The organism is Neorhizobium descurainiae (assembly GCF_051400715.1).
Classification (GTDB): Bacteria; Pseudomonadota; Alphaproteobacteria; order Rhizobiales; family Rhizobiaceae; genus Neorhizobium.
Genome location: NZ_JBLFFK010000008.1, coordinates 1 through 110,993 on the forward strand (window position 1 = coordinate 1; position 110,993 = coordinate 110,993).

Below are 110,993 nucleotides of genomic sequence, written 5' to 3' on the forward strand. Positions count from 1 at the left end.
TTGGCGGCCATCTGCTCCATGGAGGCGGAGGCCTCTTCGGCGGAAGAGGCCTGTTCGGTGGCGCCCTGGGAGAGCTGCTCGGAGCTTGCCGAAAGCTCCTGGCTGCCGGACGAGACGTTGTCCGAGGCGGAAAGCGCATCCCCGACGACGCCGCGAAGGCGCTCGATCATGGTGTTGACGTAACCGAGCAGTTCGCCGATCTCATCCTTGGTGGTGATGGTCGCAAAGCGCGTCAGATCGCCGTCGGAAACGTTCTGCACGGCGGTCACGGCGTTGCGTAGGCCTTTGTTGATGGAGAATGCGATCCAGATGGCGGCGAAGACGGCGATCACGAGGGCGATACCGGCGACCGAAATCATGATCGTACGGGTCTGGGCATAGTCCACGTCGGCCTGATCGTCGGCCTGATCGAGCCGCGTTTCCTCCAGGTTCACGACCTGCGTCAGGAGCGCGTCGATCTCGTTGGTGACGGTGCGCGCCTCATTGGTCGATACTTGCTGCGCGCCGGCCGTGTTGCCGGCCAGCATGAGTGCGCGGATGCGGTCGTCCTGTTTGCGGAATTCCGTGGTGAAGCCTTCGAGCTTCGCCCAGTTCGCCTTGCCCTGCTCGGTCGCGAGCGCCAGGACCGATTTGAAGGTCTCGTCGAAATGCCGGCGCGCCTCATCGGACGTGGAGATATAACCCTGCATTTCGCTGGGGCTCGTGGCCATCAGAAGGTTTTTCTGCTGCCGGATCTGCTGCAACTGGGTGACGTTCAGCATCTGCGCGAGCTTGAGGCGCTCCGCCGGACCGGTGATGACGTCTTCCAGCGCTGTGTTCAGGTTGCTGAGGCTGAAAATGCCGTAGGCTGCCGTGGCGAGCAGCATCAGGATGATGAAGCCGAATGCCGAGGCCAGTTTCAATTTGATCGTCGCGCGCATCTCTAAGTCCCCGTCGTGGAAGTCGCTAACCGTGATTGCTCGCGATTGCGGAATGATCGTGCTGAGCAGAGAAAATCACCTGAAGATTGGGGATGATGATGAATTCGGTTCCCCGCTTGACCAGGCAGTCGATGAAGTCCGGGCGCCAGCGCATGCCGACACTCGGCGGCGGTTCGCCTGCGGCGCGCAGGAGGGTGGTCACTTCGTGCACTTTGTCGGTCCGGATGCCCGCAAGCACCGGCTCTCCGTCGATATCGATCTCGATGACGATGATGCGGCTGTCGATCGTCGGCTTCGTCGCTTCCATGCCGAACGCGAGGCGGATATCGGCGAGCGGGATGACCTTGCCGCGGAAGTTGATGACGCTGCCGACGAAGGCTTTGGCGCCGGGCACGATCGTCTCCGGCAGGAGATCGAGGATTTCCTGCACGGTGACGGCCTCGAGCGCGAACATCTCGCCGGCGATGTCGAAAGTCAGGACCTCCAGCTCGTCGCGGCCGTCCCAAAGGTCTTCGGAAATCTTTCTGATTGCTTCGTTCATCCCGCCGCCCGCAGATGCGCCTCCTGCTGTTGTCCTTCCGCCACCAGATGGCCGACATCGAGGATCAGAGCCACGTCGCCGTCGCCGAGAATGGTCGCGCCGGAAAAGGTGGCGACGTCATGGTGCAGCTTCGACATGGCCTTGATGACGGTCTGGTGGTCGCCGATGATCTGGTCGACCACCAGACCCACGCGCTCGGAGCCGGTGGAGATGACGACCACCTTCTGGAACGGGTCCGGCTTGGTGCCGGTGCGGAAGAGATCGCGGAGCCGGAGGAAAGGCACGAGGCTGTCGCGCAGCGAGATGAAGCTGCGGCCGCGCGAGCGCATGTCGTCCTCGATCGAGAGCTCCAGGCACTCCTCGACCGCCGAGAGCGGAATGACGTAGCGGCCGGAGCCGACGCGGACGAGCAGGCCGTCGATGATGGCCAGCGTCAGCGGGATCGCCAGTGAAATCTCCGAACCCTTGCCCGGATGGCTCGCGACGTTGATCGTCCCGCGCAGCGCGTCGATCGTCCGCTTGACGACGTCCATGCCTACGCCGCGGCCGGAGAGGTTGGTGACCTGGCTTGCCGTCGAGAAGCCCGGCTGGAAGATGAGCTGGTAGAGTTCCTGGTCGGTGAGATTGGCGTTGGCAGCGATGAGGCCGGAGGCTTCCGCCTTGGCCCGGACGCGCTCCTTGTTGATGCCGCGGCCGTCGTCCTTGATGGTGATGATGACCTCGCCTGCCTGCTGGCGGGCGGAGAGCAGGATACGGCCGGCTTCCGGCTTGCCGGCGGCGCGGCGCTCTTCCGGCGTTTCGAGGCCGTGGTCGCAAGAGTTGCGAACCAGATGCACCAGCGGGTCGGCGAGGCGCTCGATGACGCTCTTGTCGACTTCCGTGCTTTCGCCTTCGGTCACCAGTTCGATCGTCTTGCCGGTCTCGTGGGCGAGATCGTGCACGAGCCGGCGGAAGCGGCTGAACAGATGCGCGACCGGCACCATGCGCAGCACCATCATCGTGTCGCGCAGCTCGCCCGAAAGGCGCTCAACGTCTTCGGAAACAGCGCGGAGCTGGAGATCGCCGCTGCCGCCGGCAAGCTGGCTGAGCCGCGACTGGGCGATGACGAGCTCGCCGACGCGGTCCATCAGTTCATCGAGCTTTTCGGCCGGCACTCGGACGTTTTCGGAGGCTTTGTTCTGTTTGGTGTCGACCGGCGTGGGAGCCGCCGGAGCGGGAACTGCCGCGCGCAGGGGCTCCACGGCAGCCGCAGCGGCAGGCTTTGCTGCTTCAACCGGTGCTTCGGGTTTGGCAGGAGCGTCGGCCGGGGAAGCCGGCGCCGTTTCCGTCGCGGTGATGTCGAGCTGCATCTCGTCCATGACGAAGATGAAGACGTCCTCGATCGCCGAGCGCGGCTGAGAGGTCAGAAGCTCCACATTCCAGGAGATGTGAAGATCGGTCGGCACCAGAAGGTCGAGCGACGGGATCGCCGAGCGGTCGGCGACGATCCTGCATTCCCCGAGTTCGCGCAGCTCGTCGAGAAGCGGCAGCGGATTGGTCCCGTTCGCCATCGCGTTCAGCGGCAGGCTGAAGCGGATCTTGAAAAGGGTCTGTCCCGGCGCTGGTTTGGCGGCAGAGGTGGCGCCCGGGCTCTTGGCGGCCTCGACGGCGGCCCGCAGATTGGCGAGAAGCGCTTCGCTCATCGCCTCGTGATCGCCGGTCGGCGTCTCGACGAGGGCCCGCATGTGGTCCTTGGCTTCGAGAACCGCGGTGACCAGTTCCTGCGTTGCAGGCACCTCGCCCTTGCGGACGCGATCGAAGGCCGTTTCGCAATGATGGGTAAAGGCGGCCAGCGCGTCGAAGCCGAACATCGCCCCCGAGCCCTTCAACGTGTGGAGGCCGCGGAACACCGCGTCGACCTGATCCTTGTCGCCGAGGTTCACGTTGAGATCGAGAAGCCCCGCCTCGATCTGTTCGAGAAGCTCGGCCGCTTCCGTTCTGAAAACCGCGATAGGATCGGGAAAACTCATCTGCCCAGCACCTTCCGGACGATTTTGACCAGGCTTTCCGGATCGAACGGCTTGGTGAGCCAGCCGGTGGCGCCGGCGGCCTTGGCCTGCTGCTTCAGGTCGTTGTCGGATTCCGTCGTCAGGAAGATCACGGGAACGCCCATATGGGCGGGCATCTTGCGCAGCTCACGGATCATGGTGAGCCCGTCCATGTTCGGCATGTTGAGATCGGTGACGATCATGTCGAACTGGCCGGCGTTCAGCTTGGCGATGCCGTCCATGCCGTCGACCGCCTCGGTGACCTGATATCCCGCATTGCTCAGCGCAACGCGCGTCGTCAGGCGGATGCTCGCCGAATCGTCGACGGTAAGGATGCTGGCGCTCATTGCATTCCCCCTTGATGAAGCCAGAATTTCGCGTCCTCTTCGGACATGCCTTCGAGAAAGCCGCCACGCTGCAGGGCGTCGAGCACCGCGCCGCCGGCGGGCTCGGCGAGCGCGATGTGTTTTCCCGCCGTGCCGACGTGGACCCGTGCTGCTTCCATGAGCTGGATGAAGCTGATGTCGACCTGGCAATCATCCGCAAGCGCGATCGTCGCGGATGTATTTTTGTCGATGAACTGAAGCATTTCCTGCTGGACGGTTACAATGGATCGAACAGTCAAGTTCTGCGGCAACTTGAGGCAATCATCTTTAACATTGGAAGCCGGCATTTTTACTCCAATATAATTCTTGAAAAGCTGAAATAGCTTTCCGAATGTGGACTTGCATCGTTAATGGAAAGTTAATCGGCCGCGGCGATTTCTCACGAAATAATAGTCATAGATTGCGTTCCGCACCGGCCGGGGCTCGGAAAATTAACCACAAGTCGCAAAACCAAATATCTGTTTTGCGGGAATTAACGCCTGGCTGCTCAGAGTGGTTTCCGCACGGGACAGACCATGCCATGCACTTGCTGGTGCGGAGCTGTCCCGGAACGGTACGGCGAATTCATCGTCATTCATTTTTAGGCAGGCAGGAGCCCGGCTGGGCTTGAAAGGTGAGATAAAGTGGCTGTCAGGACATCCATTCTCGACGTCCCGAAAGGTTCGACGGGCGTGCTGGCTTTCGTCGATCGGATGGAAACGGCCCGCTCTCGCCTCGAGGAGCGCTTTCTCGAAGGTGGCGCCGCGCTCCTGTCGATCCTTGACGTGCTGAACAAGCTGATCGCTTCCCTCGACCAGTTGACCGGGTCGCTGGATGAGGGAACCGCAAATGCCACGATGGCGGAACTGAAGAGCACGGTCGATCGTCTTTCCCAACTGACCGGCCTCGAAGCCGCGCGTCAGGCGGGGTTCCGGGATATCGCCTGCACGGAGCGCAAGCTCGAGCCGCAGATCGAGGAAATGCAGGAGACGCTGCGCTACCTGCGCACCTTTGCCGTGACCGCCAAGATCACCGGCGCCGGCATTGCCGATTTCTCCGGCTTCGCGGAGGAAATCCTGGCAAGGATCCAGGAAGGTACGCGCCAGGTGAACGATTTTGCCGGCAAGCTCTCGACGCTGGGCCAAGGTCTCGGACCGGTGATGGCCAAGGGAAAGGTGATCCTGGCAAGCTATGATCAGACGGTGCCGCAAATCGTCGCCGGGCTTTCCGAAGGTTCCACCGAGATCGCCAGACACCGCAAGCTGCTTGTCGAGCGCGCCGCGAAGGTGCGCACCGTCGCAGGCGGGATCCAGACGAAGCTCGCTTCGACGCTCTCGGCCATGCAGGTAGGGGACATCACCCGCCAGCGCATCGAACATTGCCAGTCGGGTCTTCAGATCCTCTCCGAATATCTGGACTCGCCGGCAGGCGCCGCGCTCGAGGCCGGACAGCGCGAGAGCCTGTCATTGATCGTCCGCAGGCTTGTATCGCTGCAGCTCAACCGGTCGATCTTCGATTTCGACCGCGACACGGCGAAGATCGTCGCCACGGTTGCGAGTTTCCGCTCCGACCTGTCGGAAATCGAGGCCCTGCGCGCCACGATGACCGATGACGACGGCGACGAGAACGACAATGCGATCCGCCAGCTCGAAAACGGCGTGGCGGCGGCCCGCGGCGCGGTGCGCGAGATCGAGGAGGTTGCCCGCCAGGCAGATGAGCTCAGCCGCGCGACCTGCAACATCGTGCGTGAACTGCTCGACGGTATCGGCATCGTCAAGGTGGTACGCACCGACATCCATTATATGGCGCTCAACACCAACCTGCGCTGCGGCAAGATCGGCGAGGAAGGCAAGGCGATCAACGTCGTTACCGCTGAATTGCGCAATTTCGCCGGCCAGCTGGACGAGACCGCGGAGAGGATCCTGACCGAACTTCAGGTGCTGGAAGCCGCCGCCAACAAGCTGATCGGCGTGCAGGGCGAGGAAGAGGAGGAATGTCTCGACCGGCGTCTCGAAAACGCACTGGCGAACATTCGCGCCGTGGGCGACCGCATGGATGCGCAGATGGCAGCTCTCGGCGAGCAGAGCCGGATGGCTGTTGGCGAGATGGACGCCTCGCTGGCAAGATTGAACTTCAAGGCCGAACTTGGCGAGGTGCTGCGCAGCTGCGCAGAGGAGATGGAAATCGGGGAGGAGGTGTTTCAGGCGCCGGGCCTCGAAGAAGCGCTCGCCGATGTCGGCGGCCGCATTTTCCGTCTCTACACGATGGTGGCCGAACGGGAACTGCATGCCGAGGTGCTCGGAACCGCTCCGCCGGTGGAAGCCCCCGCGGTCGCGGCCGTCATGTCCGACGAGGATATCGAGGATGCGCTCTTCTGATCGGAGCTGTTAGGGGTTGAACAGCAGGTTCGGGACGTAGAGCACGATCCCCGGCATGAAGATCAGAACCAGCGTGACGAGCGACACGGCGATCAGGAACGGCATGGATTCTCGCGTATAGTCCTCGATCGGGCATCGCAATATCTGGCAGACGACGAACATCGCCCCGCCGACCGGCGGCGTATAGTTGCCGATCGTCGCGGCGATGATGAAGACCAGCCCGAAATGGACCGGATCGATGTTGTACTGCTGAAGGAGCGGCATGAAGATCGGTGTCAGCATGACGATCAGCACCGAGCCCTCCATGAAGGTGCCGGCGACCAGGATGAACAGCACGATGATCACCATGACGATGTCCGGATCGTCGGTGATGCCGAGCATCCAGGTGGAGATGACCTCAGGGATGCGCTCGAAGATGATGCCGTAGCCGAAGACCGCCGACAGCGCCAGGAGGAACATCACCGCCCCGACGTCGATGAGGCTTGCTTCGACAGCCTGCTTGAAGCTCGTCCAGGTCAGCATGCGATATGCGAAGACACCGACGAGGAAGGCGTAGACGACCGCGAAGGCTCCGATTTCCGATGGCGTGAAGACGCCGAAACGCAGGCCGAAGATGAGGATGATCGGAAACAGGATGGCCCAGATGCCGGCAATCGAGGCTTTGGCGATCTCCGACGGGGTCGGCGCCCTGTCGAGCTCGGGCTTGTAGCCGCGCTTGCGGGCGGTAATCGAAATGGTGAAGGCGAGCGCCGCCCAGAGCATGAAGCCCGGAATGATGCCGGCGGCGAAGAGCCGGCCGATCGAGACCTGCCCGACCGTGCCGTAGAGGATGAAGCCGATGCCGGGCGGGATGATCGGCGCCATCAGCGAGCCGTAGGAAAGCACGCCCGCCGCATAGCCCTTCGAAAAGCCGCGCTTCAGCATCTCGAACCCGAGCAGGCGGGTGTTCATCGCCGCGTCCGCGATCGAGGAGCCGGTGACGCCGCTCATCAGCGTCGAAAGCGCGATCGAAACCTGCGCCAGCCCGCCCTGCAGCCGCCCCGTCAGTACCGAGGCGAGCTTCAGCAGATTGTGCGCGATGCCGGACGAATTCAGGAAATTGCCGGCGAGGATGAAGAGCGGCACGGCGAGCAACGCGAAATTCTGGGTTTCCGTGACGGTGAGCTGCACCGTCATGGTGCGCGGCAATTCCGGGTTCTGGAGGAAGAAGACGATCCCGGATATGCCGACCGCGAAGGCGACCGGCATGCCGATGACCATCAGGATGGTGAAGACGATCGCGACCAGCAGCATGGAAAGGCCTCAGACCACGTCGACGGCGGTATTCGCGATATATTCGCCGCGCAGCTCCGCCCGAATCCTGAGGATCGTCGTGGCGAGCAGCAGTGTGGCACCGACCGGAAGGCTCACCGTCACCCAGGAATAGCTGACCCAGGGAATGCCCTGGAAGGAACGGATGCGACTGATCCAGGTGAGATAGAAGCCGTAATACATGAGGAAGAGCAGGAAAGCGACGATCAGCAGATAGTTGATCATGCGGAGCACCTTCTGGGTCTTCTCCGGGAGCCGCTGCGTGACGACGTCGAGCGCCATCATACTGTTCCGCCGCCAGGCGATATCGGCTGCGAGGAAGCAGGACCAGGCGAACAGGCAGGTCGCAACGTCGATCGTCCAGTTCTGCGGGTGGCCGAAGAAGCGGGCGAGCCCGCCGGTGAAGATAAGCGCGGTCATGAGAATCAGAAACGAACCCGCGACGACAGCCTCGGCCCTTCCGATGAAGTCGTAGAAGCGCATCATGATGTCTTCCTTTCGCGGGTCGTTTCTGACCTCATCCCCCCGGTTATTTCTTGCCGAGTTCAGCCTGCACGGCGTTCTTGGCATCAGTGATGCCGAGCTTCTCGTAGGCCGCGTCGCCTGCCTTTTTGAAAGCGGCGAGATCGACGTCGCTCACCACCTGCATGCCGCGCTTCTGCAGATCGGCCTTAATGCTGTCGGCCGTCTCGGCGATCTTCTGCGAGGTCTCGCGGCCGGCCGCCTTGCATTCCTCGACAAGCGCGGTCCGGTATTCCGCCGGCAAGGCGTCGAACCACTGGGCGCTCACCACCTCGAAGTTGATCAGCATGATGTGCTTCGTTTCGTTGGCGTATTTCAGCACTTCGTAGAAGCGGCCGCCCGGAATGTTGGCATAGACGAGCTCGACGCCGTCGATCGCCTGCTGTTGAAGTCCGGGATACATCTCGCCGAAGGCCATGGCGGTCGGAGCGGCGCCGAGCGCGCGGATCGATTCCTGCCAGATCGGCGCAGGCGGCGTACGGATGCGAAGCCCCGCGAGATCCTGCGGCGTCCTGATCGGCTTGTTGGTGAAGAAATGGCGGAAGCCCTGCACCCAGTCGAAGCAGACGACCTTGAGCCCGTGTTGCGTGGCGAGCTCCTCCTGCCATTTCTTCAGCGACGGCGAGTCGGAAAGCTTCCAGACGTCCTCCAGCGTGTCGACGAAATAGGGGCCGTTCATCACCGCGATGCTCGGTACGTAATTGCCGAGACGGGCGGAATCGGTGTTCTGGCCGACATTGGCGCCCTGGCGGATCTGCTCGATGATATCCTCCTCGACGCCGAGCTGGGCGCTGTGGAAGACCTCGATCTTCAGCCCGCCCTTGGTGCGTTCCTCCACGCGCTTGGCCCAGTTCTGAAAACCGGCATGGAAAGGTTCGCTCGGCGCCAGCACGTGGTTGAACCGCAGCGTGAATGTTTCCTGGGCGCTCGCGGACGCGGCTGCGAATGCGGCAAGGCCTGCGGCTGCCAGCAAAGGCAGAAGTCTCTTGGCAGAAATGCGCATGCTTTCCTCCTCTTCATGTCCTTTCGACATTGTTCTCATCCCCGGCTCCTCCGCCGGGCTGTTCTCATGGCACTGTCGGCGGTGCCTCGAGCCCGTATCGCTCCGCCAGTCTCGCAAAGGCTTCCTGCGTCGCCGGATCGAGCGGAATGCCGCGCGTCTCGCGCTCTTCAGCGACCGCCCATTCGCGATCGCCCGGCGCCATGACCTTCATGCCTTCCCGCGCCGGCGAGCTGCGAAGCACCTCGACATAGCGCCGCATGCCGGCCTGGAATACGTCCTGCTGAACGAAGGCGCCGGGTTTCATCGCAAGCACGAAGGCGCCGAGACCGCGGGGCGTGGAGAAATCCGGCCCGTTCATGGGCAAAAGGTCGAAACTCAGCTGCATGCCCGAAAGAACCGCGCTCAGGATTTCCACCAGCCCCGCCAGCCCTGCGCCCTTGAAACCGAACTCGCCGCCGACCGGCGCCAGCATTTCCACCAGCGAGGGATCGCGCGTATCCCTGCCCTCGGCATCGGATGCGACGCCGGCCGGAAGTTCCCGACGCAGGCTGCGATAGAGCTTCACGCGGTTATAGGGGATGGCGCTGGTCGCCATGTCCAGGAGCCAGGGTTTCTGGCCCTCGATCGGAACGGCGAAGGAAATCGGATTGGTGCCATGGAACCGCATCGCGCCGTCGTGCAGCCGCACGAAACTGTCCGAATTGCAGAAGGCGGCGCCGATATAACCCTTTGCTGCGGCATCCAGCGCATAGGCTCCGGCCGGTCCGAAATGCGAGCTGTTTCGGATCGAGACGGCGCCGATGCCGGCGGTTTCCGCAAGCTCGACCGCCTTCTCCATGGCATGATAGGCGGCAAGCGCGCCATGGCCGTGATCGGCATCGAGCGAGGCGACGGCCGCGGTCGCCTGCGTGATCGCGAGGCTCGGCCGCGGGTTGACGCGTCCGCCGGTCATCACGTGGATATAATGGTCGAGAAGCCGGACACCGTGGCTGTCGACGCCGAGCCGTGAGCCGTGCATCATCGCCCGCGTGGCCGCGTCCGCCGTCGCCTCGTCCGCGCCGGCGGCCAGGAAGACGGTCCGGCAGAACCGGTCCACCTCTGCTGCCGGCGCATGGACCACGGCTTCGTCCAGGGATGCCGCGACGCTCATAACGTCTGTCCTCCGTCGACGATAAGCACCTGTCCGGTCATGAAGGCTGTCTCATCGCTGGCGAGGTAGACCACGGCTGCGGCCATTTCCCCGACGGTACCGAGCCTGCCCATCGGCTGGCGGGATATGAAAGCGCGGCGCATCTCCTCCGGATCGGCGCTTTGGTCGATCCGTCCCTGGAGACCGGGCGACAGCGTGGTGCCCGGGCAGAGCGCATTGACGCGCACGCCGGATGAAATCACGTCGCGTGCAACGGCCTTGGTCAGACCGATCAGCGCCGCCTTGCTGGCGCCGTAGGCCGCCCGGTTCGGCACGCCGGTAATACTGGAGGCGACCGAGGCGACGTTGACGATCGCACCGCTTTTCCGCTCGATCATCTGCGGCAGCACCGCCTTCATTGTGCGGAAGGCGGAAGTGACGTTCTGATCGATGCTCTTTTGCCAGTCGTCTTCGTCGCAATCGAGGATCGTGCCGTTATGCACCCAGCCGGCACAGTTGACGAGAATGTCGAGCCGCCCGGCTTCAGCGATCGCTCTTTGGACGGCGGGCGCATCGGTGACGTCGAGCGCGGCGGTCGTGACGGCAGGGCAATGATCCCGAAGATCGGCCATCTTTTCGGCCGTGCGGCTCGTCGCGACGACCTCTGCGCCCTCGGCGGCAAAGGCGATGGCGATCGCGCGGCCGATGCCTTGGCCCGCTCCCGTCACCAGGGCGCGCTTCTTGACCAATCGACCCACCATCCGTGCTCCTCCCGCATCCGGCCAGTTCGAAGTCTCTCAAGAATGTATAAAGTGTACACTAGACGTCTTTTCGATTTTGGCAAGCGGGATTTTGGGGGAGAGAAGGAGGAGTTCGGCGCGAGGGCTCGTGGGCGGATGAATTGAACGAGCCGGTCCGACCTGTTACTTTTCAGGGGGATGAACTGTCGTTTCCGACGGGACCGACGATCGGGAAATCTTCTTGGGATAAAGAAGAATGGGAGGGGACATGGCGACGGGACGCTTGGCCGAACCAGACCGGCAGCGGCCGAAGGTGACAGGTGGTGCTGCGCCCCGCCTTTACCAGCAGGTGTTCGAGATCATCGCCGGGCAGGTTTCCCAAGGGGTGCTGGCGCCGGGAACCCGGTTGAACGAATCCTCCGTGGCGGAGCAGTTCGGGATCAGCCGCGCGCCGGCCCGCCAGGCGCTTGTCGAGCTCGAACGTCATGGTTTCCTCGAAAAATCATCGGGCCGCGGTTACGCGGTGCATGTCTCGACACCTGACAGGGCGACTGCCTTGGCGACGCCGGCGGAAACCGCCGAAGAGCTGCGCCTGACCCAGCTTTCGAGCTGGGAGAAAATCTATGGAGAGGTGGAGAGCGAGATCGCCGCCCGCTGTTCCTTTGCCGGCTGGCGCGTCAACGAGACAGAGCTTGCCCGCTTTTATAATGTCAGCCGCACCGTGGCGCGCGACGTGGTCGGCCGGCTCCAGCAGCGCGGCATCGTGCGCAAGGACGATCGCGCCCGCTGGATCGCACCCGCCATGACACCCGACCATGTGGGCGAACTCTACGAGCTGCGGTGGCTTCTGGAACCGGTGGCGCTTAAAAAGGCGGCGCCGCACGTTTCGCCGGATCTGCTTGCCGCCATGCGCGTCCATCTCGAAACGGCGGTCGACAATGCCGGCGAGCTGACCGGCCCCGATCTCGACCGGCTGGAGGAGGAGCTGCATGTGACCTTGCTCGGCCATTGTCAAAACCGCACGCTGATGCAGGCGATCAGCCTGCCGCAGGCGCTTCTGGTGGCGCATCGTTTCCTCTATCAGTGGATGCCGCGGCTCTTCGGCACGGAACCCTTTCTGGCCGAGCATATCGAGGTCATCGATCGTCTGCAGGCCGGCAGGACAGAGGAAGCGTCCCAATTGCTGAAACGTCACCTGCAGGTCTCCCGCGAAAGGGCGATCGACCGCATCACCATGGTGACCCGGCAGGTGCATCCGCACGATCTGCCCTATCTCGAAAAACTCGATTGAGGCTGTGGCCGTCCATATTCGATGTTAAGATAAAGAAAGCTTTGCGCCTTGACCTTTGGCTGCATCTCAGCCATTTGGACCGCCTTTGCTTGACGAAGCGCCCGATCGGGACGAACCCCGACGGCGCTATGGAAGAGAAACAAGATGACCAAGGCTACATCCTCGGCGCCCTCCCAGCGCATGCTTCGCGTTGGCGAACAGGTCCGCGCCGCCATAACCCAGGTCCTGCAGCGCGGCGAAGTGCGCGATGACCTGATCGAAAAGACGGTGATCTCGGTCTCCGAAGTGCGCATGTCGCCGGACCTCAAGATCGCCACCGCCTACGTGACGCCGCTCGGGCTTGCGGACCATGCGGGCGTCATCGAGGCGCTGAACCGCCATGCGAAATTCATCCGCGGCCGTCTCGGCGGCCAGCTCCGGCAGATGAAATACATGCCGGAGGTCCGCTTCCGCGACGACACGAGCTTCGACAATTACAAGAAGATCGACGATCTCCTGCGTTCGCCCGAGGTTCAGCGGGACCTCGAAGACGGCGACGAAGACAAGGAATAACCAAGAGTACGCATGTCCAAACCTAAGAAACCCAAGGGCCGGCCGGTTTCCGGCTGGCTGATCCTCGACAAGCCGGTGGATTTCGGCTCGACCGAAGCCGTTTCCAAGATCAAATGGCTGTTCAACGCCCAGAAGGCAGGCCATGCCGGCACGCTCGACCCGCTTGCCTCCGGCATGCTGCCGATCGCTCTCGGCGATGCCACCAAGACGGTCCCGTATGTCATGGACGGCCGCAAGATCTATGAATTCGCCGTCACCTGGGGCGAGGAGCGCTCGACCGACGATCTCGAAGGCGAGGTGAGCGCAACCTCCGACAGGCGCCCGGCGGAACAGGCGATCCGCGACCTTCTGCCGAGCTATACGGGCACGATCACGCAGGTTCCGCCGCAGTTTTCGGCGATCAAGATCGCCGGCGAGCGGGCCTATGACCTTGCCCGCGACGGCGAGACGGTGGAAATCCCCTCCCGCGAGGTGGAGATCTTCCGCCTGACGCTGCTTGGAGCCACGGCCGACAAGGCGCATTTCGAAGTCGAATGCGGCAAGGGCACCTATGTGCGGGCGCTGGCGCGCGATTTCGGCCGCGAACTCGGCTGCTACGGCCATATTTCGGAACTGCGCCGCACCTTCGTGGCGCCGTTCGCGGAAGACCGCATGGTGCCGCTCGCCGATCTCGTGGCGCTCGAGAAGATCGAGGACCGCGACGAACGGCTGGCCGCTCTCGACGAATTCCTGATCGACACGGCCGAGGCGCTTTCCAACCTGCCGCATCTGCCGGTCACCGACGACCAGGCGCATCGGTTGAAGATGGGCAATCCGGTGATCCTGCGCGGCCGCGACGCGCCGGTGGCGGAGACCGAAGCCTATGCGACGGCCCGCGGGAAACTGATCGCCATCGGAGAGATCGGCCAGGGCGAGTTCCGCCCGAAGCGCGTGTTCGGCTGAGCGAAACATCGGCTCTTCCAATCCGGGCATGAATGGTTTATAGGCAGCGCCAGCATAAAGGCGGCTTTTGGCGCTCCTTTTGCTTTTTAACGGCCAAGGCTGGACGACATCCCGGCTTTTGGCGTCCTCAACTCCTCTCCACAGAAAGGATCGTCCGATGTCGATCACTGCCGAGCGCAAGGCCGCGCTCATCAAGGAATACGCAACCGCCGAAGGCGATACCGGTTCCCCCGAAGTCCAGGTCGCAATCCTCACGGAGCGCATCAACAACCTGACCGAACACTTCAAGGACCACAAGAAGGACAACCATTCCCGCCGTGGTCTTCTGACGCTGGTTTCGAGCCGCCGCTCGCTTCTTGACTATCTCAAGAAGAAGGACGAAGCGCGCTACACCAAGCTGATCGGCAGCCTGGGTATCCGTCGCTGACAAATCTTCCGGCGGGCCTGGAGACAGTGCCCGCCGGACGTTTTCGGGCCAGGCCCGATGAAATGCTCAAGCCGCGCGCTAGATTCGCGCGGTATGAACCGACGGCGGGCCCGGATGGGCCGGATCCGCCACCAATCACCGACCTGTCATGGGGCAGGATTGCCGGATGCTTTCGGCCAATGGTCCAAGGGGAAACCGATGGGCTTTGGCCAGGTTTCTCTGCAAAGGGGAGCCGACGATCGCAAAGCCTCCCGTTGTCTTGCCCATGATGAGTCACATTGATTGCGGTCGATCATGCGCTGCGCCGGATCTGGCGATGCGCGTGCTTCCGCATTGAAGGACAAGACATGTTCAATACTCATTCCGTCGAAATCGAATGGGCCGGCCGTCCGCTGAAGCTGGAAACGGGCAAGATCGCCCGCCAGGCTGACGGCGCCGTCCTCGCCACCTACGGCGAGACCGTCGTTCTCGCCACCGTCGTTTCCGCCAAGGCGCCGAAGCCGGGCCAGGACTTCTTCCCGCTGACCGTCAACTACCAGGAAAAGACCTATGCCGCCGGCAAGATCCCGGGCGGCTATTTCAAGCGCGAAGGCCGTCCGAGCGAAAACGAGACCCTCGTTTCCCGCCTGATCGACCGTCCGATCCGCCCGCTTTTCCCGGAAGGTTACAAGAACGACACGCAGGTCGTCGTCACCGTCGTTCAGCATGACCTGGAAAACGATCCCGATGTCCTGTCCATGGTCGCCACCTCGGCGGCTCTGACGCTCTCCGGTATCCCATTCATGGGCCCGATCGGCGGCGCCCGCGTCGGTTACATCAATGGCGAATACGTGCTGAACCCGCATCTCGACGAAATGGACGAGTCGACCCTCGACCTCGTCGTCGCCGGCACCTCCGACGCCGTCCTGATGGTTGAATCGGAAGCCAAGGAGCTCAACGAACAAGTCATGCTCGGCGCCGTCATGTTCGGCCATCGCGGCTTCCAGCCGGTCATCGATGCGATCATCAAGCTCGCCGAAGTCGCCGCCAAGGAGCCGCGCGACTTCCAGCCGGAAGATTATTCCGAACTCGAAGCCGAAATGCTCGGCATTGCCGAGGCGGAATTGCGTGAAGCCTACAAGATCACCCAGAAGGCTGACCGTTACGCCGCCGTAGACGCCGTCAAGGCCAAGGTGAAGGCGCATTTCCTCCCGGAAGAAGGCGAAGCGAAGTACACGGCTGAAGAAGTCGGCGCGATCTTCAAGCATCTGCAGGCGAAGATCGTCCGTTGGAATATCCTCGACACCAAGAGCCGTATCGACGGCCGCGACCTCGAAACGGTCCGCCCGATCGTTGCCGAAGTCGGCCTTCTGCCGCGCACCCACGGTTCCGCGCTCTTCACCCGCGGCGAAACCCAGGCGATCGTCGTCGCGACCCTCGGCACCGGCGAGGACGAGCAGTATGTCGACAGCCTCACCGGCATGTACAAGGAGCAGTTCATGCTCCACTACAACTTCCCGCCCTATTCGGTCGGCGAAACGGGCCGCATGGGCTCTCCGGGCCGCCGGGAAATCGGTCACGGCAAGCTCGCATGGCGCGCCATCCACCCGATGCTGCCGACCGCCGAGCAATTTCCCTATACGCTGCGCGTCGTATCCGAAATCACCGAGTCGAACGGTTCCTCTTCGATGGCGACCGTCTGCGGCACTTCGCTGGCGCTGATGGATGCGGGTGTTCCGATCGCCAAGCCGGTTGCAGGCATCGCCATGGGCTTGATCCTCGAAGGTGATCGCTACGCGGTTCTCTCCGATATCCTGGGTGACGAAGACCACCTCGGCGATATGGACTTCAAGGTCGCCGGCACGGAAAGCGGCATCACCTCGCTGCAGATGGACATCAAGATCGCCGGTATCACCGAAGAGATCATGAAGGTGGCGCTTGAGCAGGCTCAGGGCGGCCGCAAGCATATCCTCGGCGAGATGGCCAAGGCCATCACCGAAAGCCGCGGCCAGCTCGGCGAGTTCGCGCCGCGCATCGAAATGATGAACATCCCGGTCGACAAGATCCGTGAAGTCATCGGCTCGGGCGGCAAGGTCATCCGCGAGATCGTCGAGAAGACCGGCGCCAAGATCAACATCGAGGACGACGGTACCGTCAAGATTGCCTCCTCCTCCGGCAAGGAGATCGAAGCGGCCCGCAAGTGGATCCACTCGATCGTCGCTGAGCCGGAAGTCGGACAGATCTATGAAGGTACGGTCGTCAAGACCGCCGATTTTGGCGCCTTCGTCAACTTCTTCGGCGCCCGTGACGGCCTCGTGCATATCTCGCAGCTCGCCTCCGACCGCGTTGCCAAGACGACCGATGTCGTCAAGGAAGGCGACAAGGTCTGGGTCAAGCTGATGGGCTTCGACGAGCGCGGCAAGGTTCGCCTGTCGATGAAGGTCGTCGACCAGGCCACCGGCCAGGAAATCGCCCAGGAGAAGAAGAAGGCTGACGGCGAAGCCGCCGAATAAGCTTCCTTCCTCTTGAAGAGAAACGAGGCGCGGAAGCTCTTCCGCGCCTTTTCTGTATCCGATGTCCCCAGGGAACGACCATGAGCCGCGACGCGCTGAAAACCCTCTTCCATCCTTTCGCCACCGGGGCGGTGCCCATGCCCGGCGAGGGAGAACGCGTGATCTTTCTGGGTGCCGAGGCCGGCAATGTCCTGCCGGAAGGGTTTGAGGCGGAAGTCGCCGCAGTGCAGCCGTTCCGCCCGCTCTTCCGCGCCTTGCGGGAAGGTGCCGTTCCTGAAGCCGAAGGCGAGGATTACGACGCGGCGCTGGTGCTCTGCGGAAAACATCGCGGGGAGAACGAGAACCGCGTGGCAGAGGCCCTGGAGCGGGTCAGGGCGGGCGGCATGATCGTCGTTGCCGGCGGCAAGGAGGATGGCATCCAGCCGCTTCGCAACACGCTTCTGAAGCTCGGTCTGCAGATCGACTACACCCCGAAATATCATGGCGTGGCGATCTGGTTCGCCCGACCGGAAAAGGCCGACACGGCAATCGCGGCATTGAAGAAATCGCCTGTCATGGTCGAAGGCCGCTTCGAGGCGGCGCCCGGCATGTTCTCGCATGATCGCGTCGATGCAGGCTCGGAACTGCTTGCAGGGCGCCTGCCGACTGATTTCGACGGCAATGCCGCCGATTTCGGCGCCGGCTGGGGTTATCTTTCGGTGATGCTCAAGGAGAAGTCGCCGCGCGTGAACCGCATCGACCTCTACGAGGCCGACTGGCAGGCGCTGGAATTTGCCAAGCGGAACCTCGCCCGCAACTGCCCGGACCTCGATGCGCGTTTCTATTGGCAGGATCTCGGCGCCGAGCCGGTGAAGGAGAAATACGATCTCGTCGTCATGAACCCGCCGTTCCATGAAGCGCAGGCGGCCGATCCGGAACTCGGCAGGACGATGATCCGCAGCGCCGCCTCCGCACTGAAGAACGGCGGCCGCTTGATGCTGGTCGCCAACCGCGGCCTGCCTTACGAGCCGGTATTGGCGGAAGGATTCCGCGAGCATGGCGAAACCTGCCGCAATGCCCGCTTCAAGGTTCTGTGGGCTCGCAAGTAAGCAACAAAAAAGCCCTGCGATGACGGGGCTTTTTTGTTTGATCGATCAGAGCAACTTACTCCGCATCCGCCTTGCGCAGCCTGTCGAGCGTCGGCAGCGACGTGATGCTGTAGCCGGCGTCGACATAGTGGACCTCGCCGGTGACCCCGCGGGAAAGATCGGACAGGAGGTAAAGCGCCGAGCCGCCGATATCCTCGATCGTCGCGGTGCGACGGAGCGGCGAGTTCTGCTGGTTCCAGGAATAGATGGCGCGGGCGTCCGAAATGCCGGCGCCCGCCAGCGTGCGCACCGGGCCGGCGGAGATCGTGTTGACGCGGATGTCGCGCGGTCCGTAGTCGGCTGCCAGATAGCGCACGGAGGCTTCCAGGGCCGCCTTGGCGACGCCCATGACGTTGTAGTTCGGGATGACGCGCTGAGAGCCGTTATAGGTCAGCGTCAGCATTGACCCCCCGTTCGGCATGAGTTCGGCGGCGCGCTTGGCGACTTCCGTGAAGGAGAAGCAGGAGATCACCATGGTGCGGCTGAAGTTTTCGCGGGTCGTGTCGGCGTAAAGGCCCTTCAACTCGTTCTTGTCGGAAAAGCCGATGGCGTGGACGAGAAAATCCAGCGTGCCCCAGCGTTCCTTGATCGTCGCGAAGGCGGCATCCACCGATGCGATGTCCTCCACGTCGCAGGGCACGACGAAATCGGAACCGAGCTCGGCGGCAAGCGGCTTGACGCGCTTGCCGAGCGCTTCGCCCTGATAGGTGAAGGCGAGCTCCGCGCCCTGCGCGGCGACGGCCTTCGATATTCCCCAGGCGATCGAATGATTGTTGGCGACCCCCATGATCAGGCCGCGTTTCCCCTGCATGATTCCGCTCATGGAATTATCCGTTATAGCGCTGGAAGACGAGCGTGGCGTTGGTGCCGCCGAACCCGAAGGAATTGGAAAGAACCGTGTCGATCTTGGCATCGTCGATCCGTTTGCGGACGATCGGCATGCCATCGAATTCCGGATCGAGATTTTCGATATGGGCGCTTTCGCCGATGAAGCGCTCCTGCATCATCAGAAGCCCGTAGATCGATTCCTGCACGCCGGCGCCGCCGAGCGAATGGCCGGTGAGCGATTTGGTGGATTGGATATGGGGCATCCTGTCGCCGAACACTTCGCGGATGGCGCCGATCTCCTTGGAATCCCCGACCGGCGTCGAGGTTCCGTGGGTATTGATGTAGTCCACATCGCCCTTCACGGTTGCAAGCGCCTGTCGCATGCAGCGCACCGCGCCTTCGCCCGATGGAGCGACCATATCGTAGCCGTCCGAAGTCGCGCCGTAGCCGACGATCTCGGCATAGATCTTGGCGCCGCGGGCCTTCGCGCGCTCGAGCTCTTCCAGCACCAGCACGCCGGCGCCGCCGGCGATCACGAAGCCGTCGCGGTCGACGTCGTAGGCACGCGAGGCCTTTTCCGGCTGGTTGTTGAACTTGGTGGACATGGCGCCCATGGCGTCGAAGAGGTTCGACATGGTCCAGTCGAGGTCCTCGTGGCCGCCGGCGAACATCACGTCCTGCTTGCCCCATTGGATCATTTCGGCAGCGTTGCCGATGCAATGCGCGGAGGTGGAACAAGCCGACGAGATCGAATAGTTCACGCCGTGGATCTTGAACCAGGTGGCGAGCGTCGCAGAAGCCGTCGACGACATGGCCTTCGGCACGGCAAACGGGCCGATGCGCTTCGGGCTGTTGTTCTTGACGGTGATTTCGGCCGCCTCGATCAGCGTACGGGTCGAAGGACCGCCCGAGCCCATGATGATGCCGGTGCGCTCGTTCTCGCTGTAGTCCTTTTCCTCCAGGCCGGAATCGGCGATCGCCTGCTTCATGGCGACATGGTTCCAGGCGCCGCCCTGGGAGAGAAAGCGCATGGCCCGGCGGTCGACCAGTTCGGTGGGATCGAGAGCGGGCCTGCCCCAGACCTGGCACTTGAAGCCGTGCTCGGCGAAATCGGGGGAGAATGAAATGCCGGACTTTGCCTGACGCAAGGATTCGGTGACTTCGGCGGCGTCGCTTCCGATCGAGGATACGATACCGAGACCCGTGACAACTACCCGTCTCATCTCATCAAAACCTTTTCTGCTTGTTCTGCCTTCGGCATCATGCCTCTGTCAGGCCGCCTTTTCCTGGAACAGGCCGACGCGGAGATCGCTGGCGCGATAGATCACCTCGCCATCGGCCTTCATCCAGCCGTCGGCAATGCCGAGCACGAGGCGTCCGCGCATCACGCGCTTGAAATCGATGCCGTATTCCACGAGCTTGGTCTGCGGCGTGACCATGCCGGTGAATTTCACTTCGCCGGTGGAGATCGCGCGGCCCTTGCCGGGTTCGCCGAGCCAGCCGAGATAGAAGCCGGTCAGCTGCCACATGGCATCGAGCCCGAGGCAGCCCGGCATGACCGGATCGCCTTCGAAATGGCAGGGGAAGAACCAGAGGTCCGGCGTGATGTCGAACTCAGCACGAATGAAACCCTTGTCGTTCGGGCCGCCGGTTTCCGAAATCTCGGTGATTCGATGGAACATCAGCATGGGCGGCAGCGGGAGCTGCGCATTGCCGGGTCCGAACATTTCGCCGTGGGCGCAGGTGAGGATTTCCTCGTAAGAGAAGCTGGACTGTCTGACTGCCATAAAATTCCGTTCCCCCCGTTGAGCCTTGGACCTTCTGTTTCAGAACCACTATTGCAAGATCGGTCGAAATTGAAGTGACGATATCCCACACTTCGCTTGGGGTGGCTGCCAAGTGGTGGAACATCGTCCGTTCAGGTCCGCATATAGGAAGCGATGGGCGCAAACCAGAGGCTTGTGGCGGAAATAACGTGATTTTGGCTGTCTCGCGAACAGTATCCTCCGGAAACTATTGAAAGCGCTGGCTGTAAAAGTTATATCGGAAAGTCAAGATACCTTACATTTGCGTGAACGTGGGGAGCTGACAGGCACTATGGCAGAAGCCATTACGGACATCGAGACGAGACTGCGCCATTGCGGCCTGCGTCCGACGCGACAGCGCGTGGCGCTTGCCGACCTGCTGTTCGCCAAGGGCGACCGTCACCTGACCGTCGAGGAACTGCACGAGGAGGCCGTCTCGGCCGGAGTGCCCGTTTCGCTCGCAACCGTCTACAATACGCTCCATCAGTTCACCGAGGCCGGCCTCATCCGCGTGCTCGCCGTGGAAAGCGCCAGGACCTATTTCGATACCAATATCTCGGACCATCACCACTTCTTCGTGGAAGGCCGCAACGAGGTGCTCGATATTCCGGTCAGCAATCTGGAGATCGGCAACCTGCCGGATGCACCCCAAGGCATGGAAATCGCCTATGTGGATGTCATCATCCGGCTGCGCGAGAAGAAGGCCTGACGCCTCCTAATCCTTCCTTGTTCCCTTGATGTCCTTTCCGGATGCCGGTCAGCGTCGCGCAAGTGCTTGGGCGTAGCATAGCCGCCGATGATCGCGCTCGTCATCCGCGAGCGCATGCCGTGAACAGGTGAATTTACCGGGGTGCAGCCGTGAAGAAGCTCTTGATCGTGTTGGTGCAGATGATGGCGCTGACCGTTGCGCCGGCGCTTGCCTTCGCGCAGCAGCAGCTCATCTCCGATCCGGAGATTTACGAGAAGGATCACTTCCGCACGGAGTGCAAGACGGCGGATTTCGGACCCGGTTTCATCACCCGTTTCGACATCAACAACGACGGCATCGTCGATGCGGTCTCCAACCACGGCGAACTGACCTGCGACGGCGTCAGGGGACCGGCCTGCAACAATGATGGCTGCCCCTATAATTTCTACCTCCAGGCCAAGGAGGGCGGCTATTTCATGATCGCCACCGCGCAGCTCTATGGCTACGATTTCGTCAAGTATTTCGGCAACATGGTCTTCCTCCTGAAGATGCATCCGCGCTACTGCGAGCGCACCGATGCCGAACCCTGTGAGATGCGCGTGCGCGTGCGGGGCGGCCGCTTCCTCACCATTTCCAAGAAATAGTCACTTCGGAAAGATGTCGCCGATGCGCCCGGCGAGACGATAGGCCACGAGGCTCATCCATTCGCGCACCGCGGTGGTGGTGATCTGGGCGTTGAGCGCGGGCTGGGTGAAGTCGAGCGACGGGCCGACGATGCCGCTCGTCCGATAGTCGACCGGCCAGGGCGTGACGGTCATTCCTGCCGTCCTGAACAGGCCGATCGCGCGCGGCATGTGATAGGCGGACGTGATCAGCAGGCAGTTTTCGAGCCCCTGGTCTTTCAGAAGCTCGGCAGTATTGACCGTGTTCTCATAGGTTGTCCGGGAAGCATTCTCCTTGACGAGGCGATCCGGCGAGATGCCGAAGGCGGAAAAAAGCCGTTCCGCGGCCTGCGCCTCTCCTTCGTAGCCGCCGCTGATCGAGCCGTCGCCGCCGGAGATCAGGATGCGCGCTTGCGGATGATTGCGGGCGAGCCGCAGGGCTTCGACGAACCGGTCCGCCGCCTGGTTGAGCTCGATGCCGCCGCGTGCCGTGTTGATCTCATTGTCCAGCGCGCCCCCGAGCACGATCATGCAGGAAAGCGCCTGCGGGTCTTCGGCGGGCTTGGGAAAGCGGGCCTCCAGCACCTGCAGCGCGACCGTGCCGGTCGTGGTGAAAAGGGTCACGAAGAGGATCAGGGCAGCCATCAGCGCGGAGAGACCGCCGAACCTGCGCCAGCCTGCGAAAACGAGAAACGCAGCGAGGGCGCAGAGGAGAAAGGCGGCGGAAAGCGGCTGAGCGAAAACCCAAAAGAGCTTGGAAACCAGGAACATGATACTTCCGGAACGATTAGGCGCGGCGCCGCGCGGGTGTGATCGGCTGCTGGAAATGCAGATGCAGCGGGCGCGGCAGCATCGCCGTCGCCAAGGCCACCGCGAGAGCCAGGACGGATACGAACCAGAGCGCATCGCTGCCTGCATATTTCGTCAGGAAAGCGCCGGTGACGGCGCCGCATGCCATGCCCGTCCAGGGAATGGTCTGAATAAGCCAGCCGGTCGGATTGCGGTCGCCGACGAGCCAGCGTCCGATGCCTCGGCCGAACCGGGAGAGCGCGCCGGTAACATAGGTAAGCCCGATCGGCAGGCCCTCGATATGCTCGACGGTCGCGTTGATCATCCCCATCGACAGCACGATGAGATAGAACTGCAGCCGCGGGTAGGTTTCGTCCGGAACGATCGAGGCGGCCGCAAGCAGAATGGACACGCCGGCGAGGACCACGAAGGTGCGTCTTGCCGAAACCGTATGGGCGAGCACGATGCCGAGCGCATTGCCAAGGATGAAGACCCAGAGCGCTGAGAAGAGTATCAGCGCGTGCGTATAATTGCCGTCTGCGAAGGAGAGGGCCGCGCGCGTCGTGTTGCCGGTCATGAAGGAAACGAAGTCGCCGGAAAGCAGGAGGCCGACCGCATCCGTCATCCCGGCCACGAAGGAGATCGCGGCAACGAGCGTCAGGCCCGTGACGGTCCTTCGCGTGCGGATGATGCGTCTGCGTCTTGCTCTGGTCATGGAGGGCCTTTCCTCCCGGGGTTCTGCGCGAATCAAGCCATTCGGCCTTGATCCGGAACAATGCCGGTGAGAGGGAAAGAAATCGCAAATCGACCGCTGAAGCGAGTCCTATCCGGCGCTGAACCAGGCTTCGATACCCTTTGCCGCAGCGCGGCCGGTGGCGAAGCAGGCGGTCAGCAGATAGCCGCCCGTCGGCGCCTCCCAGTCCAGCATCTCGCCGGCGGCAAAGAGGCCCGGAATGGGCTTCAACATGTAGCTCTCGTCAACCGCGTCCCAGGCGATTCCGCCGGCCGACGAGATGGCTTCTGCGATCGGCCGGGGACGGATGAGCGGGATCGGCAGGGCCTTGATGAGACCGGACAATCCCTCCGGCGCCATGCGGCTGGCGTCGGGGACAAGTTCGCGCAGCAGGGCGGCCTTCACGCCTTCCAGTCCGGCACCCTTGCGCAGCCGGTTGGAGAAGCTCGCCTTGGCATCCTGCCGCGCCAGATCGCGAGCCAGACGCTCTATGGTGCGCCCCGGAATCAGGTCTACGACAAGGTTTGCCGCACCGTCGCGGCGGAGCCTGTCGCGCAGGGCGGCGGAATGGGCATAGACGAGGCTGCCTTCGATCCCGTGTGTCGAAATCACGAATTCACCCTGATAAGTTCCGGCGTCGGATGTCGCCGAGACCGATTTCAACGGCTCGCCGGCGAAGCGTTCGCGAAACGTTTCGCTCCAGGCGACGTCGAAACCGCAATTGGCCGGCCGGAGATCACTGATCGCGACGTCCTTCTCCGTGAGCCACGGCACCCAGGCGGCATCCGATCCGAGCCGTGGCCAGCTTGCGCCGCCGAGCGCCAGCAGCACCGCATCCGGCCGGACGGTGATTTCGCCTTCCGGCGTTTCGACGCGGTAACCGTCTTCTGCAAAGCCCGTCCAGCGATGACGCGTTTTCAACGTCACGCCCTGTGCTTCCAGCCGGCGCAGCCAGGCGCGAAGCAGCGGTGAAGCCTTCATGACTTTGGGAAAGACGCGGCCCGATGTGCCGACGAAGGTTTCCGTACCGAGCCCCGCCGCCCACGCGCGCACGTCGTCCGGCGTGAACGCATCGAGCGCCGGGCGCAGCCGCGCGGATGCCGGACCGAAACGTTTGGCAAACTTTGAGAATTCTTCCGAATGGGTGATGTTGAGCCCGGACTTGCCGGCGAGCAGAAATTTCCGCCCGAAGGTCGGCATGGCCTCATAGACGGTGACGGAGGAGCCGGCAGCGGAAAGCACTTCCGCCGCCATGAGCCCCGCCGGTCCGCCGCCGATGATCGCAACTTGCTTCGTCATGATCTCCGGTTACGGCAGATCAGTGCGCTTTGCCATAGCCTCCGGCAGTCGGCGTGATCACCGTCACGGCTTCACCGGCCTCTATGACGGTCTGCGCACAGCCGCCAAGCTCCTCCGACGTCCCGTCGAGGCGGCGCACGGCTGTTCTGCCGAGTTCTCCCGCCTCGCCGCCGGCAAGCCCGTGCGGCCGGATCGTCCGGTGCGAGGAGAGGATGGCGCAATCCATCCTTTCCAGGAAACGGATGGTGCGTGTCGTGCCGCTGCCGGCAGTGAACTTGCCCCTACCGCCGGAATTTTCGCGGATGTGGAAGTCTTCGAGCAGCACCGGGTAGCGCGTCTCCAGGATTTCCGGATCGGTGAGGCGCGAATTGGTCATGTGGACATGCACCGCATCCGTGCCGGCAAAACCCGTCCCGTCGTTGAAGACACCGGCCGGCGAGCCCGAACACAGCGTTTCGTAATACTGGTAGGTCGCGTTGCCGAAGGTGAGATTGTTCATCGTGCCCTGGCTTGCTGGCAGCGCGCCTAGAGCACCGAAGAGCGCGTTGGTGACGTGCTGGCTGGTCTCCACATTGCCGGCGACGACGGCGGCCGGATATTGCGGCTTCAGCATCGAGCCATCCGGCACGACGATCTTGATCGGCCTGAGGCAGCCTGCATTCATCGGGATCGAGCTTTCGACCATGACGCGGAAGACATAGAGCACGGCCGCGCGCGTCACCGGCTCGGGGGCGTTGAAATTGTTCTTCTGCTGTGGGCTCGTGCCCGTGAAGTCGACCACGGCCTCGCGCTTTTCCTTGTCGACGGTGATCTTCACCTGGATCACGCTGCCCTGGTCGGTCGAATAGGAGAATTCGGCATCGTCCAGTTTCGCGATGACGCGGCGAACGCTCTCCTCGGCATTGTCCTGCACATGGCCCATATAGGCCTGCACCACGTCGAGGCCGAACTGCGCGATCATCTTGCGCATCTCGTGGACGCCCTTCTCGTTGGCGGCGATCTGGGCACGCAGGTCCGCGACGTTCTGGGCGACGTTGCGGGCGGGGTAGGGGTGCTCGGACAGAAGCCTGGTGATGCCTGCCTCATCGAAACGGCCGCGATCGACGAGCAGCACGTTGTCGAAGAGAACGCCTTCCTCGTCGACGGTCGTCGCAAGCGGGGTCATCGAGCCCGGAGCGGTGCCGCCGACATCCGCATGATGGCCGCGTGAGGCGACATAGAAGAGGATTTTTTCGCCCTTGTCATCGAACACAGGTGTAACGACGGTAATGTCCGGCAGGTGGGTGCCGCCGTTATAGGGCGCATTCAGGGCAAAGACGTCTCCAGGGCGGACCTTACCCTTGTTGGCGGCGATCACCGTCTCGACCGAGCGGTCCATCGAGCCGAGATGCACCGGCATATGGGGGGCGTTCGCCACCAGAGCGCCGTTCTCGTCGAAGACGGCGCAGGAGAAGTCGAGCCGTTCCTTGATATTCACTGAAGAAGCGGTGTTCTGCAGCGTGACACCCATCTGCTCGGCGATCGACATGAAGAGGTTGTTGAAGACTTCGAGCAGCACGGGATCGGCCTGCGTGCCGATCGGCCTGGCGCGGGAAAGCTCGGTGATACGCTTCAGCACGACATGATTGAGCCCGGTGATCTCGAAGGCCCAGCCGTCTTCCACGACGATCGTCTGGTGCGGCTCGACGATCAGGCAGGGACCGTTCGCCCTGGTGCCGGGCTTGATGTCGGCGCGGCGGTAGACCGGCGCCTCGCGCCATGCGCCGCCGGAGAAGAATTTCGTTTCCTCGGCGATCGTCGGTTCAGAGGTGTCGAGCGGGAATTCCGGCTCGTCTGAATCGGCGCCGCCGCCGATCGCCTCGACCTCATAGGCTTCGAAGATGATCTCGCGGTTTTCGAAGATGAAGCCGAACTGCTTTTTATGTGCCGTCTCGAAGGCGGACGTCATCTCGGCCGTATCGCTCAAAGCTACAGGCAAAGTCGTATCCGTGCCCTGGTATCGTAGATGGGCACGGTGCAGCACATCGGTCTCGGCCTCGGAAACGCCCTGTGATGCCATTTCCTCGATAACGCTGGCCGTCAGCTCGTCACGGATCGGACCAAGCGATCGGAGTGCTGAAGCAAGGCCTTCGGAAACCGTGCGCTGGCGGGTGGCGCGGATGTCGGCAAGTCCCATGCCGTAGGCGGAAAGGATGCCGGAGAAGGGGTGGATCAGCACGGTCGAGATGCCGAGCGCGTCGGCTGTCAGGCAGGCATGCTGGCCGCCGGCGCCGCCGAAGCAGGTCAGCACGTAATGGGTGACGTCGTAGCCGCGCTGAACGCTGATCTTCTTCACCGCATTGGCCATGTTCTCGACGGCGATGGCGAGGAAGCCGTCGGCCACCTCCTCCGGCGTGCGGCCGTCGCCGATCACCTCAGCCATCGCCTCGAAGGCGGCGCGTACCGCATCCGCGTCGAGCGGCTGGTCGCGGTTCGGCCCGAAGATGGCCGGGAAGAGTTTCGGCGCGAGCTTGCCGAGCATGACATTCGCGTCGGTGACCGTCAGCGGCCCGCCGCGGCGATAGGCCTTCGGACCTGGATTGGCGCCCGCCGAATCCGGGCCGACGCGGAAACGGCCGTTCTCGAAATGCAGGATAGAGCCTCCGCCTGCCGCCACCGTATGGATGGACATCATCGGCGCGCGCATGCGCACGCCGGCCACTTCCGTCTCGAAGGAGCGTTCCAGCTCGCCGTCGTAATGGGAGACGTCGGTGGAGGTGCCGCCCATGTCGAAGCCGATCATCCGGTCGAAGCCTGCAAGCCTTGAGGTTTCCACCGCACCGACCACGCCGCCGGCCGGCCCCGAGAGGATCGCGTCCTTGCCCTGGAAGAGCCGCGCTGCGGTGAGGCCGCCTGAAGACTGCATGAACATCAGTTGCGGCCCGTTCTCCCCGTCGGCGCCAAGCTCCTCGGCGACTTGCTCTACGTAGCGGCGCAGGATCGGCGAAAGATAGGCGTCGACGACGGTCGTATCGCCGCGTCCGACTAGCTTGATCAGCGGCGAAACCTCGTGGCTGACGGAGATTTGCGTAAAACCGATCTCGCGGGCGATCCGCGCAACGAGCTGTTCGTGAGCCGGGTAACGATAGGCGTGCATGAAGACGATCGCGACGGCGCGGAAGCCCGCATCGAACTGCGCCTGCAGTTCCGGGCGGATCGCTGCTTCGTCCGGCGAGGCTTCCACCATGCCGTCGGCACGCACGCGCTCATTCACCTCGACCACGGCGCTGTAGAGCAGTTCCGGTTTGATGATCTTCTTCGCAAAAATGTCGGCACGGGCCTGGTAGCCGATCGCCAGAGCGTCACGGAAACCGCGCGTGGTGACGAGCAGCGTGCGCTCGCCCTTGCGTTCCAACAGCGCGTTGGTGGCGACGGTGGTGCCCATCTTCACAGCGCCGATCGTATGCGAGGGGATCGGTGTGCCGGCCGTGACGCCGAGAAGTTCGCGGATTCCCTGCACGGCTGCGTCTCGATAGGCTTCCGGATTTTCCGAAAGAACCTTGTGAGCGATCAGCGATCCATCCGGTTTGCGCCCGACGATGTCGGTGAACGTCCCGCCGCGATCGATCCAGAAATCCCACTTGCTGTCGGCCATGTCCCGCCTCTGTTTTGGAAACCTGATTTGTATTAACGAAAACATTTCGTCGATAAAACGTCAATGATTAGTTGACAGGAAAATGCCTGTTGAAGCATCATGCTCATCGAACGGGCAAGGAAGCCGAAAGAGTTTCGCCCGGATAACCGGCAACCGAGGGGAGCCGACCATGACTTTTTGCCGCTCCGTGTTGCGGAGGACCTCGTATGTCCACCGTTGATATCCGTCACAGCATCTTTCCCGAATGGCTGCGCCGCACGCTCGACGGGCTCTATCTCGTCTCCGGCTGGTTGGCCGGGCTTTTCCTCGTCGCGATCTTCCTGATCATGATGGCGCTTTCCGCCGGCAGGCCGCTCGATATCGACGTGCCGGCGGGCGACGATTTCGCCTCCTGGTGCATGGCTGCGAGCGCCTTCCTCGGTCTCGCACATACGTTCCGCTCCGGCGAGATGATCCGCGTCGGCCTGCTGGTCGAGCGCATCAAGGGTCCGGCGCGGCAGGTGGTCGAGATCGTTGCCCTGGTGATCGGCACGATAGCGGCCGTCTATTTCGCCTGGTTCGCCTTCGACATGACGCGCACGTCCTACCGGTTCAACGACCTGTCGCAGGGCGTCATCGCGGTGCCGCTCTGGATTCCGCAGCTCGGTTTCTGCGGCGGTCTGATCATCCTCGCGATCGCCTTTGTCGACGAGCTGCTGCACGTGCTGTTCGGCGGTTCGCCGCGCTACGAAAAGCCGGCGCCGGAAACCGCCGAGGAAGTCATCGAACGCGCCATCCAGAGCGGGGCCTGACGAATGGGAACGATCGAACTCGTCGAAATCGCCGGCATCGTTCTCGTGGCCCTGCTGGCGCTGCTTGCCGGCGGGGTCTGGATCGGCATATCGCTTTTGATTTGCGGCTTTATCGCCATGCTCTTCGTGCCGGGAATCCCGATCGGCGCGGTGCTTGCCACCAATTCCTGGAGCGGTGGCGCCTCCTGGTCGCTCGCGGCGCTGCCGCTCTTCGTCTGGATGGGCGAGATCCTGTTCCGCACCCGATTGTCGGAAGAGATGTTCCGCGGCCTGTCGCCATGGCTCGGCTGGCTGCCCGGCCGGCTGATGCATGTCAACGTGCTCGGCTGCGGTCTGTTTGGTTCGATCTCGGGATCCTCGGCCGCCACCACCGCAATGATCGCGAAGATCGCCCTGCCGGAACTCAAGAAACGCGGTTACGACGAGATGGTGAGCCTCGGCTCGCTTGCCGGCGCCGGCACGCTCGGCATCCTCATTCCGCCGTCGATCACCATGGTCGTATATGCGGTCGCGGCGAACGTCTCGATCATACAGATCTTCCTCGCAGGCTTCCTGCCGAGCCTCATCGTCATGGTGCTCTATTCCGGCTATATCATGGTCTGGTCGATGCTGAACCCGGACAAGCAGCCGCCGGCGCCGCCAAAGATGAGCCTCAGGAACAAGCTCAAGGAATCGGCGAACCTCATTCCCGTCACGCTGCTGATCGTGCTGGTCTTCGCGACCCTTCTCCTCGGTTGGGCGACGGCGACGGAATGCGCTGCGTGGGGTGTGCTCGGGTCGCTGGCGATTGCCGCCTGGTCGCGGACACTGACGCTGAAAGCCTTCTGGGAGAGCGTCATGGGAGCCATGCGGCTCACCTGCATGATCATGCTGATCCTGACGGGTGCCGGCTTCATGTCGATCGCCATGGGCTATACGGGCATTCCGAACGCGCTCGCCGCCTGGGTCGACAGCTTCGATCTCAGCCCTTACGCCCTGATTGCCGTGCTGACGGTCATGTATATATTACTCGGTGCAGCGCTCGACGGGCTCTCCATGATCGTGCTCACTACGGTCGTGGTTCTCCCGATGATCCAGCAGGCCGGTTTCGACCTCATCTGGTTCGGCATCTTCCTCGTGCTGATCGTCGAGATGGCGGAAGTCTCCCCTCCGGTCGGCTTCAACCTCTTCGTACTGCAGACGATGAGCGGCCGCGACAGCCTGACGGTCGCGAAAGCCTCGCTGCCCTTCTTCTTCCTGCTTGTGGCGACGGTCGCCATCATCACGGTCTTCCCGGATATCGTGATGGTTCTGCCGAAAATGGCATTCCCGGGATAACGTCTTGAAAAGGGGAATGAAAAATGACCATGCACTTCAAAGCCATTGCCCGCGTCGGCCTGACGGCCGCTGCGGTGATCGCCGGTGCCGGCGCCGCGCTGGCTCAGACCGCCTGGGTGCTGCCCTCGGCCTATCCGCCGGCCAATTATCACGTCCAGAATCTCAGCCAGTTAGCCTCGGACGTGGACGCCGCGACAAACGGGGCGCTGAAGATCAACATTCATCCGAACGCCTCCCTCTTCAAGGCGCCGGACATCAAGCGCGCTGTGCAGACCGGCCAGGCACAGGCAGGCGAGGTTCTGATCTCGCTGCACGAGAACGAGAACCCGGTTTTCGGCATCGACGTCGTGCCTTTTCTGGCGACCAGCTTCGATCAGTCGAAAAAGCTCTGGGCGGCCTCCAGGCCGGCCATCGAAAAAGCCCTCGATGCGCAGGGCCTCAAGCTCCTCTATGGGACGCCCTGGCCGCCGCAGGGCATCTTCACCAAGAAGGATGTCAACAGCGTTGCCGATCTCAAGGGACTGAAATGGCGCGCCTATAATGTCGGCACGTCCCGCATCGCCGAGCTGGTCAGCGCGCAGCCGGTCACCGTTCAGGCGGCGGAACTGCCGCAGGCGCTCGCGACCGGTGTCGTCGATGGCTTGATGACCTCCAGCGCGACGGGCGTCGATTCCAAGATATGGGAATCGCTGACCCACTATTACGATACCCAGGCCTGGATCCCGAAGAACGTCGTCTTCGTCAACAAGGCTGCCTTCGCCGCCCTCGACCCGGCCGTCCAGAAGGCCGTCACCGATGCCGCTGCCGCCGCCGAAACCCGCGGTTGGGGGCTCGGTGTGGAAAAGACCGCCGCCTACATGGACACGCTCAAGAAGAACGGCATGCAGGTTCTCGAACCGAGCGCCGATCTCAAGAAGGGCCTTGCGGATGTCGGCGCCAGGCTGACGGAGGACTGGTCGAAGAAGGCCGGCGCTGACGGCGCCGCCATTCTGGACGCCTACAGGAAGATGTGATCTGAGAGGCACCGCGGTCATCCCGGCCGCGGTGCTTTCGCTCCGGGAGGGAAATCATGTCATCGGAGAAGAATGAATTCGGCCCGATCGTTTCCTCCGGGCACCTGGCGAGCGGCGCATTGCCGGCCCTGTCGGAGATCGAGTTCGGCTTGATCATGCTCAATCACGCCTTCAGCCGCTGGATGGTGCGCTGCATGGCAGCCGCTGGCGTGCCGGATCTTTCGGCCATCGATATCCTCGTCCTGCACAACATCAACAGCCGCAACAAGCCGAAGACGCTTGCCGATATCGCCCTCGTCCTCAATATCGAGGATACGCATGTGGTCACCTACGCGCTGAAAAAGCTCGAACGGCTGAAGCTCATCAAATCCGGCCGCCGCGGCAAGGAAAAGCTGGTCATGGTGACGGAAGCGGGCGCCGATGCCTGCAAGCGCTATGCCGCGGTGCGCGAAGCGCTGCTCGTCAAGTCCGTGCTCGCGACCGAGGTCACCGGCGAAACGCTTTCGGCGATCGCCTCCCGCCTCCGCGCCCTTTCGGGCCATTATGATCAGGCCGCCCGCGCCGCCGCCTCGCTCTGATTTCAGGCGAAGAGTGCATCTATCAGCGGATGGTCGGGGTCCGCCATGCCATCCAGCACGTTGAAGTGGTGCTTGTCCGGCTCCTCGACGGCTTCCGTCTCTGCGCCGAGCCCCTTCCAGATGCCGGCGAGCAATGCGTTCTGTCGCACGAATTCGGCACGCTCCGCAGCCCCCACCCAGCAGGTGACGCGCGCGTTCGGCATGGGCTCCAGGAGAGCCGGGCTTTCAGCTAGCGCCTCCTCCCGGTCGATCCGCATCCTGGCGTTCGAGGAGAGATTGATGAGCGGCCTGAGATCGTGCAGGCCGGAGAGCGAGACGGTATTGGCGATGCGGCCGCGCACCGCTTCCGGCAGCGGCGAGGTGGTGCAGATCATCCGCGTCACCAGATGTCCGCCGGCCGAATGGCCGATCAGCCGGATGGGCCCGCCCACCTCTGCGGCAGCTGCCTCGATCGCCTTGCCGACCTCGATCGTAATGCCGGCAATGCGGTTTTCCGGTGCCAGCGTATAGCCGGGCACCGCAACCGCGTAGCCGCGCTTCACGGCGCCGTTGGCGAAATGCGACCAGTAGCTGTTGTCGAGCCCCACCCAGAAACCGCCATGCACGAAGACCACGAGGCCGGAAGGTGCGGATTCGGGCAGGAAAAGATCGAAGCGGTTGCGCGTCCTGTCACCATAAGTGAGGCCGAGTTTCGCGCGTCCTGCCGTAGCGAGTTCCTCGCGATAAAGCCGCGCCGGCTCTACCCAGGCGCCCGGCCAGCGGTCGCCCTGGGGAATGTTGATGCCGTTGGCATAGGCATTGTCCCAGTCGTTGATCCGATGGCGCATCTTCGTTTCTCCCTCGACGCTCTCCTGAATTTGGGCGCATACTGGCATTCCGGCTTCCGGCTTGGAAGCCGCTTTGCGTGCGGGAATGGCAGCGGAGAAGATTATTACAAACTTAAAATTTCTCTCTTGCAACCGGAAGGAAGCAGTGCTTTTCTGAACGAAAGGCAAAAAGCCGCTATGATAAAAATGCATTGGGGAATTCAGACATGCTGGGACCGTCAGGCCATCAGGATACGTTTGCCCGCGACAATCTTCCGCCCTTCGGTGAGTGGCCGGAAATCAAGCTCGACGGCTTCGAATACCCGGAATGGATGAATGCGGCGGTGGAACTGACCGACCGCATGGTGGAGAAAGGTTTCGGCGACCATACCGCTCTCATCGGCAACGGACGCCGGCGCACCTACAAGGAACTCTCCGACTGGACGAACCGCATCGCCCGTGCGCTGACCGAGGATTACGGTCTGAAGGCCGGCAACCGTGTGCTGATCCGCTCCGCCAACAACCCGGCCATGGTCGCCTGCTGGCTGGCGGCGACGAAAGCGGGCGCCGTGGTGGTCAACACCATGCCGATGCTGCGGGCCGGCGAGCTTGCGAAGATCATCGACAAGGCAGAGGTTTCCATGGCGCTCTGCGATACGCGCCTGATGGACGAGCTCGTGTCCTGTGCAAAGGAGAGCCGGTTCCTGAAACAGGTGGTCGGCTTCGACGGCACGGCCAACCATGACGCCGAACTCGACCGTGCCGCGCTGAACAAGCCGGTGCGCTACGACGCCGTGAAGACCGGCCGCGACGACGTGGCGCTGCTCGGCTTTACCTCCGGCTCGACCGGTATCCCGAAGGCGACCATGCATTTCCACCGCGATATCCTGATCATCGCGGATGCCTATGCGAAGGAAGTGCTGGATGTGACGCCGGACGACATTTTTGTCGGTTCGCCGCCGCTCGCCTTCACGTTTGGGCTGGGTGGTCTTGCGGTCTTCCCGCTGCGTTTCGGCGCGGCCGCGACGCTTCTGGAACAGGCGACGCCGCCGAAGATGATCGAGATCATCGAGACCTACAAGGCGACGATCAGCTTTACCGCACCCACCGCCTATCGCGCCATGCTGGCGGCAATGGATGCCGGTGCCGATCTTTCCTCGCTCCGCATCGCCGTTTCCGCCGGCGAGACCCTGCCGGGACCCGTCTTCGAGGAATGGGTGAGGAAGACCGGCAAGCCGATCCTCGACGGCATCGGCGCCACCGAAATGCTGCATATCTTCATTTCGAACCATCTGGGGGATGCCAAACCCACCTGCACCGGCAAGCCGCTGAGAGGCTATGAGGCGGTCGTCGTCGACGACGACATGAACGAGGTGCCGCGCGGCACGATCGGCCGACTGGCAGTCAAGGGGCCGATCGGCTGCCGATACTTGGCCGACGAACGGCAGAAGGATTACGTCAAGGGCGGCTGGAACATCACCGGCGATTCCTTCGTGCAGGATGAAGACGGCTATTTCCACTTCGCCGCCCGCTCCGACGACATGATCATCTCCGCCGGCTACAACATCGCCGGGCCCGAGGTGGAAGCAGCACTTTTGAAGCACGAAGCGGTGCTGGAATGCGCCGTGATCGGCGTGCCGGACGATGCCCGCGGCATGATCGTCGAGGCACATGTCGTTCTTGTGGATCCTTCGGCCGCCTGCGACGCACTGGCGAAACTGCTCCAGGAACATGTGAAGAGCGTCATTGCGCCTTACAAATATCCGCGCTCGATCGTCTTCGCCGATGCCCTGCCGAAGACCGAATCCGGCAAGATCCAGCGTTTCCGGCTGAAGCGGAAACTGTCCGCGTAACCATGTTTCCTTGCGGTTGAATTCGGCCGCATGTGTAGAGTGGAAGTTTCCACGCAAATGTGGAAGGTAATGAAAACCTTCGGCGGATCGCTGGCCGCCGTCGGGAAAATGAAAAATATGGGAACGACACAACAACAAACGGGAGTTCGTCACATGAAGAAAATGCTTGCTGCTGCCACGCTGGCGCTGAGCATGAGCACCTCCGGCCTCGCTTTCGCCGAACCGCTGAAGATCGGCATGATCACCACGCTTTCGGGCGGTGGCGCCGGCCTCGGCATCGATACGCGCGACGGCTTCATGCTGGCGATCAAGAATTCCGGCAACAAGGACATCACCGTCGTGACCGAGGACGACGCGCAGAAGCCGGAACTCGCCGTACAGATCGCCGACAAGATGATCCAGAGCGATCAGGTGGATATCCTGACCGGCATCGTCTGGTCGAACCTTCTGATGGCGGTGGCTCCGAGTGCGGTGGCGCAGGGCAAGTTCTACGTTTCGACCAATGCGGCCCCGGCCGCACTTGCCGGTGCGAACTGCAACAAGCTTTATTTCAACGCCGCCTACCAGAACGACAACCTTCATGAGGCGATGGGCGAATACGCCAATCGTTCTTACAAGAAGATGTTCATCCTCGCTCCGAACTATCCGGCCGGCAAGGATTCGCTGACCGGCTTCAAGCGTTACTACAAGGGCGAACTCGCCGCCGAAGTCTATACCCAGGTCGGCCAGACGGACTATGCCGCCGAAATTGCCCAGATGCGCGCCTCCGGCGCCGACGGCATCTTCGTCTTCTTGCCCGGCGGCATGGGCATCGCCTTCATGAAACAGTTCGCCCAGTCCGGCGTGAAAGTCCCGGTCATGGGCCCTGGCTTCTCCTTCAGCCAGGATGTTCTGCCGGCGATCGGCGACGCCGCGCTGGGCGCCAAGGCCTCCGGTCAGTGGGCGCCGGATTTCGACAACGAGGCCAGCAAGAAGTTCCTGGCCGACTTCCGGAAGGAATATAATCGTCTGCCGTCGATCTACGCCGTTCAGGCCTACGACGCCGCGCAGCTCATCCTGTCCGCCGCCGCCAAGGCGAGCGTGAAGGACGCCGATGCCTTCGGTGCGGAACTCAAGAAGGCCGACATCCAGTCGCCGCGCGGCAACTTCAAGTTCAACACCAACCAGCACCCGATCCAGGACATCTACCTGACGGAAGTGGTGAAGCAGGACGGCGTGCTGACCAACAAGACGGTCGAGAAGATTTTCACCGATCATGGCGACGCCTATGCCAAAGACTGCAAGATCTAAGGTCTTCTCGTGACCGTTGCACTTGCTCTCGAGCAGTTGCTGAACGGCCTGCAGCTCGGCGTCATGTTGTTCCTCATGGCCGCCGGGCTGACGCTGATCTTCGGCGTCATGGGCCTGATCAACCTCGCTCACGGCTCGCTCTACATGGTCGGCGCGTTCGCCTGCGCGGCGGCCGCGGCCTGGACCGGTTCGTTCTGGATCGGTCTGGTCGCGAGCCTCGTCGCCGCGGCAGCCGCCGGCGCGATCGTCGAGCTCGTGGTCATCCGCAGGCTTTATGATCGCGATCATCTCGACCAGGTGCTTGCAACCTTCGCGCTGATCTTGATGTTTTCGGAAGGCACGCGCTGGCTGTTCGGCTCGTTTCCGCTGTATCTCGATATTCCTCCGCTGCTGCAGGGCGCGGTGCCGTTGCCGGGCGGCACGGAGTATCCCGTCTACCGTCTGGCGATCATCTCCGCCGGCGCGGTCGTCGCTTTCGGGCTTTACGTGCTGATCTCCGGGACCCGGCTCGGCATGCGCATCCGCGCCGGCGAGAGCGACCGCGAGATGATCGGTGCGCTCGGCGTCGATATCCGCACACTCTACACGGTCGTTTTCGCGCTCGGCGCGGCGCTGGCCGGTTTTGCCGGCGCCATGGTCGGCGCCATCCAGTCGGTGCAGGTCGGCATGGGCGAGCCGGTGCTGATCCTTGCCTTCGTGGTGATCGTCATCGGCGGCATCGGCTCGATCAAGGGCGCTTTGCTCGGCGCGCTGCTGGTCGGCGTCACCGATACGATGGGCCGTTTCCTGCTGCCGAAGCTGATGACGCTCTTCGTGCCGCCGGCTCAGGCTGGCATGATCGGCGGCGCGGCCGCCTCGATGCTGATCTATATCGTCATGGCGGTCATTCTTGCGGTGAAGCCGCGCGGCCTCTTCCCGGCAGCACATGCGTGAGGTCGGAATGCTGAGCCGCGAAAACCTCGTCAATATCCTCCTGGCTGCACTTCTGCTGGCGGTGCCGCTGGCCGCCAAGGCCCTCGGCCAGCCTTTCTACGTGACGCTGGCGACCCGTATCGCCATCCTGGCGCTCGCCGCGACCGGCCTCAACCTGGCGCTGGGTCTCGGCGGCCTCGTCTCCTTCGGACATGCGGCGTTCTTCGGGATCGGCGGTTATGCCGCCGGCATTTTGGCGACGCACGGTTTTTCCGGCGATCCGCTCATCTTCGGCCTGCCCGGGACGAACCAGATGTGGGTGATCTGGATCGTCGCCATAGTAGTTGCGGGCCTGGTCGGGCTCGCCATCGGCGTGATCAGCCTCCGCACATCAGGCGTCTACTTCATCATGATCACGCTCGCCTTCGCGCAGATGGTCTATTATTTCGCGGTTTCCTGGCCGGCCTATGGCGGCGAGGACGGGCTGTCGATCCTCGTCCGGAACCAGTTTCCGGGCGTCATGACCATGCGGCCCTTGAGCTTCTTCCTGATCTGCTACGTGATCCTGCTGGCCGGCATCGGTCTTTTCGCGCTGATCCGCGCCTCGCGCTTCGGTTCGGCCCTGCAGGCGGCGCGGCAGAACGAGGTGCGTGTCGCGACCGTTGGCATCGAGCCCTACCGCGTCCGGCTCACCGGCTTCGTCATCTCGGCGATGATGACGGGCTTGGCCGGCGCACTGTTTGCCGATCTCAACCGGTTCGTCAGCCCGTCCATGCTCTCCTGGCACATGTCCGGCGAATTGATCGTGCTGATCATCCTCGGCGGCACAGGCCGGCTGTTCGGGCCGCTGGTGGGCGCGGCACTCTATGTCGCCTTCGAATATGCGCTTGGCGGTTTGACCGAACGCTGGCAGTTCTTTCTCGGCCTGATCCTGCTCATTGTGGTACTCTTCGCCCGTGGCGGCCTGCTGGGGCTTCTTGCCGGAAAGGCCAAACATGGTTGAGCCGGTCCTTGAGATTTCCAATCTCGTGAAGAGCTTCGGCGCGCTCCGGGCGACCGACGGCGTGACGCTCGATCTTCGCCCCGGCGAAATCCACGCGCTGATCGGCCCGAACGGCGCCGGCAAGTCGACGCTGATCCACCAGATCTGCGGCACCCTTCGCCAGGACTCGGGCTCGATTCGTTTCGCAGGAGAGGATGTCGGGACGTTGAGCGTCGCCGAGCGCGCCCGGCTCGGCCTTGGCCGCACCTTTCAGGTCTCGTCGCTGGCGCCGGAATTTTCCGCGCTTCGCAACGTCATGCTGGCGGGGCAGGCGCGGGAGGGTTCGAGCTTCCACTTCTTCAAGCCCGTGATGCGCGACAAGACGCTGATCGACACGGCCATGACAATGCTGGAACGCGTCGGGCTGACGGCGCGCGCCCGTATCCCCGCCGCCGAGCTTTCCCATGGCGAACGCCGCCAGCTCGAAATCGCCATGGCGCTCGCGCTGCAGTCGAAGGCCTTCCTGCTGGACGAGCCGATGGCCGGCATGGGGCCGGAGGGCTCCAAGTCGCTGACGCGCTTCCTCGATACGCTAAGGAAGGAAGCGCCGATCCTGCTCGTCGAGCACGACATGGATGCGGTCTTCGCGCTCGCCGACCGCATCTCTGTGCTCGTCTACGGCCGCATCATAGCGACGGGCACGGTGGACGAGATCCGCCGCGATCCGGCCGTGCGCACCGCCTATCTCGGAGATCACGCCTGATGCTGCTCGATGTTGCAAAGATCGAAGCATTCTATGGCGCGAGCCAAGCGCTGTTCGGCGTCGACCTGTCGGTGGCGGAAGGCGAGGCCGTGGCGCTGATGGGCCGTAACGGCATGGGCAAGACAACGACGATCCGCGCCATCTGCAATCTCAATCCACCAAGGGCCGGTGGCGTGAAAATCGGCGGCGTGGATACAAGCGGCAAGCGGCCGCACCATGTGGCAAAGCTCGGCATCGGTCTTGTGCCGGAAGGCCGCCGCTGCTTTCCGAACCTGACGGTGCGCGAGAACCTGGTGGCCGCCGCCCGGCCGGGCAAATGGACGTTGGAGCGCGTCAACGAGCTTTTCCCCCGGCTTGAGGAGCGGCATGCCCAGATGGCACGCTCGCTTTCCGGCGGCGAGCAGCAGATGCTGGCGATCGGCCGTGCGCTGATGACCAATCCGCGCCTGCTGATCCTCGACGAGGCGACCGAGGGCCTTGCCCCGGTCATCCGGCAGGATATCTGGAAGGCCATACGGCGTCTGAAGGCGGAAGGTCTTTCGATTCTTGTGGTGGACAAGACGCTTTCGGAGCTTTTGCCGGTTGCGGACCGCTGCGTCATTCTGGAAAACGGAAGGAGCGCCTGGAGCGGCAGGCCCGCCGACCTGACGAGCGAATTGCAGGATCGATATCTCGGGGTGTAAACGATGGATGGAGAAGCGGCGAGCGCCGATCTGGAACTGATCGTCCATGGTCCGCATGGGAAGAACAAGCCGGAAACACGGCTGTGGCTGCGCATGCTCTCCACGACCAAGCTGATCACCACGGAAATCCGTCGCCGCCTGCGCGTCGAGTTCGGCGCGACGTTGCCCCAGTTCGACCTGATGGCGCAGCTCTATCGTGAGAAGGACGGTTTGAGGCTCGGCGAACTTTCCAAGCGCACGATGGTCACCAACGGCAATGTCACCGGCCTGGTCGAAAGGCTGGAGGCGGACGGACTTGTCCTGCGGGTGACCCCCGACGGGGATCGCCGCGTCACCGTCGCCAAGCTGACGCCGGAGGGAACGGAGCTTTTCGTCGCGATGGCCGCCGCCCATGAAGGCTGGCTGCGCGACATCATGGCGGATGTCGATCCGGCGACGATCGCCTCGTTGTGGTCGGAAATCGGCGCCGTGAAGGCATCCGCCAGCAACCATCTTTCCGGCAGCGCCTTCGAATAGTAAGGCTCGTTCGAGCGCGGAACGAATTCGGGGTGAAAGATGGCAGACCTGCAGGCGATCGTCGACGAGATCCACGACAAGCTGACGCCGCGGCTCGGCGAAGGCAAGGTCGCCGATTACATCCCGCAACTCGCCCATATCGACCCGAGGAAATTCGGCATGGCGGTCATCGATGTCGATGGCCAGGTCTTCAAGGCCGGCGATGCCGATGTGCCCTTCTCGATCCAGAGCATTTCCAAGGTCTTCACCCTGACGCTGGCGCTCGGAAAGCACGGAGAAACCACCTGGAACCGCGTCGGCCGCGAGCCGTCGGGCTCGGCTTTCAATTCGATCGTCCAGCTCGAACATGAGGAGGGCAAGCCGCGCAACCCCTTCATCAATGCCGGCGCGATCGCGGTCAGCGATCTCGTGCTTGCGGGACACACACCGCGCGAGGCGATCGGCGAGATCGTCCGCTTCGTGCGCTATCTTGCCGATGACGAAACCATCGCCATCGATCCGGACGTGGCGAAATCGGAGCAGGCGACGGGCTACCGTAATTTCGCGCTCGCCAATTTCATGCGCTCCTTCGGCAAGCTCACTCACCCGGTCGAACATGTGCTGGGCGTTTATTTCCATCACTGCGCGCTCGCCATGACCTGCACCCAGCTTGCCCGGTCTGGTCTTTTCCTGGCGGCATCGGGCCGCAATCCGCTGACGGGGCACACCGTCGTTTCCAGGCAACGGGCGCGGCGCATCAACGCGCTGATGCTCACCTGCGGGCATTATGACGGGTCGGGGGATTTCGCCTATCGGGTTGGCCTGCCGGGCAAAAGCGGCGTTGGCGGTGGCATCCTGGCAGTGGCGCCGGGCAAGGCTTCGGTCGCCGTCTGGTCGCCGGGCCTCAACCACAACGGCAATTCACTGCTTGGCTCGCTGGCCCTGGAAATGCTCGCTATGCGCACCGGGTGGTCGGTGTTCGGTCAATAAAAAACCCGGTCGAAACCGGGTTTTTGAGTTTTGCGGCAGTTTTTTTGATCAATCCTCACTGGCTGCCATCTGCGAGAGCACTTCCCCGCGTCCGCGAGCCCGCAGGATGAGCGGAACGATGAGCGCCAGCGCCGCAAGCACGAGCAGCACGGCGGCGATCGGCGAGGTGAAGAGCACCGTCACGTCGCCCTGGCTGATCGCCAGCGCACGGCGGAGCTGCTGTTCGGCGAGCGGCCCGAGGATGAGGCCGACGACGACCGGTGCGATCGGATAACCGAAGACGCGCATCACGTAGCCGAGCAGGCCGAAGGTAAGCAGCATGCCGAGCTCGAAGACGGACGGGTTGGCGCCGATCGTGCCGAGCGTCGCGAAGAGCAGGATGCCCGCATAGAGCCACGGCTTGGGAATGGTCAGCAGCTTCACCCAGAGGCCGACGAGCGGCAGGTTCAAGACGAGCAGCATCAGGTTGGCGATGAGCAGCGACGCGATCAGGCCCCAGACGAGCTGCGGGTTGGTCGCGAAAAGCAGCGGGCCCGGTTGCAGGCCGTATTGCTGGAAGCCAGCGAGCATGATCGCCGCCGTCGCCGTCGTCGGCAGGCCGAGGGTGAGGAGCGGCACGAGCGTGCCGGCGGCCGAAGCGTTGTTGGCGGCTTCCGGACCGGCCACGCCTTCGATCGCCCCGTTGCCGAATTCCTCCGGGTGCTTCGTCAGGCGCTTCTCGGTCGCGTAGGAAAGGAACGTGCCGATTTCGGCGCCGCCCGCCGGCATGGCGCCGATCGGAAAGCCGATCGCGGTGCCGCGCAGCCACGCCTTCCAGGAGCGCGCCCAGTCCTGGGCATTCATCCAGACGGAGCCCCTGACCGCCTCCACCTTGTCCGGCCCCTTGTCGCCCTGGGCGGCGATGAACAGCGTCTCGCCGATCGCGAACATGGCAACCGCCATGGTGGTTACCTCGATGCCGTCCAGCAGGTCCGGGATACCGAAGGAGAGGCGGTTCTGGCCCGTGAGCTGGTCGATGCCGACAATCGAGAAGGCAAGTCCGATGAAGAGGGAGGTCAGGCCGCGCAGTGTCGAATCGCCGAAGGCCGACGAGACGGTGACGAAGGCGAGCACCATCAGCGCGAAATATTCCCGCGGTCCGAAGACCAGTGCCAGCCTGACGATATAGGGCGCGATGAAGGCGAGCAGCAGCGTGGCGATGAGACCGGCGACGAAGGAGCCGATCGCCGCCGTTGCCAGCGCCGGCCCGCCTCGCCCGTTGCGGGCCATCTTGTTGCCCTCCAGCGCGGTCACGATCGAGGCGCTTTCGCCCGGCGTGTTGAGCAGGATCGAGGTGGTCGAGCCGCCATACATGCCGCCGTAGTAAATGCCGGCGAACATGATCAGCGAGCCGGTCGGGTCGAGCCGGTAGGTGACGGGCAGAAGCAGCGCCACGGTGAGCGCCGGGCCGATGCCGGGCAGCACGCCGACGGCGGTACCGAGCGTCACGCCGATCAGCGCATAGAGGAGGTTCATCGGCTGTGCGGCCGACATAAGCCCCTGGAGAAGAAATTCGAATGTGCTCATAATCTTACTCTCGTGGCCCGATCACCAAAACAGACGTTCCAGCGGACCCGCCGGAAGCGAGAGCTGCAACAGGCCTGCAAAGATCAGCCAGATGACGAGACAGAGGACGATGCCGACCGGAATGGTGATCCACAGCTTGCGCCTGCCGAAACCGGCGGCCGTCAGTCCGAAGAGAACGCCGGTGGCGATCGAGAAGCCGGCGGGACGCAGAAGCAGCATCTGTGCCGCCAGACCGGCGACGATCCAGACGACCGGGCCGAACTCTTGCTTCTCGCGTTCCGGGAAGTCGCGGCGCAAGGCAGCGACCACGGTCCAGATCGCAAGCCCGATCAGCGCGAACCCGATCCAGTCCGGAATGGTCGCAGGCCCCACCTGCGAATAGCCGGCCATGCCCTTGAGCCGCGACACGTCGACGAAGATCACGGCGGCGATGGCGACCAGGACGGCGGCAATAACAAGCGCCGCCCTGTCGGGGCGGCGCTGTTCGGCGGTCGTTTTGCTGTTGTCGGGGCTCATTTGACCAGTCCGATGTCTTTCAGAACCGTTTCCGTTGCGGAAATATCCTTGGCGAGCTGCTCCTCGAAAGCCGGGCCTGCGAGATAGGTGTCGGCCCAGCCCTTGGTCTTCAGCGTCTCCTGCCAGGTCTTGGACGTGGCGAGCTTTTCGACATCCGCCAGAACCGCGGCTTTCTGCTCGTCGGTCAGGCCCGGCGCTGCGGCCACCATGCGCCAGTTCTGCAGCACGACGTCGAAGCCGGATTCCTTGAGCGTCGGGGCATCGATGCCTTCCACCTTCGCGTCGGAGGAGATAGCGAGCACGCGCAGCGTGCCGGCCTTCACCTGGGCTTCGAATTCGCCGTAGGACGAGACGCCGGCGGTCACCTGGGCGCCGAGGATGGCAGCCAGCGCTTCGCCGCCGCCCGAAAACGCGATGTAGTTGATCTTGGTCGGATCGACGCCGGCAGCCTTGGCGAGCAGGCCGACGAGAATGTGGTCCGTGCCGCCGGCCGAACCGCCGCCCCAGGAAACCGCACCCGGATTCTCCTTAAGCTTGGCGACGAGATCGCCGATCGTCTTGATGTCGGACGAGGCAGGAACGACGATCGCCTCGTATTCGCCGGTGAGACGGGCGATCGGGGTGACGTCCTTGAGCGTGACCGGCGAGTTGTTGGTGAGGATCGCGCCGACCATGACGTAGCCGCCGACCATCAGCGCGTTCGGATTACCCTTCTGCTGGCTGGCGAACTGGGCGATGCCGATCGTGCCGCCGGCGCCTGGGACGTTGATGACCTGCACGTTGTTGGAGATCTTCTCCTGCTGGAGCGTGGTCTGCAGCGAGCGGGCCGTCTGGTCCCAGCCGCCTCCCGGCGCTGCGGGAGCCATGATCGTGTAGTCGGCCGCGGCGGCCGGCAGAGCGAGCGCGCCCGCGAGAAGGGGAGCGAGGAAGAAATGTTTCAAGGGTCGATCCTCCGTTGGCGTCGTCAACGACGCGAATGTTTCTTTTGGCGAAACGATAGATGGAACGGTCGGCAACAGCCGGCCCGAAGCCCTCCCGTCGTTGATCGGGTCCCCGCCTCCAAACGGGGGCCGATTAGACATAAGCCAGCATATGAAGCTGACATCTACCTGACATTTTTCGCGAGGCCGGTTTTTGACAAGGGGTAAGAGGCTGGGTTGCTCGAAATTTATCCTATTGCAGCCTGAGAACCTCGTTCCAGCGGGAAATCAGCCGGGCCCTCTTCACCTGGTCGAGATAGACCATCAGCCCAAGGCTGACGGGAACCGGTTTCAATTGTCCGCCGAGCATTTCCCTCAGCGTCGTTGCGGTATTGTTGCCGGCGACTTCGGGGCTGACGGCGGGAATCTGCAGCTCGCGTGCCATGATCGTCTGGCCTTCCTTCGACATGAAAAACTGCAGATAGCGCTTGCCGAGATCCGGCGCGGCAGCCGCCTGCGGCACGAGGCCGATCCGCGACATGACCACGGTATAGTCCTTCGGAAGGACGATGCCGACATCCGGATGGCGCGAGGCCCAGTCGGCGGCATAGGAGCCGAGGATGTTGTAGCCGAGCAGGAAGCGGCCGTCGGCGACGCGCTCCAGGATCGCCTGGCTGGTGGAGTAGAGCTTCACGCCTGCAGCACCCATCGCCCGGATCACCGACCAGATGTCGCTGAACTGCTCCTGGTCCCGCGACATGAAGAGAAAGCCGACGCCGGAACGTTCGATGTCGTAGGTGCCGATCCGCCCGTAGATCGCGTCGCCCTGCTTCTGCAGGAATTCGACGAATTCCGCCCGGGTGGAAGGCGGCGGGGATTCCTTGAAGCTCGGCTTGTGATAGACGAAGACGGCCGGTTCGAAGGTGAGCGCATAGGCCGTGTTGCGCCAGTTCGCCCAGGCAGGCCATTGGCCGCTCATCGGCAGGTCGCTCGCCTGCGCATAACCGTCGTTGGCGAGCTTCACCTGCAGGTCCATGGCGGAGGAAAACGCGAAATCGGCCGTTTTCTGGCCGGCATCCGTCTCCCGCACGATCCGGTCGTAGATCTCGCCCGTCAACATGTCCTCGTAACGCACCGCCACATCCGGGTTGGCGGCTTGAAAACCGGCGATCATCGGTTTGGCGAGCGGCTCGTCGAGCGACGAATAGACCGTGAGAAGCGGCGTGCCTTCCAGGCCCGAAAGCGCCGGAAACAAAGTCGTACCCGCTTTCGCGAGACCCGGCGAAAGAGCAAGACAGAGGAAGAGGAGCAGTATGCTTTTCATGGGCGCACAATAGCGCCGCGCCGAGTGGCGCGACAAGCGGATTGGAATACGTGTTACATCTCCGCCACGATCGCTTGGATGCAACGTCCGCCCGCTTGCTTTCCGATCCGCTGCCATTACCTGTGGGCGGTCTTTTTTTACGCCACAAAGCCGGCGCCCCGCCCCCCAAGCAAAGGTCAGAATCCATGTCGCTCTCGCTCTACGATATCACCGTACCGGTCTTCATCCGGGCTTTCGGCAATCTCACGGAAATCCTGAAGAAAGGCGAGGCTTTCGCCGACGGGAAGGGCATTCCGCACAAGGAACTCCTCGAAACCCGGCTGATCGACGACATGTATCCGCTGACCGCGCAGATACAGCGCGCCAGCGACACCGCAAAATTCGTCCCCGTCCGCATCGGCCAGGTGGAAAACCTGCCCATGGCCGACGACGAGGTCACCTTCGCCGATTTGCATGCCCGTATCGAAAAGACCGTCGCCTTCCTGAAGAGCGTCGATCCGGCGAGCATGGCGGACCGCGAGGATGCCGAAGTCATCATCAAGTCCCGCAGCGGCTCGACCGCTTATACGGGCAAGAGCTATGTGCTTGGCTTCGCGCTGCCGAATTTCTATTTCCACGTCACCACGGCCTATGCGATCCTGCGCCACAAGGGCGTTCCGGTCGGCAAGATGGATTATATCGGCCGCACGCAATAACCATGGCCTCAACGCATCCGTGACTTACCCCCCGCGCGCCTGTAAACTGGCGGAAAAAAGGGAAACATCGGGTGCGTATTCTTCTGGTCGAGGACAATCAGGCGTTGGCCGAGGGGCTGACGGCCATCCTGCGCGGCAGCGGCTATGCGGTCGATGCGGTGGCCGACGGCGCTTCGGCCGAGGCGGTCGCCGCGGCGGAAGCCTATGATCTCGTAATCCTCGACCTGAACCTGCCGGAAATGGACGGGCTCGACGTCTTGCGCGCCATGCGCGCGCGGCAGAACAAGGCCGCGGTGATGATCCTGACGGCCCGTGGTACCCCCGAGGAGCGGGTGAAGGGCCTCGATCTCGGGGCCGACGACTACATGATCAAGCCTTTCGACATTTCCGAGTTCGAGGCGCGCATCCGCGTGCTGCTGCGCCGGCAGGCGGGCCTGAGAAGCTCGATCGTCAGTTATGGCGGCGTCACCTTCGACCTCAATTCCCGCACCTTCTCCAGCCATGGCACGCCGCTCGATATTCCGGCCCGCGAGGTCGCTCTTCTGGAGCTGCTCTTCCTGCGCGCCGGCAAGGTCGTCTCCAAGGATGCGATCATGCGCTCCGTGACCGGCTTCGACGACGATCTCTCCGCCAACGCGATCGAGCAGTATGTAAGCCGCCTGCGCCGGCGTCTGGCATCGCATGGGCTGACCGTGAGGACTGCCCGGGGCATCGGCTATTATCTCGAGACCGTGGCCCCCGTCTCATGACGCCCGCAGCCGCCTATTCGCTGCGCCGCCGGCTGCTCGCCTGGCTTCTCGCCTCGACGGCGGTGATCGGCTCGGCTGCCATGATCGACACCTGGGACGAGGCGGTCGATACGGCGAACGAGGTCTCGGATCGCGTGCTCGCCGGCTCGGCGTTGGCGATCGCCGAGCGGGTGATCGTGTCCGAGAACGGCTCGCTGGAAGTCGATATCCCCTATGTGGCCCTGGAGATGCTGACTTCGGCAGCCCAGGACCGCGTCTTCTACCGGGTCGACGGCCCGCCCGGCACGTTCATTACCGGATACCAGAACCTGCCGTCGATCCCGCGCCGCGAGGGGCAAGCGGCGGCCTTCGAAAACGCCACGTTCCGCGGCGAGCCGATACGCGTGGGCGCACTGGCGCGCTCCGCCTCGACCGGCATCAATTCGGTGCCCTTTATCGTCACGGTCGCGGAAACGACGATCGCCCGTCAGCAGTTGACGCGCACGATCCTGATCCGCTCGGCCCTGCGTCTGCTCTTCATGATCGCCGGCGCGGCGGTGATCGTCTGGGTGGCTGTGACGCTCTCGCTCCGGCCGCTTTACCGCTTTAGCGAGGCGATCGCCGAACGCAGCCCCGACGATCTCCACCCGATCGGCGAACGCGTGCCGAACGAGGTGCAGGGCCTGGTCGATACGGTCAATTCCTTCATGGTGCGGCTCGAAGGGGCGCTTGAGGCGCTCCGCCATTTCACCGGCAATGCCAGCCACCAGCTCCGCACGCCGCTTGCGATCATCCGCACCCAGCTTGCGCTGGCGGGCCGGGCGAACGACCTCGACGAGGCGAAGGAGGCGGCGCGCAAGGCGGACGAGGCGGTGGCGGATGCCGAGCGCATCCTGGCCCAGCTCCTGTTGATGGCGAAGATCGACGCCGCCACCCGTTCCGCCTCGATGCAGCGGATCGACCTGACGGCGCTGGCGCAAGGCGCGACCGCCGATCATGTGCCGCTCGCCGCGGAAGCCGGCATCGATCTCGGCTTCGAAGGCGAGGATGAGGTTGCGGTTTCTGCGGAGCCGCTGCTGATCGGCGAGCTCCTGAAGAACCTGATCGGCAACGCGTTGCTCTATGCCGGCAATGGCGCGGAAGTGACGGTGCGCGTCAGGCAGGACGGCGAGGCCGCGGTGCTGGAGGTGGAGGATGACGGACCGGGCATCCCGCCGGAAAAACGGACTTCGGTGCTGAAGCGCTTCGAGCGCGGCGACCGGACCGACAAATCCGGTACCGGCCTCGGCCTGCCGATTGTCGAGGAGGTCGCCCGGCTGCACGGCGCGACCCTGGCGCTTGCGGAAGGCCGGGAGGGCAGGGGATTGAAGGTCGAGATAAAGTTTCCCATAGCCGGCTAATTTTATTCCTGATGCACTTTTCGGCCGCCGATCCAGGTGCTTTTCATGCACAGATCATCGGTAAGGATGACGAAATCCGCGTCGAAGCCGGGTTTCAGCGCCCCCTTGCGGGCGGCAAGCCATGCCGCTTCTGCCGGATAGACGGATGCCATGCGCAGCGCCTCTTCGAGCGGCACTCCGAGCGTTTCGTGTACGAAACGAACCGACGAGATCATGTCGATATCCGCACCGGCCAAGGTGCCGTCGGCGAGCGTCAGCCGCCCGTCCTGGCGCAGGATCTCGCGGCCGTTCAGCGTGAAGCTCGTCATGTCCGTGCCGATCGGCGACATGGCGTCGGTGACGATGAAGATCTTGCCCGGCCCGTTCTTGGCGCGGAGCGCCACGCCCATCGAGGCCGGATGGACATGGATGCCGTCGGCGATGATCCCGACATGAAGCGAGCCGATGTCGAGCGCCGCCCCGACCAGGCCGGGCTGGCGGTGGCCGAGCGGGCTCATGGCGTTGAAGAGATGTGTTACCGTTCGCGCGCCGGCTTCCGCATAGGTCTTGGCAGTTTCGTAGGTCGCGTCCGTATGGCCGAGGCTCACCATGAACCCGGCTTCCGCCAGCCGTGTCACCTGCTCCGGCGTGACGCTCTCCGGCGCGACGGTGATCATCATCGCGTCGAACTTGCCGCGGCAGGAGAGCATGAGCTCGATATCGTTTTCCTCCATCGGCCGGATGAGCTTCGGATCATGGGCTCCCTTGCGGGCGATGGAGAGATGCGGGCCTTCGAGATGCAGCCCGAGGAAGCCCGGCACGCGCTCCGCTTTAGCCCGCTTGCCGGCCTCGACGGTCTTCGTAGTGATCGCGTAGGTGTCGGTGATTAGAGTCGGCAGCAGTCCGGTGGTGCCGAACTTGGCATGCGCGGCGCAGATTTTTGACAAGCCTTCGACCGTCGGTTCCTCGTTCAAGAGCACGCCGCCGCCGCCATTCACCTGCAGGTCGATGAAACCGGGGACAATCATCCCGCCGCCGGCATCGATCGTTTCGATGCCGGTACGCAACCTGTCCGCGGCCTGGATCGCCTCGATCCTGCCGTCCGCGAAGACGAGCGCGGCGTCGTCATGCCAGAAGATGCCGTCGAAGATCCGGGCACCGATGATGGCCTTGGCGGTCGTCATAGGGTTTCGGTTACCTTCTTCAGTGCCACCGGGGCATCCGGGTTGAAGCCTTTGGCGCGCGACCAGGCTTCCACGAAACCGTAGAAGGGCAGGATCAACACCAGTGCATCGGTGAGAGGATGGCCGGTCGCGACAAAGGGAAGCTTGTGGGCCCCTTTGACCTTGTCGGACGTGGCAAAGGCGAGCGCGCCCTTGCTGGCCAAGTTTTCGGCGATCTCGACGGCTGAGGCTTCAGCGGCGTCGCGTGCCGCGAAGGTGACGACCGGGAAGCGTTTCTCGACCAGCGCCACGGGGCCGTGCAGCACCTCCGCCGCGGAATAGGCCTCCGCATGCATGTTGGAGGTTTCCTTGAATTTCAGTGCCGCTTCGCTGGCGATCGAAAGCGCCGGGCCGCGGCCGAGCATGTAGAGCGATTCCGCATCGCCGAGTTCCTTGGCGAGTTCGCTCCAGTCGAGCTTGACCGCCTTCTCGAAATGCGAGGGCAGATCGCGAATGGCGGCTTTGAGGCCGTCGTCGCCGACCCATTCGGAAAGGATGGCGAGCCCCGCGACGATCGAATTGACGAAGGATTTGGTGGCCGCCACGGCGAGCTCCGGGCCGGCATTGATATTCACTGTGTGGGCAGATGCGCTGGCGATCGGCGAAGGCAGCGTATTGGTGAGTGCGACCGTCACCGCGCCGGCCTTCGTTGCGGCCTCCGCCATGGCCACGATATCGGGGCTTTTGCCGGACTGCGAAATCGCGATCGCTGCTCCGCCGCCGAGTTTCAGCTTTGCGCCATAGATCGAGGCGAGCGAGGGGCCGAGTGAGGCGACCGGCCGGCCGGCCGTCAGCTCGACCGCATATTTGATGAAGGTCGCGGCGTGGTCGGAAGAGCCGCGCGCGATGGTGATCAGGAAGGCGGGATCCTTGTCGCGGAGCGCCAGGCCGGCCGCCGCAAGCTCCGTCGCCGACCGGTCGAGCAGCCGGGTCGTTGCCTCGGGTATCTCGTTGATCTCCTGCCGCATATGGGTCTGCATCGTCTTGTCCTCGGATTTGTCAGTTTCCGCTGAGCGAAAGCTCGGCCACGAAATCATAGGCATCGCCGCGATAGAGCGAGCGGGTGAGTTCCACCACCCGGCCGGAGGCCAGATAGGAAACCCGCTCGATCGAAAGTCCCGCGGCTCCCACCGGCACCGCCAGGAGCCCGGCATCCGGGTTCTTCATATTGCAGGCGGATATCCGTTGTATGGCGCGCACCGGCCGGGCGTTCTTCTTTTCCAGCTCCGCATAGAGCGAATTGGTGACCATCGAAGGATCGGGCAGGAATTCGGCGGAAATGCTGGCGCGCTCGATTGCGAGTGGCATGTCGTTGGCAATCCGCAGGCGGCCGATGCGGGCGACCTTGGTTCCGGGCGCCAAGCCTAGCATCATCATCTCTTCCGGAGAGGGATGGAACAGGCCGCGTTCAAGCCATTCGGATTTCGTCACCAGCCCGCGCCGCGCCATGTCCTCCGTGAACGAGGTGAGCTTTGTCAGGGGCTGCTCGACACGCGACAGGGGCTTTACGACGAACGTGCCGGAACCATGCTTGCGGGTGAGCAATCCGTCCTTGACGAGATCGTCCACCGCCTTGCGTACCGTAACGCGGCTGACATTGGCATAGTCGGCAAGGTCGCGTTCGGCCGGAAGCGCATCGCCGTGTCCCAGTTTCCCGGAGCGGATCGCCTCTTCCAGCGTCTGGCGGAGCTTGCGATAAAGCGGGCCGGTCCCTGCCGATTGCAGGTCGTCGAGCGGCAGTATGGCAGACAGCGCCTCGTTCATGCCCGCGCCTCCGCCGCCGTGCCGTAGGTTTTGACGGCAAGGGCCACTGCGCCGGTCAGCGCATCGGCCAAAGGCTCGGAAAGGCGCACGCGGTGCCGCTCGGCAAGATATTCGGGGTAAAGGGGGGCGAGGCCACCGAGCAGGCAGAGCCGCCCCTTGCCTTTGGTAATTGCATTCACCGCATCGAGCGCCTCGTCGATGCCCGCGGCACCGGTTTTCAAGATGCGGATCGCCGCCTCGTCGTCCCGGTGCGCGAATTCGAAGACCTTCGGCGTATGGCGGCCGAAATCCCCGGGTTTGGCCAGCCGGGCGAAATCGACGACGGCTTCGGGATTGTTGCCGAACTCGGCGAGGATCGCCTTCGAAAGCTCCGTCATCGGGCGGATGTTGTCGTATGCGAGCAGGCTTTCCTGCAGCGCAAGCTGGCCGAGCCGCGCGCCGCTGCCGAGATCGCTCACCTGGAACCCCCAGCCGGCTACCGAATGGAGCTTGCCCTCGTGGCGGGCTATATAGACCGTTCCCGTACCGACGATGCCGATCGCCCCGTCCTCGTCGCCGATCGCTCCCTGCAGGGCGATGACGCCGTCGGAGACAATATCCGACTGCCTGAAGGGAAGCCGCGCCTTTACATAGCTCACGGCATCGCCGACATTGTTGCCGGCAAGCCCGAGAACGGCAGAGGCGGAGGAGAGGTCCGGCTCGAGCCCGGCCTCGATGAAGGCGAGCCGTGCAGCCTCGGCGATATGCCTCAGGGCCGTATCCGGATCGGTCAGGATATTGGAAGCGCCGCTTTTTCCCCGGCCGAGAACTCTGCCGCTTCCGTCAGCCAATGCAGCACGGCAGCTTGTGCCGCCGCCGTCGATTCCGATAAAATAAGCCGCCATGGATACCTCCACTTTGGATAATACCAAAAAAATACCATTAACCAAGAGCGATTTACAAATTTCGCAGAGCGGCACTGCACGTAATTGAAAATGATGAGGAATTTTGAAATATACCCTGATCCCCTCACGACTCGTTCATAAAAGTTAATTTTCCTTCTGGACAATTGGTATTTTTTTGGCATCATTTTGGTAGAGGGAGAAGCGGATGAGCAGCAACGCCACCGAAGCAAGGCATGGGAAAGCGGAAGGGCTCGACATGTTCGCGCCCGCCGAGATCCTGCGGCTCCTGGCATCCGGTCAGCAGGAGGCGGCGAAGACGGTCGACAGCGCCATCCCATCCATCGCGAGGGCGGCCGATCTGGCGGCTGCAACGTTGAGATCCGGCGGAAAGCTGGTTTATGCCGGAGCCGGCAGCGCGGGTCTCGTGGCGATCGCCGATGCGCTCGAACTGCCTGGAACCTATGGGATCGCACCCGAACAGATCACCGTCCTGTTTGCGGGAGGCCTTTCCGCCACCGTCGATCTGCCTGGCGGACCGGAGGACGATGCGGCGCTTGGCGCGCGGGATGCCCATATCGTCGGCGCGGGAGATTGCGTCATCTGCGTCTCGGCCAGCGGCTCGACGCCCTACACGGTTGCCGTCGCAGACGTGGCGAAGGCGCGCGGTGCCAAGCTGGTGGCCATGGCCAACAATGCCGGCGCCAGGCTGCTCGAAGGCGCCGATGTGGCGATCCTGCTCGAAACGCCGCCGGAAGTGATTGCGGGCTCGACCCGCATGGGAGCAGCCACCGCCCAGAAGATCGCCTTCAACATGCTGTCGACGCTGACCGCGGTAAAGCTCGGTCACGTGCACGATGGCCATATGGTCAATCTGCGCGCCGACAACGACAAGCTGCGCATCCGCGCCGCCCGCATGGTCGCCGAGATCGCTGGAATAGGTTTCGAAGAGGCCCGTGCCTGGATGGATGCCGCGGGCGGTTCCGTGAAGGTCGCCGTATTGCTTGCCGCCGGTGCGGCCGATGCCGATGCCGCCAGGGCGCTGCTTACGCGTTCCGGCCACGTGCTGCGCTTGGCGCTCGATGAATTGCAGGCACAACAGAAGAGTTCCATGAAACGCGCCTGAAGGCGCAGAAGAGGGAGAACATCATGACCCGCATCTTGAAAGGCATGCTTTTCGCCACGACCGTGCTCGCGCCGGCGGGCATGGCGCTCGCGCAGGATGCCCAGCTCACTATCGAGAGCTGGCGCAACGACGACCTGCCGATCTGGCAGGAGAAGATCATTCCGGCCTTCGAGGCGAAGAACCCGGGCATCAAGGTGACCTTCGCCCCGATGGCGCCGACCGAGTATAACTCCGCCGTCAATGCCAAGCTGGAAGCAGGCACCGCCGGCGACCTCATCACCTGCCGTCCGTTCGACCTGTCGCTCGCCATGTTCCAGAAGGGCCAGCTCGCCTCGCTGAACGACCTCCCGGGCATCGAGAATTTCTCCGACGTCGCCAAGTCCGCCTGGACCACCGACGACGGCAAGACCACCTTCTGTGTGCCGATGGCCTCGGTCATCCACGGCTTCATCTACAACAAGAAGGCTTTCGAGGACGTCGGCGTCGAGGTGCCGAAGACCGAGGACGAGTTCTTCGCCGTGCTCGAGAAGTTCAAGCAGGACGGCAATTACATTCCGCTCGCCATGGGCACCAAGGACCAGTGGGAAGCGGCCACGATGGGCTATTACAATATCGGCCCGAACTACTGGAAAGGCGAGGACGGCCGCAAGGCCTTGATCGCCGGCACCGAGAAACTGACCGATCCGCAATGGGTCGAGCCTTATGCGACGCTCGGCAAGTGGAAACCCTATCTCGGCGACGGTTTCGAGGCACAGACCTATCCCGACAGCCAGAACCTCTTCACCCTCGGTCGCGCCGCGATCTATCCGGCCGGCTCCTGGGAAATTGCGCCGTTCAAGGCGCAGGCCGATTTCGAAATGGGTGCCTTCCCGCCGCCGGTGAAGAAGGCAGGCGATACCTGCTATATCTCCGACCATAACGACATCGGCCTCGGCCTCAACGCCAAGGGCAAGAACCCGGAAGCCGCGAAGAAATTCCTCGCCTGGGTCGCCTCTCCGGAATTCGCCGAGCTCTATGCCAACGCGCTGCCGGGCTTCTTCAGCCTGAACTCCACCGCCGTGAAGATGAATGACGAACTCGCCCAGGAATTCGTCTCCTGGCGCGAGAACTGCAAGACGACGATCCGCCCGAGTGCGGCGATCGTCGGCCGCGGCCAGCCGAACCTCGACCTCGAAATGTGGCGCGTTTCGGCCAACGTCATCAATGGCACGGAAACGCCGGAACAGGCGGCGACAGAAACCCAGAAGGGCCTGGACAGCTGGTACAAGCCGGCGAAGTGAGCCAGTATGATTGGAAAGGGGTGGCGTAATACTCCACCCCGTCATTCCTGTGCTTGTCACAGGAATCCAGCCACGCGAAGTCTTTCGCGTGAAAGGAGTCTTTCGCGCCGCGGACGCGCCGCTGCTGGGTCCCTGTGACAAGCACAGGGATGACGAACACATTGATCGCGGAGCCTGCCATGACCGATATGCCATTGACAGAGGAGAATACAATCAAGCGTCCCGCCCGCTGGCATATCGTCGTCTTCTTGGCGCCGGCCTTCCTCGTCTATACGGCGGTGATGATCCTGCCGCTGATCGAGACGCTCAGGCTTTCGCTCTTCAACATGGTCGAGGGCCAGCTTTCCTTCGTCGGCTTCAACAATTTCAAGGTGCTGTTCAGCGATCCGCGCCTCTCCGCCGATTTCTGGAACGCGCTTTCCAACAACGTCGTCTTCTTCATCATCCATATGCTGGTGCAGAACCCGATCGGCATTGCCATCGCCGCCATGCTGTCGGTGCCGAACCTGCGCTTTGCCGCCTTCTACCGCTCGGCGATCTTCGTGCCGACGCTGCTCTCCTTCGTCATTGTCGGCTTCATCTGGAAACTTATCCTCTCGCCGATCTGGGGCATCGCGCCGGGCCTGATGGATTGGGTTGGGCTGAAATGGGCATTTTCGCCCTGGCTCGGCCGGCCGGATACGGCATTGGTGACGGTGTCGCTGATCTCCGTCTGGCAATATGTCGGCATTCCGATGATGCTGATCTATGCGGCGCTTCTGAACATCCCGGACGAGGTGCTGGAAGCGGCGGAATGCGATGGCATCACCGGCTGGAGCCAGTTCTGGAAGATCAAGCTGCCGCTCATCCTGCCCTCGATCGGCATCGTCTCGGTGCTCACCTTCGTCGGCAATTTCAACGCGTTCGACCTGATCTACACGGTGCAGGGAGCGCTCGCCGGCCCGAACGGCTCGACGGACATTCTCGGCACGCTTCTCTACCGCACCTTCTTCGGTTTCCAGAACCAGATGGGTGACCGCTCCATGGGCGCGACCATCGCGGCGGTGATGTTCCTCATCATCCTCGCCGGGGTCTCGCTCTATCTCTTCGTCATCCAGCGGCGCATGCGCCGCTACCAGTTCTGAGGAGATGGATATGTCGAAAGCACGCTCCGCTCCTCTACGCACCGCGCTCATTCATCTGGCGCTGATCGCCTATATGCTGGTGGCGCTCTTCCCGGTCTTCCTGACGCTCGTTAACTCGTTCAAGAGCCGCAACGCGATTTTCCGTGAGCCGATGGCTTTGCCGACGCCCTCCACTTTCAGCCTGGTCGGTTACGAGACGGTACTGAATCAGGGCGATTTCGTGGGCTATTTCCAGAACAGCCTGATCGTCACCGTGGCCTCTATCGCACTCGTCCTGCTTACCGGCGCCATGGCGGCCTTCGCGCTCTCCGAATACCGCTTCCGCGGCAATACGCTGATGGGGCTTTATCTCGCGCTCGGCATCATGATTCCGATCCGCCTCGGAACGGTGGCGATCCTGCAGGGCATGGTGGCGGCCGGCCTCGTCAATACGCTGACCTCGCTCATCCTGGTCTATACGGCTCAAGGTCTGCCGCTCGCGATCTTCATTTTGTCGGAATTCATGCGAACGGTCTCCGACGACCTGAAGAATGCCGGCCGCATCGACGGGCTCTCGGAATATGCGATCTTCTTCCGCCTCGTCCTGCCGCTGGTGCGTCCCGCCATGGCGACGGTGGGGGTCTTCACCATGATCCCGATCTGGAACGACTTGTGGTTCCCGCTGATCCTGGCGCCGGGTGAAAGCACCAAGACGGTGACATTGGGCGCCCAGATGTTCATCGGCCAGTTCGTCACCAACTGGAACGCGGTGCTGTCGGCCCTCTCGCTCGCCATCCTGCCGGTCATGGTGCTTTACGTCATCTTTTCGCGGCAATTGATCCGCGGTATCACCTCGGGAGCCGTCAAGTGAGTTCGTCCGCAAGCCCCATCCGCGTTCTCGTCGCCGGCCTTGGCAATATGGGCAGGAGCCATGCGCTCGCCTATCACGCCAATCCGGGTTTCGAGATAGTCGGCCTCGTCAATCGCACCAGGCGCGACCTGCAGGCCGGGCTCGACGCCTATCCGATGTTTTCCGATTTCGAGCAGGCGTTGAACGAGACGAAGCCCGATCTCTGCTCTATCAACACCTATTCCGACAGCCATGCGGATTATGCCGTAATGGCCTTCGAGGCGGGATGTCACGTCTTCGTGGAAAAGCCGCTCGCGACTACCGTCGCCGATGCCGAACGCGTCGTCGCGGCCGCGAAGAGGCACGGCCGCAAGCTGGTGATCGGTTATATCCTCCGCCACCATCCCTCCTGGATGCGGCTGATCGCGGAAGCCCGCAAGCTCGGCCCGCCCTATGTCTTCCGCATGAACCTCAACCAGCAGTCTTCCGGCGACAAATGGGACGTCCACAAGGCGCTGATGCAGACGACACCGCCGATCGTCGATTGCGGCGTGCATTATGTCGATGTCTGGTGCCAGATCACTGACGCCAAGGCCGTCGAGGTGCGCGGCATGGGCCTCAGGATGACCGACGAGATCGCGCCGGACATGTACAACTACGGCCATATGCAGGTCCTGTTCGAGGACGGCTCGGTCGGCTGGTACGAAGCCGGCTGGGGGCCGATGATGTCGGAAATGGCCTTTTTCGTGAAGGACGTCATGTCGCCCAGAGGCTCGGTCTCGATCCTCGTCGACGCCAAGGCGAAATCCGACGACATCGACACGCATACGAAAACCTCGGTGATCCGAGTCCACTCGGCCGAAACCGGCCCGGATGGATTGTTTCTCCGGCCCGACGAGGATCTGTCCATGTCCGACGAGCCGGACCACCAGAAGCTCTGCGATCTCGAACAGGCTTACGTGCTGAACGCCATCCGCGACGATATCGATCTCACCCGGCATATGGATGACGCCGTGCAGTCGCTGCGCATCTGCCTCGCGGCGGATGAGAGCGTGCGCACCGACAAACCCGTACGACTTTAAAGGAAGACGCCTTGGGTTCCCTTCAACTGAAATCCATCCGCAAGGCCTTCGGTACGCATGAGGTGCTGAAGGGCATCGACCTGGAGGTCAAGGACGGTGAGTTCGTGATCTTCGTCGGCCCCTCCGGCTGCGGCAAGTCCACTCTGCTGCGCGTCATCGCCGGCCTCGAGGATGCGACGTCCGGAAGCGTCCGGATCGACGGCGCGGAGGTCGTCAATACGCCGCCCGCCAGGCGCGGCATCGCCATGGTCTTCCAGTCCTACGCGCTTTATCCGCACCTCAACGTCAAGGACAACATGGGCCTCGGGCTGAAACAGGCCGGCACCGAAAAGGCCGAGATCGACAAGCGTGTGGCCAAGGCGTCCTCCATGCTGTCGCTCGATCCCTATCTCGCCCGCCGCCCGGCCGAACTCTCCGGCGGCCAGCGCCAGCGCGTCGCGATCGGCCGCGCCATCGTGCGCGAGCCGAAGCTTTTTCTCTTCGACGAGCCGCTGTCGAACCTCGACGCCGCCTTGCGCGTCCAGACGCGGCTGGAGATCGCCGGCCTGCATCGCCGGTTGAAGGCAACGATGATCTACGTCACCCACGACCAGGTGGAGGCGATGACGCTCGCAGACAGGATCGTCGTCCTGAATGCCGGCACGATCGAGCAGATCGGCTCGCCGATGGAACTTTATAATAAGCCGGCTAATATCTTCGTCGCGGGGTTCATCGGCTCGCCGCAGATGAACTTCATTCCGGCCGAAAAGCTGGGCGATGGCGCTGCCAAGACGATCGGCATCCGCCCGGAGCACATCGCGCTCTCGCGTGAAAGCGGCGACTGGAAGGGCAAGGTGGTTCATGTGGAACACCTCGGCGCCGACACGATCGTCTATCTGGAGACCGAGGTCACGGGTCTGCTGACGGTCCGCCTTTTCGGCGAGCACCGCTACGCGCCGGACGATGTGGTTTTCGCCACGCCCGACAAGGCGAGCCAGCACCGTTTCGACGCCAGCAATCGCGCGATCGCTTAATCGCCCGTAGCCAGCAGCTTGGCGCCGCCGGCCGCCTGCACCGCCAGGCTGCCGAAGCGGATGCCGGCTTTCAGGCACGCCTCTTCGGAATTGCCGTTCAGCCAGGCGTTGATGAAGCCGGCATTGAAGGCGTCGCCGGCGCCGGTCGTGTCCACCACCGGCACGGTCTCCGCCGGCGCATGCAGCGTCCTTCCGTCCGACATGACCCAGGCACCTTCGGCACCGCCCTTCAATACGACGAGCGGAAAGGCGGGCGACAGCTTGCGGATCGCCACCGTCGGATCGGCCGAACCGGTGATCGCCTCCGCCTCTTCGAGGTTCGGCAGGAAAAGGTCGACGCCCTCGCAGGCGCGGAGGAGGCCACGGTCGTAGATCAGCGTCGCATCCCAGCTCGGATCGAGCGAGACGGTCAACCCCTTCTCCTTTGCGCGGGAAACGAGGTTGGGGATTTCGTGCAGCGTCGCGTATTCGGCGATGTGGAGGTGCCGCAACTCCTCCCAGCCTAAGGCTTCCTGCAGCGTCGCAGGAAGAGCCGGCCCTGCGCGGCGGGTGAGGAAGGCGCGATCCTGGCCGACGACGGCGGCGACCGTCACCTGCGGTCCCGCATCCTCGGCATGTTCGACGAAGCGCAGGTCGACGCCGCTCTCCCGGATCTGTGTCTCGACGCCCGCCGATAGCGAATCCGTGCCGAGCCGTGCGGCAAGCGCCACCTTGCGGCCGGCATGGGCAAGATGGGCCGCGGCAATGAAGGCGCCGCCGCCGGCCGCGATCTCCATGCCGCTCGCAAAGAGCTCGCGCCCCAGTACCGGCAGGTGGCCGAGCCCTGTGAAAATAAGGTCGCAATAGACCCGCCCGATGCTGAGCACCGCGGATCTTGTCTCGGCATGCGTCATCATGAACGGCCCAGAAACTTCTCTGTGCTGGCGTCGAAGAGGTAGAGATTGCCGGGTGCGGCCTCGCAGGCGAGCGTGCTGCCGACAGCGGGGATGAATTTCTCCCGCGCCGTGGCAATAACAGATGTCTCGCCGGCTTCAAGATGCACCAGCGTTTCCGGCCCCAGCGGCTCGACGGCAGTCACCGTTCCCGTCAAGCCGAGGCCGCGGCCGTTTGCTCCATTCGGATGGGCGATGAGGTCGTGCGGCCGGACGCCGATCAGGATGTCGCCGGTCGCGGCCATTTCCACACCGGAGCCGTTGCGCTTGCCGCGCACGAGGTTCATCGACGGACTGCCGATGAAGCGGGCGGTGAAGACATCGACCGGGCTTTCGTAGAGTTCCGAAGGCGTGCCGACCTGCAGGATATGGCCGTCCTTCATGACCACTATCCGGTCCGCCATGGTCATCGCCTCGATCTGGTCATGGGTGACATAGACGGTCGTGGTCTTCAGCCGCTGGTGCAGGCGCTTGATCTCGATGCGCATCTGCGCGCGGAGCTGTGCATCCAGGTTCGAAAGCGGCTCGTCGAAGAGGAAGGCGGCGGGATCGCGAACCATGGCGCGGCCGATCGCGACGCGCTGGCGTTGCCCACCGGAAAGGGCTGCCGGCCGGCGGTCGAGCAGGGTTTCGAGGCCGAGGATCTTGCCCGCTTCCTCAATCCTCTTGTCTTTCTCGGCCTTGCTGAGCTTCGACGTGTAGAGGCCGAAGCCGATGTTCTGGCGCACCGTCATATGCGGATAGATTGCGTAGTTCTGGAATACCATGGCGATATTGCGCTGCTTCGGCTCGCGTTCGTTGACGACGTCCGAGCCGATCTTCAGCGTGCCGCCGGAGATTTCCTCCAGCCCTGCGATCATCCTGAGCGTTGTGGACTTGCCGCAGCCGGAGGGGCCGACGAAGACGACGAATTCCCCATCGGCGATCGAAAGGTCGATACCCTTGACGGCCTCCACCTTGCCGTAGCGTTTTACGATTTTTTCCAGTTCGATCGTCGCCATCAGCGGGTTCCCATAAGCGCGGTGAACTTCTCTTTCAGCTCGGCAGCGGCCGCCGCTTGATGATCGGCCGCCTTCTTGGCTTCAACTTCGAACGCGGCGAGCTTTTCGCGATAGGCGGCAAGTGCGTCGCGCATCGGCTCCGGCGCCGGGCCGCCGAACCGGCCGCGCACGGCGACGAAATGCTCCGGCGAGACGATCTCCTTGAATTTCGCTGGATCGACCGATGGCTTGCGGCCGCTCAGATACTCGAATGCCTTCAGGAAGGGCTCATAGCCGTCGTCCGTCAGGCTGCCCTTGGCAGCAACCACGCTCTTCGCGGTCGCGGCGGCGATCTCATGCGCCTCACGGAAGGAAAGTCCCTCGATGCGCACCAGCGAGTCGGCGAGTTCCGTGATGGTGATGCAGGAGCGTCGGATGTTCTGATCCACCCGCTCCGGATCGATGCTGATCTGGCCGATGAGCGCTGTCAGCAGGTCGAGCACGCGCGACGCCGAGGCGAAGGCCTCGTAGCCCATGCCCTGCGTCTCGCCCTCACTGTCGTTCATGTCGGTAAACGGCGTGTTGTGCATGACGTCGAGCACCGTCCGCGCCCGGCCGAAGGTCTGGCTGGCGAGATGGCGCAGATGCTCGATCGGCACGGGATTGCGCTTCTGCGGCATGATCGAGGAGATCTGCACCAGCGCGTTCGGCACGTAGATCTGCCCGACCTCGAAACTCGTCCAGAACTGGAAATCCTGGATCAGGCGGCCGAGATGCAGGAACATCAGCTCGATCGCCGAGTAGGTGGCGGTGGTGTAGTCAACCGCGGCGATGCAACTATAGGAATTGCGGAGCGGTGCGGAGAAGCCGAGCAGCTGGGCCACCCGGGCGCGATCGATCGGGAAACCGGACGTGGTGATCGCCGCCGCCCCCATGGGAGACAGATCGACGATCCGGCGCGCCTCGGTGAAACGCTCCATGTCGCGGATCAGCACCTCGATCGCGGCCGAGAGATAGTGGCCGAATGTCGTCGGTTGAGCCGGCTGGCCATGCGTATAGGCGACGATCAGCGTGGACTTCTGCCGCTCGGCGGCGTCTATCATGGCGCCAAGCAGCTTTCGCGCCTTTTCCATCAGCGCGTCTATCCGCTCCTTGAGGCCGAGCTTGAAGAGCGTGTGGTCGATGTCGTTGCGCGAGCGGGCGGTATGCAGCCGCCCGGCGATGTCGACGCCGATCCGGGCTTTCAGCTCCTTCTCGATCAGGAAGAAGAAGTCCTCCACTTCTCCGGTATAAACGAGGGTCGAAGGATCGATCTCCCGGTCGATCGCCTCCAACGCAGTGGCGATCTTCGATGCTAGTTCCTTGTCGAGGATGCCGGTCTCGACGAGCATTACCAGATGGGCGCGGTCGATCCTGCGGAAACCATCGACATGATGGCTCTTGGCGCCGTCGAAGAGCGGCCTGAGCACCGTTTCCTTGTAGACGGGATCGGGAAACTTGCTGGTGTCGGAAAGGCGCGGATCCGCCATGGCATTATCCTTTCAGCCCCGCCAGCATGACACCGCGGACGATGTAGCGCTGCAGGACGATGAAGACGAGAAGGGTGGGAATGGTGGCGATCGCCGCACCCGTCATGATCATTTCCCATTGGATGGACTGCTCGACCGCGAAGCTCGAAAGCCCGACCGGCAGCGTATAGAGTTCCTTGCTGGTGGTGACGATCAGCGGCCAGAAGAAGGCGGTCCAGTTGCCGAGGAAGGTGAAGATCGCGAGCGCCGAAAGAGCGGGCGTGACGAGCGGCAGAGCCACTTTCCACCAGATCTGGAATTCGTTGAGACCATCGACGCGGGCCGCCTCGATGAAGTCGTTCGGCACGGTCTCGAAGAACTGTTTCATCAGGAAGGTGCCGAAGGCCGTCATCATGCCGGGGAACATGATGCCCCAGTAGCTGTCGAGCCAACCGAGTTGGCTCGACATCAGATACCACGGGATGACCAGCATCTCGGTCGGGATCATCAGGGTGGAGAGGATCGCCAGGAAGATGAAGTAGCGGCCGCGAAACTCAAACTTGGCGAGCGTGTAGCCCACGAGGCTGTCGAAGAAGCAGTTCGAGAGGGTGACGATGACGGCGACCAGCATCGAGTTGAGGAACCAGCGCATGAAGCGCCCGTCCGCCAGAACGGTGATATAGTTGGCGAGGGTCGGCGCGGCCGGAATGAGCCTGAGGTCGTAGACCTGGTCGGCCGTCTTCAGCGAGGTCGAGAACATGAAGGCGAGCGGCGAGACCATGATAAGCGCGCCGATCAGGAGCAGCGTCCAGGTGATGATCCTGCCGGGTCGGATGTTCGCCCTGTAGAGCGGAGGGGAGAGAGTTGCGGCGTCGCTCATTTCTTTTCCCTCAGGATCCAGAGCTGCAGCAGCGAGACGATCAGCAGAATGGTGAAGAGCACCACGGTCTGCGCCGCGGCATAGCCCATGGCATAGGAGTTGAAGGCGGTCTGGTAGATCATCAGCACCAGCGGCTTGGTCGATCCGAGCGGCCCGCCGGGATCGTTGGTGGTCATGTTGTAGACCTGGTCGAAGATGCGCAGGAAGCCGATCGACGAGAAGACCACGAGGAAGACGGTGGTGGGTTTCAGGAGCGGCAGGGTGATCTTGCGAAGGATCGCCCATTCGCCGAGACCGTCGATTCGCGCGGCTTCGTAGAAAGTGGTCGGGATGGCGCGAAGTCCCGCCATGAAGATGATGATCTGGAAGCCGAGCCCGGCCCAGATCGCCGTCACCATGATCGAATAGAGCGCCTGGTCGACCGAGCGGATGAACGGCTGCTGAGGAATGCCGATCATGCCGAAGATGTCGTTGATGACGCCGATCGGCGGCGGCTGGTAGAACCAGCGCCAGACCCAGGCCATGGCCGCGGCGGTCGTGAGATAGGGCAGGAAATAGAGCGCCCGGATGAAGCCGTGCATGAAACGCACGCGGTCGAGATAGAAGGCGATCGTGAAGGCGACGACGAGGCTGATCGGCGTGCCGACGATCAGGTAGGTGAAGGTGTTCTTGAACACCTTCCAGAACTGCGGATCCTTGAACAGCTTGGCATAGTTGGCGATGCCGATGAATTTCGCCGGACGCAGCAGGTCCCAGTTGGTGAAGGACAGCCAGAAGGCCTGCGCTGTCGGATAGAAGCGGATCACCGTATAGAAGAGGATCGGCAGCGCCAGGAAACCCCAGACCCAGAGGAGCCGCTTCGTCCGCATGGAAAGGCGGTCCCCGAAGGACCCGCCGGGGCGGCCTGCCGCCGCCCCCTGCTCATCAATCGCTGCCATGGCCGGCTCCGTTTAGGCTGGAGTCAAATTACGGCTTGGCCGCGTCGATGATTTCCTGCTCGGCCTCGGCCGCCTGCTTGATGGAGTCCTCGACGGATTGGCCTTCGAGCAGCACGCGGTTCGCCATGTCGATCGCGTTCTGGCGCTGGGCGGCCTCGTCCAGGAAGAGCGTGGTATGAGCGTATTCCAGGCCCTTCAGGAACGGTCCGTAGATCGGGTCCTTGAGATTGGCCTCCGTGAGAGCTGCGGACCGGCGCGCCGGCAGTTCGCCGACCGTCTTCAGCCAGATCGCCATGGCCTCCGGGGAGGTCAGATAGGCCAGGAACTTCTTGGAGGCTTCCAGCTCCTCGCCGGTCGTCTTGGCGCTGATGCCGTTGGCGAAGTAGCTCGCATAGTTCGAGCGCAGGCCTTCGTTGTTGGCCGGCAGTTCCGTCACGCCCCATTCGAAATCCTTGATCGAACCGAAGGCGCCGAGGCGGAAGGTGCCGTCGATCGTCATGCCGGCCTTGCCGCCGCGGAAGGCCGCCTGGCCTTCGTCCATGAAGCCGGCGGCGCCGATCTTCTTTTCGAGCTGCAGGCTGGTGTAGAACTGCAGGGCCTTGATGCCGGCCTCGCTGTCATAGGCAACCTTCGTATCGTTGTCGGTGTAGGGAGTGCCGCCGAACTGGCGGATCAGAACCTCGCGCCACCATTGATGGTCCTGGCCGCCCATATCCAGCGTGGAGCCTGCGACGGTGAGATTGCCGGATGCGTCGTGCTTGGCGATCTTCTCGGCTGCCGCGACATATTCGTCGAGCGTCTTCGGCGGATTGTTCGGGTCGAGGCCGGCTTCGGTGAAGAGCTTCTTGTTGTAGAAGAGGGCGAGCGAACGCACGGCCGTCGGCAGACCGTAATAGTCGTCGCCGCGCTTCATGGCGGTGACGATCGGGAAGAATTCGCTTTCGATCTTGTCGTGCAGGAAGGTGTCGGTCGGCAGCGGCTGCAGCAGGCCGCCGGCCGCGAACTTGTCGAGCCAGCCGTAGAAGAGCTGCATGACGTCAGGACCGTTGCCGGCCATGTTGGCGGCGATCACGCGCGTCTGGTAATCGGCGTAGGGGAAGGTGACCTGCTTGACGGTGATATCCGGGTTGGCCTTCTGGAACTCGGCGATGAGCTGGTCCATCGCTTTCACGCGCGTTTCGAAGACATATTGCCAATATTCGATCTCGACCGCCTGTGCGGCATTGAATGCGAATGTGCTGAAGCCGGCGACGAGACCGGCCAACAAGGTTGCCTTGCGCATGTGAGCCTCCATTTGCCCCGCCGGGTCCGCCGGTCTTGGGGTCTGATTGTTCCCTGCATCCGTCCGCATGCCGCGTCCGCTGCGTTTATTGATTTCCGGAAGACAGCCCTTCCGTCCGAGCACTGCGGCCCCTTTTGCCCCAGCCCTGTCTCTTACGGTTCCCCGGCAGCGCTCGTTTGTCAATAAGATAATTTACTTGAATTATTCTATTGCGGGAAACCGTTTTCCGGCGTTATGAATTTCCCGAAACTGGAAGTCGGCGACATGACGATACACACGATCGGCACGCACCCGGTGGCCATCGGGAAGAATCCCGAACGAAGCCGCGATCACAACCGGCGTGTCGTGTTGGACGTAGTGCGCCGGCACGGTTCGCTCGGCCGCGCCCATATCGCCAAGTTGACCCAGCTCACCCCTCAGGCCGTCGCCAATATCGTCGATGAGCTGGTCGGCGAGGGATTGCTGATGGAGATGGGGCGCCTGCGCTCCGGGCGCGGTCAGCCGCCCATCCAATTCGCCGTCAATCCCGAAGGCGGCGCGACCATCGGCGTCGAAATCGCAGCCGACCATATGGTCACGGTCGCGCTCGATCTTTCCGGCCGGCTGAGGGAGAAGCGGATCACGTCTCTGAAGGATACGACGCCGCGGCATATTCTTGCAGCCTTCACGTCGGAGCTCTCGGCCGTCAGAAAGAGCGTGGGGTCGAAACTGCTCGGCACAGGCGTCGTCATGCCGGGTCCCTTCGAGATCGACGGCATGACGTCTGTCGGCCCGACCACGCTCCCCGGCTGGGCGGGCATCGATGCCGCCCAGGCGCTCAGCGAAGCCTGCGGCCATACGGTCGTCGTGGAGAACGATGCGACGGCCGCCGCCGTGGGCGAGCGCCTGTTCGGCGCGGGGCTGGCGATCTCCAATTTCTGCATGATCTATTTCGGCGTCGGTATCGGCCTGGGCATCATCCAGGACGGCGCGCCCTATCGCGGCGCCTTCGGCAATGCCGGCGAGATCGGCCATGTCACCGTCGTGCCGAAGGGGCGGCCGTGCCCCTCCTGTGGCCAACTCGGCTGTCTGGAAAGCTATGCCTCGGTCTATGTGCTGAAGGAGAAGCTCGGCCGCGCCGGCATTCCGGAATGCGAGTTCGCCGATCTCGAAAGGCTGCACCAGGCGGAGCATCCGGTCGTCGAGGAGTGGATTGACGAGGCCGCCACCTATCTCGGTCCCATGGTGGCGATGCTCGAAAACATCCTCGACCCGCAGACGGTGATCCTCGGCGGTGCGCTTCCCGACGCCATTATGGACGACATCATCGCCCGCATGGGCAGTCTGCCGACCTCGGTCGCAAGCCGCCGCCAGCGCGACCTGCCGCGCGTGCTGCGCGGCCAGACCGGACAGCTGACCGCGGCCCTCGGCGCCGCTGCCCTGCCGCTGTTCGACATGGTGACCCCGAAGCTTGAAACCTCGCTGGCCGGCCTCACCGACATTCCTGCATGACATACTGAGGAGAATTTCATGCTGACTGCCCGCGAACGCATCGAACGCCAGATGGCCGATCCCTCGCTCGTCCGGCTCCATCGCAAGCTTTCGCGGCTGAAATCGACGGTCACGATGATGAACACCGGCGCCCATCCGGACGACGAGCAGAACGGCATGCTCGCCTGGTTCCGGTTAGGGCTGGGCATGCGCGTCGTCATCGCCTGCTCCACGCGGGGCGAGGGCGGCCAGAACGCGCTTGGGCCCGAACGGCTCGGCCCGCTTGGCGTGCTGCGGTCGCGCGAACTGGAAGAAGCGGCCCGCGCCATCGATGGCGATGTCTGCTGGCTCGGCCATGGCCCGGCCGATCCGGTGCACGACTTCGGCTTCTCCAAGGATGGCGACGCGACCTTCACCCGCTGGGGTGAGGCCCGTATCGTAGAGCGCCTGGTGCGCGCCTATCGCATGGAGCGGCCGGACATCGTCGTCCCGACCTTCCTCGACGTACCGGGCCAGCACGGCCATCACCGCGCCATGACCCGTGCCGCCGAAGCGGCGATTGCGCTCGCAGCCGACCCCAATGCCTACCCCGAACCTCTCACTGAGGGCCTGAAGCCCTGGAAGGTCGCCAAATATTACCTGCCGGCCTGGTCGGGCGGCGGCGATACCTATGACGACGAAGTGCCGCCGCCGGATACGACGGTAACCGTGGTTGCGGAAGGCCGCGAACCGGCAACGGGCGCCGATTACGACCGTATCGGCGAGTGGTCGCGGTATTACCACGCCTCGCAGGGCATGGGGCATTGGCCGAAGCGGCCGGAACGGAATTGGGAACTTCACCTGAAGCTCTCTGCCGCTGGTTCGAAGGCGGAACGATCCATCCTCGAAGGCCTGCCCGCATCGCTCGCGGTGCTTGCCGGTTTTCCCGGCCTGCCCGCTGATATGGCGGAAGCCTTGCGCTCCGCCGACGATGCGGTCGCCGCAGCCATCTCGGCTTTCCCCGATCGCGACGCAATCATAAAGGCGCTGACCGAAGCGGCCGGCTGGCTGGACGTTGTGGCGTCGTCCGCCCCCGAAGAATTCAAGATCCTCCACGGCCACCGGATCGCCCGCAAACAGGTGGAAGTGGATGCCGCGATCCTGGACGCCGCCGCCATTTTCGAGCGCGCCTACGCCGACCCGTCGGCCATCTCCCCCGGTGGGGCCGCGACCCTGACCGTGGAACTCGGCGACGGCGCCGAGGGCCATAAGGTCGATGTGACCCCGGTCCTGCCGGCCGGCATATCCGCTTCGCCCCAGTCGCATGGCGACGAACGTGTCTTCACATTGACCGCGGCACCGGATGCGCCGCTTTCCGGCCTCTATCTGCCGGCCTGGTCGGCGCTCGGCGGTAATGGGCACGCCTATGTGAAAGTGTCCGCAGAGATCGGCGGACGCATGGTGACGGGTACATTCGACCTGGAAGAGCCGTTTGCGATGGCGCCCGCCCAGTCGCTCACGCTGCTGCCGGATGCGCTGGTGGTTCCGCTCGGCACGAAACGGACCGAATGGCCGATCGAGGCCAGCATTTCTGGCGTCGACGCGCCCGTCTCCTTTAAGACACCTGACGATTGGGTGATGAAGAAGACGGACGGCGGCTGGATAGCCTCGCCAACCGAGGCCGCAAAGCCCGGCCTGATCGAGATCGTGCCCCAGGTCGAAGGCCGTCCGGCGTTCCAGGTTACGCCGATCGCCTACCCGCATATCGGCCGCGCCAGTTTCCGTGCCCCCGCCGCGCTCAAAGTCCTGTCGCTCGACCTGAAGCTGCCGGAAGGCGCCCGCGTCGGCTATGCCGGCGGCGGTGCCGATCGGGTCGGCATGTGGCTTGCGCGCATGGGCCTCGACGTGACCGAGCTCGACGCGCAGGCGTTGAATGGCGACCTGTCGCAGTTCACCACGATCGTCGTCGGCATCTTCGCCTTCGGCATCCGTAAGGATCTCGCCGCGGCAACCGGGCGCCTGCACCGCTTCGTCGAGGAGGGCGGCCATCTCGTCACCCTCTATCACCGCCCGAGCGATGGCTGGAACCCGGATCGGACGCCCGTACGCCGTATCGAGGTCGGTTCGCCGTCGCTCCGCTGGCGCGTCACCGATCCGAAAGCCGAAGTCACCGTGCTTGCGCCGGATCATGTGCTGCTCAAAGGCCCTAACGTCATTGGCCTGGAGGACTGGCAGGGCTGGGACAAGGAGCGCGGCCTCTATTTCGTCTCGCGCTGGGATGACGTCTACGAGCCGTTGCTCGCCATGCACGACCCCGACGAACAGCCGCTCAAGGGCGCGCTGATCTCCGGCGTGATCGGCAAGGGCCGCCACACTCATACCAGCCTGGTGCTTCACCATCAGCTCGACAAGCTCGTGTCCGGCGCTTTCCGGCTGATGGCCAACCTCGTGCAGCCGGCGTGAACACGGAGGCGGAGCCGGAAACGGAAAGCGCGCGGATATCCAATGCCCGCATCGGCATCGGCTGGCTGCTTCTCGACATGACGCTCGTCTCCGGCGGCATGACGGCGCTCGTCAAGGCGCAAGGGGCGACCTATCCGGCTTTCCAGCTCGTCTTCATTCGGGCGATGATCGGACTGCTCTTCATCCTGCCGCTCATCTGGCACCATCGGGCGGAGATGACGCGCATCAAGCACCCATGGCGGAATATCTTCCGCATCTCGTGCAATGCCGTGGCGCTGACCAGCAATTTCCTCGCCATCACCATGCTGCCGCTTGCCATGGTCAATGCGGTCGGCTTTTCCCGGCCGCTGATCACCATGGCCATGGCGGTCGCCATGCTGGGCGAGACGGTGAGCCGCATCCGCTGGCTCGGCGCGGCGATGGCCTTTGTCGGCGTGCTGATCGTCATGGCGCCCGGCACGGAGAGTTTCGATGTCGAGGTGCTGGTCGTGCTGGTCTCGGTCCTCTTCGGTTCGCTTGCGATCATCCAGACGCGCGCCCTGAAGGACGAGAACACGACGGTGATGATGGTCTTCTACACGGTCGGGCTTGCGGTCATCACCGCGATTCCCGCCGCCTTCACCTGGCAACCGGTCGTGCCTTTCGACTGGATACCGCTGCTCGGCATCGGCTTTTTGGCTCAACTTGGCCAATATTGCTTCCTGCGTGCCTATCGCATTGCGGATGCGAGTGTGCTCGCGCCGGTCGGCTATCTCTCGATCGTCTTCGTCACCGTTGTCGGCTACGTCTTCTTCGACGAAGTGCCGGAAGTCCGTGTGGTGATCGGTGTCGTCATCATCCTGGCCTCTTTGCAGGGAGCGGTCTGGCTCGAGCGCCGCCGCGGCCGCATGGTGAGCAAGGCGATGTGAACCGATGTGAATGGGAAACGGGCGGGCTTGTCGAACTTTCCGCCATCCTTGGCGTTACCAATGGATGAGGAGGCGCATATGGTCGCTCTGTTCTTCATTCTGGCGTGCATCGCGGCTTTGGCCGCCGTATTCACGGTCGTCATCCGACAGATGGCCAAGGCGCATCGGCGGCATTATCTCGAAGAGGTCGCGATCGACGATCTTGCATGCCCATCGCAGCCCGGAATGGAACGCAAGGTCGCGTCCAAGCCGCGGCCTCGGATGCGTTCTGCCGGATCGCACCGCAGGCGGATCGCTCGCGCGCTGGCAGGTCGTCTGCATTCCGCGCTGATCATGCGATAGCCGCGCCCGGTTTCCCGGATTTCCGCATGTATTCGTTTGGGAGGGAATTGGTGGAGCTAAGCGGGATCGAACCGCTGACCTCTTGCATGCCATGCAAGCGCTCTCCCAGCTGAGCTATAGCCCCATCAGGGTGGTCCGGTATTTCCGGTCCTGGGAAGCTCCGGGGCGCTGCGCCTCGCGGAGTGGCGGCTTATTACTTCCGGTTTTCGGAGAGTGCAAGCCGAATTTTGTCTGCCCGGCAATTTTTATGGAATTGCCGGGCCTTAACCATGGAAATCCGATCAGACCTCGTCGTCGTCGCCCGTCACGCCGATGATGCCCGACATATCGTCGTCTTCATCGTCTTCGTCGGCTTCGAGGAACGTATCGTCTTCATCGTCGCCGAGATCGACATCGTCGTCGCCCATATCCGGCAGGTCGTCGCCGCCGGCAGCCTCGTCGCCTTCTTCGAGCGAAACGAGTTCGACTTCCGGATTTTCGGTATCGACTTCCTGGACGTCTTCCTCCTCTGCCTGTTCCATCTTCACAGCCGCGCTGTTCTCTTCGAAGAAGGAGAGCGGCCAGGATTTGCCGGTATAGGGGGAAACGACCGGGTCGCGGTTCAGATCATAGAACTTCTTGCCGGTATCGGGGTCGGTGCGCTTGGTTCCGAGTTCCGCTTTTGCCACAGTCAGAGCCTCATGAGGATGGCCGAATAGATCGGCATGCCGCGTCGTGCGGCCTTATAGGGTGAAAAATCTAAGCCGGTCCCCATAAGGCCTGCGCCCCTTGATGTCAAAGACAAACTTTCATGGATTCCATCAAGGCTCTGCGGGTGATCGTCCGCCCGCTTTGTGGTAAGCACCACACGTCATGATCGAAGGAGGCGCCCCATGTACCAACCACCGCATTTCCGGGAAGAGGATCTCGGCACCCAGCATGCGCTGGTCCGTGCGCATCCGCTCGGTCTCCTGGTCACCGCGGGCAGTTCCGGCCTGCTTGCCAATCCGGTGCCGTTCCATCTGGATTCCCAGGCTTCCGAAAAGGGGACGCTGAGGCTGCACCTCGCCCGCGCCAACGGCCAATGGAAGGATATCCGCGACGGCGCATCCGTGCTTGCCGTCTTCCAGGGAGCGGATTCCTATGTGACGCCCTCCTGGTATCAGACGAAGCGCGAGACCGGGAAGGTCGTGCCGACCTGGAATTACGCGATCGTGCAGGCGCGGGGGCCTGCACGCATCGTCGAGGATGCCGACTGGCTGCTCGCCCAGATCAATGCCATCACCGGCCAGCACGAGGGCGGTCGCGCTACGCCATGGGCGGTCAGCGACGCGCCGGAGGATTTCATCCGCGCGCAATTGAAGGGCATTGTCGGCGTCGAGATCGAGATCGCCGAGATCGACGGTAAGTGGAAGGTCAGCCAGAACCGCCCGGCCGGAGATCGCCAAGGTGTTGCGGCGGGACTTGATGAAATGCCTGGACAAGGACATATGGCGGAACTTGTCCGCCACTATGGCGCTATGCGCAACACTTGAGTTTGGGAAATTGACGCCTGCAATGATCATCGCCATCGACGGACCTGCTGCGGCCGGCAAGGGCACGCTTTCCCGCCGGATCGCCGAGGAATATGGCTTCCATCATCTCGATACGGGGCTCACCTACCGCGCCACCGCCAAGGCGCTGATCGATGCCGGCCTGCCGCTGGACGACGAGAAGATCGCCGAGAAAATAGCCAGGGGGATTGAATTGGCGGGTCTCGATCGCGACATATTATCCAGCCACGCCATCGGCGAGGCGGCTTCGAAGATTGCCGTCATGCCGTCCGTGCGGCGAGCGCTGGTAGAGGCGCAACGCGCTTTTTCCAGGAAGAAGCCGGGAACGGTGCTGGATGGCCGGGATATCGGCACGGTCGTCTGTCCCGGTGCGCCGGTCAAGCTCTACGTCACCGCTTCGCCCGAGGTGAGGGCGAGGCGCCGCTACGACGAAATCGTTGCGGGTGGCGAGGGCGCCGATTACGCAGCGATCTTCGCCGACGTGAAGAAGCGCGACGAGCGTGACATGGGCCGCGCCGACAGCCCGCTCAGGCCCGCGGAGGATGCGCACTTGCTTGATACCTCGGAAATGAGTATAGAGGCCGCGTTTCAGGCGGCGAAGTCGATCATCGACGCCGCCCTGAAGAAGGATTGACGATGTGAGCCGGCTGAGGCCGGCTTCGTCTTAGAGAATAGCTTGATGCTCGGTCCCCGCGCCGGATTTGCCTCCGAAACAGGGAGGCGGACATGATGCTCAGGCAGGTACAACTCGAACCACCGGCGCATACGTGCCTTCAGAGGCACTCTAGGAGATTTCATGGCAGTATCTAACCCCACGCGGGAGGACTTCGCAGCCCTCCTCGAAGAGTCCTTTTCCAAGACCGATCTCGCCGAAGGCTATGTCGCCAAGGGCATCGTGACGGCGATCGAAAAGGACGTCGCGGTCGTTGACGTCGGCCTCAAGGTCGAAGGTCGCATCGCGCTGAAGGAATTCGGCGCCAAGGGCAAGGACGGTTCGCTGAAGGTCGGCGACGAAGTCGAAGTTTACGTCGAGCGCATCGAAAACGCACTCGGCGAAGCTGTTCTCTCGCGCGAAAAGGCTCGCCGCGAAGAAAGCTGGGTCAAGCTCGAAGCCAAGTTCGAGGCCGGCGAGCGCGTCGAAGGCGTCATCTTCAACCAGGTCAAGGGTGGCTTCACCGTCGATCTCGACGGCGCCGTCGCCTTCCTGCCGCGTTCGCAGGTCGACATTCGTCCGATTCGCGACGTCACGCCGCTCATGCACAACCCGCAGCCCTTCGAAATCCTCAAGATGGACAAGCGCCGCGGCAACATCGTCGTTTCGCGCCGTACGGTTCTCGAAGAGTCCCGCGCCGAGCAGCGTTCTGAAATCGTTCAGAACCTCGAAGAAGGCCAGGTTGTCGACGGCGTGGTCAAGAACATCACCGATTACGGTGCGTTCGTCGACCTCGGCGGCATCGACGGCCTGCTGCACGTCACCGACATGGCATGGCGCCGCGTCAACCATCCGTCGGAAATCCTGAACATCGGCCAGCAGGTCAAGGTTCAGATCATCCGCATCAACCAGGAAACCCACCGCATCTCGCTCGGCATGAAGCAGCTCGAGTCCGATCCGTGGGATGGCATCTCGGCCAAGTATCCGGTCGGCAAGAAGATTTCCGGTACCGTCACGAACATCACCGACTACGGTGCGTTCGTCGAGCTGGAGCCGGGCATCGAAGGCCTGATCCATATTTCCGAAATGTCCTGGACCAAGAAGAACGTACATCCCGGCAAGATCCTGTCCACGAGCCAGGAAGTCGATGTCGTCGTTCTCGAAGTCGATCCGTCCAAGCGCCGTATCTCGCTCGGCCTCAAGCAGACGCTGGAAAACCCGTGGCAGGCCTTCGCCTACAGCCACCCGGCCGGCACCGAAGTCGAAGGCGAAGTCAAGAACAAGACCGAATTCGGTCTGTTCATCGGCCTCGAAGGCGATGTCGACGGCATGGTCCACCTCTCCGACCTCGACTGGAACCGTCCGGGCGAACAGGTGATCGAGGAGTTCAACAAGGGCGACGTCGTCAAGGCTGTCGTTCTCGATGTGGACGTCGAGAAGGAGCGTATCTCGCTCGGCATCAAGCAGCTCGGCCGCGACTCGGTCGGTGAAGCTGCCGCTTCCGGCGAACTGCGCAAGAACGCCGTCGTTTCGTGCGAAGTCATCGGCGTCAACGATGGCGGCATCGAAGTGAAGCTCGTCAACCACGAGGACATCACCTCGTTCATCCGCCGTGCCGACCTCTCCCGAGACCGCGACGAACAGCGTCCGGAGCGTTTCTCGGTCGGCCAGATCGTCGATGCCCGCGTCGTCAACTTCTCCAAGAAGGACCGCAAGGTCATGCTGTCGATCAAGGCTCTCGAGATCGCGGAAGAGAAGGAAGCCGTCGCTCAGTTCGGTTCGTCCGACTCGGGCGCGTCGCTCGGCGACATCCTCGGTGCGGCTCTGAAGAACCGCAACAACGCCGAGTAACAGGTCTCTCGCAGATATCGAAAACCGCCGGATGCAAGTCCGGCGGTTTCACACTGCCGACAAACCGCCACCAAGCTCTTGCGTCATCCTCGGCCTTGTGCCGGAGATCTGCAAAATCAACAAATAATGCCCGGGCTTGCCCCGGGCATTATTTGTTGATGGCGAAGGAAAGGTTGCGGGCCGTTGTCAACAAACTGAGCCCGCTCCGAAGCGCTACTGAAACTCTTCAACGCCTTTCCGTCAGGAAATAGAGGAGGGCGATGGCGGGAAGGGCGAGGCCGATCGAGGAGGCGAGGAGCCAGCCGCCTTCGGCAAACGCCCAGGCGCCGACGGCCGAGCCGATCGCCCCTCCGCAAAAGAAGGTCGCCATGAAGAGGCCGTTCAGACGGCTGCGCAGCTCCGCGCCAAGGCCGTAGATTGCCCGCTGGCCGATGACGAGCGTCATGGTCACGCCGAAATCGAGCAGGATGGCGGCAAGCGTGAGCAGTGTCAGCGCGACGACGGAACCTTCCGGCGCGATGTGGGTGATCAGGAAGGCTATCGCCACGGCGGCGATCCCGAAGACCGTGGCGGGCCGGCCGAGATCGCGGTCGGCAAGGCGCCCGGCGATCGGCGAGGCGATGGCGCCGGCGACGCCGGCAAGTGCGAAAAGGGCGATGCCGGCCTGGGTGAGCTGGAAGGCGGGGCCGGCCAGCACCAGCGGCGTCACCGTCCAGAACAGGCTGAAGGCGGCGAACTGGCAGGCCTGGTAGAAGGCGCGGCGGCGCAGCACCGGCTGGGTGGCGTAAAGGGTGCCCATCGAAGACAGCAGGGAGAAATAGGAAAGCCTGGTCTGCGGCACCCGCCTCGGCAGGCGGGCGGCAAGCACGAAGCCGAGCACGACCATGACGGCGGCCGACAGGAAGAAGACGAGGTGCCAGGAGGAGAAGCGGGCGATGAAGCTCGCAACCGGCCGGGCCATCATGATGCCGACCATCAGCCCGCTCATGACATTGCCGACCACCCGGCCGCGCATGGCGTCGGGCGCGAGGCTCGCGGCGAAGGGCACGATCATCTGGACGGCGGTGGAGCCGAGGCCGATCGCCAGCGACGCGGCAAGAAAGGGCACGGATGCGGTCGAAAGCCCGGCGGCGACGAGCGCCAGCGTCACGGCGCCGATCATGGTGAGGATCAGCCGGCGGTTTTCGAGAAGGTCGCCGAGCGGCACGATCAGCAGCAGGCCGAGGCCGTAGCCGATCTGCGTCAGCGTCACGATGAGGCCGGTCGCATGCGCCGGCAGGCCGATGGAGGCGGCGATCGGGCCGGCGAGCGGCTGGGCGTAATAAAGATTGGCGGCGACGAGCCCGCAGGCCGCGGCCATGACGAAGGTCATGCCGGCGGACATTGCCGAAGGTGCCGCCGGCGCGGCCAGTGTTGCAGTATTGCTTGTCATGAAAAGCTCCGGGAGGAGGAGTGGATCGAGGGAGGAACCGGTAATTCAGTCGAGAAGTTTCATGGCGGCATCCACCACGGAGAGGGCCCGGTCGCGGTCGGGACCGGTCTTGCCGAGGACGCGAAGGCCCTGGGTCACGGAGAGCAGGAGGCGTGCCGTCGTTGCCGGATCGACCGTCCGCGGGATCGACCCGTCCGCCTGTCCTTCGCGGATGAGGCTGTCGAACAGGGCTTCGCTACGCGCCATCGAGCGATCGACCCGCACGGCCGCTTCGGCATCGTAGACGGCAAGTTCGATCGCCGTGCCGACCACCAGGCAGCCGCGACGGCCGTTTTCGCCATGCGAGGCATCGGCATAGAAATGCAGCATGCGGAAAACCTTGTCGCGGCCGCTCCTGCCCGGCGCAAGCTCTTCTTCCAGAAGCGCGTTGCGGACCTGTTTGTAGCGGTCGAAGGCGGCAAGGAAGATTGCTTTCTTGTCCTTGAACGCCTTGTAGAGGCTGCCGGCGGCAAGCCCCATGGCATCCTTCAACTCCGAGATCGAGGCAGCATGATAGCCGCGCTCGGAAAAGACGACGATCGCCTTGTCGAGCGCTTCCTCGATCTCGAATTCGCGGGGACGTCCCGGCGGGCGGGCGGCCATGCCGGATGTGGCATCGATGTTCATGGCTGGCGGCCTAGTTTGGAAATGATCGTTCCCAAATACGGGTGCGATTGCGTTTCGTCAAGAACCTTCACCGGCTTTTTACGAGGTTCCGGCAGCGCGCCCGCTTACATGCAAAGGGGCGTTCGGGCGGAACACTCCGCCATTCCGCTGGTTACACCTCTGTCACCAACCGAAAGCTGGAGGCAGACATGAGCAAGAGTGACGTTCAACAGGCCGTGAAACGCGCCGAGCGGCAGGTGGAGAACACCAGCGCCGGCGGACATCTCGGCGGGACGTATTACGGCCAGAACCCCGACGGCAAGACCGCTTCGACGAACAACAATGTCGGCAAAGCCCGTCCGAACACCGGCAGCACCTGACGTCATGACCCGACGAGATTTCTGAAAGCCCCGCCCGGCGCGGGGCTTTTTTGTTGTATCTTCCTGAAATCCGGTTGCGAAAAAAACCGGTCGGGCCTGTCGGGAGAGGGACGGGCCGCACGTCCTTGGGTTCAGGATGGCGTCGAAGGCGTGCATCCGTTTTTCCGAACCTATGGCAAATGGGGGAGTAGACATGAGTACCAATTATCGCTGGGTGATCGTTTTCGCGGGCGCTCTGATGGGCTGCGTTGCGGTCGGCACGATGTTTTCGCTCGCCATCTTTCTGGAGCCGATCGCCACGGATACCGGCTGGTCGCATGCGGGCATTTCGAGCGCCATGACGCTGAACTTTATCGTCATGGGCCTGGGCGGCTTTCTCTGGGGTGCGGCGAGCGACCGCTACGGCGCCCGTATCGTCGTCCTGATCGGCGCGGTCCTGCTGGGGCTTGCGCTGGTGCTGGCAAGCCAGGTAGAGAACCTGTTCCTTTTCCAGCTCGTTTATGGCTGCCTCGTGGGCCTCTCTGCGAGCGCCTTCTTCGCGCCGATGATCGCCGTCACCATGGGCTGGTTCGACGAGCACCGGAGCCTTGCGGTGTCGCTGGTTTCTGCCGGCATGGGCATGGCGCCGATGACAATCTCGCCTTTCGCGCGCTGGCTGATCTCCGCCTATGACGACTGGCGCATGGCGATGTTCCTGATCGGCATCGGCGCCTGGATCCTGCTCCTGCCGACGGCCTTCCTCGTGCGCAGTCCTCCGGCTGCGGCCGACGCCGCTGGCGCGGCATCCAGGCCGCAAGCCGAGAGCGCCGGCATGCCGCTGTCGAAGGTGTTCCGTTCGCCGCAGTTTCTGGTGCTCGCCTTCACCTTCTTCGCCTGCTGCGCTGCCCATTCCGGCCCGATCTTCCACATGGTGAGCTATGCCATGTTCTGCGGCATCGCGCCCATGACAGCGGTCACCATCTACAGCGTCGAAGGGGCGGCCGGCCTCGGCGGGCGCATTCTCTATGGCGTGCTCGCCGACAAAATCGGCGTCAAGCCGGTGCTGATCGCGGGATTGCTGATCCAGGCGGCGGTGATCTCGGCCTATACGATGGCGAGCGACCTGACGCAGTTCTATACGCTGGCGGTGATCTTCGGCGGCACCTATGGCGGCGTCATGCCGCTTTATGCGGTGCTGGCAGGCGAATATTTCGCGCCGAAAATCCTCGGCACGGTCCTCGGCGCGGCGACCATGCTGTCGAGCATCGGCATGGCCTTCGGTCCGCTCGCCGGCGGCTGGGCCTTCGACCAGTTCAACAACTACAACTGGCTGTTCATCGGCTCGGCGCTGGTGGGGCTCGGGGCGGTGCTGATCGCACTCGCCTTTCCGCCGCTGCCGCGCCGCGAGCAGCTTCAGCCGGCATGACGCCGAAACGAAAGCCCGGAGGAGCGCTCCGGGCTTTTCCAATCGGGTAGTCAGAGCGTGCCGGCGCGCTGCTGCGTCATCATGAAGGTGTCGTAGCTGTATTCGGCGATCTGCGCCCAGAGATAGGCGTCCTTCTTGAAGGCCTGCTGGTGGTCGTAGATCTTCTTGAAGGCCGGGCTCCCGGCCGAAAGTTCCGCATAGGTTTCCATCGCCGCCTTGAAGCAGACGTCCATGATCTCGCGGCTGAAGGGCTTCAGGATGGCGCCTTCGGCGACGAGCTGCTTCAGCGCCCTGGCATTATGCGCGTCGTAATTGGCGAGCATGCTCATATTCGCCGAGGCGCAGGCATTGGCAAGGATCTGCTGGTAGCTTTCCGGCAGGCTCCTGAACTTTTCCAGGTTGAAGAAGGCGTGCATGGCCGGGCCGCCTTCCCACCAGGCCGGATAGTAATAGTACTTGGCGACCTTCACGAAACCGAGCTTCTGGTCGTCATAAGGGCCGACGAATTCGGTGGCGTCGATCGTGCCCTTTTCGAGCGCGGCATAGACATCGCCGCCGGCGATCTGCTGCGGCGTGACGCCGACCTTCTGCATGATCTGGCCGGCAAGGCCGGCGATGCGCATCTTGAGGCCCTTGAGGTCGTCGATCGAATTGATCTCCTTGCGGAACCAGCCGCCCATCTGGGTGCCGCTGTTGCCGGCGGGCAGGGCATAGAGGCCGCGAGGCGCGAGGAATTCGTTGATCAGGTCGTTGCCGCCGTTGAGGAACCAGGCATTGGTCATGCGGGCATTGAGGCCGAAGGGGATGGCGGTGCCGAGCGCGAAGGCCGGGTCCTGGCCGATGTAATAGTAGGAACAGGTATGCGCCATCTCGACCGTGCCGTTGGCGACCGCGTCGGCCGCCTGCAGCGGCGGCACGATCTCGCCGGCGCCGAAGGTCTGGATGGTGAACCTGCCGTCCGTCGCGGCCTTCACGCTGTCGGCGATCTCGTTGGCCGCATCGAAGATGATGTTGAGGCTCTTCGGGAAGGAGGAAGTGAGCCGCCAGTTGATCTTGGGCTGTTCCTGGGCGATGGCCGGTGCGGCCAAGGGGGCAGCAAGCGCGGTTGCGGCAGCGGCGCCCATTCCGGCGGTCGCGGCCTGCTTGAAGAAACGTCTGCGGTTCATGGAATTCCTCCTCATCGGGTCCGGAGATGTGTCGATATCGCTCTTAGTCGTCGTTTTGAAAACGGCAAGCGAAATCCGGAGGAATAGTGCTGCAAATGCAGCCGGTATGAACCACAAACGGTGGCTCATGGGCTTCGTTCGGCCAGCAGCCCAACGAAAAAGCCCGGAGCGATCGCTCCGGGCTTTGCTGGAACTCAATGGTCGGAGGACGCCTTGCGCCTCTTCGGTGCGGGGTCCGGCGAAGGCTGGGCCGCTTCCCGTTCGAGGCGAAGCAGCCGCAGCCGCTCGGTTTTCTTTTCCCGCAACGATGCCTCGGCGGCAATGATTGCCCTGGCCGTGTGATCCGTGGCAGCAGCCTTGTCACGCGAGGAAAGCTTGGCGGGATTGAAGAATTCTTCCTTCGTGGCGGTCATGATCTACTCCTTCCTGTGGACGTCCGGGCGATGAGCCGGATATCAGCGCGTACGGGCCACTCTCTTGGGGGCCGGCAGCAGGCCTTCGCGCTGCGCCTTCTTGCGTGCGAGCTTGCGGTAACGGCGCACGGCCTCCGCCTTCTCGCGAACGCGCTTCTCGGACGGCTTTTCATAAGCGCTGCGCGCCTTCATCTCGCGGAAGACGCCTTCGCGCTGCATCTTCTTCTTCAGCACCCGAAGTGCCTGTTCGACATTGTTGTCTCTGACAAGAACCTGCAAGCTATATCCTTTCCATTGCGGGCAAACCCGCGTTGCACAAATTGAACTACTTGCCGACGCGGATGCTCGCGGGCTTCAGCCACGGTTCGCACGCGGCCTCGGAGGACGTTTCCTCCTTCCCGGCGGATGCCGTCGCGGGCGAATCGATGTCGCTTGCGACGATCCGCCGCTCGAAGCTTTCGTTGCCGAAACGGACCCGATACTGCTGCTCCCCGCTGTCGGCGGCGGGAAGAAGGCCGACGATGCGGCATGTCCGGTCGCCGGTGCCCTTCCGCATCAGGCTCGCCTTGAGAACGATGACATCGTCGACGGCAAAAACGTTTGGACTCATCGTTTTCTCCTTGACCCGGTTGGGTGCCGGGAAAAACAAAAAGGCCGGGCGTTAACCCGACCTCTTCCCGTCATTCAAGCGCTCGCTGCCAGTACATCCGTGGTCAGCCGAGGCGAATGACATCCTTAAACAGCCCGGAGATTGTCGGCCGAATTCTTGCCCGACTTACGGTCGCGAACGATCTCGTAGGAGATTTTCTGACCTTCAGTCAGGGAGGAAAGGCCGGCGCGTTCGACAGCCGAGACGTGGACGAAAACGTCCGTTGCGCCGTCATCGGGCTGAATGAAGCCAAAACCCTTGGTGCTGTTGAACCACTTTACGGTGCCAGTATTCATAACGATTTCCTTTCAATCGCTAGAGTTGCCGGACAGTATTTCGTCCGTTTTGATCGATATTTGAGAGGAAATCTGACTGAGCACGGGGCTCGTGGACAAAGGTCGCAAGCAATTTTCGATAACGCCAATATAAGCCTTATTGCCGAATAATCAACATCTTGGCGCAATTAATTTGATCCAGGCGGGGCGCAGGCCGGAAAATTCCTCACCAAAGGCATGATTTTAAATCGGAATATCACCGGAAATTTTCGCGGCGAACGGGCGGGGCTTTGAGGCGGCGCAAGCGAAGCCGCGGCCAGACGGAAACGCCCCTCCCGTCTCAGGAAGGGGCGCGCGAGATGAGGAGCGGGCCTCCGCCTCGTCAGAGGGTGCCCTTGCGCTGCTGCACCATCATGAACGTGTCGTAGCTGTATTCGGCGATCTGGTTCCACAGATAGCCGTCCTTCTTGAAGGCCTGCTGGCTGTCGTAGATCTTCTTGAAGGCCGCATTCTTGCCGGTGATCTCGGCATAGACCTCCTGGGCCGCCTTGTAGCTCGCCTCGAGGATCTCCTGGCTGAACGGCTTCAGGATGGCGCCTTCGGAAACGAGTTGCTTCAACGCCGTGGCATTGTGAGCGTCGTAGCGGGCGAGCATGTTGGCATTGGCGTTGGCGCAGGCGTCTTTCAGCATGCGCTGGTAGCTCTTCGGCAGCGCGTTGAACTTTTCCAGGTTGAAGAAGGCATGCACGACCGGGCCGCCTTCCCACCAGGCCGGATAGTAATAGTACTTGGCGACCTTCACGAAGCCGAGCTTCTGGTCGTCATAGGGACCGACGAATTCGGTGGCGTCGATCGTGCCCTTTTCGAGCGCGGCATAGACGTCGCCGCCGGCGATCTGCTGGGGCGTGACGCCGAGCTTCTGCATGACTTGGCCGGCGAGGCCGGCGATGCGCATCTTGAGCCCGTTGAGGTCGCCGACCGTGTTGATTTCCTTGCGGTACCAGCCGCCCATCTGGGCGCCGGTATTGCCGGCCGGCAGGGCATGGATGTTGTAGCCGGCGAGGAATTCGTTGATCAGCTCGTTGCCGCCGCCGACCGAGAGCCATGAATTGGTCTGGCGCGCGTTGAGGCCGAACGGAACGGCCGTGCCGAGCGCGAAGGTCGGGTCCTTGCCGATATAGTAATAGCAGCAGGTATGCGCCATTTCGACGGTGCCGTTGGAGACGGCGTCGGCGGCCTGGAGACCCGGCACGACTTCGCCGGCGGCGAAAGTGTGGATGGTGAAGTTGCCGTCGGACGCTTCCTTCACGCTTTCCGCAATGTCGGTGGCGGCGGACCAGAGGATGTCGGTGTTCTTGGTGAAGGAGGAGGTCATCCTCCAGGTGATCTTCGGGTTTTCCTGGGCGATAGCCGGAGCGGCCAGGGGAGCCGTAAGCGCGGTCGCGGCAGCGGCGCCCACGCCGGCGGTCGCGGCCTGCCGGAAGAATTGTCTGCGATCCATGGGAATAATGCCTTTTTGACTTTGGGAGATGCCCGGATTTTTGCCCGTGCGGCGCGCTGTTAATCATTTCGTTTCGGCAACGGCAAGAAAAAAATCCGAAGATTACGCCGCAGCGCGGCCATTGTTTGCGGAAATTGCTTTGTTCATGCCGTCCGCCATACGGCTGCGGTCGGCGGAGGAATTCCCTTGAAGTTTTTGTTCCAGAGCTTAGTTTAGAATTATTCTAAGACTGAGGCCCTCATGCTCGCCCGCCTTTTCTCCACCAGCAAACGCCCGTTCTCCTCTCTCGACGAGAGGGAAATCCTGGCTCTCGCCATCGCCTCGGAAGAAGAGGACGCACGCATCTATCTCGGCTATGCGGATAGCCTGAGGGACCAGTACCCGGTCTCCGCCAAGGTGTTCGAGGACATGGCGGAAGTCGAGCAGACGCACAAGAACGTGCTGATCGAGATGTTCCGTTCCCGTTTCGGCGAGCGCATCCCGCTGATCCGCCGCGAGCATGTGCGCGGCTTCTACGAGCGCAAACCGGACTGGCTGGTCCGCAACCTGCCGCTTGAAAAGGTGCGCGAACAGGCGGAAGCGATGGAGGAGCAGGCCTTCCGTTTCTATACTGAGGCGGCCAAGCGGGTCTCTGATGCCTCGACGCGGCAGTTGCTGGGCGATCTGGCGATCGCCGAACAGGGGCACGAGGACATCGCCCGCATGCTCGGCGAAAAGCATGTGACCGAAGACGTGAAGAAGGAGGAGAACGGAACCGCGCGCCGCCAGTTCATCCTGACCTACGTGCAGCCGGGCCTTGCCGGGCTGATGGACGGATCGGTTTCGACGCTCGCGCCGATCTTCGCCGCCGCCTTCGCCACGGGCGATACCTGGTCGACCTTCCTGATCGGCCTGTCGGCCTCGGTCGGCGCCGGCATTTCGATGGGCTTTACCGAAGCCGCCCACGACGACGGCAAGATTTCCGGCCGCGGCTCGCCGGTCAAGCGCGGGCTCGCTTCCGGTATCATGACGGCGATCGGCGGTCTCGGCCACGCGCTGCCCTATCTCATCCCGCATTTCTGGACCGCGACGATCGTCGCGGCGGTCGTCGTCTTCTTCGAACTCTGGGCGATCGCCTTTATCCAGAACCGCTATATGGAGACGCCCTTCCTGCGCGCCGTCTTCCAAGTGGTCTTCGGCGGTTCGCTGGTGCTCGCCGCGGGCATCCTGATCGGGAATGGGTGAGTGGCGACGGCGTAGCCGGCAAAACGCTCCAGTGGAGCGTTTTGAGCTACGAACGCCCTGAGCCCAAAGCGAAGGGCCGGGTGCCGGTTCGGCAGACACTCCCCGGTGCCTCTCCAACAAAACAAAACCGCCCGCAATCCTTTGGATCGCAGGCGGTTTCATGCTGTGGGCGATCGGTTCAGCGCAGAGCGCCGACCAGCAGATCGCGGCCGTTTTCGATCGTCACCCAGCGCCCCGTGTTGAAGGATGCCTGTCGCTTGAGGAAGGTATAGGGCGTCTGATACCAGGGCTTCACCTCGCCATCGAGGTTGTCCAGGATGAAATCGCCGTCGGCGGTGCGAAGCGTGAGGACGGCATGGCCTTCCCCGTCGGGCTTGCGGACGACCGTCATCAGGAGATCCGACAGTGCGAAACCGCGGGCAGCCAGTTCCTTGCGCTTCTGGAGGGCGTAATCTTCGCAGTCGGCGAACTTGGTGGGATAGCTCCAGACCTCTTCCCGGCCGAAGACCTCCCTGTCCGTCTTGGCAATGTAACGGGCGTTGACGGAGCGGTTGATCTGGCGGACGAGGGCCATTCCCTTGGCGCTGACTTTCGGCGGCGGAGCGGAACGGCTCTTGATGTTGCATTCCGCCCGGTACTTCTGACAGAATTCGTAATGGCCGATCGGCTGGGAAGTCACTGCGCCGGTGACCATGGAACCCACAGGTCTCGGAGCCGGCACTGCTGCGCTCACTGGTACAAGTATGCTGACTAGGATCACGGCAAGCCGTGCCTGCAAGGCTCTCATCATGGACCCGTCCCTTTAAATCCTAACGAAAAGTTAAGATTGGACGGGCACGAGAGTCAATCGCGAAGATTTGTTAATATCTGAAGGGTGGGATTATGGTTAAGACTGCAACATTTTTGTCTCAGCCCAAAATTTAATCATGCATTATTGAGGCCGCGACCACAGCCCCCAATTTCTCGATGTCCTGCGGCCGGGAAAGCCGGTGGTCGCCGTCGCGGATCAGGGTCAGAACAACGTCGTCGGCCGGCAGGAATTCGACGAGCTTCAGTGCGTGGCTGTAAGGCACGTCCGCATCCTTCATGCCTTGCAGGATATGGACGGGGCAGCCGGTTTCGATGATACCGGACAGAACGAGGTTCCTGCGACCGTCCTCGATGAGGTCCCGGGTATAGATATTGGGCTCGGGACTGTATTCGGAATGCTCCTCGAAATAGCCCCTCTCGGAAAGCGACTGCCGTTCGGCATCCGTCAGGTTCGGCTCGATGAGCTCCGCAGTGAAATCCGGCGCCGGCGCGACCAGCACGATGCCATCGACGCGGGGCGCCTTCTTGCGCTTCCTCAGTTCCTGCACGAGGCGGAGCGCGATCCAGCCGCCCATTGAGGAGCCGACCAGGATGACCCGCTTCGGCTTGATGTCGTCGAGCACGGCGAGCGCCTCTTCCAACCAGCGGGAGATCGTGCCGTCGCGGAAGACGCCGCCGGAGAGGCCGTGGCCGGAATAGTCGAACCGGATTGCGGCAAGCCCGAGCTCGTCCGCCAGCCTGTCCAGTTCCACGGCCTTGGTGCCCGACATGTCGGACCGGTAGCCTCCGAGCCAGACGAATGCGGGTCCGGCCTTCTTCCGCGCCGCCCGGTGGATGACGGCGATCTCGCGCGCGGCCGGTCCCGCGCCCACGGTGATCCTTTTCCCGGTGATGCCGGCTGCGGTCTCTGTCATGCTGGATCCCTTACGCTTTTCCGGCGCCTATAAAACAGATTCGCCGCGTGCGACAGCAGGTGATTTTTTCATGACAACGTGCTATTGACTTCGGCCAAGCGATCACGACATTGCCGTCGGCCGCAGGCCGGGCGAGCGAGAATCGTCGCTTGCGTTCCGAAACAACAAGGAGAATACGACCATTCGCAGACCATTCAAAGCCGATGCCCCCGTTAAGGAGGGGCCGCGCTCCAATAGGGAAATTCGCATTCCCAAGGTCCAGCTTATCGATGCCGAAGGCCAGAATCTTGGCATAGTCCCGACCGATCAGGCCCTCAAAATGGCAGAGGAAGCTGGTCTCGACCTCGTCGAGATCTCGCCGAACTCTGAACCGCCGGTGTGCAAGATCCTCGATCTCGGCAAGCTGAAATATGCGAACCAGAAGAAGGCTGCCGAAGCCCGCAAGAAGCAGAAGATCGTCGAAGTCAAAGAAATCAAGATGCGCCCGAACATCGACACCCACGACTATGAGGTGAAGATGAAGGCGATCAATCGCTTCTTCGAAGAAGGCGACAAGGTGAAGGTGACGCTGAAGTTCCGCGGCCGCGAAATGGCCCACCAGGAACTCGGCATGAAGCTTCTGCTGCAGGTGAAGGACGACACCCAGGAGATCGCCAAGGTCGAGGCGGAGCCGAAGCTCGAAGGCCGCCAGATGATGATGGTGCTGGCGCCGAAATAAGCGCCGCACCTCTCCGCCCTCAGGCGGTTTTACCGGCCTTTCCGCCGGTTTTTGCCACGCTTTCTTTTCCATTGCGCTTTTCACCGACTGCGGTTATAAGCGCGCGTCCGAACGGTCCGGCAGGGCATGCCGTGGCCGTTCTAAATGCTTGAAACTGGCTTCGTCTGCCGGTTTCGATACAAAAACGGAGTAGCAAAATGCCCAAGATGAAGACGAAATCGGCTGCCAAGAAGCGGTTCAAGATCACCGCAACGGGCAAGGTCGTCGCAGCCGCCGCTGGCAAGCGCCACGGCATGATCAAGCGGTCCAACAAGTTCATCCGCGATGCGCGCGGAACGATGATCCTTGCCGAACCCGATGGCAAGAAGGTTATCAAGAGCTACCTGCCGAACGGTCTCTGAGACTAGTCGAGCGATTGGATCATTAAGGAGATCATGACATGGCACGCGTAAAACGGGGCGTCACTTCCCGCGCCAAGCACACCAAGACCCTCAAGGCAGCCAAGGGCTTCTACGGCCGCCGCAAGAACACGATCCGCGCAGCCAAGGCTGCCGTTGATCGTTCCCGCCAGATGGCCACGCGCGACCGCCGCGTGAAGAAGCGGAATTTCCGCGCTCTGTGGATCCAGCGCATCAACGCTGCCGTCCGCGAGTTCGGCCTGACCTACGGCCGCTTCATCGACGGTCTCAACAAGGCTGGCATCGAAGTGGACCGCAAGGTTCTCTCCGACATGGCGATCCATGAGCCGGCAGCCTTCGGCGCGCTCGTCGAGGCCTCCAAGAAGGCTCTCGAATACCTCAAGGAAGCCGGCACCACCAACGAGTTTGAAAGCGCGGTTCGTTAACCAGCGCTTCCCAAGCTTAATTAGCTTTTCTGATTTTGGGAAACCCGCGCTGGTCAGGGCTGGCGCGGGTTTTTCATTTGCCCGTTACGACCTCGCAATAGATCTCTCCGAACATCAACGGAAGAAACCATGTCCGATCTGGAAAACCTGAAAACTTCGCTTCTGGCGGAAATCGCCGGTGCCGGCGACGAGGCGGCGATCGAGACCGTGCGCGTGTCCGCGCTGGGTAAGAAAGGCTCCGTCTCCGAACTCCTGAAGACGCTCGGTTCGATGTCGCCGGAGGAGCGCCAGAGCCGCGGTGCAGCGATCAACGCGCTGAGGAACGAGATCACCGATGCGATCGCGACCCGCAAGACGGTGCTGAAGGACGCGGCGATCGACGCGCGGCTGAAGGCAGAGACGGTGGATATCTCGCTTCCCGTGCGCTCCTCTCCCGCCGAGCGCGGCCGCATCCATCCGATCAGCCAGATCGTCGACGAGATCACCGCGATCTTCGGCGACATGGGCTTCTCGATCGCCGAGGGCCCGGATGTCGAGACCGACTATTACAACTTCACGGCGCTGAATTTCCCCGAAGGCCACCCGGCCCGCGAGATGCACGACACCTTCTTCTTCCTTCCCGACGAGAAGGGCGAGCGCAAGGTGCTGCGCACCCATACCTCGCCGGTGCAGATCCGCACCATGGAGGCTGAGACACCGCCGATCCGCATCATCATTCCGGGCAAGACCTATCGCCAGGACTCCGATGCCACGCATTCGCCGATGTTCCATCAGGTCGAAGGGCTTGTTGTCGACAAGAAATCGCATGTCGGCCACATGCGCTGGATCCTGGAAGAATTCTGCAAGGCCTTCTTCGAAGTGCCGTCGGTGACGATGCGCTTCCGTCCGTCCTTCTTTCCGTTCACCGAGCCGAGCTTCGAGGTGGACATCCAGTGCGACCGCTCCGGCCCGATTGTCAAGTTCGGCGAAGGCACCGACTGGATGGAGATTTTGGGCTGCGGCATGGTGCACCCGAACGTGCTGAAGGCCGGCGGGCTCGACCCGGACGAGTTCCAGGGCTTCGCCTGGGGCATGGGGCTGGACCGCATCGCCATGCTGAAATACGGCATGCCGGACCTGCGGGATTTCTTCAACGCCGATGTCCGCTGGATGAACCACTACGGCTTCCGGCCGCTCGACATGCCGACGCTGTTCGGCGGTTTGAGTGCTTGAGGCAGAGAACCTGACAATGCCGACCTTGCTGATCTGGCATGGATACAAGTTCAGGTTCTACGCTTTGGACGTGGGTGAACCGCCGCATGTCCATATTGTCAAGGGTTCGAAATCCTTGAAGGTCTGGCTGAGGAGTTTGGAAGTCGCGCAGAATAAAGGATATAATGATCAGGAAATTGGAAGGCTGCTCAAGGTGGCCGCGGACCACCGTGATGAATGGCTAGGCGTTTGGCATGACTTCTTTGGTCTTTGAAACTGACGAGATGCGGCCTGTTCGGGCTTGGTGTGCCGACGGCGAGGTCCACGTGGCGCTCGCCGATGGTCGCGTCATTGCTACGCCTCTCTGGTGGTATCCGTTCCTGTCGGAGCTGAGCGACAACCAACTGAACGACATCGAGTTGATGTACGAAGGAATCTGGTGGACCGCTGTCGATGAAGGCATTTCGGTGAAAAGTATGTTCCTGGGCGTAAAGGCCCCCGGCGCCAAGGCCCCGGAAAAGGCCGCCTGACCTGATTTCCCGATGATTTTGAGACGAGAACAACGACAATGAAATTCACGCTTTCCTGGCTCAAGGATCATCTTGAGACCGACGCAACGCTGGACGAGATCTGCGAGCGCCTGACCTCGATCGGTCTCGAAGTCGAGGATATCGACGACAAGAAGGCTTACAAGCCTTTCGTCATCGCCCGGGTCGTCTCGGCTGAAAAACACCCGCAGGCCGACCGTCTCAAGGTGTTGATGGTGGATGCCGGTGATGGCAAGCCGGTGCAGGTCGTCTGCGGCGCGCCGAACGCCCGTACCGGCCTGATTGGCGCCTTGGCGCGTCCCGGCACCTATGTTCCGGGCATCGGCGTGACGCTCGCCGTCGGCAATATCCGCGGCGTCGAAAGCCACGGCATGATGTGCTCCGAAAAGGAGCTCGACATGTCGGACAATCACGAGGGCATCATCGACCTTCCGGCGGATGCGCCGGTGGGCACGCCCTTCGCTGCCTATGCCGGCCTCGACGATCCTGTCATCGAGATCAACCTGACGCCGAACCGGCCGGACTGCACCTCGATCCACGGCATCGCCCGCGATCTGGCGGCTGCCGGCCTCGGCACGCTGAAGCCGCAGGCCAGGCCCGATTTCAGGACCGAAGGCGAGACGTCGGTCGGCCTGAGGATCGTTCTCGACGACGAACGGCTCTGCCCGGGTTTCGCGCTCCGCCTCGTGCGCGGCGTGAAGAACGGCCCGAGCCCGGCCTGGATGCAGGCGCGGCTGAAGGCGATCGGCCTGCGTCCGATCAACGCGCTGGTCGACATCACCAATTACATGACCTTCGACCGGGGCCGGCCGATGCACGTCTTCGACGCCGCCAAGGTGAAGGGCGGCCTGACGGTCCGCCGCGCGCTGGAAGGCGAGACGGTTCTGGCGCTCGATACGCGTGAGTACAAGCTTACGCCCAACAACGTCGTCATCGCCGACGAGGACGGCGTGGAATCGATCGGCGGCATCATGGGTGGCGAGCATTCCGGCTGCGACGGGAACACGACCGACGTGCTGATCGAGTCGGCGCTCTGGGACCCGATCAACATAGCTAAGTCGGGCCGTTCGCTCGGCATCATCACCGACGCGCGCTACCGTTTCGAGCGCGGCGTAGATCCCGAATACATGATCCCCGGCCTCGACCGCACGACGGAGCTGGTGCTTCAGCTTTGCGGCGGCACGGCTGCGGAAGCGAAAGTCGCCGGTTACAAAGGAAGCCAGCCGAAAGTCGTCGATTTCCCGTTCTCGGAAGTGAAGCGCCTGACGGGCCTCGAAGTCTCGACCGACGAAAGCCGGCAGATCCTGACCCGTCTCGGCTTCACCGTGGAAGGTTCCGGCGAACAGGTCTCCGTGACGGTCCCGTCTTGGCGGCCGGATGTGGACGGCAAGGCCGACCTCGTCGAAGAGGTTATGCGCATCCATGGCGTCGACCAGATCAAGCCGGAGGCGATCGACAGGCTCTCCAGCGTCAACGGAAAGATCCTGACCGCACTGCAGGTGCGCACCCGCGCCGCCAAGCGCGCGCTCGCCTCGCGCGGCATGCTGGAAGCGGTCACCTGGTCCTTCATCTCCGAGGATCAGGCGAAGCTCTTCGGCGGCGGCAGTCAGGCGTTGAAGCTTGCGAACCCGATCGCGTCCGACATGTCGGACATGCGGCCCTCGCTGCTGCCCGGCCTGCTGACGGCGGCGCAGCGCAATGCCGACAAGGGGCTTGGCGACGTGGCGATCTTCGAGGTCTCGGGCACCTATGAGACCGACGCGCCGGAAGGCCAGCGGCGCGTGGCCGGCGGCGTGCGCCGCGGCACCGCCTCGATCAACGGCACGGGCCGCCTCTGGTCGAACAATGCCAAGGGCGGCGGCAAGCCGGTAGACGTCTTCGACGCCAAGGCCGATGCGCTGGCGATCATCGAAGCCTGCGGCCTGCCGATGGGCAATGTCCAGATCGAGAGGGGCGCGCCGGCCTGGTATCATCCCGGCCGCTCCGGCACGATCAAGATGGGCCCGAAAGTGGTGCTCGGCTATTTCGGCGAGTTCCATCCGAAGACGCTGGACAGCCTCGACGTCTCGGGCGCGCTTTGCGGCTTCGAGGTCTTCCTCGACGCCATGCCGGAGCCGAAGAAGAAGGCGACGCGAACCAAGCCGCCGCTGGAGCTTTCGCCCTTCCAGGCGGTGAAGCGCGACTTCGCCTTCGTGGTGGCGAGCGACGTGGAAGCCGGCGCGATCGTCAAGGCGGCATCGGGCGCCGACCGCAAGCTGATCACCGGCGTCAACGTCTTCGACGTCTTCGAGGGCGCCTCACTCGGCGAAGGCAGGAAATCGGTGGCGATCGAAGTGCTGATCCAACCGGTCGAGCGGACACTGACCGACGAGGATTTCGAGGCGCTGACCGGCAAGATCGTCACCAATGTCGAGAAGACGACGGGCGGCGTTCTCCGCGCCTAATTCGGGTGGCGGTGGCTTACCTTAAAAGCTAGCCTGTTCCGCAAGGGACAGGCTTTTTGCTTTTGGGCATCGCCGGCGATTTTCGTCATCCTCGGCCTTTGCCAACAAACTGAGCCGCCGGGCGGAAGTTCGGTGGTTTTTCATGCCTTTCCATCGTCATCCTTGTTCTCGGATGATCCGAGGATCAGGTCCAGCCGGCCATGCGCCAATAGAGATCGTTCGCCCGGTTTGCATCCTCCGCCTCTTCGTCGGAAGCTTCCTCGCCGGCATCTTCCTGCTCGTCTCCGGATGCTTGATCCTCGCTGAATCCGTGCTGGTCGGCCGAGTGCTGCTGTTCGCCGTCCTCGTCGGTTTGCGAGATCGCCTTGGTCTTGCGTTCTTCCGGGTCCCTCTCACGTTCTTCGGGCGGATAGGCCACATAAGGCAGCGGAACGCCCTCACGCAAAACATGAGGCAGCGGCAAGGGAAGGGCGAGCTGCTCGCCGAGTTCCGCTGCGCCGGCCGGCTGTCCATTGGGGTTCGCCGGTGCGCCGGAGGAACGGGCCGACGGAGCCGAAGTCTCCGGCTCCGCAGCCGCCTGCGCGGCCGGTTTGGACGTTGTACCGGCAGCGTCCTCCTTTGCCCGCAAGGCAGGCTCCGGCGGCATTTCGCCGTCGAGCAATTCCTCCAGTGCCTGCCGCTCGGGCAGGGGCCTTGCTGCGGCAGGCAATGCCTCCATGATCTCGCCGGCCCCTTCGGCGAACACTTTCGCGAGCAATTCCGTCATGGCGCCGGCCGCCGTCTTGTCCCCGTGAAGCGCCGCGCGCTCGATGCCACGCTGGGAAAGGCGGGCAAGCGCCGGGCCGTCATAGAAGACGGGGGAGGAGATCTGCCGGTCGCCCGATGCCGGGTAGGCGCTTCTCCGTGCATCACCTTCGAAACGTCGCGCCGAAGATGGAACCTCCGGCATTTCGTCCGTCGGGACTCCGATCCCATCGGGCGTCTCGCTTTCGGCAAGCTCCGCTGCGATTTCCTGCTCCGGTGCCGGCGCTGCAGGGAGTTCGGTTTCCGGGCTGCCGGCTGTCTGCAGCGCGGTTTCTTCCGTCGAGGTGAGAGGCACTGTTTCGGCATCGGGTTCAGGCGTCGCGGCTGCCCGTAGAAGCGCTTCCGCATTGTTCGCCGGTCCGGTAATGGACGCGCTCCCGGTGTCTGCCGCTTGGTTTGCGGCGGCGGCGCTGCTGGTCTGAGGGGCTGACGATGCCGCTTGGGCCTCGGCCGCCGTTCGAGGTGGAGTTCCGCTTCCGGTGGATTGGCCGGAGAGGGGTGGGGCAGCGTTGGCCGGCCGCGGCGGCGGAGCAGCCGTCTGCTCGGCTCCCGCGTTCTGGCGATAGGAACTGACGACCGCTTTGGCGGCCAGATCGCGGTCGAGCAACTGTGCGGTTTCTATCCGCATAGCGAACCGGGCCGCATCCGGTCCGGCCGGGTTATTGAGGATTTCCGTCAGCAGCCGCAGCGAGACACCTTTGACGAGCTGATTGAGAATGCGTTCGAGCGCCATCCTTTCGGCCGGGTTCATCGCCTTCACCGCCTCCGAGAGGCGCCGGGCGTAATCAAGCAGAGCCTCACCTTCACGGCGGGGGAGCTTGATCAGTTTGCCGATGGTTTCGGCGAAGATGGAGAAGCCCTGCGCGAGCTGGAGCTGGGCCGAAAGGGAAAGAATATCCAGCCGCCCGCCTGACAAAGGGGAGGAGGCGATGGTTTCGGTGGCGGCCGCGCTATTGGCCACATCGATCCGCTGCCGCGGCGTGGGCTGGTGCGACGGCGTCTGATAATCGACGAATGAGCTCAACGTGGCACGAACTGGAGGCAGCATCGTACGCTCCATGTCTGATTGCGACGATAGGGGACAGTTCGGCTAAGCGATTGTGTTTTCGCAACGTAGCGGCGCTGCGACCGTAACGCCTCATGGCGTTCCCAATGCCGATAGATAGCATCTACCTTGGGGCAAAAAGGTTAACGCCTCGCTAACATATTAGCGAAAGTGATCTCGGGCGGGGCAGATGGGACGGAAGACTTGGGCGCTTGGGGGATTACGCAGCCAGTTTCCTCTTCAGCAATTCGTAGACGCCGATATCATCCACGCGCACCGGCAGGATATCGGCCTCTTCCTGTTCGATCGCCTTGTCGGCGGCAAGCTTCTCGGTCGCGTCCGCGTTGAATTCGCTTGTCGGAGCCTCGCCTTCGACCGGAGCGTCGGCGGATGCCGCGCTCCTGTCTTCGACCGAAGCCTCATCGGAAACAAGATTCTCGGCTGCTTCGGCGGTATCGGAATTGGCAACCTGTTCCGCCGCGGCGGCAAATATGGCCAGCAGCGCGGCGTCATCGGCCTGCGCCGTTGCGTCCGGGCTTTCCGTGCCCGGCTCGCCTACCGGCTGGTCATTCTTCTCCTCGATGATGTCCTGCACCTTCTGGACATCCTCAAGCTTCTTCCCGGCCTCTGCGGCTTCAATGTCCTCCTGGCGCTCGGCGCGGGTTTCCTCGTCCTCGACGCGGGTCGGGTCGTAACCCTGGGGGCCGAGCTTGAGCTCTTCGAGCGTCTTCGGATCGGCGACGTCTTCGAGACGCTGGACGACGCGCTCGACTTCGGTGCCGAGCTTGCCGCCATTGGCCTTTTTATTCAGGCCCTCCATCAGGCGCTGATTGTCGTCGCCATAGGGGTTCTTGATCGCCGCCAGCAGCGTCTCCATCGAGACGCCGATATCCTTGAGGCCGAGATCTTCCGCAAGCTTGGTCGCTCCGGCCGACCCCATTTCCTTCAACGCATCTTCCAGCGCCTTGCCGAGCCGATAGGAAGAGCGTGCCTCGTCCGTATCGATGCCGAGCTTGGCGGCAAGGCGGTCGATGAGCTCGATCTTCAATTCGTTGGGATCGGTGCGGTTGACGCCGAAGAGGGCGGAAGTGATCTTCTCCCTGGCGCGCCTGGCTTCCTCGCTGGCGCTGATGCGCGCCTCGCTGACCGGATCGCGTTCCTTGCCGGACCGTTCGGCTTCCTCTTTCTTGCGCAGTTCCTCGATGCCGTCGAGCATCGATTGCATCACGTTGGTCGCGGCAAGCCCGTAGGTCTGCTGGGTGGGAAGCAACATGGCCCGATATCCGGTCTCGGAGGTATAACGTGGGCGAAGATAGGTTCCGAAGGTTAACGGGATATTACCGGAGGACTAGGACTTGTCCCCCTCAGAAATAGGAGGCCGCGGCTTCAGGACCAGCGTGACCAGCACGAAGCTGACGTAAAGCAGCAGATACCACGAACCGAGCTTGCCGAACGAAACCACATGCCAGGCCTTCTGTGTCGGATAGATCCAGGTGCCGGTGAGCGTGCCTATGTTTTCCGCCACCCACAGGAAAACTGACGAAAGAAGCGCTGCCGCGACCAGCGGCATGTTGAGGGTCGTCCGATCTGTCGTGAAATGGATGCTCACGCGCCGGAAGATGACGACCGTTGCCGCGAATAGAAGATAGCGCAGATCCGGCAGGTAGTGATGGCTGAAGAAATTGAGGTATATGGCGATCGCCAGCAGTCCGGTCTGCCACATGGGCGGATAGTGGGTGAAGCGCATGTCGAAGATGCGGATCGTGCGGGCCATGAAGGAGCCGACCGAGGCATACATAAAGCCGGAAAACAGCGGCACGCCGGAAATTTGGAAGATCGACGGCTCCGGATAGGTCCATGATCCCATATGGACCTTGAAGATCTCCATGACCGTGCCGGTGACGTGATAGACGAGGATGACCTTGGCCTCCTCCCAGCTTTCCATCTTGAAGCGCAGAAAAAGGGCCTGAACCGCAAGCGCGGCGACGAACAGAAAATCGTAGCGGTAAAGCGGCCAGCCCGGCTGCCAGACGAATTTGGTGACGATCAGCAGCGCGAGCATGATCGCCGCGAACAAACAGGCCCAAGCCTGCTTCAGGCCGAACAGGATGAATTCGGAAAGCCACCAGGGAAGCGGCGCCAATGCGCCACGAATAATGAGACGCAGAGGCTCGAGATAGGGCCCCGTCTCATGTGCCGGCGGACGTTCCCGATGACGCTGTTCCATCAGCTATGGGCGAAGATGTCCACCTCTTCCCAGCCGAGCAGGTCGAGCTTCGCGCGCGTCGGCAGGAAATCGAAGCAGGCCTTGGCAAGCTCGATGCGATTGTCGCGCACGAGCCGGTCGTTGAGCTTGTCGCGCAATGCATGCAGGTAGAGCACGTCGGAGGCGGCATATTCGAGCTGCGCCGGCGAAAGCACTTCCGCGGCCCAGTCGGATTGCTGCTGCGCCTTTGAAACGTCGATGTCGAGCAGTTCCTTGAGATTGTCCTTGAGCCCGTGACGGTCCGTATAGGTGCGGGCGAGCCGCGAGGCGATCTTGGTGCAGAAGACCGGCGTCGTCGTCACGCCGAACGTATGGAAGAGGACGGCGATGTCGAAACGACCGTAATGGAAGATCTTCTGCCGCGAGGGGTCGGCAAGCAGGGCGACGAGGTTCGGCGCCTGGTTCTGGCCGGCGGCGATGCGGATCACGTCGGCCGAGCCGTCACCCGGCGAAAGCTGCACGACGCAGAGGCGGTCGCGGCGCGGCACGAGGCCGAGGGTCTCCGTGTCGATGGCGATCGCCCCCGTGTAGCGGATTGCATCCACCGCCGAAATATCGCCCTCGTGATATCGAATCTCTGCCATGCCCGTCTCCGTCGGCCTGTCATTCCGGCATTCGCTATAGACCACGTTCTTCGCCAAGGATACCGTCATCTTGGAGCGCCCGCCGTGGAAGCTGAATCCCGCCTTTGTGAGCGATGGGTTTGTCCCTGGGCATTTGCTCAAGCTTTGCGTCCAGCGCATTGCTGCATTGCAACAGAAGGGATTGGCGCGCTTAATCGATTAGCCTATATCTCTGTTCATCGAACGGCGCACTCCTCCTCCCAGCGTCGTTTGATACGGATCGACAACATCCTCCTCCTCCCAGTTGTCGATCAAGTTTAAAGCCTGGCGCATCCTCCTCCCGCGCCAGGCTTTTTCATTTTCAGTTCCTCTCCGTTGAGATTGCCCGGTTTGCCGCTTGGCACGCCAGAGGCGCTCCGTGCCTAACCCAAAGCCTTGATCGCGGCGATCACCTCGTCGTCGATGTCGAGACCCTTTTCGATCGCGGCACTTCGAGCGTTCTGCCCACGCCGGCCGGGCAGCCGAACACCCTCTTCCGACGCCATTTCCCGGGCGAATTCCGCGATCCGTTCGACTGCGGAAGCGGCCCCGGCCGTGGGATCGATGACGATCAGCGTCTGGCCGACCGCAGGTGGTGCGCCCTTCTCTTCCATGAAGGAGCTTGCCTCATAGGAGAAGTTGCCGCCCGTCAGGCCGGCCGCCAGGATTTCCACCATCAGGGCCAGCGCCGCGCCCTTGGCGCCGCCGGAAGGCGCCATGACGCCTTTCAACGCCTCGTTCGGATCGGTCGTCGGCCTGCCTTCGGCATCGAAGGCCCAGCCTTCCGGAATGCTCTCGCCCTTCTGCCTGGCCGCCATGATCTTGCCCGCCGCGACGGTGGAAAGCGCGAGATCGATGACGATGGGGTCTTCCCCTGCGACGGGCGTGGCAAAGGCGATCGGATTGGTGCCGAACAGGCGTTTCCTGCCGCCCCAGGCGGCCATGGAGGCCGGCGCATTGGCGAACATCAGCGCCACGAGGCCCTGTTCGGCGAACCGTTCCACCGTCAGCGCCATGACGCCTGCGTGATGCGAGCGATGGACGAGGCCGAGCGCGATGCCCTGTTCGCGGGCTATGTCGGGAAGCTTTTCAACGGCAAGATCGAAGGCCGGATAGGCGTAGCCGAGCGCGGCATCGACTGTGAGCACCGCCGGTCTTGGGCGTAAGGTGGTGGGGCGTGCCTTGCCGTCCACCTTGCCGTTGCGGGCCTGGCCGATATAGGCGGGAATGCGCCTCAGCCCGTGCCCGTATTGCCCGGCCGCTTCCGCATGCACGAGCGCGTGCGCGACGGATCGGGCCGTTTTGGGGAGAACGCCGTTGGCTTCGAAAACGCCCTGTACGAGCGTTTCGGCTTCTTGGAGTGTCATGTGCATGCTGGAGATCCGAAGCAGGTCAGGAGCGAACGCCGCTCCGAAATGAAGCGGCTACTGGCACTCTACCGGCTGGCTTAGGGTGCGTGCAACACCGGAAGGAGGCGTCGGGATAGGTGACGCGCGCCGCACAGCCGATGCGACATAGTCGTCGATAGCCGAATTGCCTGACGACCGCGCCACCGAAACGCTGCCGATGTTGCCGCTACCATCGAAACTGAAGCGAACCGTCACAATACCGGTGACATTGCCGGGGCAGCGCCGGGCATATCTGCCGATCTTCGCCCGCACACGTGTCATCCACTGTGTCGGCGAGACTGACGAGGAAAAGAACCCCGCGGAATTCTGGTTCGCCGCCGTTCGATCCGATTGTCTGGCCTGAACCTTCGCTTCGGCCGTCTCCCGGCGCGCCTGCTGTTGCTGCTGCTTCGGCCTTTCGACCTTCTTGACCGGCTCCTTCTTCGGCTCGGGCTTCTTGGCCACTTCCGGCGGTTTCTCGACCGGCATCGGCGGACGCACCATAGGCAGCGGCACCTCGACATTTTCGAGCGCAGCCGTCATCTGCTGCTCGATCGGGTCGATCTCCTCGACGGGTTCCGGCGGCGGTTCGGGAATGGTCTGGGTGATTTCGGGTTGCGGCTCCGGCAGCGGTTCTTCCATGACCGGTTCCACCGGCTCGGGCTCGACGGGTTCGGCGACCTCCTGCGGGGGCGGTTCGACCGGCTGCGGCTCGGGTTCGGCCACCGGCTCCGGTTGAGGCTCCTCGACCGGCTCCGCCTGCTCGCTCTTGACCTCTTCCACGTCCTGAACGTCCGGAGAAATCTGCTCCTCTTCCGTGTTGACGGCCTCCGGCTCGGGCGCCAGTTCGATCATGATTGCCGCAGGGGGAGCGCTCTCCGACGGTGAGACCGGCTCTTCCCGCATCAGGTAGAGAGCGGCTCCGTAATGCACCGTCAGCATCACGAGCCCGGCAGCGCCCCAGAGCGCCAGCTCGCCGACGCGCCCACTCGGACCTGTCTGCGAGACGACGATGCTCATGGATTGCCTCCCGCCGCGGGCGCGGAGGGTCCGGCTTGCGGTCCGGCGGCCGGCGCCTGGGTGCCGTCGGCAGGTGCGGCGGAGGCCGGTGGCGTCGGCAGCGCTTCGAGACCCACCAGCGCGATCTTCAGGTAACCGGCATCCCTGAGCAGGTTCATGACTTCCATGAACTGCCCGTAATCGACCGCCTTGTCGGCGCGCAGGAAGACGCGCGTGTCCTTGTTGCCCTCGGTCACTCGGTCCAGCGTTGCGGCGAGCTGCTCGCGCGCCACGGCGTCGTTGCCGATGTTGAGGCTGAGATCTTCCTTCACAGTCAGATAGAGCGGTTCGTCCGGCCGTTCGGCGGGCTTGGCGGAGGAAGCAGGAAGATCGACATTGACGTCGACGGTGGAAAGCGGCGCCGCTACCATGAAGATGATCAGGAGAACCAGCATGACGTCGATGAACGGCGTCACGTTGATCTCATGGTTTTCGGGAAGCTCGTCGCCGTGATGTTCGCGAATGCCGCCGGCCATGGTCGATCAGCCTCCCGCCACCAGCGACATCGGGGTCTTGCGCGCGCCGGGCGGAACCTTGCGGAAATCGAGGTCGCGGCTGACGAGCCGCTCCACGCCGGCTGCGGCATCGGCGAGAAGCTGGCGGTAGCCGGTCACGGACCGGGCGAAGACGTTGTAGATGACGACGGCCGGGATGGCGGCCACCAGGCCGATGGCGGTGGCGAGCAGGGCTTCCGCGATGCCCGGCGCGACCACGGCAAGGTTCGTCGTCTGCGTTTCGGAAATGCCGATGAAGGAGTTCATGATGCCCCAGACGGTGCCGAACAGGCCGACGAAGGGGGCGGTCGAGCCGATCGTCGCGAGCACGCCCGTGCCGCGCGACATGCGCCTTCCGGCAAAAGCCTCGATGCGGGAGAGGGCTGAGCCAACACGCTCCTTGACGCCATCGCCATCAGCGTGATCGAGAGCGGCTTCGGAAAGCTGCATCTCTTCGGCGGCGGTGCGCAGCATCAGCGCGGCAGGGCCGCCGCGGCCGCCGACGGCGTTCACGGCTTCGGCAAGCGAACGCGAGGAACGGATGACCTTCAGCGTCCGGCCCGCCCGGGCGCGCGCGCCGGCAAGCTCCAGCGTCTTGGCAAGCCAGACCGTCCAGGTGACGAGCGAGGCAAAGGCGAGGCCGATCATCACACCTTTGACGATCCAGTCGGCCGCCATGAACATGCCCCAGGGCGAAAGGTCGTGCGGCAGGTCCTCCCGCTGCTCGGGATCCAGGAACTGCGTGAACGTATCGGCCGGCTGCTGCTGAGCGGGTTCGCCGGGCGCCGGTTGGGCCGCGTTATTCTCCGGTACCGGAGCCGGCGCGGGCGGAGAAGGCGGAGGTGCCGCGGTTTCCGGCTGCGAGGCGGTCGGACCGGCCGGCTGCGGAGCGGACTGCCCCTCGCTCGCCGCCGGAGCTGCCGGATTTGCGGCCGGCCGCGTCGGCGCGGGAGACATGGCGGGTGCGGACGGAGTTTCGGGTGCTGTAGCGGATGGAGCAGCGGGAGCGGGTGCCGGCTGGCTGGGGGCGGTCGCCTGCGGCGGTGCCGCTGGTTGCGGTGCGTCCGGGGCAGGGGCCTGCGCCATTACCGTCGAGGCGGTGAGTGCCAGCGTCGCCAGGGCTATCGGAAGCCGGCTCCTGATCGGCTGGCGCATGGAAAGAGCGGGCTTCAGGGCAACGGGCATGACAGGCTGTACTCCGAACTTATTCGACAACGCGAGCAAACGCTGAGCGCGGACCGGCATTTGCGGAAACGGACATCGGAACGCTGCCGGATACTGCCGGCCGGTTCGCGATGTTGTTGCTATCCCGATAATAAACATGAGTAGAAATGGCAACTAATAAATCTTGGGAATGCCGATCAAATTCGCCTTACACCGCGATTGCCATGCGTCGGGGCGCATGGGTTCCAGGCCTTCTGCCTTCGCAATGGGCGAAACTATCTGGCAAGCCAGCCGCCGTCGACCGGCAGCACAATGCCATGGATATAGTCCGAGGCTGGCGCTGCGAGAAAGACGGCTGCGCCGCCAAGCTCTTCCGGCTGACCCCAATGGCCGGCCGGGATGCGGCCGAGGATCGCCGCGTTGCGGTCGGGATCGTTGCGCAGCGCCTCGGTATTGTTGGTGGAAAAATAGCCCGGCGCGATGGCGTTGACGTTGATGCCCTTGCCCGCCCATTCGCAGGCAAGCAGCCGGGTGAGCCCGGCAAGACCGCTCTTCGAGGCGGTATAGGAGGGAATGCGGATGCCGCCCTGGAAGGAGAGGAGCGAGGCGATGTTGATGATCTTGCCGCCCTTGCCCGAGGTGATCAACTGGCGCGCAAAGGCCTGGGAGAGAAAGAAGACCGTCTTGAGGTTGACGTCCATCACCGCGTCCCAGTCGGCCTCGGTGAAGTCGATCGCATCGGCCCGGCGGATGATGCCGGCATTGTTGACGAGGATGTCGGCCCGTCCCGTCCAGCCGAGGGTTTCCTCGATGACGCGGTCGATCGGCTCCAGCGTCGAGAGGTCCGCTTGGATCGAAAGGCTGCGCCCGCCGGCAGCACTGATCGCCGCTTCCGTCTCGGCCATGGAGGAACGGCCGACCAGCGCCACGTCGGCGCCTGCTTGCGCCAGCGCCACGGCAATGGCCTGGCCGAGACCGGTATTGGCGCCGGTGACGATCGCCGTCTTGCCCGTCAGGTCGAATGAAACTGGCATGTCTTCCTCCCAAAATAAAACCGCCGGGAATCTCTTCCCGGCGGTTCCTAACATTATTGAGGCAGCGCTTAAAGCGTGCGCGTGACGTGCTCCACGCGGAAGCACTCGATGATGTCGCCGGCGCGGATGTCTTCATAGTTCTCGAAGGCCATGCCGCATTCCTGGCCGACCGGCACTTCGGAGACTTCGTCCTTGAAGCGCTTGAGCGTCTTGAGCTTGCCTTCGTGGATGACGACGTTGTCGCGGATGAGGCGCACGCCGGCACCGCGCTCGACTTTGCCTTCCGTGACGCGGCAGCCCGCGACCTTGCCGACCTTGGTGATGTTGAACACTTCCAGGATTTCGGCATTGCCGAGGAAGGTCTCGCGCCGCTCCGGCGAGAGCAGGCCCGACATCGCCGCCTTCACGTCATCCACCAGATCGTAGATGATGTTGTAGTAGCGGATCTCGGTGCCCGAACGCTCGGCGAAGGCGCGTGCCTGCGCATTGGCGCGGACGTTGAAGCCGATGATCGCCGCATTGGAAGCCTCGGCAAGCGAGATATCCGACTCGGTGATGCCGCCGGCACCCGAATGCACGATGCGGGCGCGGACCTCGTCTGTGCCGAGCTTGTCGAGCGCACCGATGATGGCTTCGATCGAGCCCTGCACGTCGCCCTTGATGACCAGCGGGAATTCCTTCATGCCGGAGCTCTGGAGCTGCGTCATCATCTGCTCGAGCGAACCACGCGAGCCGGATTGGCGGGCGGCCGCCTTGTCGCGGGCAAGCCGCTGGCGATATTCGGAAATCTCGCGCGCACGGCTTTCGCTCTCGACCACGGCGAACTTGTCGCCGGCAGCCGGCGTGCCGGAAAGGCCGAGCACCTCCACGGGCATCGCGGGACCGGCTTCCTTGACGTGTTCGCCCTTGTCGTTGACGAGCGCGCGCACGCGGCCCCACTGGTCGCCGGCGACGATGATCTGGCCGGGCTTCAGCGTGCCCTTCTGAACAAGGACGGTCGCGACCGAGCCGCGGCCGCGGTCGAGCTGGGCTTCGATCACCGTGCCTTCGGCCGTCCGGTTAGGATTGGCCTTGAGATCGAGGATTTCGGCCTGCAGCAGGATCGCCTCAAGGAGCTTGTCGAGATTCGTGCCGTTCTTGGCCGAAACTTCCACATCGAGCACTTCGCCGCCCATGGATTCCACGAAAACCTCGTGCTGGAGCAGTTCGGTGCGCACTTTCTGCGGATTGGCCGTCGGTTTGTCGATCTTGTTGATCGCCACGATGATCGGCACGCCCGCCGCCTTGGCATGGTTGATCGATTCGATCGTCTGCGGCATCACGCTGTCGTCGGCCGCGACCACGAGGATCGCGATATCGGTCGCCTGCGCGCCGCGGGCACGCATCGCGGTGAAGGCCGCGTGGCCGGGCGTATCGATGAAGGTGATCTTCTGGCCGTTCTGCTCGACCTGATAGGCACCGATATGCTGGGTGATGCCGCCGGCTTCGCCGGCCACCACGTTGGCGTGGCGGATGGCGTCGAGCAGCGAGGTCTTGCCGTGGTCGACGTGACCCATGATGGTGACGACCGGCGGGCGCGGCAGCATTTCGCCTTCGTCGTCGGCGATGTTGAAGATGCCTTCTTCGATGTCCGATTCCGAAACGCGCTTGACGGTATGGCCGAATTCACCGGCGATGAGTTCGGCGAGGTCGGCGTCGATGACGTCGCCCGGCTTCATCATCTGTCCTTCCTTCATCAGGAACTTGATGACGTCGACGGCGCGTTCGGACATGCGCTGGGACAGTTCCTGAATGGTGATGGTCTCCGGCAGGATGACTTCGCGCATGACCTTTTCGCGCGGCTCCTGCATCTGGCTGCGGCGGAATTTCTCCTGCCGGCGGCGGATGGCGGCGAGCGAACGGCCGCGGGAGCTGCCCTCGTCGTCGTCACCGCTCACCGTGGTGATGGTGAGTTTGCCGCGGCGGCGGTCCTCTTCGCCTTTCGGACGGGCCGGAACCTTGGCGGGCGCCGGGACAGCCACGCGGCCGCGGCCGGGTGCGCCGCTGCGGGCCGGACCGCGCTCTTCCTCCTCGTCCTCATTGACCTTGCGGCCACGGCCGGCAACCGGTGTAGCCAAGGGCGTCGTCGTCGAGGGGCGAGGTGGTTGCGGGCGTGCGTCCTGCGGACGAGCCGTGGCCGGAGTGGCTGCGCGTTCGGCCGGCTTTTCGGCAACCGCAGGTGCCGGAGCTTCGGTCGGCGCAGGTTCTTCCTTGGCGGGTTCTGCTTTCGCTTCTTCGGCCCGACGGGCAGCTTCCGCGGCTTCCTCGACCTTGCGGCGTTCTTCCTCGGCCTTGCGGCGCGCCTCTTCCTCGACCCGGCGCTTGGCTTCCTCGGCCTCACGTGCCTGGGCTTCGATCAATGCCCTGCGACGCGCTTCCATTTCTCCGGCGGAGAGGTCGTGCAGCACGGTCGGCCGCTGCGGCTGGCGCGGCGGCGGGGCTGACGGACCTGCAGAGGGACGCTGGCTCTGAGGGGGGAGCGGACGCTGGCCCTGCGATGCCGGCTGATGGATCCGCGGCTGCGGGTTGGCAACCTGCGGGCGCTGTTGCGCCGGCTGCGCGGCCTCCACCGGCCGTTGGGTCGGGGCTGCCGGCGTGAAAGCCGGCTTTTCGTCTTCCGGGCGGATCGGCCGGCGCTTGCGCGTCTCGACCACGACCGCCTTGGTGCGACCGCGACCCATATCCTGGCGCACAGTACCCTGGCTTACCCCGGACGGTTTCAGGGTGAGGGTCTTCTTAACGCCGAGTGTCTTGTCGTCTTTATTATCGGTCATTCCGTTCCTGTTCCTTCGGACGGGAACGGATGGCGACCATCAGATCCCGTCAATAGTATACAAATATCCGGTACGGCGGCCGGCGTCAGCCGGTGACCGTATCATTGTTCTGGCCGGCCAGCGCCGCCGTCTGCTCCGGATTGACCGACACCGCGGTACTTTTCGAGCATGGTTGCGCGCTTCACTACACCCTCACCCGCCTGCCCTGCAAGCGCGCAAGCATGGATAAAAGCATTCTGGCCCATCACTTCGTCCAATTCCTTGCCCGTGAAGAGCGAAAAGGACGGAATGTCTTCCTCGGCTTGGCTGCCGAGCTTCCAGGCCTTGCGGGCCTGGTCTATTTTTCTGACGCCGTCGGCAGCCGCATCGGCCGCATGGAAGACGGCAAGTGCCGCGCCGGAGCGTACGGCGGCATCCACTTTCATGGCGCCGGAGATGAACTGGCCGGCCTTGCGGGCCAGGTTCATCATGCCCACGAGATCGGCTGCCAGCAGCCGGTCGACGAGCGCGCCGAGATCGGCATCCGCCTTCGCCTCGGTCTTGAGCGCCCGGGCGAAGAGCTTCTTCTGAACGGCCCGGTCGACAAGCGCCCGTTCCGCCTTGATCCAGCAGCCACGGCCGGGAAGCTGCCGCCTGAGGTCGGGCACCACGCGCCCGTCCGGAGCGGCCACGAAGCGGATCAGCGTTTCCGGCGATCCGCTCTCGCGGGTTACGATGCAGGTGCGGTCGTTCACGATGTCATCCGCCCGGTCATCGTCGCTTTCCTGCTCTTTTCCGAGCGGGATCATTCCTGCTCTGCGGCGTCCGCCTCCTCGGCTTCCGGCTCGGCCGCATCCTTGATGAGGTCCTCTTCCGTGATCCAGCCTGCAAGCAGGCGGGCCTGAACGATCATGTTCTCGGCCTCGACACGGGAAACGTCGAACTTCGAGAAAAGGCCTTCGAACTTCTTCGTCTCGCCGTCCTTGCGTTCGGTCCAGCCGACGAGGTCGTCGGCGGCGCAGCCGGCGAAATCCTCGACCGTCTTGATGCCGTCCTCGCCGAGCGCGACCATCATCTGGGCGGTGATGCCGTTGATCTGGCGCAGTTCGTCGGACACGCCGAGCTCCTTGCGCTTGGCATCGTTCTCGGCCTCGATGCGTTCCAGGTATTCGCGGGCGCGGGTCTGGATTTCGTTCGCCGTGTCCTCGTCGAAACCTTCGATCGAGGAGATTTCGTCGAGTTCGACGTAAGCCAGTTCCTCGACCTGGGCGAAGCCCTCGGAGGCGAGCACCTGGCCGATCATTTCATCGACGTCGAGGGCTTCCATGAAGAGGGCGGTGCGCTCGTTGAACTCCTTTTGGCGGCGTTCGGATTCTTCCTGCTCCGTCATGATGTCGATGTCCCAGCCGGTGAGCTGGGAAGCGAGACGGACGTTCTGGCCGCGGCGGCCGATCGCGAGCGAGAGCTGTTCGTCTGGAACCACCACTTCGATGCGCTCGGCGTCCTCGTCGAGAACCACCTTGGCGACTTCGGCCGGTTGCAGCGCGTTGACGATGAACGACGCCGGGTCCTGGGACCAGGGAATGATGTCGATCTTTTCGCCCTGCAGTTCGCCGACCACGGCCTGGACGCGGGAGCCGCGCATGCCGACGCAGGCACCGACCGGATCGATCGAAGAGTCGTTCGAGATGACGGCGATCTTGGCGCGGGAGCCCGGATCGCGGGCGACGGACTTGATCTGGATGATGCCGTCGTAGATTTCCGGCACTTCCATCGTGAAGAGCTTCACCATGAACTGCGGATGCGTGCGCGACAGGAAGATCTGCGGGCCGCGCTGCTCGCGACGGACGTCGTAGACATAGGCGCGGACGCGGTCGCCGTAGCGCATGTTCTCGCGCGGGATCATCTCGTCGCGGCGGATGATGCCTTCGCCGCGGCCGAGGTCGACGATGACGTTGCCGTATTCGACGCGCTTGACGGTGCCGTTGACGATCTCGCCGACGCGGTCCTTGAATTCATCGAACTGGCGATCGCGCTCGGCTTCGCGCACCTTCTGCACGATCACCTGCTTGGCCGACTGGGCGGCGATGCGGCCGAAATCCATCGGCGGCAGCGGGTCGGCGATGAAGTCGCCGATCTTGGCGTCGGGATTGCGGTCGCGGGCAAGCGCCAGCGGGATCTGGGTGCCATAGTCCTCGGCGGCTTCCACCACTTCCAGCAGGCGCTGCAGGCGGATTTCGCCGGTCTTCGAATTGATGTCGGCGCGGATGTTGGTTTCCGAGCCGTAGCGGGAGCGGGCGGCCTTCTGGATGGCGTCGGCCATCGCGGCCAGCACGATCTCGCGGTCGATGACCTTTTCGCGCGCCACTGCATCCGCGATCTGCAGAAGTTCAAGCCGGTTCGCACTCACTGCCATTGTCGTTGGTCTCCGTAGGTGGAAAGGTTGGGCCTCTTCCTGGAAAGGCCTTTGTCTCTCGTTCGGTTATTCGTCGTCTTCGTCGTTCTGGTTCGCGGCCTCGGCCTTGGCGAGCTTGTCGGCCCGAAGCGCGTCGCGGATCAGATCGTCGGTCAGGATGAGCTTTGCCTCGGCCAGCGCCGAAAAGGGGATCGTCACCCGCGGTTCCTCGCCATAGGCGACCTGGTCCCGCTCGATCGTGAAACCTTCCGTATCCGCTTCCGTAATCCTGCCGCGGAACCGCTTGCGGTTGTCGATCATGATCGACGTTTCGCATTTGACCACGTGGCCCTTCCAGCGGAAGAAGTCCGACTTGCGGACCATCGGGCGGTCGATGCCCGGCGAGGACACTTCCAGATGATACGCTTTATCGATCGGATCTTCCACATCAAGAACGGGCGAAATGGCCATTGAAACGGCCTCGCAACCCTCGACATCCATGGTTCCGTCGTTGCGCTCGGCCATGACCTGCAAAGTCAGGCCGTTCTGGTTCAGCATGCGCACCCGCACCAGCCGGTAATCCATGGCGGTCAGCACCGGTTCGATGATTTCGGCGATCCTGAGGTCGAGCCCGGTCTCGATGATGAGACGCGGCTCGGTTTCGGTTTGCGGCATAAGCTCTCCGGCAATCATTGCCCGAAACCGGCTTCGCCGGATTTCGGATTTGGAGCGATCGCCTAACAAAAAAGAGCGGGTCCGGTCGGGCCCACTCTTCATCGGACGATCAAGAATATGGCCTGCATATACGCTCATGGGCCCTGGATTGCAAGACTTGCCTCTTTCTTTGATCCAGGCCGCTGGAATTTGGATGTGTCCAGTCTATAACCGTTTCTAGCGACGCATGAAAGAACGAGGACGAAAAGTGCCCGATCGGATATCGACCCTGGCTCCCTTCCGGCACCAAACCTTCAGGACGATATGGACCGCCAGCCTTGCGTCCAACTTCGGCAGCCTCATCCAGGCCGTCGGCGCCGCCTGGATGATGACCTCGATTTCCGCTTCCGAGGATATGGTCGCGCTGGTCCAGGCTTCGACCGCGGCACCCATCATGCTGTTCTCGCTGATCGCGGGCGCGCTCGCCGACAGTTTCAACCGGCGCAGCCTCATGCTGACGGCGCAGATATTCATGCTGGTCGTCTCGGCGACGCTGACCGCCTTTGCCTATCTCGATCTGCTGACGCCCTGGCTGCTTCTGGCATTCACCTTTCTGGTCGGTTGCGGCGTGGCGCTCAACAATCCTTCCTGGCAGGCATCGGTGGGGGACATGGTGCCCCGCGAGGTTCTGCCGGCGGCCGTGTCGATCAACAGCGTCGGCTTCAACATCACCCGCAGCCTCGGCCCGGCGATCGGCGGCGCGATCGTCGCTGCGGCAGGCGCTGCCGCTGCCTTCGCGGTCAATTCCCTCTGTTATTTCGCGCTCATCTATGCGCTCTTCCGCTGGAAACCGGAAAAACGCGACAGCACCCTGCCGCGCGAGACGCTCCTGCGCGCGCTTTCGGCCGGACTTGGCTATGTGGCCATGTCGCCGAACATCCTCAACGTGCTGCTCCGCGGCCTGGTCTTCGGCCTTTCGGCAAGCGCCATCCTGGCCCTTCTGCCGATCGTTGCGCGCGACCTCGTGTCCGGCGGTCCGCTTACCTACGGCATCATGCTCGGTGCCTTCGGGGTGGGGGCGATCGCCGGCGCGATCAGCAATTCCAGGCTCCGCGAGACTTTCTCCAGCGAATCCATCGTCCGCCTGTCGCTCGTCGGCTTTGCCGCGAGCGCTGCGGTCATAGGCATGAGTTCCAGCACCGTATTGACGGCGATCGTGCTGCTCGTGCCCGGAGCCTGTTGGGTTCTGGCGCTGTCGCTGTTCAACACGACGGTGCAGCTTTCGACGCCGCGCTGGGTCGTCGGTCGGGCGCTTTCCTTTTATCAGACGGCGACCTTCGGCGGCATTGCCGGAGGAAGCTGGCTATGGGGCGTTCTTTCGGATGGGTTCGGTGTCTCCGTCGCCCTGACGCTGTCCAGCCTGGCGATGCTGGTGGGAGCGCTGATCGGCTTTCGCCTGCCGCTGCCGCAATTCGGCGATCTCAATCTCGATCCGCTCAACCGGTTCAACGAACCGCTCCTGAAGCTCGACCTCCAGCCGCGCAGCGGACCGATCGTCAATATGGTCGATTACATCATCGCGGATGAGGATATCCCGGAATTCCTGATGCTGATGTCGAAGCGCCGCCGCATTCGCATTCGTGACGGTGCGCGGCAATGGGCGCTGATGCGCGATCTCGAACATCCGGAAATCTGGACCGAGACCTATCATACGGCGACCTGGGCGGATTACGTGCGCCACAACCAGCGCCGCACCCAGGCGGATGCGGAGGCTTGGGATGCGATCCGCGCGCTCCACAGAGGCGAGGAAGGGCCGCGCGTCCACCGTATGATCGAGCGGCAAGCGATACCGACCAGCGACCATGTCTTCCACAAGTCGCATGTGGACCTTCATCACTGATGGTCGTCGCCGCTCGCTCCTACCGGATCTTTCCCTTGAGCGACGGATCGGGGAAGCACGTCGGCGCAAGCCCGTTCTTCGCCTGCCAGTCGCCGAGCGAACGGCGCGTCTTGTAGCCCGGCAGACCATCGACATTTCCGACGTCGTAGCCCTTCGAGACCAGCGCCTTCTGCATGGCCAGGATATCGGAGCGCAGCATCTTTCCGACGTCCCCCCAGTTCGCCTGGAACGGCCCTGCACCATGGGCGATGCGGTCCGCGAGGTTGCCGATGAACAGCGCATAGAGATCGGAATTGTTGTATTGCTTGAGCACGTAGAAATTCGGCGTGACGAGGAATTCCGGCCCGTGCCGGCCGGCGGGAACCAGCATCATGCCGTCCGCCTTGAGGTCGGCGCTGGGGAAGGCTTTGCCGGAAATGCGGGTGATGCCCGCCGCCGCCCAGTCCGAGATGGGCTTGGCGAGGTCCGGTCCCTCCTGCGCGCAGGCGACGTAGGAAGGGATGCTGACCTCGAAACCCCAGTCGCGTCCGCGTTGCCAGCCTTCCTTCTGCAGGTAATGCGCGATTGAGGCGAGCGAATCCGGCACCGAATTCCAGATATCCGGATGCCCGTCCCGGTCGAAGTCGACGGCATATTTGAGATAGCTCGACGGCATGAACTGCGGCTGGCCGAGCGCGCCGGCCCACGATCCTTTCATGGCAGCCGCATCGACATCGCCCCGCTCGATCATCGTCAGCGCCGCGATGAGCTCCGTGCGGAACATCTCCTTGCGCGTCGACATGAAGGCTTTGGTGGCGAGCACCTGCACCGCGGAATAGGGCAGTTTCGCTCTTCCGAAGCCGGACTCGCGGCCCCAGATAGCCACGACGATCTCGCCCGGCACGCCATAGGCCGCTTCGATTTTCTTCAGCGTTGCGGCATGGGTGGCGGCGAGCCCCCGGCCGGTCGCGGCTAGCCCCTGCAGCCGCTTTTCCGAAAAATAGGCGCCGGGCGAGGAGAATTCCGCCTGGCTCTGGTCCTGCTGCTTCGGCGGCTTGGTACCCGGCGGCACGAGGTCGGGCAGGCTCCAGTTGAGCGTCACGCCCTGGAAGGCGGCCTTCAGCGTTCTGTCCGAAATCCCCGCCTTCTTGGCTGCCGGACCGAGGTCATTGGCAATCCACCGCTGGAACTGTCTTTCCACGTCCGGCTTGTTCTGGGCGAGTGCGGGGAGGGATAGGAGCGTTGTCATTGTCGCGAAAATCAATGCAGCGACGCGTCTGAAAACACTCCCCTTTGACTTGCTCAACGTTATCCTCCTCAAAACTCCAACCACGGGACGAAAGGGGAAGGACTTCATCCGAATCTCCCCTATATCGCCGTCCGCGCCCTCAAGGCGGCCGTCAGCGTCCCCTCGTCGAGATAGTCGAGCTCCCCGCCGACGGGCACGCCATGCGCCAGCCGGGTGATCTTCACGTCGATGCCGGAAAGCTGATCGGTGATGTAATGCGCCGTCGTCTGGCCTTCGACGGTGGCGTTGACCGCGATGATGATCTCGCGGATTCCGCCTTCGTTCACTCGGTCGATCAGCCCGCGGATGTTCAGGTCGTCCGGACCGATGCCGTCGAGCGGGGAGAGCGTGCCGCCGAGCACGTGATAGGCGGCGTTCATCGCGCCCGCCCGTTCCAGCGCCCAGAGGTCGGAAACGTCCTCGACGACGATCACAACCGACTGGTCGCGGCGGATATCGGTGCAGACGGTGCAGGGATCGACGGTATCGACATTGCCGCAGCGCGAGCAGACCTTCACCTTGTCATAGGCTTCGCCCATGGCATGCGACAGCGGACCGAGAAGCTGCTCCTTCTTCTTGATGAGGTGCAGTGCCGCCCGGCGCGCGGAGCGGGGGCCCAGGCCCGGAACCTTCGCCAGAAGCTGGATGAGTTTTTCGATTTCGGGGCCGGTGACTCGCTTTGCCATGTTTTCCCTTTAGCCCATCCGTTAGGCAAACGGAAACGTTGAGCGGCTATCCAGTGCAAAACTTCTCGCGGCACGCGACGCGTGCAGAGCCAAAGTCGACCCCAAAAAGAGGGGCCGAGGTGAGCTTGACATAGAGACAACCTCACGAAACCGTGATGGTTGGTGATGTGGCCGCGTGCTTGGCAGGCCCTATACCGATTGATTGACGGCTATGCGGAACTTTGTATGAGGTTTTTGAGACGCATCTCCCTCGGTCTTTTTTCCGGCGCGCTGATCGTGCAGATCACTGCGGTAGGCGCCGTGTTCGCCCAGGAGGCTGAAACCGGTCCCGACCATTCTGTCTTTGTCTTCGGCGGTGCCATGGTGAACGGTAACATGGCGGAATCGGCCAATCCGTTCGGCGTCGGTTACGAGGATCATCCGGTCTTCGGTCTCGGTTACCAGTTTTTCCCCTATAGCATAGGTTCGGTGAAGCTCGGTCTTGAAGCGGGGCTTGCCGGAAGGTTCGGTGGCAACACCAATGCCGAGATATGGGCCGGCGTGGTCGGCCGTTACGATGCCATCGAAATAGCCAATACGCTTCGGATCATTCCGTCCTTCAGCTTCGGCTTGAGCCATGTGACCGAGACGATGGAGGGGCGAGAACGCAACAACGAGAAGGAGCGTAACGGCGATGCCGGCACGCTCTTCTATCTCGGCCCCGAACTGAGCTTCAGCGCCGTCTCCCGGCCGGAATTCGAGGTGTTCTGGCGCCTGCACCACCGTTCGGGTGCCTGGGGAACCCTGGGCGACATGCATGGTGGGTCCAACGCCAACGTCATCGGCGTCAGGTATAACTTCTAGCGTGCCGCGATCGCTGCCGCCGCGCCCGCCATAGTGCCGGCCGAAAAGCGGTTGGCAATCCGCACCGCCCGCGGGCTTTTGAGGAACTGCCGCGCCTTGGCGGCGAGCAGAACCCAGGCGAGATCGACCACGACCAGCACGACGAACATGGCGGCGACCAGTTCCAGCCAGCCGGTCAGTGTCACCCCGCCGAGAT

At 63.1% G+C, this 110,993-nt stretch carries 108 protein-coding genes and 1 tRNA gene (1 of these 109 running past the window's edge); 49 read left to right on the top strand and 60 right to left on the bottom strand.

Translation table 11 applies throughout. The features are described from left to right. The 5 genes from ACMGE0_RS15350 to ACMGE0_RS15370 all read right to left on the bottom strand — a co-directional run. A partial coding sequence (locus ACMGE0_RS15350) for an MCP four helix bundle domain-containing protein (protein ID WP_436816741.1) occupies nucleotides 1-920 on the bottom strand: 920 nt, incomplete at its 3' end. Between the two features lie 25 nt (nucleotides 921-945). Further along, nucleotides 946-1,461, bottom strand: coding sequence for a chemotaxis protein CheW (locus ACMGE0_RS15355; RefSeq protein ID WP_436816742.1), 516 nt, complete (start codon nucleotides 1,459-1,461; stop codon nucleotides 946-948). After that, entirely contained in the window at nucleotides 1,458-3,470 is a 2,013-nt protein-coding gene (locus ACMGE0_RS15360; protein ID WP_436816743.1) for a chemotaxis protein CheA, read from the bottom strand. The genes ACMGE0_RS15355 and ACMGE0_RS15360 overlap by 4 nt, the downstream gene beginning before the upstream one ends. Further along, nucleotides 3,467-3,835, bottom strand: a complete 369-nt coding sequence (locus ACMGE0_RS15365) for a response regulator (RefSeq protein WP_436816744.1) — start codon at nucleotides 3,833-3,835, stop codon at nucleotides 3,467-3,469. The genes ACMGE0_RS15360 and ACMGE0_RS15365 overlap by 4 nt, the downstream gene beginning before the upstream one ends. After that, nucleotides 3,832-4,161, bottom strand: a complete 330-nt coding sequence (locus ACMGE0_RS15370; protein WP_436816745.1) for an STAS domain-containing protein — start codon at nucleotides 4,159-4,161, stop codon at nucleotides 3,832-3,834. Before ACMGE0_RS15370 ends, ACMGE0_RS15365 begins: the two co-directional genes overlap by 4 nt. A gap of 336 nt (nucleotides 4,162-4,497) precedes the next feature. Here ACMGE0_RS15370 and ACMGE0_RS15375 point away from each other — a divergent pair, with 336 nt between their 5' ends. After that, nucleotides 4,498-6,231, top strand: coding sequence for a methyl-accepting chemotaxis protein (locus ACMGE0_RS15375; RefSeq protein ID WP_436816746.1), 1,734 nt, complete (start codon nucleotides 4,498-4,500; stop codon nucleotides 6,229-6,231). Between the two features lie 9 nt (nucleotides 6,232-6,240). Here the strand turns inward: ACMGE0_RS15375 and ACMGE0_RS15380 are convergent, their stop codons facing one another. From ACMGE0_RS15380 to ACMGE0_RS15400, 5 genes are all read right to left on the bottom strand, one after another. After that, nucleotides 6,241-7,524: a TRAP transporter large permease gene (locus ACMGE0_RS15380; RefSeq protein WP_436816747.1), complete on the bottom strand. Its 1,284-nt coding sequence runs from the start codon at nucleotides 7,522-7,524 to the stop codon at nucleotides 6,241-6,243. 9 nt (nucleotides 7,525-7,533) lie between these two features. After that, the gene (locus ACMGE0_RS15385) at nucleotides 7,534-8,028 is read right to left on the bottom strand and encodes a TRAP transporter small permease (protein ID WP_436816748.1); all 495 of its coding nucleotides are present in this window, start codon (nucleotides 8,026-8,028) and stop codon (nucleotides 7,534-7,536) included. Nucleotides 8,029-8,071: 43 nt separating this feature from the next. Further along, nucleotides 8,072-9,067, bottom strand: coding sequence for a C4-dicarboxylate TRAP transporter substrate-binding protein (locus ACMGE0_RS15390; RefSeq protein WP_436816749.1), 996 nt, complete (start codon nucleotides 9,065-9,067; stop codon nucleotides 8,072-8,074). 64 nt (nucleotides 9,068-9,131) lie between these two features. After that, nucleotides 9,132-10,217, bottom strand: a complete 1,086-nt coding sequence (locus ACMGE0_RS15395; RefSeq protein ID WP_436816750.1) for an Ldh family oxidoreductase — start codon at nucleotides 10,215-10,217, stop codon at nucleotides 9,132-9,134. Then, the gene (locus tag ACMGE0_RS15400) at nucleotides 10,214-10,957 is read right to left on the bottom strand and encodes an SDR family oxidoreductase (protein ID WP_436816751.1); all 744 of its coding nucleotides are present in this window, start codon (nucleotides 10,955-10,957) and stop codon (nucleotides 10,214-10,216) included. The genes ACMGE0_RS15395 and ACMGE0_RS15400 overlap by 4 nt, the downstream gene beginning before the upstream one ends. A gap of 247 nt (nucleotides 10,958-11,204) precedes the next feature. Between ACMGE0_RS15400 and ACMGE0_RS15405 the strand changes: the two genes are divergently transcribed. The 6 genes from ACMGE0_RS15405 (at nucleotide 11,205) to ACMGE0_RS15430 (ending at nucleotide 17,728) form a co-directional block, all read left to right on the top strand. After that, nucleotides 11,205-12,227, top strand: a complete 1,023-nt coding sequence (locus ACMGE0_RS15405; RefSeq protein WP_436816752.1) for a GntR family transcriptional regulator — start codon at nucleotides 11,205-11,207, stop codon at nucleotides 12,225-12,227. A gap of 144 nt (nucleotides 12,228-12,371) precedes the next feature. Continuing rightward, the gene (rbfA, locus tag ACMGE0_RS15410) at nucleotides 12,372-12,779 is read left to right on the top strand and encodes a 30S ribosome-binding factor RbfA (RefSeq protein WP_436816753.1); all 408 of its coding nucleotides are present in this window, start codon (nucleotides 12,372-12,374) and stop codon (nucleotides 12,777-12,779) included. 12 nt (nucleotides 12,780-12,791) lie between these two features. After that, nucleotides 12,792-13,721 (top strand): tRNA pseudouridine(55) synthase TruB, encoded by a 930-nt coding sequence (truB, locus tag ACMGE0_RS15415; RefSeq protein ID WP_436816754.1) that lies wholly within the window; start codon nucleotides 12,792-12,794, stop codon nucleotides 13,719-13,721. Between the two features lie 157 nt (nucleotides 13,722-13,878). Next, on the top strand, nucleotides 13,879-14,148 hold the full coding sequence (gene rpsO, locus ACMGE0_RS15420) for a 30S ribosomal protein S15 (protein WP_085421830.1): 270 nt from the start codon (nucleotides 13,879-13,881) through the stop codon (nucleotides 14,146-14,148). Between the two features lie 347 nt (nucleotides 14,149-14,495). Beyond that, complete coding sequence (pnp, locus tag ACMGE0_RS15425) at nucleotides 14,496-16,640, top strand: polyribonucleotide nucleotidyltransferase (RefSeq protein WP_436816755.1); 2,145 nt, start codon at nucleotides 14,496-14,498, stop codon at nucleotides 16,638-16,640. 80 nt (nucleotides 16,641-16,720) lie between these two features. Beyond that, complete coding sequence (locus ACMGE0_RS15430; protein WP_436816756.1) at nucleotides 16,721-17,728, top strand: class I SAM-dependent methyltransferase; 1,008 nt, start codon at nucleotides 16,721-16,723, stop codon at nucleotides 17,726-17,728. Between the two features lie 55 nt (nucleotides 17,729-17,783). Here the strand turns inward: ACMGE0_RS15430 and fabI are convergent, their stop codons facing one another. Genes fabI through fabA form a run of 3 tightly spaced genes read right to left on the bottom strand, consistent with a single transcriptional unit; the run spans nucleotide 17,784 to nucleotide 20,382 of the window. Continuing rightward, nucleotides 17,784-18,590: an enoyl-ACP reductase FabI gene (fabI, locus tag ACMGE0_RS15435; protein ID WP_436816757.1), complete on the bottom strand. Its 807-nt coding sequence runs from the start codon at nucleotides 18,588-18,590 to the stop codon at nucleotides 17,784-17,786. A 4-nt stretch (nucleotides 18,591-18,594) separates the two neighbouring features. After that, the gene (gene fabB / locus ACMGE0_RS15440) at nucleotides 18,595-19,818 is read right to left on the bottom strand and encodes a beta-ketoacyl-ACP synthase I (protein WP_436816758.1); all 1,224 of its coding nucleotides are present in this window, start codon (nucleotides 19,816-19,818) and stop codon (nucleotides 18,595-18,597) included. Between the two features lie 48 nt (nucleotides 19,819-19,866). Next, nucleotides 19,867-20,382: a 3-hydroxyacyl-[acyl-carrier-protein] dehydratase FabA gene (gene fabA / locus ACMGE0_RS15445; protein ID WP_436816759.1), complete on the bottom strand. Its 516-nt coding sequence runs from the start codon at nucleotides 20,380-20,382 to the stop codon at nucleotides 19,867-19,869. Nucleotides 20,383-20,692: 310 nt separating this feature from the next. On the opposite strand from fabA, the gene irrA reads away from it, so the two are divergent. Together irrA and ACMGE0_RS15455 are read left to right on the top strand one after the other, a co-directional pair. Further along, complete coding sequence (irrA, locus tag ACMGE0_RS15450) at nucleotides 20,693-21,109, top strand: iron response transcriptional regulator IrrA (RefSeq protein WP_436816760.1); 417 nt, start codon at nucleotides 20,693-20,695, stop codon at nucleotides 21,107-21,109. 179 nt (nucleotides 21,110-21,288) lie between these two features. Next, nucleotides 21,289-21,732, top strand: coding sequence for a hypothetical protein (locus ACMGE0_RS15455; protein WP_436816999.1), 444 nt, complete (start codon nucleotides 21,289-21,291; stop codon nucleotides 21,730-21,732). Here the strand turns inward: ACMGE0_RS15455 and ACMGE0_RS15460 are convergent, their stop codons facing one another. From ACMGE0_RS15460 to ACMGE0_RS15475, 4 genes are all read right to left on the bottom strand, one after another. Further along, nucleotides 21,733-22,521: a YdcF family protein gene (locus ACMGE0_RS15460; RefSeq protein ID WP_436816761.1), complete on the bottom strand. Its 789-nt coding sequence runs from the start codon at nucleotides 22,519-22,521 to the stop codon at nucleotides 21,733-21,735. A gap of 16 nt (nucleotides 22,522-22,537) precedes the next feature. Continuing rightward, complete coding sequence (locus ACMGE0_RS15465; protein ID WP_436816762.1) at nucleotides 22,538-23,254, bottom strand: YoaK family protein; 717 nt, start codon at nucleotides 23,252-23,254, stop codon at nucleotides 22,538-22,540. Nucleotides 23,255-23,362: 108 nt separating this feature from the next. Further along, on the bottom strand, nucleotides 23,363-24,571 hold the full coding sequence (locus ACMGE0_RS15470) for a TIGR03862 family flavoprotein (RefSeq protein ID WP_436816763.1): 1,209 nt from the start codon (nucleotides 24,569-24,571) through the stop codon (nucleotides 23,363-23,365). A gap of 19 nt (nucleotides 24,572-24,590) precedes the next feature. Then, nucleotides 24,591-28,205: a hydantoinase B/oxoprolinase family protein gene (locus tag ACMGE0_RS15475; protein ID WP_436816764.1), complete on the bottom strand. Its 3,615-nt coding sequence runs from the start codon at nucleotides 28,203-28,205 to the stop codon at nucleotides 24,591-24,593. A gap of 206 nt (nucleotides 28,206-28,411) precedes the next feature. Between ACMGE0_RS15475 and ACMGE0_RS15480 the strand changes: the two genes are divergently transcribed. Genes ACMGE0_RS15480 through ACMGE0_RS15495 form a run of 4 tightly spaced genes read left to right on the top strand, consistent with a single transcriptional unit; the run spans nucleotide 28,412 to nucleotide 31,904 of the window. Next, nucleotides 28,412-28,996 carry a TRAP transporter small permease gene (locus ACMGE0_RS15480; RefSeq protein WP_436816765.1) on the top strand — a complete coding sequence of 195 codons (585 nt, stop codon included), beginning with the start codon at nucleotides 28,412-28,414 and terminating at the stop codon, nucleotides 28,994-28,996. Between the two features lie 3 nt (nucleotides 28,997-28,999). Further along, nucleotides 29,000-30,313, top strand: coding sequence for a TRAP transporter large permease (locus ACMGE0_RS15485; protein WP_436816766.1), 1,314 nt, complete (start codon nucleotides 29,000-29,002; stop codon nucleotides 30,311-30,313). A gap of 23 nt (nucleotides 30,314-30,336) precedes the next feature. After that, nucleotides 30,337-31,326: a TRAP transporter substrate-binding protein gene (locus ACMGE0_RS15490; protein WP_436816767.1), complete on the top strand. Its 990-nt coding sequence runs from the start codon at nucleotides 30,337-30,339 to the stop codon at nucleotides 31,324-31,326. Between the two features lie 56 nt (nucleotides 31,327-31,382). Beyond that, the gene (locus ACMGE0_RS15495; RefSeq protein ID WP_436816768.1) at nucleotides 31,383-31,904 is read left to right on the top strand and encodes a winged helix DNA-binding protein; all 522 of its coding nucleotides are present in this window, start codon (nucleotides 31,383-31,385) and stop codon (nucleotides 31,902-31,904) included. Nucleotides 31,905-31,906: 2 nt separating this feature from the next. On the opposite strand, the gene ACMGE0_RS15500 is transcribed toward ACMGE0_RS15495, so the two are convergent. After that, a complete protein-coding gene (locus tag ACMGE0_RS15500) occupies nucleotides 31,907-32,731 on the bottom strand; it encodes a hormone-sensitive lipase (protein WP_436816769.1) in 825 nt (274 codons plus the stop codon). Between the two features lie 206 nt (nucleotides 32,732-32,937). On the opposite strand from ACMGE0_RS15500, the gene ACMGE0_RS15505 reads away from it, so the two are divergent. The 8 genes from ACMGE0_RS15505 to ACMGE0_RS15540 all read left to right on the top strand — a co-directional run bounded on the left by ACMGE0_RS15505 (nucleotide 32,938) and on the right by ACMGE0_RS15540 (nucleotide 40,678). Beyond that, nucleotides 32,938-34,563, top strand: coding sequence for an AMP-binding protein (locus ACMGE0_RS15505; protein WP_436816770.1), 1,626 nt, complete (start codon nucleotides 32,938-32,940; stop codon nucleotides 34,561-34,563). 153 nt (nucleotides 34,564-34,716) lie between these two features. Beyond that, complete coding sequence (locus ACMGE0_RS15510) at nucleotides 34,717-35,853, top strand: ABC transporter substrate-binding protein (protein WP_436816771.1); 1,137 nt, start codon at nucleotides 34,717-34,719, stop codon at nucleotides 35,851-35,853. 9 nt (nucleotides 35,854-35,862) lie between these two features. Continuing rightward, complete coding sequence (locus tag ACMGE0_RS15515) at nucleotides 35,863-36,786, top strand: branched-chain amino acid ABC transporter permease (protein WP_436816772.1); 924 nt, start codon at nucleotides 35,863-35,865, stop codon at nucleotides 36,784-36,786. A 7-nt stretch (nucleotides 36,787-36,793) separates the two neighbouring features. Continuing rightward, entirely contained in the window at nucleotides 36,794-37,768 is a 975-nt protein-coding gene (locus ACMGE0_RS15520; RefSeq protein WP_436816773.1) for a branched-chain amino acid ABC transporter permease, read from the top strand. Continuing rightward, a complete protein-coding gene (locus tag ACMGE0_RS15525; RefSeq protein WP_436816774.1) occupies nucleotides 37,761-38,510 on the top strand; it encodes an ABC transporter ATP-binding protein in 750 nt (249 codons plus the stop codon). Before ACMGE0_RS15520 ends, ACMGE0_RS15525 begins: the two co-directional genes overlap by 8 nt. Beyond that, complete coding sequence (locus tag ACMGE0_RS15530; protein WP_436816775.1) at nucleotides 38,510-39,193, top strand: ABC transporter ATP-binding protein; 684 nt, start codon at nucleotides 38,510-38,512, stop codon at nucleotides 39,191-39,193. The genes ACMGE0_RS15525 and ACMGE0_RS15530 overlap by 1 nt, the downstream gene beginning before the upstream one ends. Nucleotides 39,194-39,196: 3 nt before the next feature. Next, a complete protein-coding gene (locus ACMGE0_RS15535; RefSeq protein ID WP_436816776.1) occupies nucleotides 39,197-39,709 on the top strand; it encodes a MarR family winged helix-turn-helix transcriptional regulator in 513 nt (170 codons plus the stop codon). A gap of 39 nt (nucleotides 39,710-39,748) precedes the next feature. Next, entirely contained in the window at nucleotides 39,749-40,678 is a 930-nt protein-coding gene (locus tag ACMGE0_RS15540) for a glutaminase (protein ID WP_436816777.1), read from the top strand. A 48-nt stretch (nucleotides 40,679-40,726) separates the two neighbouring features. Here the strand turns inward: ACMGE0_RS15540 and ACMGE0_RS15545 are convergent, their stop codons facing one another. From ACMGE0_RS15545 to ACMGE0_RS15560, 4 genes are all read right to left on the bottom strand, one after another. After that, a complete protein-coding gene (locus ACMGE0_RS15545; protein ID WP_436816778.1) occupies nucleotides 40,727-42,244 on the bottom strand; it encodes a tripartite tricarboxylate transporter permease in 1,518 nt (505 codons plus the stop codon). A 21-nt stretch (nucleotides 42,245-42,265) separates the two neighbouring features. Next, nucleotides 42,266-42,760 carry a tripartite tricarboxylate transporter TctB family protein gene (locus ACMGE0_RS15550; RefSeq protein WP_436816779.1) on the bottom strand — a complete coding sequence of 165 codons (495 nt, stop codon included), beginning with the start codon at nucleotides 42,758-42,760 and terminating at the stop codon, nucleotides 42,266-42,268. Further along, nucleotides 42,757-43,701 carry a Bug family tripartite tricarboxylate transporter substrate binding protein gene (locus ACMGE0_RS15555; RefSeq protein WP_436816780.1) on the bottom strand — a complete coding sequence of 315 codons (945 nt, stop codon included), beginning with the start codon at nucleotides 43,699-43,701 and terminating at the stop codon, nucleotides 42,757-42,759. The genes ACMGE0_RS15550 and ACMGE0_RS15555 overlap by 4 nt, the downstream gene beginning before the upstream one ends. Before the next feature lie 232 nt (nucleotides 43,702-43,933). Next, the gene (locus ACMGE0_RS15560) at nucleotides 43,934-45,004 is read right to left on the bottom strand and encodes an ABC transporter substrate-binding protein (protein WP_436816781.1); all 1,071 of its coding nucleotides are present in this window, start codon (nucleotides 45,002-45,004) and stop codon (nucleotides 43,934-43,936) included. Between the two features lie 185 nt (nucleotides 45,005-45,189). On the opposite strand from ACMGE0_RS15560, the gene ACMGE0_RS15565 reads away from it, so the two are divergent. The 3 genes from ACMGE0_RS15565 (at nucleotide 45,190) to ACMGE0_RS15575 (ending at nucleotide 47,827) form a co-directional block, all read left to right on the top strand. Then, nucleotides 45,190-45,699: a DUF1993 domain-containing protein gene (locus ACMGE0_RS15565; RefSeq protein ID WP_436816782.1), complete on the top strand. Its 510-nt coding sequence runs from the start codon at nucleotides 45,190-45,192 to the stop codon at nucleotides 45,697-45,699. 71 nt (nucleotides 45,700-45,770) lie between these two features. Next, the gene (locus tag ACMGE0_RS15570; RefSeq protein WP_436816783.1) at nucleotides 45,771-46,448 is read left to right on the top strand and encodes a response regulator; all 678 of its coding nucleotides are present in this window, start codon (nucleotides 45,771-45,773) and stop codon (nucleotides 46,446-46,448) included. Further along, nucleotides 46,445-47,827 carry a sensor histidine kinase gene (locus ACMGE0_RS15575; RefSeq protein WP_436816784.1) on the top strand — a complete coding sequence of 461 codons (1,383 nt, stop codon included), beginning with the start codon at nucleotides 46,445-46,447 and terminating at the stop codon, nucleotides 47,825-47,827. Before ACMGE0_RS15570 ends, ACMGE0_RS15575 begins: the two co-directional genes overlap by 4 nt. A 2-nt stretch (nucleotides 47,828-47,829) precedes the next feature. On the opposite strand, the gene nagA is transcribed toward ACMGE0_RS15575, so the two are convergent. Genes nagA through ACMGE0_RS15595 form a run of 4 tightly spaced genes read right to left on the bottom strand, consistent with a single transcriptional unit; the run spans nucleotide 47,830 to nucleotide 51,677 of the window. After that, entirely contained in the window at nucleotides 47,830-48,990 is a 1,161-nt protein-coding gene (gene nagA, locus ACMGE0_RS15580) for an N-acetylglucosamine-6-phosphate deacetylase (protein WP_436816785.1), read from the bottom strand. Beyond that, the gene (locus ACMGE0_RS15585; RefSeq protein WP_436816786.1) at nucleotides 48,987-50,009 is read right to left on the bottom strand and encodes an SIS domain-containing protein; all 1,023 of its coding nucleotides are present in this window, start codon (nucleotides 50,007-50,009) and stop codon (nucleotides 48,987-48,989) included. Before ACMGE0_RS15585 ends, nagA begins: the two co-directional genes overlap by 4 nt. 19 nt (nucleotides 50,010-50,028) lie before the next feature. After that, a complete protein-coding gene (locus tag ACMGE0_RS15590) occupies nucleotides 50,029-50,793 on the bottom strand; it encodes a GntR family transcriptional regulator (RefSeq protein ID WP_436816787.1) in 765 nt (254 codons plus the stop codon). Continuing rightward, nucleotides 50,790-51,677, bottom strand: a complete 888-nt coding sequence (locus tag ACMGE0_RS15595; protein WP_436816788.1) for a glucosamine kinase nucleotide-binding domain-containing protein — start codon at nucleotides 51,675-51,677, stop codon at nucleotides 50,790-50,792. Before ACMGE0_RS15595 ends, ACMGE0_RS15590 begins: the two co-directional genes overlap by 4 nt. A gap of 205 nt (nucleotides 51,678-51,882) precedes the next feature. Here ACMGE0_RS15595 and ACMGE0_RS15600 point away from each other — a divergent pair, with 205 nt between their 5' ends. The 6 genes from ACMGE0_RS15600 to ACMGE0_RS15625 all read left to right on the top strand — a co-directional run bounded on the left by ACMGE0_RS15600 (nucleotide 51,883) and on the right by ACMGE0_RS15625 (nucleotide 58,128). Next, nucleotides 51,883-52,800, top strand: coding sequence for an N-acetylmuramic acid 6-phosphate etherase (locus ACMGE0_RS15600; protein ID WP_436816789.1), 918 nt, complete (start codon nucleotides 51,883-51,885; stop codon nucleotides 52,798-52,800). A gap of 23 nt (nucleotides 52,801-52,823) precedes the next feature. After that, nucleotides 52,824-54,080 carry an ABC transporter substrate-binding protein gene (locus ACMGE0_RS15605; protein WP_436816790.1) on the top strand — a complete coding sequence of 419 codons (1,257 nt, stop codon included), beginning with the start codon at nucleotides 52,824-52,826 and terminating at the stop codon, nucleotides 54,078-54,080. A 179-nt stretch (nucleotides 54,081-54,259) separates the two neighbouring features. After that, nucleotides 54,260-55,204, top strand: coding sequence for a carbohydrate ABC transporter permease (locus ACMGE0_RS15610; protein WP_436816791.1), 945 nt, complete (start codon nucleotides 54,260-54,262; stop codon nucleotides 55,202-55,204). Between the two features lie 10 nt (nucleotides 55,205-55,214). After that, nucleotides 55,215-56,054 (top strand): carbohydrate ABC transporter permease, encoded by an 840-nt coding sequence (locus ACMGE0_RS15615; protein ID WP_436816792.1) that lies wholly within the window; start codon nucleotides 55,215-55,217, stop codon nucleotides 56,052-56,054. After that, on the top strand, nucleotides 56,051-57,115 hold the full coding sequence (locus ACMGE0_RS15620; RefSeq protein ID WP_436816793.1) for a Gfo/Idh/MocA family protein: 1,065 nt from the start codon (nucleotides 56,051-56,053) through the stop codon (nucleotides 57,113-57,115). Before ACMGE0_RS15615 ends, ACMGE0_RS15620 begins: the two co-directional genes overlap by 4 nt. 11 nt (nucleotides 57,116-57,126) lie before the next feature. Next, on the top strand, nucleotides 57,127-58,128 hold the full coding sequence (locus ACMGE0_RS15625) for an ABC transporter ATP-binding protein (protein ID WP_436816794.1): 1,002 nt from the start codon (nucleotides 57,127-57,129) through the stop codon (nucleotides 58,126-58,128). Here ACMGE0_RS15625 and ACMGE0_RS15630 read toward each other — a convergent pair. The 6 genes from ACMGE0_RS15630 to ACMGE0_RS15655 are packed head-to-tail and all read right to left on the bottom strand — an operon-like array spanning nucleotide 58,125 to nucleotide 64,660. Further along, a complete protein-coding gene (locus ACMGE0_RS15630) occupies nucleotides 58,125-59,024 on the bottom strand; it encodes a carbohydrate kinase family protein (RefSeq protein WP_436816795.1) in 900 nt (299 codons plus the stop codon). The two genes, ACMGE0_RS15625 and ACMGE0_RS15630, sit on opposite strands and share 4 nt — an antisense overlap. Beyond that, the gene (locus tag ACMGE0_RS15635; protein ID WP_436816796.1) at nucleotides 59,021-60,061 is read right to left on the bottom strand and encodes an ABC transporter ATP-binding protein; all 1,041 of its coding nucleotides are present in this window, start codon (nucleotides 60,059-60,061) and stop codon (nucleotides 59,021-59,023) included. The genes ACMGE0_RS15630 and ACMGE0_RS15635 overlap by 4 nt, the downstream gene beginning before the upstream one ends. Then, nucleotides 60,061-61,569: an argininosuccinate lyase gene (gene argH / locus ACMGE0_RS15640; protein WP_436816797.1), complete on the bottom strand. Its 1,509-nt coding sequence runs from the start codon at nucleotides 61,567-61,569 to the stop codon at nucleotides 60,061-60,063. Before argH ends, ACMGE0_RS15635 begins: the two co-directional genes overlap by 1 nt. Nucleotides 61,570-61,573: 4 nt before the next feature. Continuing rightward, nucleotides 61,574-62,428 carry a carbohydrate ABC transporter permease gene (locus tag ACMGE0_RS15645; RefSeq protein ID WP_436816798.1) on the bottom strand — a complete coding sequence of 285 codons (855 nt, stop codon included), beginning with the start codon at nucleotides 62,426-62,428 and terminating at the stop codon, nucleotides 61,574-61,576. Then, a complete protein-coding gene (locus tag ACMGE0_RS15650; RefSeq protein WP_436816799.1) occupies nucleotides 62,425-63,366 on the bottom strand; it encodes a carbohydrate ABC transporter permease in 942 nt (313 codons plus the stop codon). The genes ACMGE0_RS15645 and ACMGE0_RS15650 overlap by 4 nt, the downstream gene beginning before the upstream one ends. Nucleotides 63,367-63,394: 28 nt before the next feature. Beyond that, the gene (locus ACMGE0_RS15655; protein ID WP_436816800.1) at nucleotides 63,395-64,660 is read right to left on the bottom strand and encodes a sugar ABC transporter substrate-binding protein; all 1,266 of its coding nucleotides are present in this window, start codon (nucleotides 64,658-64,660) and stop codon (nucleotides 63,395-63,397) included. 252 nt (nucleotides 64,661-64,912) lie between these two features. Between ACMGE0_RS15655 and ACMGE0_RS15660 the strand changes: the two genes are divergently transcribed. From ACMGE0_RS15660 to ACMGE0_RS15675, 4 genes are all read left to right on the top strand, one after another. Next, complete coding sequence (locus ACMGE0_RS15660) at nucleotides 64,913-66,139, top strand: ROK family protein (RefSeq protein ID WP_436816801.1); 1,227 nt, start codon at nucleotides 64,913-64,915, stop codon at nucleotides 66,137-66,139. An 18-nt stretch (nucleotides 66,140-66,157) separates the two neighbouring features. Continuing rightward, nucleotides 66,158-68,560 (top strand): PIG-L family deacetylase, encoded by a 2,403-nt coding sequence (locus ACMGE0_RS15665; protein ID WP_436816802.1) that lies wholly within the window; start codon nucleotides 66,158-66,160, stop codon nucleotides 68,558-68,560. After that, nucleotides 68,557-69,468 carry a DMT family transporter gene (locus tag ACMGE0_RS15670; protein ID WP_436816803.1) on the top strand — a complete coding sequence of 304 codons (912 nt, stop codon included), beginning with the start codon at nucleotides 68,557-68,559 and terminating at the stop codon, nucleotides 69,466-69,468. The genes ACMGE0_RS15665 and ACMGE0_RS15670 overlap by 4 nt, the downstream gene beginning before the upstream one ends. 78 nt (nucleotides 69,469-69,546) lie before the next feature. Beyond that, entirely contained in the window at nucleotides 69,547-69,810 is a 264-nt protein-coding gene (locus tag ACMGE0_RS15675; RefSeq protein ID WP_436816804.1) for a hypothetical protein, read from the top strand. Nucleotides 69,811-69,858: 48 nt separating this feature from the next. Here the strand turns inward: ACMGE0_RS15675 and ACMGE0_RS15680 are convergent. Together ACMGE0_RS15680 and ACMGE0_RS15685 are read right to left on the bottom strand one after the other, a co-directional pair. Further along, nucleotides 69,859-69,934 (bottom strand) — tRNA-Ala (locus ACMGE0_RS15680). A gap of 157 nt (nucleotides 69,935-70,091) precedes the next feature. Next, entirely contained in the window at nucleotides 70,092-70,478 is a 387-nt protein-coding gene (locus ACMGE0_RS15685; protein WP_436816805.1) for a TIGR02300 family protein, read from the bottom strand. Nucleotides 70,479-70,682: 204 nt separating this feature from the next. Here ACMGE0_RS15685 and ACMGE0_RS15690 point away from each other — a divergent pair, with 204 nt between their 5' ends. From ACMGE0_RS15690 to rpsA, 3 genes are all read left to right on the top strand, one after another. After that, a complete protein-coding gene (locus ACMGE0_RS15690; protein ID WP_436816806.1) occupies nucleotides 70,683-71,324 on the top strand; it encodes an FMN-binding negative transcriptional regulator in 642 nt (213 codons plus the stop codon). 22 nt (nucleotides 71,325-71,346) lie between these two features. Next, nucleotides 71,347-71,976, top strand: coding sequence for a (d)CMP kinase (gene cmk, locus ACMGE0_RS15695; protein ID WP_436816807.1), 630 nt, complete (start codon nucleotides 71,347-71,349; stop codon nucleotides 71,974-71,976). Nucleotides 71,977-72,138: 162 nt separating this feature from the next. After that, complete coding sequence (gene rpsA, locus ACMGE0_RS15700) at nucleotides 72,139-73,845, top strand: 30S ribosomal protein S1 (RefSeq protein WP_436816808.1); 1,707 nt, start codon at nucleotides 72,139-72,141, stop codon at nucleotides 73,843-73,845. Nucleotides 73,846-74,071: 226 nt separating this feature from the next. On the opposite strand, the gene ACMGE0_RS15705 is transcribed toward rpsA, so the two are convergent. Together ACMGE0_RS15705 and ACMGE0_RS15710 are read right to left on the bottom strand one after the other, a co-directional pair. Further along, the gene (locus ACMGE0_RS15705; RefSeq protein ID WP_436816809.1) at nucleotides 74,072-75,277 is read right to left on the bottom strand and encodes an MFS transporter; all 1,206 of its coding nucleotides are present in this window, start codon (nucleotides 75,275-75,277) and stop codon (nucleotides 74,072-74,074) included. A 45-nt stretch (nucleotides 75,278-75,322) separates the two neighbouring features. Next, nucleotides 75,323-75,943: a TetR/AcrR family transcriptional regulator gene (locus ACMGE0_RS15710; protein ID WP_436816810.1), complete on the bottom strand. Its 621-nt coding sequence runs from the start codon at nucleotides 75,941-75,943 to the stop codon at nucleotides 75,323-75,325. A 188-nt stretch (nucleotides 75,944-76,131) separates the two neighbouring features. Between ACMGE0_RS15710 and ACMGE0_RS15715 the strand changes: the two genes are divergently transcribed. Both ACMGE0_RS15715 and ACMGE0_RS15720 read left to right on the top strand, forming a co-directional pair. Beyond that, the gene (locus ACMGE0_RS15715) at nucleotides 76,132-76,302 is read left to right on the top strand and encodes a hypothetical protein (RefSeq protein WP_200814074.1); all 171 of its coding nucleotides are present in this window, start codon (nucleotides 76,132-76,134) and stop codon (nucleotides 76,300-76,302) included. Between the two features lie 193 nt (nucleotides 76,303-76,495). Beyond that, the gene (locus tag ACMGE0_RS15720) at nucleotides 76,496-77,707 is read left to right on the top strand and encodes an MFS transporter (RefSeq protein WP_436816811.1); all 1,212 of its coding nucleotides are present in this window, start codon (nucleotides 76,496-76,498) and stop codon (nucleotides 77,705-77,707) included. 50 nt (nucleotides 77,708-77,757) lie between these two features. On the opposite strand, the gene ACMGE0_RS15725 is transcribed toward ACMGE0_RS15720, so the two are convergent. From ACMGE0_RS15725 to ACMGE0_RS15750, 6 genes are all read right to left on the bottom strand, one after another. Next, complete coding sequence (locus ACMGE0_RS15725; protein WP_436816812.1) at nucleotides 77,758-78,873, bottom strand: TRAP transporter substrate-binding protein; 1,116 nt, start codon at nucleotides 78,871-78,873, stop codon at nucleotides 77,758-77,760. A gap of 194 nt (nucleotides 78,874-79,067) precedes the next feature. Further along, nucleotides 79,068-79,286 (bottom strand): hypothetical protein, encoded by a 219-nt coding sequence (locus tag ACMGE0_RS15730; protein ID WP_436816813.1) that lies wholly within the window; start codon nucleotides 79,284-79,286, stop codon nucleotides 79,068-79,070. 42 nt (nucleotides 79,287-79,328) lie between these two features. Further along, entirely contained in the window at nucleotides 79,329-79,565 is a 237-nt protein-coding gene (gene rpsU, locus ACMGE0_RS15735; protein ID WP_436816814.1) for a 30S ribosomal protein S21, read from the bottom strand. 46 nt (nucleotides 79,566-79,611) lie between these two features. Then, nucleotides 79,612-79,896 carry a cold-shock protein gene (locus ACMGE0_RS15740; RefSeq protein WP_436816815.1) on the bottom strand — a complete coding sequence of 95 codons (285 nt, stop codon included), beginning with the start codon at nucleotides 79,894-79,896 and terminating at the stop codon, nucleotides 79,612-79,614. A 125-nt stretch (nucleotides 79,897-80,021) separates the two neighbouring features. Continuing rightward, the gene (locus ACMGE0_RS15745; RefSeq protein WP_436816816.1) at nucleotides 80,022-80,231 is read right to left on the bottom strand and encodes a cold-shock protein; all 210 of its coding nucleotides are present in this window, start codon (nucleotides 80,229-80,231) and stop codon (nucleotides 80,022-80,024) included. 361 nt (nucleotides 80,232-80,592) lie between these two features. Continuing rightward, nucleotides 80,593-81,711 carry a TRAP transporter substrate-binding protein gene (locus ACMGE0_RS15750; protein ID WP_436816817.1) on the bottom strand — a complete coding sequence of 373 codons (1,119 nt, stop codon included), beginning with the start codon at nucleotides 81,709-81,711 and terminating at the stop codon, nucleotides 80,593-80,595. 240 nt (nucleotides 81,712-81,951) lie between these two features. Here ACMGE0_RS15750 and mbfA point away from each other — a divergent pair, with 240 nt between their 5' ends. Continuing rightward, the gene (mbfA, locus tag ACMGE0_RS15755; protein ID WP_436816818.1) at nucleotides 81,952-82,935 is read left to right on the top strand and encodes an iron exporter MbfA; all 984 of its coding nucleotides are present in this window, start codon (nucleotides 81,952-81,954) and stop codon (nucleotides 82,933-82,935) included. 178 nt (nucleotides 82,936-83,113) lie between these two features. Here the strand turns inward: mbfA and ACMGE0_RS15760 are convergent, their stop codons facing one another. Then, the gene (locus tag ACMGE0_RS15760; protein WP_436816819.1) at nucleotides 83,114-83,725 is read right to left on the bottom strand and encodes a transglutaminase-like cysteine peptidase; all 612 of its coding nucleotides are present in this window, start codon (nucleotides 83,723-83,725) and stop codon (nucleotides 83,114-83,116) included. Between the two features lie 130 nt (nucleotides 83,726-83,855). Then, complete coding sequence (locus tag ACMGE0_RS15765; protein ID WP_436816820.1) at nucleotides 83,856-84,659, bottom strand: alpha/beta hydrolase; 804 nt, start codon at nucleotides 84,657-84,659, stop codon at nucleotides 83,856-83,858. A gap of 181 nt (nucleotides 84,660-84,840) precedes the next feature. Here ACMGE0_RS15765 and infC point away from each other — a divergent pair, with 181 nt between their 5' ends. From infC to pheT, 7 genes are all read left to right on the top strand, one after another. Then, complete coding sequence (gene infC / locus ACMGE0_RS15770) at nucleotides 84,841-85,377, top strand: translation initiation factor IF-3 (RefSeq protein ID WP_436817000.1); 537 nt, start codon at nucleotides 84,841-84,843, stop codon at nucleotides 85,375-85,377. A 197-nt stretch (nucleotides 85,378-85,574) separates the two neighbouring features. Further along, a complete protein-coding gene (rpmI, locus tag ACMGE0_RS15775; protein ID WP_037159489.1) occupies nucleotides 85,575-85,778 on the top strand; it encodes a 50S ribosomal protein L35 in 204 nt (67 codons plus the stop codon). Between the two features lie 38 nt (nucleotides 85,779-85,816). Next, nucleotides 85,817-86,221, top strand: a complete 405-nt coding sequence (rplT, locus tag ACMGE0_RS15780) for a 50S ribosomal protein L20 (RefSeq protein WP_436816821.1) — start codon at nucleotides 85,817-85,819, stop codon at nucleotides 86,219-86,221. Between the two features lie 129 nt (nucleotides 86,222-86,350). Next, nucleotides 86,351-87,433, top strand: a complete 1,083-nt coding sequence (pheS, locus tag ACMGE0_RS15785) for a phenylalanine--tRNA ligase subunit alpha (protein ID WP_436816822.1) — start codon at nucleotides 86,351-86,353, stop codon at nucleotides 87,431-87,433. A 16-nt stretch (nucleotides 87,434-87,449) separates the two neighbouring features. Next, a complete protein-coding gene (locus ACMGE0_RS15790; protein ID WP_436816823.1) occupies nucleotides 87,450-87,686 on the top strand; it encodes a DUF4160 domain-containing protein in 237 nt (78 codons plus the stop codon). After that, nucleotides 87,667-87,942, top strand: coding sequence for a DUF2442 domain-containing protein (locus ACMGE0_RS15795; protein ID WP_436816824.1), 276 nt, complete (start codon nucleotides 87,667-87,669; stop codon nucleotides 87,940-87,942). Before ACMGE0_RS15790 ends, ACMGE0_RS15795 begins: the two co-directional genes overlap by 20 nt. A 38-nt stretch (nucleotides 87,943-87,980) precedes the next feature. Further along, a complete protein-coding gene (gene pheT, locus ACMGE0_RS15800) occupies nucleotides 87,981-90,404 on the top strand; it encodes a phenylalanine--tRNA ligase subunit beta (protein ID WP_436816825.1) in 2,424 nt (807 codons plus the stop codon). Nucleotides 90,405-90,588: 184 nt separating this feature from the next. On the opposite strand, the gene ACMGE0_RS15805 is transcribed toward pheT, so the two are convergent. The 13 genes from ACMGE0_RS15805 to rimP form a co-directional block, all read right to left on the bottom strand. Continuing rightward, nucleotides 90,589-92,256: a hypothetical protein gene (locus tag ACMGE0_RS15805; RefSeq protein WP_436816826.1), complete on the bottom strand. Its 1,668-nt coding sequence runs from the start codon at nucleotides 92,254-92,256 to the stop codon at nucleotides 90,589-90,591. Between the two features lie 217 nt (nucleotides 92,257-92,473). After that, nucleotides 92,474-93,526 carry a hypothetical protein gene (locus ACMGE0_RS15810; RefSeq protein ID WP_436816827.1) on the bottom strand — a complete coding sequence of 351 codons (1,053 nt, stop codon included), beginning with the start codon at nucleotides 93,524-93,526 and terminating at the stop codon, nucleotides 92,474-92,476. Between the two features lie 75 nt (nucleotides 93,527-93,601). Then, the gene (locus ACMGE0_RS15815) at nucleotides 93,602-94,480 is read right to left on the bottom strand and encodes a DUF817 domain-containing protein (RefSeq protein WP_436816828.1); all 879 of its coding nucleotides are present in this window, start codon (nucleotides 94,478-94,480) and stop codon (nucleotides 93,602-93,604) included. Further along, nucleotides 94,480-95,103 carry a ribonuclease D gene (locus ACMGE0_RS15820; protein WP_436816829.1) on the bottom strand — a complete coding sequence of 208 codons (624 nt, stop codon included), beginning with the start codon at nucleotides 95,101-95,103 and terminating at the stop codon, nucleotides 94,480-94,482. The genes ACMGE0_RS15815 and ACMGE0_RS15820 overlap by 1 nt, the downstream gene beginning before the upstream one ends. 401 nt (nucleotides 95,104-95,504) lie before the next feature. Further along, nucleotides 95,505-96,494, bottom strand: a complete 990-nt coding sequence (locus ACMGE0_RS15825) for an Ldh family oxidoreductase (RefSeq protein ID WP_436816830.1) — start codon at nucleotides 96,492-96,494, stop codon at nucleotides 95,505-95,507. A gap of 51 nt (nucleotides 96,495-96,545) precedes the next feature. Continuing rightward, on the bottom strand, nucleotides 96,546-97,529 hold the full coding sequence (gene tolA / locus ACMGE0_RS15830) for a cell envelope integrity protein TolA (RefSeq protein ID WP_436816831.1): 984 nt from the start codon (nucleotides 97,527-97,529) through the stop codon (nucleotides 96,546-96,548). Beyond that, nucleotides 97,526-98,044 carry a TonB system transport protein ExbD gene (exbD, locus tag ACMGE0_RS15835; protein ID WP_436816832.1) on the bottom strand — a complete coding sequence of 173 codons (519 nt, stop codon included), beginning with the start codon at nucleotides 98,042-98,044 and terminating at the stop codon, nucleotides 97,526-97,528. The genes tolA and exbD overlap by 4 nt, the downstream gene beginning before the upstream one ends. A gap of 6 nt (nucleotides 98,045-98,050) precedes the next feature. Further along, nucleotides 98,051-99,217: a tonB-system energizer ExbB gene (gene exbB / locus ACMGE0_RS15840; protein ID WP_436817001.1), complete on the bottom strand. Its 1,167-nt coding sequence runs from the start codon at nucleotides 99,215-99,217 to the stop codon at nucleotides 98,051-98,053. Nucleotides 99,218-99,501: 284 nt separating this feature from the next. Further along, complete coding sequence (gene kduD, locus ACMGE0_RS15845; RefSeq protein ID WP_436816833.1) at nucleotides 99,502-100,260, bottom strand: 2-dehydro-3-deoxy-D-gluconate 5-dehydrogenase KduD; 759 nt, start codon at nucleotides 100,258-100,260, stop codon at nucleotides 99,502-99,504. A 68-nt stretch (nucleotides 100,261-100,328) separates the two neighbouring features. Further along, nucleotides 100,329-103,073: a translation initiation factor IF-2 gene (gene infB / locus ACMGE0_RS15850; RefSeq protein WP_436816834.1), complete on the bottom strand. Its 2,745-nt coding sequence runs from the start codon at nucleotides 103,071-103,073 to the stop codon at nucleotides 100,329-100,331. 101 nt (nucleotides 103,074-103,174) lie between these two features. Then, the gene (locus tag ACMGE0_RS15855; protein WP_436816835.1) at nucleotides 103,175-103,861 is read right to left on the bottom strand and encodes an RNA-binding protein; all 687 of its coding nucleotides are present in this window, start codon (nucleotides 103,859-103,861) and stop codon (nucleotides 103,175-103,177) included. Continuing rightward, nucleotides 103,858-105,468, bottom strand: a complete 1,611-nt coding sequence (nusA, locus tag ACMGE0_RS15860) for a transcription termination factor NusA (protein ID WP_436816836.1) — start codon at nucleotides 105,466-105,468, stop codon at nucleotides 103,858-103,860. Before nusA ends, ACMGE0_RS15855 begins: the two co-directional genes overlap by 4 nt. A 66-nt stretch (nucleotides 105,469-105,534) precedes the next feature. Next, a complete protein-coding gene (rimP, locus tag ACMGE0_RS15865) occupies nucleotides 105,535-106,122 on the bottom strand; it encodes a ribosome maturation factor RimP (RefSeq protein WP_436816837.1) in 588 nt (195 codons plus the stop codon). A 226-nt stretch (nucleotides 106,123-106,348) separates the two neighbouring features. On the opposite strand from rimP, the gene ACMGE0_RS15870 reads away from it, so the two are divergent. Beyond that, a complete protein-coding gene (locus ACMGE0_RS15870) occupies nucleotides 106,349-108,001 on the top strand; it encodes an MFS transporter (RefSeq protein WP_436816838.1) in 1,653 nt (550 codons plus the stop codon). 19 nt (nucleotides 108,002-108,020) lie between these two features. On the opposite strand, the gene ACMGE0_RS15875 is transcribed toward ACMGE0_RS15870, so the two are convergent. Next, entirely contained in the window at nucleotides 108,021-109,229 is a 1,209-nt protein-coding gene (locus ACMGE0_RS15875; protein ID WP_436816839.1) for a lytic murein transglycosylase, read from the bottom strand. A 119-nt stretch (nucleotides 109,230-109,348) separates the two neighbouring features. Continuing rightward, a complete protein-coding gene (gene recR / locus ACMGE0_RS15880) occupies nucleotides 109,349-109,954 on the bottom strand; it encodes a recombination mediator RecR (protein ID WP_085421897.1) in 606 nt (201 codons plus the stop codon). Between the two features lie 225 nt (nucleotides 109,955-110,179). Here recR and ACMGE0_RS15885 point away from each other — a divergent pair, with 225 nt between their 5' ends. Beyond that, nucleotides 110,180-110,797 (top strand): hypothetical protein, encoded by a 618-nt coding sequence (locus ACMGE0_RS15885; RefSeq protein WP_436816840.1) that lies wholly within the window; start codon nucleotides 110,180-110,182, stop codon nucleotides 110,795-110,797. Here ACMGE0_RS15885 and ACMGE0_RS15890 read toward each other — a convergent pair. Then, on the bottom strand, nucleotides 110,794-110,993 hold the 3' portion of the coding sequence (locus tag ACMGE0_RS15890) for a LysE family translocator (protein WP_436816841.1). 412 nt of this gene lie beyond the right edge of the window; the window shows 200 of its 612 coding nt (coding positions 413-612); the start codon falls outside the window, past its right edge — the gene reads right to left on this strand; its stop codon occupies nucleotides 110,794-110,796. The genes ACMGE0_RS15885 and ACMGE0_RS15890 overlap by 4 nt on opposite strands.

Coding starts and splice junctions, on each gene's coding strand:
- ACMGE0_RS15815 (WP_436816828.1), bottom strand. CDS start 94,480: ATGGAACAGCGTCATCGGGAACGTCCGCCGGCACATGAGACGGGGCCC.
- ACMGE0_RS15430 (WP_436816756.1), top strand. CDS start 16,721: ATGAGCCGCGACGCGCTGAAAACCCTCTTCCATCCTTTCGCCACCGGG.
- rpsO (WP_085421830.1), top strand. CDS start 13,879: ATGTCGATCACTGCCGAGCGCAAGGCCGCGCTCATCAAGGAATACGCA.
- ACMGE0_RS15885 (WP_436816840.1), top strand. CDS start 110,180: ATGAGGTTTTTGAGACGCATCTCCCTCGGTCTTTTTTCCGGCGCGCTG.
- ACMGE0_RS15605 (WP_436816790.1), top strand. CDS start 52,824: ATGACCCGCATCTTGAAAGGCATGCTTTTCGCCACGACCGTGCTCGCG.
- cmk (WP_436816807.1), top strand. CDS start 71,347: ATGATCATCGCCATCGACGGACCTGCTGCGGCCGGCAAGGGCACGCTT.
- ACMGE0_RS15465 (WP_436816762.1), bottom strand. CDS start 23,254: ATGACCAGAGCAAGACGCAGACGCATCATCCGCACGCGAAGGACCGTC.
- ACMGE0_RS15480 (WP_436816765.1), top strand. CDS start 28,412: ATGTCCACCGTTGATATCCGTCACAGCATCTTTCCCGAATGGCTGCGC.
- ACMGE0_RS15635 (WP_436816796.1), bottom strand. CDS start 60,061: ATGGCGACGATCGAACTGGAAAAAATCGTAAAACGCTACGGCAAGGTG.
- ACMGE0_RS15665 (WP_436816802.1), top strand. CDS start 66,158: ATGCTGACTGCCCGCGAACGCATCGAACGCCAGATGGCCGATCCCTCG.
- ACMGE0_RS15540 (WP_436816777.1), top strand. CDS start 39,749: ATGGCAGACCTGCAGGCGATCGTCGACGAGATCCACGACAAGCTGACG.
- nusA (WP_436816836.1), bottom strand. CDS start 105,468: ATGGCAGTGAGTGCGAACCGGCTTGAACTTCTGCAGATCGCGGATGCA.
- pheS (WP_436816822.1), top strand. CDS start 86,351: ATGTCCGATCTGGAAAACCTGAAAACTTCGCTTCTGGCGGAAATCGCC.
- ACMGE0_RS15385 (WP_436816748.1), bottom strand. CDS start 8,028: ATGATGCGCTTCTACGACTTCATCGGAAGGGCCGAGGCTGTCGTCGCG.
- fabA (WP_436816759.1), bottom strand. CDS start 20,382: ATGGCAGTCAGACAGTCCAGCTTCTCTTACGAGGAAATCCTCACCTGC.
- ACMGE0_RS15675 (WP_436816804.1), top strand. CDS start 69,547: ATGGTCGCTCTGTTCTTCATTCTGGCGTGCATCGCGGCTTTGGCCGCC.
- ACMGE0_RS15490 (WP_436816767.1), top strand. CDS start 30,337: ATGACCATGCACTTCAAAGCCATTGCCCGCGTCGGCCTGACGGCCGCT.
- ACMGE0_RS15500 (WP_436816769.1), bottom strand. CDS start 32,731: ATGCGCCATCGGATCAACGACTGGGACAATGCCTATGCCAACGGCATC.
- ACMGE0_RS15645 (WP_436816798.1), bottom strand. CDS start 62,428: ATGAGCGACGCCGCAACTCTCTCCCCTCCGCTCTACAGGGCGAACATC.
- ACMGE0_RS15575 (WP_436816784.1), top strand. CDS start 46,445: ATGACGCCCGCAGCCGCCTATTCGCTGCGCCGCCGGCTGCTCGCCTGG.
- rpmI (WP_037159489.1), top strand. CDS start 85,575: ATGCCCAAGATGAAGACGAAATCGGCTGCCAAGAAGCGGTTCAAGATC.
- ACMGE0_RS15565 (WP_436816782.1), top strand. CDS start 45,190: ATGTCGCTCTCGCTCTACGATATCACCGTACCGGTCTTCATCCGGGCT.
- ACMGE0_RS15825 (WP_436816830.1), bottom strand. CDS start 96,494: ATGCACATGACACTCCAAGAAGCCGAAACGCTCGTACAGGGCGTTTTC.
- rpsA (WP_436816808.1), top strand. CDS start 72,139: ATGGCAGTATCTAACCCCACGCGGGAGGACTTCGCAGCCCTCCTCGAA.
- ACMGE0_RS15560 (WP_436816781.1), bottom strand. CDS start 45,004: ATGAAAAGCATACTGCTCCTCTTCCTCTGTCTTGCTCTTTCGCCGGGT.
- ACMGE0_RS15660 (WP_436816801.1), top strand. CDS start 64,913: ATGACGATACACACGATCGGCACGCACCCGGTGGCCATCGGGAAGAAT.
- ACMGE0_RS15460 (WP_436816761.1), bottom strand. CDS start 22,521: ATGTTCCTGGTTTCCAAGCTCTTTTGGGTTTTCGCTCAGCCGCTTTCC.
- exbB (WP_436817001.1), bottom strand. CDS start 99,217: ATGCGCCAGCCGATCAGGAGCCGGCTTCCGATAGCCCTGGCGACGCTG.
- kduD (WP_436816833.1), bottom strand. CDS start 100,260: ATGCCAGTTTCATTCGACCTGACGGGCAAGACGGCGATCGTCACCGGC.
- ACMGE0_RS15390 (WP_436816749.1), bottom strand. CDS start 9,067: ATGCGCATTTCTGCCAAGAGACTTCTGCCTTTGCTGGCAGCCGCAGGC.
- ACMGE0_RS15610 (WP_436816791.1), top strand. CDS start 54,260: ATGACCGATATGCCATTGACAGAGGAGAATACAATCAAGCGTCCCGCC.
- truB (WP_436816754.1), top strand. CDS start 12,792: ATGTCCAAACCTAAGAAACCCAAGGGCCGGCCGGTTTCCGGCTGGCTG.
- ACMGE0_RS15510 (WP_436816771.1), top strand. CDS start 34,717: ATGAAGAAAATGCTTGCTGCTGCCACGCTGGCGCTGAGCATGAGCACC.
- infB (WP_436816834.1), bottom strand. CDS start 103,073: ATGACCGATAATAAAGACGACAAGACACTCGGCGTTAAGAAGACCCTC.
- ACMGE0_RS15715 (WP_200814074.1), top strand. CDS start 76,132: ATGAGCAAGAGTGACGTTCAACAGGCCGTGAAACGCGCCGAGCGGCAG.
- ACMGE0_RS15855 (WP_436816835.1), bottom strand. CDS start 103,861: ATGATCCCGCTCGGAAAAGAGCAGGAAAGCGACGATGACCGGGCGGAT.
- ACMGE0_RS15720 (WP_436816811.1), top strand. CDS start 76,496: ATGAGTACCAATTATCGCTGGGTGATCGTTTTCGCGGGCGCTCTGATG.
- ACMGE0_RS15590 (WP_436816787.1), bottom strand. CDS start 50,793: ATGAACGAGGCGCTGTCTGCCATACTGCCGCTCGACGACCTGCAATCG.
- ACMGE0_RS15405 (WP_436816752.1), top strand. CDS start 11,205: ATGGCGACGGGACGCTTGGCCGAACCAGACCGGCAGCGGCCGAAGGTG.
- ACMGE0_RS15530 (WP_436816775.1), top strand. CDS start 38,510: ATGCTGCTCGATGTTGCAAAGATCGAAGCATTCTATGGCGCGAGCCAA.
- ACMGE0_RS15760 (WP_436816819.1), bottom strand. CDS start 83,725: ATGATGAGAGCCTTGCAGGCACGGCTTGCCGTGATCCTAGTCAGCATA.
- ACMGE0_RS15690 (WP_436816806.1), top strand. CDS start 70,683: ATGTACCAACCACCGCATTTCCGGGAAGAGGATCTCGGCACCCAGCAT.
- ACMGE0_RS15750 (WP_436816817.1), bottom strand. CDS start 81,711: ATGGATCGCAGACAATTCTTCCGGCAGGCCGCGACCGCCGGCGTGGGC.
- ACMGE0_RS15355 (WP_436816742.1), bottom strand. CDS start 1,461: ATGAACGAAGCAATCAGAAAGATTTCCGAAGACCTTTGGGACGGCCGC.
- irrA (WP_436816760.1), top strand. CDS start 20,693: ATGGCAGAAGCCATTACGGACATCGAGACGAGACTGCGCCATTGCGGC.
- nagA (WP_436816785.1), bottom strand. CDS start 48,990: ATGACGACCGCCAAGGCCATCATCGGTGCCCGGATCTTCGACGGCATC.
- rimP (WP_436816837.1), bottom strand. CDS start 106,122: ATGCCGCAAACCGAAACCGAGCCGCGTCTCATCATCGAGACCGGGCTC.
- ACMGE0_RS15710 (WP_436816810.1), bottom strand. CDS start 75,943: ATGAACATCGATGCCACATCCGGCATGGCCGCCCGCCCGCCGGGACGT.
- fabI (WP_436816757.1), bottom strand. CDS start 18,590: ATGAGCGGAATCATGCAGGGGAAACGCGGCCTGATCATGGGGGTCGCC.
- ACMGE0_RS15725 (WP_436816812.1), bottom strand. CDS start 78,873: ATGAACCGCAGACGTTTCTTCAAGCAGGCCGCGACCGCCGGAATGGGC.
- ACMGE0_RS15765 (WP_436816820.1), bottom strand. CDS start 84,659: ATGACAGAGACCGCAGCCGGCATCACCGGGAAAAGGATCACCGTGGGC.
- tolA (WP_436816831.1), bottom strand. CDS start 97,529: ATGAGCATCGTCGTCTCGCAGACAGGTCCGAGTGGGCGCGTCGGCGAG.
- ACMGE0_RS15615 (WP_436816792.1), top strand. CDS start 55,215: ATGTCGAAAGCACGCTCCGCTCCTCTACGCACCGCGCTCATTCATCTG.
- ACMGE0_RS15875 (WP_436816839.1), bottom strand. CDS start 109,229: ATGACAACGCTCCTATCCCTCCCCGCACTCGCCCAGAACAAGCCGGAC.
- ACMGE0_RS15630 (WP_436816795.1), bottom strand. CDS start 59,024: ATGATGACGCATGCCGAGACAAGATCCGCGGTGCTCAGCATCGGGCGG.
- ACMGE0_RS15585 (WP_436816786.1), bottom strand. CDS start 50,009: ATGCAGACCCATATGCGGCAGGAGATCAACGAGATACCCGAGGCAACG.
- ACMGE0_RS15545 (WP_436816778.1), bottom strand. CDS start 42,244: ATGAGCACATTCGAATTTCTTCTCCAGGGGCTTATGTCGGCCGCACAG.
- ACMGE0_RS15600 (WP_436816789.1), top strand. CDS start 51,883: ATGAGCAGCAACGCCACCGAAGCAAGGCATGGGAAAGCGGAAGGGCTC.
- ACMGE0_RS15740 (WP_436816815.1), bottom strand. CDS start 79,896: ATGAGTCCAAACGTTTTTGCCGTCGACGATGTCATCGTTCTCAAGGCG.
- ACMGE0_RS15805 (WP_436816826.1), bottom strand. CDS start 92,256: ATGCTGCCTCCAGTTCGTGCCACGTTGAGCTCATTCGTCGATTATCAG.
- ACMGE0_RS15365 (WP_436816744.1), bottom strand. CDS start 3,835: ATGAGCGCCAGCATCCTTACCGTCGACGATTCGGCGAGCATCCGCCTG.
- ACMGE0_RS15745 (WP_436816816.1), bottom strand. CDS start 80,231: ATGAATACTGGCACCGTAAAGTGGTTCAACAGCACCAAGGGTTTTGGC.
- ACMGE0_RS15400 (WP_436816751.1), bottom strand. CDS start 10,957: ATGGTGGGTCGATTGGTCAAGAAGCGCGCCCTGGTGACGGGAGCGGGC.
- ACMGE0_RS15535 (WP_436816776.1), top strand. CDS start 39,197: ATGGATGGAGAAGCGGCGAGCGCCGATCTGGAACTGATCGTCCATGGT.
- ACMGE0_RS15380 (WP_436816747.1), bottom strand. CDS start 7,524: ATGCTGCTGGTCGCGATCGTCTTCACCATCCTGATGGTCATCGGCATG.
- pheT (WP_436816825.1), top strand. CDS start 87,981: ATGAAATTCACGCTTTCCTGGCTCAAGGATCATCTTGAGACCGACGCA.
- ACMGE0_RS15505 (WP_436816770.1), top strand. CDS start 32,938: ATGCTGGGACCGTCAGGCCATCAGGATACGTTTGCCCGCGACAATCTT.
- ACMGE0_RS15525 (WP_436816774.1), top strand. CDS start 37,761: ATGGTTGAGCCGGTCCTTGAGATTTCCAATCTCGTGAAGAGCTTCGGC.
- recR (WP_085421897.1), bottom strand. CDS start 109,954: ATGGCAAAGCGAGTCACCGGCCCCGAAATCGAAAAACTCATCCAGCTT.
- rplT (WP_436816821.1), top strand. CDS start 85,817: ATGGCACGCGTAAAACGGGGCGTCACTTCCCGCGCCAAGCACACCAAG.
- ACMGE0_RS15455 (WP_436816999.1), top strand. CDS start 21,289: ATGATGGCGCTGACCGTTGCGCCGGCGCTTGCCTTCGCGCAGCAGCAG.
- ACMGE0_RS15495 (WP_436816768.1), top strand. CDS start 31,383: ATGTCATCGGAGAAGAATGAATTCGGCCCGATCGTTTCCTCCGGGCAC.
- ACMGE0_RS15520 (WP_436816773.1), top strand. CDS start 36,794: ATGCTGAGCCGCGAAAACCTCGTCAATATCCTCCTGGCTGCACTTCTG.
- ACMGE0_RS15395 (WP_436816750.1), bottom strand. CDS start 10,217: ATGAGCGTCGCGGCATCCCTGGACGAAGCCGTGGTCCATGCGCCGGCA.
- ACMGE0_RS15475 (WP_436816764.1), bottom strand. CDS start 28,205: ATGGCCGACAGCAAGTGGGATTTCTGGATCGATCGCGGCGGGACGTTC.
- ACMGE0_RS15705 (WP_436816809.1), bottom strand. CDS start 75,277: ATGACAAGCAATACTGCAACACTGGCCGCGCCGGCGGCACCTTCGGCA.
- rbfA (WP_436816753.1), top strand. CDS start 12,372: ATGACCAAGGCTACATCCTCGGCGCCCTCCCAGCGCATGCTTCGCGTT.
- ACMGE0_RS15795 (WP_436816824.1), top strand. CDS start 87,667: ATGACTTCTTTGGTCTTTGAAACTGACGAGATGCGGCCTGTTCGGGCT.
- ACMGE0_RS15370 (WP_436816745.1), bottom strand. CDS start 4,161: ATGCCGGCTTCCAATGTTAAAGATGATTGCCTCAAGTTGCCGCAGAAC.
- pnp (WP_436816755.1), top strand. CDS start 14,496: ATGTTCAATACTCATTCCGTCGAAATCGAATGGGCCGGCCGTCCGCTG.
- exbD (WP_436816832.1), bottom strand. CDS start 98,044: ATGGCCGGCGGCATTCGCGAACATCACGGCGACGAGCTTCCCGAAAAC.
- ACMGE0_RS15655 (WP_436816800.1), bottom strand. CDS start 64,660: ATGGAGGCTCACATGCGCAAGGCAACCTTGTTGGCCGGTCTCGTCGCC.
- ACMGE0_RS15550 (WP_436816779.1), bottom strand. CDS start 42,760: ATGAGCCCCGACAACAGCAAAACGACCGCCGAACAGCGCCGCCCCGAC.
- ACMGE0_RS15360 (WP_436816743.1), bottom strand. CDS start 3,470: ATGAGTTTTCCCGATCCTATCGCGGTTTTCAGAACGGAAGCGGCCGAG.
- ACMGE0_RS15790 (WP_436816823.1), top strand. CDS start 87,450: ATGCCGACCTTGCTGATCTGGCATGGATACAAGTTCAGGTTCTACGCT.
- ACMGE0_RS15470 (WP_436816763.1), bottom strand. CDS start 24,571: ATGACGAAGCAAGTTGCGATCATCGGCGGCGGACCGGCGGGGCTCATG.
- ACMGE0_RS15820 (WP_436816829.1), bottom strand. CDS start 95,103: ATGGCAGAGATTCGATATCACGAGGGCGATATTTCGGCGGTGGATGCA.
- ACMGE0_RS15595 (WP_436816788.1), bottom strand. CDS start 51,677: ATGGCGGCTTATTTTATCGGAATCGACGGCGGCGGCACAAGCTGCCGT.
- argH (WP_436816797.1), bottom strand. CDS start 61,569: ATGGCGGATCCGCGCCTTTCCGACACCAGCAAGTTTCCCGATCCCGTC.
- ACMGE0_RS15485 (WP_436816766.1), top strand. CDS start 29,000: ATGGGAACGATCGAACTCGTCGAAATCGCCGGCATCGTTCTCGTGGCC.
- ACMGE0_RS15810 (WP_436816827.1), bottom strand. CDS start 93,526: ATGTTGCTTCCCACCCAGCAGACCTACGGGCTTGCCGCGACCAACGTG.
- ACMGE0_RS15870 (WP_436816838.1), top strand. CDS start 106,349: ATGAAAGAACGAGGACGAAAAGTGCCCGATCGGATATCGACCCTGGCT.
- fabB (WP_436816758.1), bottom strand. CDS start 19,818: ATGAGACGGGTAGTTGTCACGGGTCTCGGTATCGTATCCTCGATCGGA.
- ACMGE0_RS15730 (WP_436816813.1), bottom strand. CDS start 79,286: ATGACCGCCACGAAGGAAGAATTCTTCAATCCCGCCAAGCTTTCCTCG.
- mbfA (WP_436816818.1), top strand. CDS start 81,952: ATGCTCGCCCGCCTTTTCTCCACCAGCAAACGCCCGTTCTCCTCTCTC.
- ACMGE0_RS15650 (WP_436816799.1), bottom strand. CDS start 63,366: ATGGCAGCGATTGATGAGCAGGGGGCGGCGGCAGGCCGCCCCGGCGGG.